General features: G+C 39.3%; 102 protein-coding genes, 5 pseudogenes, 1 riboswitch and 1 other annotated feature (2 of these 109 running past the window's edge). Of the genes and pseudogenes, 27 read left to right on the forward strand and 80 right to left on the reverse strand.

What is annotated here, in order from left to right:
* Both AWM74_RS00535 and AWM74_RS00540 read left to right on the forward strand, forming a co-directional pair.
* Positions 1-643: the final stretch of a V-type ATP synthase subunit B gene (locus tag AWM74_RS00535; protein WP_026466171.1), read on the forward strand. The gene continues 779 nt to the left of window position 1, outside the view; only the last 643 of its 1,422 coding nucleotides appear in the window; its start codon lies off the left edge, out of view; it ends in the stop codon at positions 641-643.
* 14 nt (positions 644-657) lie between these two features.
* Positions 658-1,281 (forward strand): V-type ATP synthase subunit D, encoded by a 624-nt coding sequence (locus AWM74_RS00540; RefSeq protein ID WP_026466172.1) that lies wholly within the window; start codon positions 658-660, stop codon positions 1,279-1,281.
* A 124-nt stretch (positions 1,282-1,405) separates the two neighbouring features.
* Here the strand turns inward: AWM74_RS00540 and AWM74_RS00545 are convergent, their stop codons facing one another.
* Together AWM74_RS00545 and AWM74_RS00550 are read right to left on the reverse strand one after the other, a co-directional pair.
* The gene (locus tag AWM74_RS00545; protein WP_026466173.1) at positions 1,406-2,137 is read right to left on the reverse strand and encodes a YebC/PmpR family DNA-binding transcriptional regulator; all 732 of its coding nucleotides are present in this window, start codon (positions 2,135-2,137) and stop codon (positions 1,406-1,408) included.
* A gap of 72 nt (positions 2,138-2,209) precedes the next feature.
* Entirely contained in the window at positions 2,210-3,115 is a 906-nt protein-coding gene (locus tag AWM74_RS00550; protein ID WP_026466174.1) for a diacylglycerol/lipid kinase family protein, read from the reverse strand.
* A 230-nt stretch (positions 3,116-3,345) separates the two neighbouring features.
* Here AWM74_RS00550 and AWM74_RS00555 point away from each other — a divergent pair, with 230 nt between their 5' ends.
* A complete protein-coding gene (locus AWM74_RS00555) occupies positions 3,346-5,877 on the forward strand; it encodes a transglycosylase domain-containing protein (protein ID WP_026466175.1) in 2,532 nt (843 codons plus the stop codon).
* 411 nt (positions 5,878-6,288) lie between these two features.
* Here the strand turns inward: AWM74_RS00555 and AWM74_RS00560 are convergent.
* Positions 6,289-6,531: pseudogene (locus AWM74_RS00560) on the reverse strand (alcohol dehydrogenase catalytic domain-containing protein); the annotation flags it as partial.
* Positions 6,532-7,029: 498 nt separating this feature from the next.
* Here AWM74_RS00560 and AWM74_RS00565 point away from each other — a divergent pair.
* Positions 7,030-7,851 (forward strand): aminotransferase class IV, encoded by an 822-nt coding sequence (locus AWM74_RS00565; RefSeq protein WP_034258216.1) that lies wholly within the window; start codon positions 7,030-7,032, stop codon positions 7,849-7,851.
* 495 nt (positions 7,852-8,346) lie between these two features.
* On the opposite strand, the gene AWM74_RS00570 is transcribed toward AWM74_RS00565, so the two are convergent.
* From AWM74_RS00570 to AWM74_RS00600, 7 genes are all read right to left on the reverse strand, one after another.
* Positions 8,347-9,177, reverse strand: coding sequence for an aldo/keto reductase (locus tag AWM74_RS00570; protein WP_026466178.1), 831 nt, complete (start codon positions 9,175-9,177; stop codon positions 8,347-8,349).
* Positions 9,178-9,300: 123 nt separating this feature from the next.
* Positions 9,301-10,659: a PFL family protein gene (locus tag AWM74_RS00575; RefSeq protein ID WP_026466179.1), complete on the reverse strand. Its 1,359-nt coding sequence runs from the start codon at positions 10,657-10,659 to the stop codon at positions 9,301-9,303.
* 21 nt (positions 10,660-10,680) lie between these two features.
* The gene (locus AWM74_RS00580) at positions 10,681-10,944 is read right to left on the reverse strand and encodes an ACT domain-containing protein (protein WP_016896993.1); all 264 of its coding nucleotides are present in this window, start codon (positions 10,942-10,944) and stop codon (positions 10,681-10,683) included.
* Between the two features lie 300 nt (positions 10,945-11,244).
* Complete coding sequence (locus AWM74_RS00585; protein ID WP_026466180.1) at positions 11,245-12,609, reverse strand: CapA family protein; 1,365 nt, start codon at positions 12,607-12,609, stop codon at positions 11,245-11,247.
* 111 nt (positions 12,610-12,720) lie between these two features.
* On the reverse strand, positions 12,721-13,722 hold the full coding sequence (ccpA, locus tag AWM74_RS00590) for a catabolite control protein A (RefSeq protein WP_026466181.1): 1,002 nt from the start codon (positions 13,720-13,722) through the stop codon (positions 12,721-12,723).
* A gap of 276 nt (positions 13,723-13,998) precedes the next feature.
* Positions 13,999-14,502 (reverse strand): YtxH domain-containing protein, encoded by a 504-nt coding sequence (locus AWM74_RS00595; RefSeq protein ID WP_026466182.1) that lies wholly within the window; start codon positions 14,500-14,502, stop codon positions 13,999-14,001.
* 36 nt (positions 14,503-14,538) lie between these two features.
* Entirely contained in the window at positions 14,539-15,081 is a 543-nt protein-coding gene (locus tag AWM74_RS00600; protein ID WP_026466183.1) for a DUF948 domain-containing protein, read from the reverse strand.
* Positions 15,082-15,304: 223 nt separating this feature from the next.
* Here AWM74_RS00600 and AWM74_RS00605 point away from each other — a divergent pair, with 223 nt between their 5' ends.
* On the forward strand, positions 15,305-16,171 hold the full coding sequence (locus AWM74_RS00605) for a mechanosensitive ion channel family protein (RefSeq protein WP_236702835.1): 867 nt from the start codon (positions 15,305-15,307) through the stop codon (positions 16,169-16,171).
* Between the two features lie 79 nt (positions 16,172-16,250).
* Here the strand turns inward: AWM74_RS00605 and AWM74_RS00610 are convergent, their stop codons facing one another.
* Genes AWM74_RS00610 through racE form a run of 3 tightly spaced genes read right to left on the reverse strand, consistent with a single transcriptional unit; the run spans position 16,251 to position 18,193 of the window.
* Positions 16,251-16,745 carry a YfcE family phosphodiesterase gene (locus AWM74_RS00610; protein ID WP_026466185.1) on the reverse strand — a complete coding sequence of 165 codons (495 nt, stop codon included), beginning with the start codon at positions 16,743-16,745 and terminating at the stop codon, positions 16,251-16,253.
* Positions 16,723-17,349, reverse strand: a complete 627-nt coding sequence (locus AWM74_RS00615) for an XTP/dITP diphosphatase (RefSeq protein ID WP_026466186.1) — start codon at positions 17,347-17,349, stop codon at positions 16,723-16,725. Before AWM74_RS00615 ends, AWM74_RS00610 begins: the two co-directional genes overlap by 23 nt.
* A gap of 7 nt (positions 17,350-17,356) precedes the next feature.
* A complete protein-coding gene (gene racE / locus AWM74_RS00620; RefSeq protein WP_026466187.1) occupies positions 17,357-18,193 on the reverse strand; it encodes a glutamate racemase in 837 nt (278 codons plus the stop codon).
* 185 nt (positions 18,194-18,378) lie between these two features.
* Between racE and mgsA the strand changes: the two genes are divergently transcribed.
* Positions 18,379-18,843, forward strand: coding sequence for a methylglyoxal synthase (mgsA, locus tag AWM74_RS00625; RefSeq protein ID WP_034258219.1), 465 nt, complete (start codon positions 18,379-18,381; stop codon positions 18,841-18,843).
* A 484-nt stretch (positions 18,844-19,327) separates the two neighbouring features.
* Here the strand turns inward: mgsA and trxA are convergent, their stop codons facing one another.
* The 4 genes from trxA to AWM74_RS00645 form a co-directional block, all read right to left on the reverse strand.
* Positions 19,328-19,639: a thioredoxin gene (gene trxA, locus AWM74_RS00630; RefSeq protein WP_016896983.1), complete on the reverse strand. Its 312-nt coding sequence runs from the start codon at positions 19,637-19,639 to the stop codon at positions 19,328-19,330.
* 81 nt (positions 19,640-19,720) lie between these two features.
* On the reverse strand, positions 19,721-22,102 hold the full coding sequence (locus tag AWM74_RS00635; RefSeq protein ID WP_026466188.1) for an endonuclease MutS2: 2,382 nt from the start codon (positions 22,100-22,102) through the stop codon (positions 19,721-19,723).
* 135 nt (positions 22,103-22,237) lie between these two features.
* The gene (locus tag AWM74_RS00640; protein WP_026466189.1) at positions 22,238-22,795 is read right to left on the reverse strand and encodes a CvpA family protein; all 558 of its coding nucleotides are present in this window, start codon (positions 22,793-22,795) and stop codon (positions 22,238-22,240) included.
* A gap of 39 nt (positions 22,796-22,834) precedes the next feature.
* Positions 22,835-23,398 carry a cell division protein ZapA gene (locus AWM74_RS00645; protein WP_026466190.1) on the reverse strand — a complete coding sequence of 188 codons (564 nt, stop codon included), beginning with the start codon at positions 23,396-23,398 and terminating at the stop codon, positions 22,835-22,837.
* Between the two features lie 263 nt (positions 23,399-23,661).
* Positions 23,662-23,825, forward strand: a riboswitch (Lysine riboswitch).
* Positions 23,826-23,928: 103 nt separating this feature from the next.
* Here AWM74_RS00645 and AWM74_RS00650 point away from each other — a divergent pair.
* Both AWM74_RS00650 and AWM74_RS00655 read left to right on the forward strand, forming a co-directional pair.
* A complete protein-coding gene (locus AWM74_RS00650; RefSeq protein ID WP_026466191.1) occupies positions 23,929-25,596 on the forward strand; it encodes an ABC transporter permease subunit in 1,668 nt (555 codons plus the stop codon).
* A gap of 12 nt (positions 25,597-25,608) precedes the next feature.
* Positions 25,609-26,367, forward strand: a complete 759-nt coding sequence (locus AWM74_RS00655) for an amino acid ABC transporter ATP-binding protein (RefSeq protein ID WP_026466192.1) — start codon at positions 25,609-25,611, stop codon at positions 26,365-26,367.
* Positions 26,368-26,615: 248 nt separating this feature from the next.
* On the opposite strand, the gene AWM74_RS00660 is transcribed toward AWM74_RS00655, so the two are convergent.
* From AWM74_RS00660 to tsaA, 7 genes are all read right to left on the reverse strand, one after another.
* Positions 26,616-27,389 carry a CHAD domain-containing protein gene (locus AWM74_RS00660; protein ID WP_026466193.1) on the reverse strand — a complete coding sequence of 258 codons (774 nt, stop codon included), beginning with the start codon at positions 27,387-27,389 and terminating at the stop codon, positions 26,616-26,618.
* Positions 27,390-27,508: 119 nt separating this feature from the next.
* The gene (locus tag AWM74_RS00665; RefSeq protein WP_026466194.1) at positions 27,509-28,390 is read right to left on the reverse strand and encodes a DUF368 domain-containing protein; all 882 of its coding nucleotides are present in this window, start codon (positions 28,388-28,390) and stop codon (positions 27,509-27,511) included.
* 150 nt (positions 28,391-28,540) lie between these two features.
* Complete coding sequence (locus AWM74_RS00670; protein WP_026466195.1) at positions 28,541-29,602, reverse strand: GGDEF domain-containing protein; 1,062 nt, start codon at positions 29,600-29,602, stop codon at positions 28,541-28,543.
* A 358-nt stretch (positions 29,603-29,960) separates the two neighbouring features.
* The gene (locus AWM74_RS00675) at positions 29,961-31,778 is read right to left on the reverse strand and encodes a DUF2207 family protein (protein ID WP_060774335.1); all 1,818 of its coding nucleotides are present in this window, start codon (positions 31,776-31,778) and stop codon (positions 29,961-29,963) included.
* Entirely contained in the window at positions 31,772-32,314 is a 543-nt protein-coding gene (locus tag AWM74_RS00680) for a LemA family protein (protein WP_003141927.1), read from the reverse strand. Before AWM74_RS00680 ends, AWM74_RS00675 begins: the two co-directional genes overlap by 7 nt.
* Positions 32,315-32,459: 145 nt before the next feature.
* A complete protein-coding gene (locus tag AWM74_RS00685) occupies positions 32,460-33,353 on the reverse strand; it encodes a fumarylacetoacetate hydrolase family protein (protein ID WP_026466197.1) in 894 nt (297 codons plus the stop codon).
* A 10-nt stretch (positions 33,354-33,363) separates the two neighbouring features.
* Positions 33,364-34,047 carry a tRNA (N6-threonylcarbamoyladenosine(37)-N6)-methyltransferase TrmO gene (gene tsaA / locus AWM74_RS00690; protein WP_026466198.1) on the reverse strand — a complete coding sequence of 228 codons (684 nt, stop codon included), beginning with the start codon at positions 34,045-34,047 and terminating at the stop codon, positions 33,364-33,366.
* Between the two features lie 141 nt (positions 34,048-34,188).
* Here tsaA and AWM74_RS00695 point away from each other — a divergent pair, with 141 nt between their 5' ends.
* Positions 34,189-34,740 carry a hypothetical protein gene (locus AWM74_RS00695; RefSeq protein WP_026466199.1) on the forward strand — a complete coding sequence of 184 codons (552 nt, stop codon included), beginning with the start codon at positions 34,189-34,191 and terminating at the stop codon, positions 34,738-34,740.
* 61 nt (positions 34,741-34,801) lie between these two features.
* On the opposite strand, the gene AWM74_RS00700 is transcribed toward AWM74_RS00695, so the two are convergent.
* Complete coding sequence (locus AWM74_RS00700) at positions 34,802-35,746, reverse strand: exonuclease domain-containing protein (protein WP_026466200.1); 945 nt, start codon at positions 35,744-35,746, stop codon at positions 34,802-34,804.
* Between the two features lie 112 nt (positions 35,747-35,858).
* Between AWM74_RS00700 and AWM74_RS00705 the strand changes: the two genes are divergently transcribed.
* Positions 35,859-36,302, forward strand: coding sequence for a YaiI/YqxD family protein (locus AWM74_RS00705; protein WP_026466201.1), 444 nt, complete (start codon positions 35,859-35,861; stop codon positions 36,300-36,302).
* 4 nt (positions 36,303-36,306) lie between these two features.
* Here AWM74_RS00705 and AWM74_RS00710 read toward each other — a convergent pair whose 3' ends face one another.
* On the reverse strand, positions 36,307-36,582 hold the full coding sequence (locus AWM74_RS00710; RefSeq protein WP_026466202.1) for a DUF503 domain-containing protein: 276 nt from the start codon (positions 36,580-36,582) through the stop codon (positions 36,307-36,309).
* Positions 36,583-36,715: 133 nt separating this feature from the next.
* Between AWM74_RS00710 and AWM74_RS00715 the strand changes: the two genes are divergently transcribed.
* The gene (locus AWM74_RS00715) at positions 36,716-37,675 is read left to right on the forward strand and encodes a 2-hydroxyacid dehydrogenase (RefSeq protein WP_026466203.1); all 960 of its coding nucleotides are present in this window, start codon (positions 36,716-36,718) and stop codon (positions 37,673-37,675) included.
* 83 nt (positions 37,676-37,758) lie between these two features.
* On the opposite strand, the gene AWM74_RS00720 is transcribed toward AWM74_RS00715, so the two are convergent.
* Positions 37,759-39,942 carry an ABC transporter substrate-binding protein/permease gene (locus tag AWM74_RS00720; protein ID WP_026466204.1) on the reverse strand — a complete coding sequence of 728 codons (2,184 nt, stop codon included), beginning with the start codon at positions 39,940-39,942 and terminating at the stop codon, positions 37,759-37,761.
* 274 nt (positions 39,943-40,216) lie between these two features.
* Between AWM74_RS00720 and ybaK the strand changes: the two genes are divergently transcribed.
* The gene (gene ybaK, locus AWM74_RS00725) at positions 40,217-40,699 is read left to right on the forward strand and encodes a Cys-tRNA(Pro) deacylase (protein ID WP_026466205.1); all 483 of its coding nucleotides are present in this window, start codon (positions 40,217-40,219) and stop codon (positions 40,697-40,699) included.
* A 49-nt stretch (positions 40,700-40,748) separates the two neighbouring features.
* Here ybaK and AWM74_RS00730 read toward each other — a convergent pair whose 3' ends face one another.
* Positions 40,749-41,141 carry a YccF domain-containing protein gene (locus tag AWM74_RS00730; protein ID WP_026466206.1) on the reverse strand — a complete coding sequence of 131 codons (393 nt, stop codon included), beginning with the start codon at positions 41,139-41,141 and terminating at the stop codon, positions 40,749-40,751.
* A gap of 171 nt (positions 41,142-41,312) precedes the next feature.
* Here AWM74_RS00730 and AWM74_RS00735 point away from each other — a divergent pair, with 171 nt between their 5' ends.
* On the forward strand, positions 41,313-42,122 hold the full coding sequence (locus AWM74_RS00735; RefSeq protein ID WP_051218258.1) for a Cof-type HAD-IIB family hydrolase: 810 nt from the start codon (positions 41,313-41,315) through the stop codon (positions 42,120-42,122).
* A gap of 102 nt (positions 42,123-42,224) precedes the next feature.
* On the opposite strand, the gene AWM74_RS09570 is transcribed toward AWM74_RS00735, so the two are convergent.
* The 4 genes from AWM74_RS09570 to AWM74_RS00750 form a co-directional block, all read right to left on the reverse strand.
* Entirely contained in the window at positions 42,225-42,356 is a 132-nt protein-coding gene (locus AWM74_RS09570) for a hypothetical protein (RefSeq protein WP_256379455.1), read from the reverse strand.
* A gap of 181 nt (positions 42,357-42,537) precedes the next feature.
* On the reverse strand, positions 42,538-43,314 hold the full coding sequence (locus AWM74_RS00740; RefSeq protein WP_236702837.1) for a Cof-type HAD-IIB family hydrolase: 777 nt from the start codon (positions 43,312-43,314) through the stop codon (positions 42,538-42,540).
* A 75-nt stretch (positions 43,315-43,389) separates the two neighbouring features.
* The gene (locus tag AWM74_RS00745; protein WP_026466209.1) at positions 43,390-44,337 is read right to left on the reverse strand and encodes a Gfo/Idh/MocA family protein; all 948 of its coding nucleotides are present in this window, start codon (positions 44,335-44,337) and stop codon (positions 43,390-43,392) included.
* On the reverse strand, positions 44,330-45,193 hold the full coding sequence (locus AWM74_RS00750; RefSeq protein ID WP_026466210.1) for a MurR/RpiR family transcriptional regulator: 864 nt from the start codon (positions 45,191-45,193) through the stop codon (positions 44,330-44,332). Before AWM74_RS00750 ends, AWM74_RS00745 begins: the two co-directional genes overlap by 8 nt.
* Positions 45,194-45,407: 214 nt before the next feature.
* Here AWM74_RS00750 and AWM74_RS00755 point away from each other — a divergent pair, with 214 nt between their 5' ends.
* Together AWM74_RS00755 and AWM74_RS00760 are read left to right on the forward strand one after the other, a co-directional pair.
* Entirely contained in the window at positions 45,408-46,421 is a 1,014-nt protein-coding gene (locus AWM74_RS00755) for a Gfo/Idh/MocA family oxidoreductase (RefSeq protein WP_026466211.1), read from the forward strand.
* A 29-nt stretch (positions 46,422-46,450) separates the two neighbouring features.
* Positions 46,451-47,425: a Gfo/Idh/MocA family protein gene (locus AWM74_RS00760; protein WP_026466212.1), complete on the forward strand. Its 975-nt coding sequence runs from the start codon at positions 46,451-46,453 to the stop codon at positions 47,423-47,425.
* Positions 47,426-47,494: 69 nt separating this feature from the next.
* Here AWM74_RS00760 and AWM74_RS00765 read toward each other — a convergent pair whose 3' ends face one another.
* The 5 genes from AWM74_RS00765 to AWM74_RS00785 all read right to left on the reverse strand — a co-directional run bounded on the left by AWM74_RS00765 (position 47,495) and on the right by AWM74_RS00785 (position 52,572).
* Positions 47,495-48,232 (reverse strand): glycerophosphodiester phosphodiesterase, encoded by a 738-nt coding sequence (locus AWM74_RS00765; protein WP_026466213.1) that lies wholly within the window; start codon positions 48,230-48,232, stop codon positions 47,495-47,497.
* Between the two features lie 11 nt (positions 48,233-48,243).
* Positions 48,244-49,368: an ABC transporter ATP-binding protein gene (locus AWM74_RS00770; RefSeq protein WP_026466214.1), complete on the reverse strand. Its 1,125-nt coding sequence runs from the start codon at positions 49,366-49,368 to the stop codon at positions 48,244-48,246.
* 12 nt (positions 49,369-49,380) lie between these two features.
* Complete coding sequence (locus AWM74_RS00775; RefSeq protein WP_026466215.1) at positions 49,381-50,268, reverse strand: carbohydrate ABC transporter permease; 888 nt, start codon at positions 50,266-50,268, stop codon at positions 49,381-49,383.
* Complete coding sequence (locus tag AWM74_RS00780) at positions 50,268-51,161, reverse strand: carbohydrate ABC transporter permease (RefSeq protein ID WP_034258222.1); 894 nt, start codon at positions 51,159-51,161, stop codon at positions 50,268-50,270. Before AWM74_RS00780 ends, AWM74_RS00775 begins: the two co-directional genes overlap by 1 nt.
* Before the next feature lie 64 nt (positions 51,162-51,225).
* On the reverse strand, positions 51,226-52,572 hold the full coding sequence (locus tag AWM74_RS00785; RefSeq protein ID WP_026466217.1) for an ABC transporter substrate-binding protein: 1,347 nt from the start codon (positions 52,570-52,572) through the stop codon (positions 51,226-51,228).
* 413 nt (positions 52,573-52,985) lie between these two features.
* On the opposite strand from AWM74_RS00785, the gene AWM74_RS00790 reads away from it, so the two are divergent.
* On the forward strand, positions 52,986-53,498 hold the full coding sequence (locus tag AWM74_RS00790; protein ID WP_026466218.1) for a GNAT family N-acetyltransferase: 513 nt from the start codon (positions 52,986-52,988) through the stop codon (positions 53,496-53,498).
* Positions 53,499-53,673: 175 nt separating this feature from the next.
* On the opposite strand, the gene AWM74_RS09600 is transcribed toward AWM74_RS00790, so the two are convergent.
* From AWM74_RS09600 to AWM74_RS09605, 3 genes and pseudogenes are all read right to left on the reverse strand, one after another.
* On the reverse strand, positions 53,674-53,886 hold the full coding sequence (locus tag AWM74_RS09600; RefSeq protein WP_081665658.1) for a transposase: 213 nt from the start codon (positions 53,884-53,886) through the stop codon (positions 53,674-53,676).
* Positions 53,831-54,442 carry an ISL3 family transposase gene (locus tag AWM74_RS00795; protein WP_051218259.1) on the reverse strand — a complete coding sequence of 204 codons (612 nt, stop codon included), beginning with the start codon at positions 54,440-54,442 and terminating at the stop codon, positions 53,831-53,833. The genes AWM74_RS09600 and AWM74_RS00795 overlap by 56 nt, the downstream gene beginning before the upstream one ends.
* A gap of 541 nt (positions 54,443-54,983) precedes the next feature.
* Positions 54,984-55,112, reverse strand: a pseudogene (locus AWM74_RS09605) (MurR/RpiR family transcriptional regulator); the annotation flags it as partial.
* 282 nt (positions 55,113-55,394) lie between these two features.
* On the opposite strand from AWM74_RS09605, the gene AWM74_RS00800 reads away from it, so the two are divergent.
* The 3 genes and pseudogenes from AWM74_RS00800 to AWM74_RS00810 all read left to right on the forward strand — a co-directional run.
* Positions 55,395-55,841 (forward strand): organic hydroperoxide resistance protein, encoded by a 447-nt coding sequence (locus tag AWM74_RS00800; protein WP_026466219.1) that lies wholly within the window; start codon positions 55,395-55,397, stop codon positions 55,839-55,841.
* Between the two features lie 98 nt (positions 55,842-55,939).
* Complete coding sequence (locus tag AWM74_RS00805) at positions 55,940-56,653, forward strand: Crp/Fnr family transcriptional regulator (RefSeq protein ID WP_026466220.1); 714 nt, start codon at positions 55,940-55,942, stop codon at positions 56,651-56,653.
* 477 nt (positions 56,654-57,130) lie between these two features.
* Positions 57,131-57,895, forward strand: a pseudogene (locus AWM74_RS00810) (KUP/HAK/KT family potassium transporter); the annotation flags it as partial.
* A gap of 116 nt (positions 57,896-58,011) precedes the next feature.
* Here the strand turns inward: AWM74_RS00810 and AWM74_RS00815 are convergent.
* Together AWM74_RS00815 and guaA are read right to left on the reverse strand one after the other, a co-directional pair.
* Complete coding sequence (locus AWM74_RS00815; RefSeq protein ID WP_026466221.1) at positions 58,012-58,416, reverse strand: hypothetical protein; 405 nt, start codon at positions 58,414-58,416, stop codon at positions 58,012-58,014.
* A gap of 277 nt (positions 58,417-58,693) precedes the next feature.
* Positions 58,694-60,253: a glutamine-hydrolyzing GMP synthase gene (gene guaA / locus AWM74_RS00820; protein ID WP_026466222.1), complete on the reverse strand. Its 1,560-nt coding sequence runs from the start codon at positions 60,251-60,253 to the stop codon at positions 58,694-58,696.
* A 204-nt stretch (positions 60,254-60,457) separates the two neighbouring features.
* On the opposite strand from guaA, the gene mvk reads away from it, so the two are divergent.
* The 4 genes from mvk to fni all read left to right on the forward strand — a co-directional run bounded on the left by mvk (position 60,458) and on the right by fni (position 64,752).
* Entirely contained in the window at positions 60,458-61,456 is a 999-nt protein-coding gene (mvk, locus tag AWM74_RS00825; protein ID WP_026466223.1) for a mevalonate kinase, read from the forward strand.
* Positions 61,457-61,519: 63 nt separating this feature from the next.
* On the forward strand, positions 61,520-62,533 hold the full coding sequence (gene mvaD / locus AWM74_RS00830; protein WP_026466224.1) for a diphosphomevalonate decarboxylase: 1,014 nt from the start codon (positions 61,520-61,522) through the stop codon (positions 62,531-62,533).
* Positions 62,517-63,701 (forward strand): phosphomevalonate kinase, encoded by a 1,185-nt coding sequence (locus tag AWM74_RS00835; protein ID WP_026466225.1) that lies wholly within the window; start codon positions 62,517-62,519, stop codon positions 63,699-63,701. Before mvaD ends, AWM74_RS00835 begins: the two co-directional genes overlap by 17 nt.
* A gap of 1 nt (position 63,702) precedes the next feature.
* On the forward strand, positions 63,703-64,752 hold the full coding sequence (gene fni / locus AWM74_RS00840; RefSeq protein WP_026466226.1) for a type 2 isopentenyl-diphosphate Delta-isomerase: 1,050 nt from the start codon (positions 63,703-63,705) through the stop codon (positions 64,750-64,752).
* A gap of 106 nt (positions 64,753-64,858) precedes the next feature.
* Here fni and arcC read toward each other — a convergent pair whose 3' ends face one another.
* From arcC to murB, 8 genes and pseudogenes are all read right to left on the reverse strand, one after another.
* Positions 64,859-65,800: a carbamate kinase gene (gene arcC / locus AWM74_RS00845; protein ID WP_060774336.1), complete on the reverse strand. Its 942-nt coding sequence runs from the start codon at positions 65,798-65,800 to the stop codon at positions 64,859-64,861.
* Positions 65,793-66,692: an oxamate carbamoyltransferase subunit AllH family protein gene (locus tag AWM74_RS00850; protein WP_026466228.1), complete on the reverse strand. Its 900-nt coding sequence runs from the start codon at positions 66,690-66,692 to the stop codon at positions 65,793-65,795. Before AWM74_RS00850 ends, arcC begins: the two co-directional genes overlap by 8 nt.
* 107 nt (positions 66,693-66,799) lie before the next feature.
* A pseudogene (locus AWM74_RS00855) lies at positions 66,800-67,276 on the reverse strand (Ldh family oxidoreductase); the annotation flags it as partial.
* Positions 67,277-67,320: 44 nt separating this feature from the next.
* Positions 67,321-68,112 (reverse strand): (S)-ureidoglycine aminohydrolase, encoded by a 792-nt coding sequence (gene allE / locus AWM74_RS00860; RefSeq protein WP_026466229.1) that lies wholly within the window; start codon positions 68,110-68,112, stop codon positions 67,321-67,323.
* Positions 68,113-68,317: 205 nt separating this feature from the next.
* The gene (locus AWM74_RS00865) at positions 68,318-68,629 is read right to left on the reverse strand and encodes an AzlD domain-containing protein (RefSeq protein ID WP_026466230.1); all 312 of its coding nucleotides are present in this window, start codon (positions 68,627-68,629) and stop codon (positions 68,318-68,320) included.
* A 10-nt stretch (positions 68,630-68,639) separates the two neighbouring features.
* Complete coding sequence (locus AWM74_RS00870; RefSeq protein WP_026466231.1) at positions 68,640-69,350, reverse strand: AzlC family ABC transporter permease; 711 nt, start codon at positions 69,348-69,350, stop codon at positions 68,640-68,642.
* Positions 69,351-69,392: 42 nt separating this feature from the next.
* The gene (locus AWM74_RS00875; protein WP_026466232.1) at positions 69,393-71,069 is read right to left on the reverse strand and encodes an ATP-binding cassette domain-containing protein; all 1,677 of its coding nucleotides are present in this window, start codon (positions 71,067-71,069) and stop codon (positions 69,393-69,395) included.
* Positions 71,070-71,141: 72 nt separating this feature from the next.
* Positions 71,142-72,077, reverse strand: coding sequence for a UDP-N-acetylmuramate dehydrogenase (gene murB / locus AWM74_RS00880; protein WP_026466233.1), 936 nt, complete (start codon positions 72,075-72,077; stop codon positions 71,142-71,144).
* Between the two features lie 226 nt (positions 72,078-72,303).
* Between murB and AWM74_RS00885 the strand changes: the two genes are divergently transcribed.
* A complete protein-coding gene (locus AWM74_RS00885; RefSeq protein ID WP_026466234.1) occupies positions 72,304-72,543 on the forward strand; it encodes a hypothetical protein in 240 nt (79 codons plus the stop codon).
* 62 nt (positions 72,544-72,605) lie between these two features.
* Here AWM74_RS00885 and AWM74_RS00890 read toward each other — a convergent pair whose 3' ends face one another.
* The 18 genes and pseudogenes from AWM74_RS00890 to AWM74_RS09580 form a co-directional block, all read right to left on the reverse strand.
* On the reverse strand, positions 72,606-73,145 hold the full coding sequence (locus AWM74_RS00890) for a GNAT family N-acetyltransferase (protein WP_026466235.1): 540 nt from the start codon (positions 73,143-73,145) through the stop codon (positions 72,606-72,608).
* A gap of 45 nt (positions 73,146-73,190) precedes the next feature.
* Positions 73,191-73,658 carry a tRNA (adenosine(37)-N6)-threonylcarbamoyltransferase complex ATPase subunit type 1 TsaE gene (gene tsaE / locus AWM74_RS00895; RefSeq protein ID WP_026466236.1) on the reverse strand — a complete coding sequence of 156 codons (468 nt, stop codon included), beginning with the start codon at positions 73,656-73,658 and terminating at the stop codon, positions 73,191-73,193.
* Positions 73,659-73,765: 107 nt separating this feature from the next.
* Positions 73,766-74,749 (reverse strand): phosphate acetyltransferase, encoded by a 984-nt coding sequence (pta, locus tag AWM74_RS00900; protein WP_026466237.1) that lies wholly within the window; start codon positions 74,747-74,749, stop codon positions 73,766-73,768.
* 158 nt (positions 74,750-74,907) lie between these two features.
* Positions 74,908-76,383, reverse strand: coding sequence for a gluconokinase (locus tag AWM74_RS00905; RefSeq protein WP_236702838.1), 1,476 nt, complete (start codon positions 76,381-76,383; stop codon positions 74,908-74,910).
* 173 nt (positions 76,384-76,556) lie between these two features.
* Entirely contained in the window at positions 76,557-78,986 is a 2,430-nt protein-coding gene (gene pheT / locus AWM74_RS00910) for a phenylalanine--tRNA ligase subunit beta (RefSeq protein WP_026466239.1), read from the reverse strand.
* A 6-nt stretch (positions 78,987-78,992) separates the two neighbouring features.
* A complete protein-coding gene (pheS, locus tag AWM74_RS00915) occupies positions 78,993-80,039 on the reverse strand; it encodes a phenylalanine--tRNA ligase subunit alpha (RefSeq protein WP_026466240.1) in 1,047 nt (348 codons plus the stop codon).
* An 87-nt stretch (positions 80,040-80,126) separates the two neighbouring features.
* Positions 80,127-80,355 (reverse strand) — a binding site (T-box leader).
* A 37-nt stretch (positions 80,356-80,392) separates the two neighbouring features.
* Entirely contained in the window at positions 80,393-80,737 is a 345-nt protein-coding gene (locus tag AWM74_RS00920; protein ID WP_026466241.1) for a winged helix-turn-helix transcriptional regulator, read from the reverse strand.
* Between the two features lie 109 nt (positions 80,738-80,846).
* A pseudogene (locus AWM74_RS00925) lies at positions 80,847-81,302 on the reverse strand (HD domain-containing protein); the annotation flags it as partial.
* Between the two features lie 160 nt (positions 81,303-81,462).
* Positions 81,463-82,257, reverse strand: coding sequence for a TrmH family RNA methyltransferase (locus AWM74_RS00930; RefSeq protein WP_026466243.1), 795 nt, complete (start codon positions 82,255-82,257; stop codon positions 81,463-81,465).
* Positions 82,258-82,261: 4 nt separating this feature from the next.
* Entirely contained in the window at positions 82,262-83,665 is a 1,404-nt protein-coding gene (gene pepV, locus AWM74_RS00935; RefSeq protein WP_026466244.1) for a dipeptidase PepV, read from the reverse strand.
* 285 nt (positions 83,666-83,950) lie between these two features.
* Positions 83,951-84,727 (reverse strand): pseudouridine synthase, encoded by a 777-nt coding sequence (locus AWM74_RS00940; protein ID WP_026466245.1) that lies wholly within the window; start codon positions 84,725-84,727, stop codon positions 83,951-83,953.
* The gene (locus tag AWM74_RS00945) at positions 84,717-86,537 is read right to left on the reverse strand and encodes a putative polysaccharide biosynthesis protein (protein ID WP_026466246.1); all 1,821 of its coding nucleotides are present in this window, start codon (positions 86,535-86,537) and stop codon (positions 84,717-84,719) included. Before AWM74_RS00945 ends, AWM74_RS00940 begins: the two co-directional genes overlap by 11 nt.
* A 386-nt stretch (positions 86,538-86,923) precedes the next feature.
* Entirely contained in the window at positions 86,924-87,787 is an 864-nt protein-coding gene (locus tag AWM74_RS00950; RefSeq protein ID WP_026466247.1) for a pyridoxamine kinase, read from the reverse strand.
* A 63-nt stretch (positions 87,788-87,850) separates the two neighbouring features.
* Positions 87,851-90,265, reverse strand: a complete 2,415-nt coding sequence (leuS, locus tag AWM74_RS00955; RefSeq protein ID WP_026466248.1) for a leucine--tRNA ligase — start codon at positions 90,263-90,265, stop codon at positions 87,851-87,853.
* A gap of 329 nt (positions 90,266-90,594) precedes the next feature.
* Positions 90,595-91,497 (reverse strand): shikimate dehydrogenase family protein, encoded by a 903-nt coding sequence (locus tag AWM74_RS00960; protein WP_026466249.1) that lies wholly within the window; start codon positions 91,495-91,497, stop codon positions 90,595-90,597.
* Positions 91,498-91,500: 3 nt separating this feature from the next.
* Positions 91,501-92,640: a 3-dehydroquinate synthase gene (gene aroB / locus AWM74_RS00965; protein WP_026466250.1), complete on the reverse strand. Its 1,140-nt coding sequence runs from the start codon at positions 92,638-92,640 to the stop codon at positions 91,501-91,503.
* Positions 92,641-92,695: 55 nt separating this feature from the next.
* Positions 92,696-93,565 carry a 3-deoxy-7-phosphoheptulonate synthase gene (aroF, locus tag AWM74_RS00970; protein WP_034258229.1) on the reverse strand — a complete coding sequence of 290 codons (870 nt, stop codon included), beginning with the start codon at positions 93,563-93,565 and terminating at the stop codon, positions 92,696-92,698.
* 422 nt (positions 93,566-93,987) lie between these two features.
* Positions 93,988-96,390 carry a LysM peptidoglycan-binding domain-containing protein gene (locus AWM74_RS09580; RefSeq protein ID WP_060774338.1) on the reverse strand — a complete coding sequence of 801 codons (2,403 nt, stop codon included), beginning with the start codon at positions 96,388-96,390 and terminating at the stop codon, positions 93,988-93,990.
* A 194-nt stretch (positions 96,391-96,584) separates the two neighbouring features.
* Here AWM74_RS09580 and mnmM point away from each other — a divergent pair, with 194 nt between their 5' ends.
* Both mnmM and AWM74_RS00985 read left to right on the forward strand, forming a co-directional pair.
* Positions 96,585-97,151, forward strand: a complete 567-nt coding sequence (gene mnmM / locus AWM74_RS00980) for a tRNA 5-(aminomethyl)-2-thiouridylate-methyltransferase MnmM (RefSeq protein ID WP_026466252.1) — start codon at positions 96,585-96,587, stop codon at positions 97,149-97,151.
* Positions 97,152-97,880 (forward strand): hypothetical protein, encoded by a 729-nt coding sequence (locus AWM74_RS00985; RefSeq protein WP_026466253.1) that lies wholly within the window; start codon positions 97,152-97,154, stop codon positions 97,878-97,880.
* Positions 97,881-98,325: 445 nt separating this feature from the next.
* Here the strand turns inward: AWM74_RS00985 and cspD are convergent, their stop codons facing one another.
* The 12 genes from cspD to AWM74_RS01045 all read right to left on the reverse strand — a co-directional run bounded on the left by cspD (position 98,326) and on the right by AWM74_RS01045 (position 112,530).
* Positions 98,326-98,526: a cold-shock protein CspD gene (gene cspD, locus AWM74_RS00990; RefSeq protein ID WP_016896897.1), complete on the reverse strand. Its 201-nt coding sequence runs from the start codon at positions 98,524-98,526 to the stop codon at positions 98,326-98,328.
* A gap of 187 nt (positions 98,527-98,713) precedes the next feature.
* The gene (radC, locus tag AWM74_RS00995; RefSeq protein ID WP_026466254.1) at positions 98,714-99,418 is read right to left on the reverse strand and encodes a RadC family protein; all 705 of its coding nucleotides are present in this window, start codon (positions 99,416-99,418) and stop codon (positions 98,714-98,716) included.
* Positions 99,419-99,593: 175 nt separating this feature from the next.
* Positions 99,594-101,270, reverse strand: coding sequence for a formate--tetrahydrofolate ligase (locus tag AWM74_RS01000; protein ID WP_026466255.1), 1,677 nt, complete (start codon positions 101,268-101,270; stop codon positions 99,594-99,596).
* A 211-nt stretch (positions 101,271-101,481) separates the two neighbouring features.
* Positions 101,482-102,126, reverse strand: a complete 645-nt coding sequence (locus AWM74_RS01005; RefSeq protein ID WP_016896894.1) for an HAD family hydrolase — start codon at positions 102,124-102,126, stop codon at positions 101,482-101,484.
* Entirely contained in the window at positions 102,104-103,348 is a 1,245-nt protein-coding gene (locus AWM74_RS01010; protein WP_034258232.1) for a bifunctional folylpolyglutamate synthase/dihydrofolate synthase, read from the reverse strand. Before AWM74_RS01010 ends, AWM74_RS01005 begins: the two co-directional genes overlap by 23 nt.
* A gap of 183 nt (positions 103,349-103,531) precedes the next feature.
* The gene (locus tag AWM74_RS01015) at positions 103,532-106,168 is read right to left on the reverse strand and encodes a valine--tRNA ligase (protein ID WP_026466257.1); all 2,637 of its coding nucleotides are present in this window, start codon (positions 106,166-106,168) and stop codon (positions 103,532-103,534) included.
* 829 nt (positions 106,169-106,997) lie between these two features.
* The gene (locus AWM74_RS01020; protein WP_016896891.1) at positions 106,998-107,396 is read right to left on the reverse strand and encodes a rhodanese-like domain-containing protein; all 399 of its coding nucleotides are present in this window, start codon (positions 107,394-107,396) and stop codon (positions 106,998-107,000) included.
* 31 nt (positions 107,397-107,427) lie between these two features.
* Positions 107,428-108,396, reverse strand: coding sequence for an ROK family glucokinase (locus tag AWM74_RS01025; RefSeq protein WP_026466258.1), 969 nt, complete (start codon positions 108,394-108,396; stop codon positions 107,428-107,430).
* 105 nt (positions 108,397-108,501) lie between these two features.
* A complete protein-coding gene (locus tag AWM74_RS01030) occupies positions 108,502-109,095 on the reverse strand; it encodes a 5-formyltetrahydrofolate cyclo-ligase (RefSeq protein WP_026466259.1) in 594 nt (197 codons plus the stop codon).
* A 10-nt stretch (positions 109,096-109,105) separates the two neighbouring features.
* Positions 109,106-109,777, reverse strand: coding sequence for a rhomboid family intramembrane serine protease (locus AWM74_RS01035; protein ID WP_026466260.1), 672 nt, complete (start codon positions 109,775-109,777; stop codon positions 109,106-109,108).
* A gap of 230 nt (positions 109,778-110,007) precedes the next feature.
* Positions 110,008-110,160 carry a 50S ribosomal protein L33 gene (gene rpmG, locus AWM74_RS01040; RefSeq protein ID WP_003141750.1) on the reverse strand — a complete coding sequence of 51 codons (153 nt, stop codon included), beginning with the start codon at positions 110,158-110,160 and terminating at the stop codon, positions 110,008-110,010.
* Positions 110,161-110,337: 177 nt separating this feature from the next.
* Positions 110,338-112,530: a peptidoglycan D,D-transpeptidase FtsI family protein gene (locus AWM74_RS01045; protein ID WP_236702839.1), complete on the reverse strand. Its 2,193-nt coding sequence runs from the start codon at positions 112,528-112,530 to the stop codon at positions 110,338-110,340.
* A gap of 242 nt (positions 112,531-112,772) precedes the next feature.
* Between AWM74_RS01045 and AWM74_RS01050 the strand changes: the two genes are divergently transcribed.
* On the forward strand, positions 112,773-115,343 hold the 5' portion of the coding sequence (locus AWM74_RS01050; protein ID WP_026466262.1) for a YfhO family protein. Its footprint extends 189 nt past the window's final position; only the first 2,571 of its 2,760 coding nucleotides appear in the window; the start codon lies at positions 112,773-112,775; its stop codon lies off the right edge, out of view.

Raw genomic sequence — 115,343 nt, forward strand, 5'->3', positions numbered from 1 at the left:
AGTATCTTCAGCAAAACAAGAAATTCCTTCTCGTAAAGGTTACCCAGGTTACCTTTACTCTGAATTGGCTACTATTTATGAACGTGCGGGTATCGTTAAAGGTAAACCAGGTTCAGTAACGCAAATTCCCATTTTGACCATGCCTAATGATGATATCACGCACCCTATTCCTGATCTTACTGGTTATATTACTGAAGGACAAATTGTATTAGACCGTGTGATTGAAGGTAAAAATGTTTATCCACCAGTTGGGATTCTCCCCTCACTATCTCGTTTGATGAAAGATGGTATTGGTGAAGGATTTACCCGTGAAGACCACTCTGATGTAGCTAACCAATTATTCGCTTCTTATTCTGGTGCTAACGAGGCTAAATCTTTAGCTTCTGTTATCGGGGAAGAAGAGTTATCGGATGTTGATAAACTTTACCTTAAATTTGGTGAGTTATTCGAACAAAAATTTGTTGGTCAAGGCCAAGATGAAACAAGAACCATCCAAGAGACATTGGACTTAGGTTGGCAATTACTAGGTATTTTCCCACGTGAAGAATTGACACGTATGGATACTGAAATCCTTGATAAATACTACAAAAATACAGCTGATGAGGTATTAAACCAACAAACAACTGACAAGCCCCTAGTATAAGGTGGTGAAAATTAATGGATATTAATAACACCCCTACCAAGGGGAACTTAATGCAGATTCAAAAGACATTAGATCTTTCCCGTAACGGTTATCTATTGATGGACCGGAAAAGGATTATCTTGATGAATGAGTTGATTGATTTGCTAAATAAGGCCTCCGGCTTACAGGATGACCTTAAAAAGGCTTATGAGTTGGCTTATCATAAATTGTCAATTGCTGCTTATGAAAATGGTATTTTAAGCGTACATAATGCATCAACTAACGTGAGTGTTGAAGACGATATCCAATTAAAAGTACGTAGTGTCATGGGTTCAGAGGTGCCGGAAATTAATTACAAACCTCGACCTATGAAGCCCGCCTACTCATTCTATGACAATACAGTGGCTATTGATGAAGCAAGGATTGCCTTTCGTCGGGTAAAAGAATTGCTGATTCAAATCGCTGAAGTTGAGAATGCGGCTTATCGTTTAGCGAACAACATGCAGAAAACACAAAAACGTGTAAATGCCCTTCAAAACGTGACCATTCCACAATTGGAAGGTGCGCAAAAATCTATTTCTTCTGCGCTTGAAGAGAAAGAACGTGAAGAATTTACCCGTCTTAAAGTGGTTAAACGCATCTTAAATAGCAAAAAGTAAAGATAAAGACGACCTATGTAAACTGGTTTCGCGCCAGTATACATAGGCCGTCTTTTTGATTATATAAAAAGTGTTGGTGGAAGTTCCTTCGAACTTCTACCAACACTATTTGTATTGAATAACTTTATTCAGCTAATTCTGTATTGTAATGTACATTTTGTACATCATCGTCGTCTTCTAATAAGTCGATCAAGTTTTCAAGTTGGCTGGCTTTATCTTCAGGTAGTTCTAACATTGTTTTAGCTACCATTGTGATTTCAGCTTGTGCTAATTTGAATCCTTGCGCTTCTAAGGCGTCACGAACATCAGTGAAGTCAGAAGCTTCTGTAGAAATTTCAAATACTTCATCTGAAGTTGTCATGTCTTCCCCACCAGCTTCGATTACGTTCATTAACATTTCATCTTCGTCAAGGTCTAAACCTTCACGCTCAATCACGATGTAACCTTGACGGTCAAACATGTAAGCAACTGAACCTGATTCACCTAATGAACCACCATTTTTGTTAAAGATAGTACGTATACTGGTTAAAGTACGGTTGGTATTATCAGTTAAGGTTTCAACTAAAATGGCAATACCGCCTGGTCCATAACCTTCGTAAGTGATTTCATCATAATCTTCACCAGCATTGTTACTTGAACCTTTTTCAATCGCACGGTTTACATTGTCGTTAGGCATGTTCGCTGCTTTTGCTTTATCCATAACCAAACGTAAAGATGGGTTTGATTCTGGATCAGGTCCACCCGCTTTCGTTGCTACATAAATTTCACGAGAAAGTTTTTGGAATACTTTCGCCCGTTTAGCATCGGTTGCACCTTTTTTATTTTTAATCTTGCTCCATTTATTATGTCCTGCCAAGATATATACCCTCTTTCATGTAATATTCCACTAGATTATTATAGCAAAGTATTGACATCATAGCAATGAAGCCTATTTATTAGGCACCATTACTTCCACATGTGATGGTAATACTTCGATGTTAATTGGTAACGCTGGACCAACCTCACCGTCAATATTCACTTTCACTTCGTCCGCGTCTTCATTAACGACCGAGATAGACACTTTTTTTACGTTATACGTAATCATGTTATTGGCTTCAGAGATATACCCGCCGTTTAATTCTTGTAGCATACCTGGTAATTCAGCTAATAAGTTTTCATCTTTTAAGGTCATGATATGTAATAAGCCGTCATCTGGTCTTGCACCAGCAATCATGTTTTCAAATGAACCTACACTGTTTGTTAAGGCAATCACTAATACTTTTGTTGAGATTTCAATCTCTTCATCGTCGTCTAAGACTAATTTGTAGGTGTACTGGTTATCGTTTAATACAGCACGCATTGAATCACGCACATAGGCGAAGAAACCAAATTTTGATTTTTCTTCACTTGAGGTTTCCATTACTGCTGTTGGAATTGATCCAATAGCGGCCACATTACAGAAGTATAGGTCGTTTATTTTAGCGATATCAATTTTTCGCGTTTTAAAATTAGCCAGGTCTTCAGCTGCTTTTTGAGGTTCTAGACTAATTCCTAAGGCACGTGCTAAATCATTGGCTGTCCCAAGTGGAATGAAGCCAAATTTAATGGTTGAATCTGCTTCAGCGATTCCTGAAATCCCTTCGTTAACAGTCCCATCACCACCAACGACGACAACAGCTTCGCAGCCTTCATCACTAGCTTCTCGAGCCCAGTCTTTGGCGTCGCCTTCTCCTTCAGTGAATCTTGTTTCAACGTCATCAAATGAAGCAGACAAGGCTTTTTCTAAATCACTTTGAATCTCTTTACCCGCACCTTTTCCTGATGAGGGGTTAATAATCAACATTACTTTAGACATTTTCTCTACCTCCATGTGCTTTGTATTACCTTTATTTTACTAGACCCTTGCTTATATAGCTATATTTAGCCCTAGATTATTTTGAAAACGAAGGAAAGCGAGCTAAGTTAATTTTACATTCATTTTACAGAGGGGGAATTCACATAGCATGTATACAATTGTTTTGATATAATTAAGGGCAAATCAAGCTATTTTTACAATAAAATATGTTATAGAAAAGTGTGTGTATAGTGAAGAAAAACAATGAAGAAAAGAAAAAAATTGGGAATGGGCTATCTAAAACTGAAAAAGTGATATTCTATGTGAATGTGGCTTTTAAATCCTTGGCTAAAATATTCCTAGTCTTATTGCTTATCCTATTTCTTGGTGGGTCATTGGGGCTTGGTTTAGGATCAGGCTATTTCATTGGTTTGGTAGAAGATATGCCAATCCCAACTGAAGAGGAACTTGCTAATGCGGTGGAGAATGCCGGTGAGATTTCTACCATGACTTATAGTGATGATACAGAAATTTCTAGTATTCGTGCTGACTTGGTTCGTGAAAATACTGAACTGAAAAATGTTAGTCCGTATATCATTAATGGTTTAGTGGCTACGGAAGATGAAAACTTCTTCGAACATGATGGTGTCGTACCGTCAGCCATTATCCGGGCAGGTGCTTCAACCTTCCTTGGTGTAGGTGGGACTTCCGGTGGTTCAACTATTACCCAACAGTTGATCAAACAAAAACTATTAACCAATGAAGTGTCTTTTGAACGTAAGGCGAAGGAAATTTTGCTAGCGATGCGGTTAGAAAACCACTATTCAAAAGAGCAGATTCTGCAAGGTTACTTGAATGAATCACCATACGGACGTAATAATAAAGGGGAAAATATTGCAGGGATTGAAACAGCAGCCCAAGGGATTTTCGGTGTATCAGCGAGTGAAGTCACTTTAGCACAAGCAGCCTTTTTAGTGGGTATTCCGCAAAATCCTTATACTTATACCCCCTTCTTGCAATCTGGTGAATTAAAAGATGCAGAATATTTAGAAGATGGGATTACCCGTTCGCATGAAGTCTTACAAAGAATGCGGTTAACCAACTATATTACTGAAGAAGAGTATCAAGATGCCATTAATTACGATATTACCCAAGACTTCCTAAGTACTGGAACCAGCGAAGAAGTACCAGATGAACGTAATTCATACATCTATCAAGCGGTTGAACTTGAAACTATTGATATCTTGATGGCACAAAAAGTAGCGGCTGATGGACTGACTATGGCTGATGTTAACGCGAATGATCAGTTATACAACCAATATTATGCTGAGGCTGAAAGTCAAATGCGTAACGGTGGTTTAACCGTTAAAGCGACAGTCGATCCCGATATTTACGAAACAATGAACTCAACCGTTCAAGAATTTTCTGCTTCATTTGGTACCACCTATTATTCAGAATCAACAGATGAAAATGGTGACCCGATTGAAGTCGTAGAACCTGTTCAAAATGGAACAGTTTTATTAGATAACGACACTGGCCAAGTCCTTGGATTTGTAGGTGGGATTGACTTTGATACCACTCAAGTTGACCACGCATTCAGTTCTCGTCGTTCACCTGGTTCATCATTTAAACCTATCTTGACTTATGGTCCGGCCTTGCAGGAGCAAATTGCTGGTGCAAATACGATGCTAGCGGATACTTATACTCGTATCGTTCAACCAGATGGGACCCCTTATGAGCCAACCAACTTTGGGACTACCATTTCAAATGACTTTGTAACCGCCCGTTATGCCCTGTCAACGTCTATGAATAACCCGACCTTGGCCTTATATAATGAATTATTAAACCAGGGCGTCGACATTCAATCTTACGCATATAAGATGGGCTTACAGGATGCGATTTCAACTGATGAATTCAGTAACTTAGCCCTATCACTTGGTGGGACAACTACTGGTCCAACTGTATTAGAAAATGCGGCAGCCTTTGCGACTTTCGCAAATGGTGGGGTTTACGTTGAACCTTACCTAATCGAAACTATTACAGATTCCAATGGTAACGTGGTTTACCAACATCAAACGCAAAAAGAACGCGTCTTTGATGAAGATGTAGCCTATGTAATTGCTGATATCTTAAAAGACGCGACAACTACTGGTGCTATGGCCTCTTATAATTCGCAAATGGATAGTGATTTAGACTGGTTTATGAAGACTGGTACTTCAGAAGAATTTAGGGATTTATGGGCCAACGGTTCAACACCAAACGTTACCCTTACTTCTTGGATTGGTTATGATAACATCACGCAAACTCGCGACCTATATAGTCAAGCTGAAAATGCCGTATACGGTACGCCAGCTCAACGTTCATTAAGTTACTGGACAACCTTAGGTAACCGACTAAACTACTACTACCCGAATACAATGGGATCTGGTGAAGTCTTAGAAGAACCTGAAGGTGTTCACGAGGAGACAGTTGTGACGGAAACAGGTACAACATCTGGTACCTTTGAAGGGCCATATGATACAAGCTATACAATTCCTTCATCAGCAGCAACCAACACTGAATTGTTTACCGCTGCGATGGATCCAGAACAACCAAGCTTTACCTTTGGTATCGGTGGTTCGATGGATGACTACATGAACAAACTTGAAAGCTTCCGTTCTAAGACAAATGCTACTGTAAATGCTAAAGTTCAAAAAGTATTAGAATCCTTTAAATTGCGTAGTGCAGAAAATGAACAACGTCGTCAAGAAATTGAAGAAGATAATATTCAACAAGATGGTTAGAAAAATAAAAAAGATGTGCTAGGAAACAACTCTGTCTCCTAACAATGGAACCCTTCAACTCATTCTAAATTAGAAAGAGTTGAAGGGTTTTTATCCATCTAAAAAAGTATTGATATGGTTTTATTTGAATAAATTTCAGAAACGCCAGAAGGTATTAAAAAAATCATTTATCATTTGGGTGAAGAACTGATAGAAGTTGAAGCTACAATCAAAGAAGAAAAGACGATTCCTAAAGGACATTTTGCACACAAGCGACGTTGTCGCAATCTAAAGAAACATCGCCATAAATGTCTAACTGATTTCTTATCTCCCAAATCCGCTAAAAATAAAAACGCGACAAAACAATCACATTTCATGATTATCTCATCGCGCTTTTATTTTTAGAGCTAGTTATCTGCCAGCCCCACTATTTCTTTCGCCTTTTTTCACTTTGGTCACTGCAGAACCAACTTCTTCTACAATACCCATAGGCTCATGTCCTACTACATAGTCTTCTTCCATGACCGGTTTCCCATTATGATATAAATGCAAGTCGGAACCGCAAATAGCTGTTGCTGTAATACGAATGATCATATCGGTTGGTTCTTCAATCGTTGGATCCGGGACTGTTTTGACTTCCATTTTTTCGTTTCCTTGCCATGATACTGTGCGCATAGAATCTCTCCTTCATATAAAAGTGATAGTTTCAGATTTTAAATTAGTTTATCATCTTGTTTTATATAATTCAAAAGTTATGTAATCGTTTAAATTTTGACTTCTCTATTTTCGTACCTCTATAGCTGTGCCATAGAACTTTTCTCATAAACGACAAGGGATTCTTGCTACTAAAGCTAACATTGGAAGGTCGCTACCAGAGAATAAACATTCTATGACTAATACGGAAATATAGCTTAAATAAATGAGCCCTACCACGCTATGTAAGTTATATGTTACTTTCGATCCTATTTGATATTAAATACCTTTTTCCCAGTATGTATTTAGTAAAAAAATTACACTACTCACTACACTTTATAGTAAGGAGTATCTATTCAACTATTAATAAAAACATTGCTGTCTTCATTTTGAAAAAGTGATAAACTTATTTAAAAATAGACCATTAACACGCTCCTGAATAAATTAACCACAATGATTAAATAAATGAGGATGAAAAATATGGAATATGTTGAACAAAAGTTTTACTATCATAATGATCAAGAAGTATCCACAGACAACTTGCATCCATTTGAACAATTAACAGGAAAAAACGTGTATGAAGTGATTCGCGTTAGAGAAGGCATACCTTTGTTTTTGGAAGATCATTTGCGCCGATTCAGAGCGTTTGCTCTAGCTGTCGGCATTCCTTTAACAGATTCAGATGATATTTTAATCAATCGGTTATACCAACTTATAGATAAGAATGGTGCCTCTGATCAAAATATCAAATTGATCTGGAATAAAGACATTGGTTTACTGGCTTTCTTCACTAAAAGTTCTTATCCGCCTGCGAGCTATTATCAAAATGGCATTAAAACAACTTTGTTGAATTTGGAAAGAGAAGATCCGAATATCAAGATTCAACGTGAAGAGTATCAAAAAACTGTACTAACGGAACGAGAAAAAACAGGTTCATATGAAGTGCTGTTAGTCGACCAAGAAGGTAACCTCACAGAAGGTAGTCGTTCAAATTTATTTATTGTTAAAGGGGATAAACTCTATACTTCTCCTGCTAAAAATGTTCTTTTAGGTATTGTCCGTTCTAAAGTTGTAGCTATTTGCCAACAACAGCAAATTGATATTATTGAACAAAATGTTCCTGTGACGGAATTAAATGGTATCGATGGCGCTTTTATTTCAGGAACGGGTAACGATGTATTGCCTATAGCATCCATCGATTCCATCACATTAGAGTCGATAAAAAAACCGGTCATTTCATCAATTATGCGGGAATACGATTGCTTAGTGAAACAGTACATTGCCTCTAAAAAAGATACTTAAAAAGGAGATTGCAAAACAACTTAGTCCCCTAACAAAAAACCTTCAACTCATTCTAAACCAGAAAGAGTTGAAGGTTTTTTATCCTTTTAAAAAGCATAATGAGTCAAATACCTTACAAGATTAGTGACACACAAAAATTAAATGAGTGACTCACCATCTATCAAAATTATAACAAAATAAAAAAGTTATCTACGCTAAACGCAAAGTTGACGGTGAAATTATTTTTGACTGCTTGCACGGTGTATTTAGTATGCGAGAAACCAACGTCAGAGGCAAACCTGCTGTTCATAATGACGATGGACTGTTGCTTATGAGCATAGACCTAACCAATTAGCCCTTGCGGCTAGAAAAAAGAGCGTAAGCTTTTCAACATAAATCAGTCAAAAATAAAAACCGCAACGGATAAATCACATTTATAATTTATTTCATCGCGATTTTTATTTTTAGAGGTAGGTGTTTCCTAGCTCCGTTTATTTATCAAGGATGACAATCAGGTTATTCAATAACGAAAGCATCTAAAGTTGCCATATCAGCTTCAGAAATTTCGAAATCTAATTCAGCATTGGCAAGAATGTATTCTTCGTGAACTGATTTTGGTAGAATGATGTGGCCTTTTTGCAAAGGATAACGGTAGCATAATTGTGGTACGGATACCCCGTATTTGTCTGCAATCGCCTTGATGTCTTCGTTGCCTAATAAGCGGCCTGTACCTAGTGATGAGTAGCCTTCAACGATGATGTCGTTAGCTTCACAGTAAGATACAATATCGTCTTGCGTATAGCCGATGTGGTACTTGATTTGGTTTACAACAGGTTTAATATTTGTGTTTTCGATTAAGTGTTGTAAGTCGTCGGCGTTAAAGTTTGAAACCCCGATTGCACGGACTAAGCCTTTATCATACAACTCTTCTAAAGCGCGCCATACTTGGATATTTTCTTCATAGAAGCTTGGACGTTTTTCATCAGTTCTTGAGAAAAAGCGCCAAGGTGTTGGACAGTGGACTAATAATAAGTCTATGTAGTCAGTATCTAAGTCTTTCAACTCTTGGTAGAAGTTGTCCATAGCCGCTTCATAAGTTTTCGATTCCCCACGAACCTTAGTTGTGATGAAAATGTCTTCACGGTTAACGTTTGAAGATTTAATCCCTTCACCAATCCCTTTAGAGTTTTCGTAGGCATGAGCACCGTCAATGTGTTTGTAGCCATTGTCTAGGGCAAAACGGACTGAACTCACCGCTTCAGCAGTCGGTGTTTGCCAAGTCCCTAATGCAATTTGTGGGACTTCTACCCCATTATTTAAGGTTAATGTTTGATTTAATAAATTCATGTAATTTCCCCTTAATACGTATTCAGTTTCCACTGTCCCTCCATTATAAGCGCATTCATTCATTGAACCAAATAAAAGCCCTTATTTTGTAAAAAGATAAGGGCCTTACTTATGATAAAAAAACTAGTTTTTAAGTGATTGAATTGGTGCTGGAATACGACCACCACGGTGGATAAAGGTATTAGGAGAAGTTCGATTTACTTGCATAACAGAAGCTTCACCGAACAAACCACCAAAGTTCAAGACTTCATCATCACGGCGACCTATAGCTGGAATCACACGAACAGCGGTTGTTTTGGAATTGATCATCCCAATCGCTGCTTCATCGGCAATAATCGCTGAAATAATTTCAGGCGTTGTATCACCAGGAATAACTATCATATCTAAACCAACTGAACATACAGCTGTCATCGACATTAAAGTTTCAATATTTAAAGTACCGTTAGCTGCAGCAGCAATCATCCCTGCATCCTCACTTACTGGAATGAAGGCACCTGATAAACCACCAACATTTGATGAGGCCATGATACCGCCTTTTTTAACTGCATCGTTTAGCATAGCTAGAGTCGCTACTGAACCATGGGCACCCACTTGGTCTAAACCAATTTCTTCTAAGATATGAGCTACAGAATCGCCGACAGCTGGCGTAGGCGCTAATGATAAGTCTACAATTCCAAAAGGTACACCTAGCATATTAGAGGCTTCTGTCCCCACTAACTGACCCATACGAGTTACTTTGAAAGCTGTTTGTTTAATAGTATCCGCAACTGTTTCAAGAGATGCATCTTTTGGCAATTCTGCAAGAGCATTGCGGACAACACCTGGTCCAGAAACCCCAACGTTAATCACAACATCCGGCTCCCCTTGACCGTGAAAGGCACCAGCCATAAATGGATTGTCTTCAACAGCATTACAGAAGACGACAATCTTAGAGGCCCCCATGCTTTCATTATCTTGGGTTAATTCAGCCGCCTTACGGACAACCTCACCCATGATTTTAACAGCATCCATGTTGATCCCTGCACGTGTTGACCCAATATTAACGGATGAACAAACGTGGTCTGTCTCAGCCATCGCTTGTGGAATTGATTCGATTAAAGCACGGTCCCCAGCAGAAAATCCTTTATGAACTAAGGCTGTATACCCACCGATATAGTTGACGCCAACTGCATTGGCTGCCTTATCTAAGATATGGGCATATTTTAACGGGTCGCCACCTGAAGCCGCTAATAATTGAGAAATTGGGGTTACAGCAATCCGTTTATTGACAATTGGAATCCCGTATTTCTCTTCAATTTCTTCACCGGTTTTCACCAAGTCTTTGGCAACAGTAGTGATTTTATCGTATACCTTTTGACAGGCACGGTCGATATCTGGATCTGCACAGTCAATCAGTGAAATCCCCATTGTAATTGTTCGAATATCTAAATTGTTGTCTTTAATCATTGAAACTGTTTCAATGATATTATTCATTTCTAGCATGTTTGTTTCTCCTTAACTGACTTAAATTTTATGCATGGCATTAAAAATATCTTCGTGCATTACATAAACTTCCATCGCAGTTAATGCATCTTTAATTTCTTTTTTAAAGTCCTCAAATTCAACGTTTAAACCATCAATATTGACGATCATCACCATGGTAAAAAGATCTTGCATGATTGATTGCTCAACATCTACAATATTTGCGTTTAATTCTGCACATTTAGTGGCTGCTTTCGCTAAAATACCAACCTTATCCTTACCAATTACTGTAATTACTGCTTGCATATTATCCCATCCTTCAATTTATTTATCCTGTTATTAATACAAATCCCACTAACAACTTAAATAAGGTCATTGTTTTATTTATTGCCAAGTACATATGCCTCCTGACCAAAATAAACAAAATCTCATCCTATTATAATCTATGCCATGTGAAAAAACATTAAAAGATAACATTCTCACAAAAAAGCTAACATTTTAAGGGGAATTCGATACAAAATCAATCCCTTATTGCATTTTACTAAAAGTATTTTACTAAAGTTATTGTAAAATCCACGCTTCTTAGCAATCTCCTATCTACTGTTACTATTCGTAGTTAACGCCTTGTGTCCAGGCAGTCTCTAAGTAATCCTGATAGGTAAAATCTTCTGTATAAGTCATCATCCGGTCATGGATGGTTTCAACCCAAGCAGCTTGATCATTATCTTGCCCCTTATAATCCCCTAGTGGGACACTTTCATATGAAGTCTCATTAGCTGTCCCTGAAAAATAAGTCGGCATGAATTTCCCGGCGCGCACTTGTACTTCACCGTTTTCGTCACGGGTAAAAGTCACCTCATGAATGCCCCCAAGTTTATTATCATCCGCAACTTGACCAGTCATAAATGACGCTTGCGAATAAATCACATAGGTATCCTTGTCATTCAACCAATTCACTGGCTGTAAATCATGTGGGTGTCCACCAATCACCAATTTTACACCAGCATCTGCCAAGGCCTGGGTCACAGCGATTTGTTCATCATCCGGCAACGTCCCGTATTCAGTCCCCAAATGTAAGGACACAACAACCGCATCCACTTGGTTATTCAATGCCGCCACTTCTTGAAGCATCACTGGTAAATCCGCATAGTTAACCACCCACGGCTCATCTTCGGGCGGAACCATGCCGTTGGTCCCATAAGTATAAGCCAGAAAGCCCAACTTAATCCCATTTTTCTCGACAATCCTTGCCGTGTCATGGTCTTCTTGACTACGAAAAGCCCCGTAATACATGAGCCCAGCTTCATCCAGATAGTCCATAGTGATGTTAGCTCCGTCCGCAAACTGGTCCAGCGTATGGTTGGTCGCAGTTGACACACCGTCAATACCAGCCCGCTTCAAAGACCCAAGAATGGATGAAGGCATATTGAAATTCGGATAAGTCGCCACCGGCAATTCAGGATAGGCCGCAGGAATCTCCAGGTTGGCCACTGTATAATCTGCATAAGATGTAAATGGCGCAATTTTAGCAACCATAGGGTCAAAATTATAGTCCGAAACACCTAGATCAACCGCCATGTCCCCATTATTTGAACCATGGGCAATCAAATTGTCTCCAGTTAGAGCACCCGCATCCTGTAGTGAAGCCGTTTGATCCGCAAACACCTCCGCTGTCGTATCCGCTGTTGAAGTCACCTCCGAATGGATCAAAACATCTCCAACCGACCGCAAGACAAAAGTCCCATCCTCACCCTGCCACTGGTCTTCAGTTTCCTTAGCCGGCAGATTTGATAAAAAGGACGGCACTTGTATAACTGGCGTATCGTTTCCCCCTTGTTCATCCCCGTTTTCATTGGCGTTACTTGGTGAAACAATCCCCTTGTAGGCAAGTGCAATGCCCACTAGACAGACTAGTCCAATGGCTATAATTATTAGTAATATTCGGTTACCCTGGCTCAACTTATTCTTCATCTAAATCCAACACCTCTCCCAATTCATTACATTAATGATAATGGAAGAATTTTCAAACAACAAGGTAAAAAAAGACCTTCAAAGCATTTCGCTTTGAAGGCCTTTCTCACTTTATGCATCTTTAGTTGAATCACGTAAAATAAATTTATGTGGTAAGGTTACATGGTTTTCGATTTCTTCTTCTTTATTCATTAATTTTGTTAAGATACGCATTGAAACGGCACCAATATCATATAAAGGTGGTTCAATTGACGTTAAAGTAGGTCGAACAACTTCAGTTAGGGAAGTGTTGTTTGACGTCACAATAGCGAATTCTTCTGGTACTTTCACACCATTATCCACCATATGGTTCGTTACTTTAACCGCTAACTCATCACCAACGACAACGATACCGTCAGCTTTTGAATCACGGATTTGTTGGGCAATGTCTTCACCGTTTTTGAAACGAGAGTCTTGCACTTCAAATAATAATGATTTGTCCAATTCTTTACCAGCTTCTTCTAAAGCTTTTAAGTAACCATTGTAACGGTCTAGGTTATTGTTAAAGTATGGTTTAGCCGCTAGGAAACCAATATTTTTGTGTCCTTGTGCAAATAGACCTGAAACAGCTTCATAGAAAGCTTGTGTGTAGTCGATATTTACAGAAGGAATTTCGCCTTTATCATCGTTTAAACCGGCTAATACAAACGGTGTGTTTGTACGGTTGATTTCTTCACGAACAGAGTCAGATAATTGGTGACCCATGTAGATAACACCATCTACTTGTTTTGCTAAAATATTAGAAAGAACTTGTGATTCTTTTTTATTATCTGCATTATCTAGAATAATGTTGTATTTGTACATTGAGGCAATATCATCAATCCCTAAAGCTAAAGCACTAAAGAAATTATTCGTGATATCTGGTAATAATACCCCAACAGTTGTCGTCTTTTTACTTGCTAATCCACGTGCGACCGCATTAGGACGGTAGTCTAGTCGTTTAATTACATCTAATACTTTTGCACGCGTTGAAGGTTTAACATTCGTGTTACCATTTACAACACGAGAAACTGTAGCCATAGATACTTGAGCTTCACGCGCAACATCATAGATCGTAACAGTTTGTTTTTCCATCTTCATCGCTCCTTTAAAATTTTTTAATTTGTTTTCATACGTACATTGCCAAATATAGCACTAAAAAGTGATATTTGCAAACGTTTTCTTTGTTACGGTGACTGCTTTCATTCACATTTTCATATTCTATCAGTATTTGACTTGTTTAACAAGTCATTTTCATAAAAATGTACAAAATTTGCATGATTTTTATGAAACATAACAAAAATTGCCTACAAGTATTTCAAAATCTCAAATACCTGTAGACAATCCTATTTCATTTTTTTAAGTCAGCAATTATTTTTCTTTAACTTCTTCCACTTGTTTTTTCACTTTTTCAGCGTCTTCTTTAAGTGGTTGTTCTTTAGCTGCTGCTTTATCAGTAGCGGCTTTCACTTCTTCAGTACCTTCCGCAACTTCAGCTTTTGCATCTTCTGTTGCTTGGGAAGTCGTATTTTTGGCATCTACATAAGCACTTGCCACTTCATCACGAGCTACTTGGTATTGTTTAGTTGCTTCGGTAGTTGCTTCGTTTAATTGCGCTTTTAAAACTTCAGCAGATTCTGATAAGTTCACGCGGATATCTTGTGCAGCATCGCTAGCAGTTTGATACATTACGTTACCTTTTTCAGTGACGATATCAGCGTAGTCTAAAGCTGTATCACGAAGAACGTTTGCTTGTTGATTTAAGTCATCCCGGAACTCGCGACCTGATTTTGGTGCAAATAATAATGCCGCTACAGCACCTGCAGTACCACCGATGATTGCACCTAATAAGAATGAACCTGTATTTCTAGACATATATATTTCCCTCTTTCTTTCAATTAATAATATTGATTAATATGGTTTAGATTGTGAATTCTCTTGTGCCTTGCGCACTTGCCGTTTTTGATATAAAGCTTTAGCTGATTGCCCCACTTTTTGAATACCAGTCACAGTTGGTTGTCCAGGTTTTACTGCTTGATCAGCAGTTACTGTAGCTGAACCAGCTTCAGTAGCACCTGTTGTTTTATCCTTAATATCATCTACCTTTGTTTGGGCAGTATTGGTAATATTTAGGACTAAGTTACGTGTAGAATCATTCACGTCTGAAACAGTTACCCCGACGTCCCCGATTGCTTTGAACAATGGGTCCACTTGAGCTACTTTTCCATTCACATCATCTAATAAAACATTAGACTTATTGAGTAATCCTTGCACCTCAATTGATAATGCATCTACATCCTTGGTGACTACTTTAACTGTTTCATTCGCTTCATTAACAATACCTGTAACTTCCTTCATGGTCTTTGTTAGTTCACGTAAGAATAGAATAATGTAGATCACTAATGCCGCAAATGCTATTGCTGCGATTAAGCCCGCAATTTGGCCTCCGGTCATGTAAAAATCACTCCTTCTCCATCTCTCATATCATTGAATATAAGATATTTAATATATAACTATAAGAATATTTTACCATACCATGAGAGGGCTTTACAAAAAATAACGCACTTATTTTAAGCTTAAAAATCCGACAACTTAAATATTGATTAATCCTTTTGCAAATGGCTTTACAATAATTTCATCATTCGATACCATGAAGAATAAGGATAATGTTGAAAGGATGATTTATTTGGATCAAATTAGACAATGGTGGCGCACTTATATCGAATCAATTGATTATGCCAGTCTACTCTCAAGCTTAATTTCTACCATTTTTGAACTGGTAGTCACCGCTTTAATCTTTTGGGTTGTCAAAAAGATTGTCGACCGTATTGTTGACGTATACTTTGAGCGGGACGCTAAACGGATTGAAAACCGCAACGTTGGGTCTATCCAACGGAACAAAACCATCCATAAATTAGTGGAAAACGTTGTTCAATATACTTACTATTTCCTATTAGGTTACTCTATTCTAGCCATTCTAGGTTTACCAGTAGCCACACTAGTAGCCGGTGCCGGGGTTGCTTCCCTAGCCTTAGGTCTTGGTGCACAAGGCTTTATCACTGACGTGGTCAATGGTTTTTTCATTCTTTTAGAACACCAATTTGCTGTTGGAGACTATGTTACAATCGCTGGTTTATCAGGTACCATTATTTCAACGGGTATCCGGACAACTATTCTATCTGGAGATGACGGTTCAAGGCACTTTGTCCCTAACCGTAACATCGAAAATGTAACCAACTCTTCTAATACCACTCGTCATATGTACGTAGACTTGTACATTGATCCAAACTCTGATTTAGGTTCAATCGAATCTGTTATTAAAGATGGTTTATCATTAGCTTCTTCTGATGACCGGGTTTTAGGTGAAGCAGAAGTTTGGGGTTACCAACGTGACGCTGTCGGCCGCTTATTCTACCGTGTAGTATTCAATACTAGAGATAGCGATAAGATGGCAGTTCGTTCACACTACTATGAACAACTTACAGCCCTACTTGTACGCAATGGTTACAAACAACCTGTTTATGACTCAGGAGCAGAACTATAATCATTAAAATCACATATACAAAAACCGCACGATTGGTGTCCAAACCAGGACTTGACCGTGCGGTTTCTTTTTTTATTATTTAGCCAACTTCTGTAATAACTTCCCAGTCTGCATTGTAGAAAGTGACTTCTTTCTTGTCACCTTGCCAGTCTAAAATAGCAAATGATGGGTATGGGTAGTTACCTTTTGGAATGCGGATTGAACCTGGGTTAATAATTTTAATCCCGTCTATTTCTTGGTCATCCATGACATGGGTATGGCCGTACATGATGACATCCGCTTGATTTTCTTTCGCTAAGGCAACCAATTTCTTCAAATTTTGTTTTACCCCATATAAATGGCCGTGCGTCACAACAATCTTCCCTTCAGGGGAATTTAAACTAATGGCATCCTTGTAGTTGCCATAGTCAGTGTTCCCTCTTACGGTATGGAAAATCCCCCAAATGGTATCGTCTTCTGATAACTCAGAGTCTCCACAGTGGATAAATAAATCAATGTCATCCCCTGCTTTTAAGACTAGGTTGACCAGCGCTTCATGGTCGCCGTGATTATCACTTGTGATTAGAATCTTCATATAAGTTCAACTCCCCATTTTGTAAATCTTTGGCTAGTAAACGTAAGGCATTGCCTCGGTGACTTAAAGAATCTTTTTTTTCTGCTGACATTTCAGCTGTGGTTAACCCTTCACTTGGTACGTAAAAAATTGGATCATAGCCGAAGCCATTTTCCCCGCGCTCTTCACGTAAGATGACACCAGATAAAGTGCCGTGGTAGTGGTTGATGACTTGACCTTGTGCGTCAGAAACGACTAGATAGGTATGGAAAGTCGCGCCTCTATCTTCGTCAGGTACGTCAGCAAGCTCGGTTAAGGCCTTTTTCCGGTTATTGGCATCTGACTTCTCAGGGCCTGCGTAACGGGCTGAATAAACGCCTGGTGCCCCGTCTAATGCGTCAATGGCTAGACCAGAATCGTCCGCAATGACTGGAATGTGCAAGTCTTTCGCGGCTGTTGTGGCTTTAATCGTCGCATTTTCAATGAAAGTAGTCCCAGTTTCTGGAATATCTGGATAGTCAGGAAAATCTAGCAAGGTTTTAACTTCAATTCCGTATTTATCAAATAATTGCTTGAATTCCTTGGCTTTACCTTGGTTGGCTGTAGCGATCATTACTTGCTTCATATAAATGTTAGCCTTCTTTCATCTGTTTTTGAATTGCTTCAAGTGTTTCGATAGTGACACGGTGTACTTCAATTGGTTGATCCAACCAGTCGTCCGCAATCTCCTTAAATAGTTCTGGTGAGCCGGTGGTGTAAAATTCAGTCACTCTTGGTGATGGATCATCCGACAATTTGGCAATGTCGTTGTAATCCAAAAGGATGGATACGTCTGAAATAGTTTCCTGGCCAGAATCAACAAGTTTGACCGTATGTCCCAAGGTTTTTTGAATGGTATCTCTTAGTAAAGGATAGTGGGTACAACCTAGAATAACAGTATCCAACCCCTTATTTTTAATTGGTGCTAAAGTTTCCGCTATCACCTTTTTGGCTAAAGGTGTGGCGTATTGTTGGCTTTCTACCAGTGGGACAAGGGCTGGACAAGCTAATGAAGTCATGTTCAAGTCTTTATTTTTTTGTAGTAAATTTTCAAGGTACATGCCACTTTTAATGGTCCCTTCAGTACCTAAAACACCAATTTTGCCATTTTTTGTGTATTTATTGGCTGCTCTTGCACCCGGTTGAATCACCCCGATAACTGGAATAGATACCCGCTGTTTAATTTCATCTAAGGCAACCGCAGTCGCTGTATTACAGGCAATGACCAATAATTTAATATCTTTGGTTAAAAGAAAATCGACCATTTGATTAGTAAAAGTCGCTATTTCTTCTACACTTCTTGGCCCATAAGGACAACGTGCATTGTCACCAATATAGATAATCGATTCATTGGGCAATTGTCGCATAGCTTCTTTCACTACCGTTAAGCCACCTACACCAGAATCTAAGAATCCGATAGGTCTGTTCATGTTAACCTCCTCCGTCAAACAAATCGTTCAAAAATCGCAATGAACAATTTAAAATCTATGATACAATTATAACAGAAGAAGACGATTCACTTCACCCATTCGCAATTATTAAACGTAATTTAAGGAAAAAGGTCAATGTCTCGTTTGAAAATCAAATTGCCGATACGAACTGGAGGATATGCTATATGAAAATTGCACTTATTGCCCATGATTCAAAAAAAGATATGATGGTGTCCTTTGCAACTGCCTACAAATTCATTCTTGAAAAACATGAATTATTTGCTACAGGGACAACTGGTTTACGTATTATCGAAGCCACTGGTTTAGACGTTCACCGCTTTAAATCAGGCCCACTTGGTGGTGACCAACAAGTCGGTGCGGCTATCTCACAAAACGACATGGACTTAGTTATCTTTATGCGTGACCCATTAGCAGCTATGCCCCACGAACCAGATGTGACTGCCCTGATCCGTTTATGTGACGTGTATAACATCCCACTAGCAACCAATATCGGTACCGCAGAAGTCCTTATTCGCGGGTTAGATGAAGGATTTATGGACTGGCGTAAACAATACGACGATGGTTTCTTAAACCAAGACATCTTAGAAAATATCGAAAAAGGCAACGAAGGCCGTAAGTTAGTAGAATAAAAAAAAGGTGCAGCAAAAAAGTAGTGGTGCGATCAAGCTAATTGGCTCCCACTACTTTTTTATTGTGGCCAACCGATCACAGTCAACTCTTTATGCAACCATTCAGGTACCTCTTTTATAATGACTTGGTTGCCTAAAAATAGTAGACATGAAATCAGGCCATCAATATCCCTTTAGCTAGTATCTGGATTGGTAAATCCTTGAATAATGACGGACATTTGAAAAGGATCTCAATAGCGAATAGTAAAGTTAACTTGATGATATTTCTTATACTGAATAATGCCCGAAGCCGCAACTGTCAAGATTACATCAGCTGGCAGCTTTTAAACCTGGATTTTCTTGGGGAATTCTTTATACGAAAGATAAGGGCTATGCTAGAAACGGTGAATTCTCAGTTGAAAACCTATAGTTGCGCAATAACAATAGACTTAAGCAAATAAAGAAAGCGGTCGAGAATTTTCCCGGCCGCTTTCTTTATTTTAGATTATAAGTATTGGTTTAATACTTGCTCTAGATTTTCTTTTGGCGTATAACCAACTAATTGCTCAACAACTTGACCGTCTTTCTTGATCATTAATGTTGGGATGGACATAATACCAAATTCACGTGCTGTTTCTGGATTATCATCCACATCCATTTTGGTGAACTTAACTTGGTCACCCATTTCATCATCTAAAGTTTCAACGATTGGTGATTGCATACGACAAGGTCCACACCAAGTAGCCCAAAAGTCAATTAATACAACGCCTTCTTCAGTCTCATTTTTAAATTCTGCATCTGTAATAGCTTTAACCATTTATATTACCCCTCTCATTTTTATTCTTCATCATTATAGCATTGTCTGACCAATTTGAACATTTATCTGCTTTTTACCAATTTAGCCTTTAAATTTAGCGATTGTCGCCCCATTACCACCCATGTTATAAGGTGCGAATTCAAAGGAATCAACCCGTGGATGGTTCTTCAAGGCCTTTTGAACACCCTGTCTTAAGGCACCTGTGCCGTGACCATGGATAATGGTGACCTGACCATGCCCGGCTAATAAGGCCGAATCGATAAAATTGTTTAGTCGAATCATGGCTTCCTCATACCGTTCACCACGTAAATCTAGACTCGTATTGACTGATTTAGCCTTACTTGCTTTGAGTCCAGCCCGATGATTTTTCTCTTTCTTCGGTTTCTCATCAACTAAAGTTAAATCTTTTTCAGCCACTTCCATCTTCAGCATACCCATCTGAACAACCCAGTCCTTTTCACGTTTCTCAACCAAGGTACCACGTTGCCCGTAGGTTAGAACATTCACTTCATCGCCCACTTCAAAGCTGGCTTTTCGCTCTTTATTTTTCTTGGCTTTTTGAAGGATTTTGTTTTTCTTTAGCTGTTCCTCTTGCGTTAAGTTAGACAAGGCGCTTTGACGATCAATCATCTCATGTTCTTTGATATTACCAATGGTTGGATGGTTGATTTGCCACTCCCGGATCTCCGCCAGAATGGCATCGGCTTTTGCCTTGGTGTCTTCTACCAATTGATTGGCTTCTTTACGGGCCCGGTTCATATAGGTTTGTTTGTCAGCTTCTAGTCTAGCTTGTGCCTTTTTCAAATCATTTAAAAGATTTTCAGCATCGGCTAAGTCTTTGGCGGCTTCGGCTGATAAGTCTTCGTATTCGTGACGTTGGGCTTCTAAATCAAGCAACATTTCGTTGAGATTTTGGCTATCTTCCTGGATATAAGAACGTGCTTCATCCACCATTTCAACTGGTAAACCTAGTCGTTGGGAGATATCAAAGGCGTTAGAGCGACCTGGCACCCCAATCAGCAATTGATAGGTTGGTTCCAAGGTGATTTCGTTAAATTCCATCGAGGCATTAATGGCCCCAGGATGGTCATAAGCGTACGTTTTCAGTTCCGGATAATGGGTAGTGGCCAATACGCGGGCGTTTAGGAAGGCAAAACGGTTTAGTACCGCGATGGCGATGGCTGCCCCTTCTTGAGGGTCGGTACCAGAACCCAACTCATCGATTAAAACTAGCGAATGTTCGTCTGCAGCCTCAACAATACGGATAATATTCGTCATATGTCCTGAGAAGGTGGATAAACTTTGTTCAATGGACTGCTCGTCACCAATATCCGCAAATATTTCTTTGAAGATTTCTACCCGAGAATCTGCCTTGGCAGTAATATATAAGCCTGATTGAGCCATTAATTGCAGTAGACCGACTGTTTTCAAGGTAATGGTTTTACCACCGGTGTTTGGCCCGGTAATGACGATCATATTATATTCATGGCTAAAATGAATATCGTTAGCGACAACTGTTTTGCGGTCTAATAAAGGATGTCTCGCCTCTTTTAGGTCAATGCGTTCAGATCCATTTGCTAAAATCGGTCGGTTGGCCCCAATTTCACGGGCATAGAAGAATTTAGCTTGAATCAAGTCTAAATCCCCAAGACGTTGATTGTTTTCAGCAATTTCACTGGTATAAGGGGCTAATTCTGTAGATAACTCTTGGAAAATCCGTCTAATTTCCTCGTCTTCTTGGACTTGCAGGGACCGCAAGTGGTTATTTGCATCTAAAACTGTTTGCGGTTCAATGTACAATGTTTGTCCTGATGACGATTGGTCATGAACTACCCCACCAAAAGCGTTACGGTATTCTTGTTTAACCGGAATTACAAAGCGGTTGTTCCGGATGGTGATGATGGCCTCACTTAAATAAGAAGCCTTATTAGACCGGATTATTTGGTCTAGTTTGACACGGATACCCGCTTCTTCGCGTTTGATTCCTTGTCTTAAGCCATGTAAAGTTGACGAGGCATTGTCATAAACTGACCCATCATCTGCAATGGCATTTTGCATCTTACGCATCAAATCCCGCATGTCAATAAAGTCATCTGCAATTGCATACAATTGCATTAATTCTACTTTTGCTTCTTTTAGTTTGCTAAAGAAGGTAGAAACTTCACCAGATGCCCGTAAGACCCGGCCTACTGCAGCCAATTCTTTCCCGTTTAAGTCAGCACCGATATCCAATCGTTTTAAGAATGGTTTTACGTTAATTAGTTGGCTGACTGGGATCCGTTTGTCTAATTCAAACAAGCGTTTTACATCGTCAACACTTTGTAAGGATTGCTCGATTTCTTCCGCTTCTGCACTGGGTTTTAAATTTAAAGCTTGGATTTTTCCGATTTCAGTTCGGGTTTCTTTTGCTACTTGTTGTTGTATTTTCTCAAATTCTAAGGTTTGAAATATTTTAGGATTCAAAATGTATCCTCCTTCGATTGTTATCAGTAATGAATATAAAAGGCGTCTTAAGTAGGAAATAGGCCGTGATCAATTATCACAGCCATATCAATTGCCATAATTGCGCAGTGCGCAAAGGCATATATTTGCACGTTGTTAAAATGGTAAGTTGCCTAGTCCTTGTAGTAGGATGTTGAATACTTGACCAGATAAAATTGGGGTATTCAAGATAATGAAGTCGGCGACTGAAGAATTGGATAAGGCTGTTTGCACCCCTTCAAAGGTTAAAACTGACATAAACATCAAAATAAAGAATGACCAGTACCAAGCTGAGAAGAAGCCAAATAGGCCGCCCAAAATGCCGTTCCATTGAATATCCATTTCTTTAAATTTTAAGTCTCTTAAGCCAAAAGCAATTAATTTAGTAACAATCCAGACAAGCAAGATAATTGCTAACAAGGCAACTAATCTAAAGTAAATGATATCCATATTTTGTAATAAAGCTACTGGATAATAGACAAAGGTATTTTCAATATCAAAACCTACATAAGGCACCCATAAGGTTACAAGGTCAACTAGATTTTGATAGAACAAAACGGCAAACAAATACGCGACTAATAAGCCTATAGAATGAATGCCTTGCAGTATAGCCCCTCGATAGACACCAACGCCTATACTAAGTATAAAAAATAATAAAATCAAAAAACTTGTCATGCTTTCCTCCCGTTGGTACCCATATTTTCTATCAATAGCCTATGATCTTGGTGTTTGACGCAAACGACCCAATTGTTTTGAGGCTGTGTTCACACTAGACTTCAAACTTGGTTGGCTAATTTCAGGAATTTCTTTATCTAAGTCAGCCTGTGTTAGTGTTTGTTTTCCACTTGCTTTTGTTTGCGCTGGTTTTTTAGCTGGCGCTTTAGCATGTCCCTGGGTCGTCTTGGCTTTTGATGGTGTTTGTGGTTGAGTTTTTTCTTTTGCTTCACGCATCTTTTCTTTTTCTATTTCAGCGATTTCTTTCACCAACGTGCCCATGGTTTGCTCCATTGATTTTACACGGACCATTAAATCGGCATTTTCTTTAGATTTTACAGCCATTTGTGCTTGTAAATCCACATTATCAGATTGGATGTTTAACGCTACTAATAAAGCCATCTCTTCCATTGACATATTGGGATTCTTTTTACTAATATCAGCAAGTAATTGGTTGATATCACGGCTCACTTGTTGAATATGTTCACTTGTTTTATGACTCTTGATGGTGAATTTGTGATAGCCCAATTTCGCTATTACTCTGTTTTTTTCTTCATTCGACATATTTGTCACTCCAACTTTTTATACTGTGCGTTAAATGTTTGTAGATGCAATAGAAAGGTCGCGTCTTAACGACTTTCGTTCCACCTAGCTTTCATAATCTTAGATATTTTACCATTTATCCCGAATAATGGCTAGACCTAGCCACTATCTGCTTTTAATGATCAAAAAAGGTAGAAAAATTGCAATGATTTTAAGCTATCATGAAAGATTTAATCAGATTTTCATGACAAGTCAATATTCTTCGTGTATGATGAGATACGATATATTGAGATAGAGGTGCGGAGCTTATCAGTACATACCCGAGCGGGAGCGTTGAAAGTATGGAAAGGAATATTCGCCGAAATATTTTAACCCCAAGTTAAAGTATTGGGCATAAACAAAAAATGTTTATGACTGTCACTTAACCAAGTGATGCGCTATCCTAGGAGTAACGACTGAAAGACTAGTCATAGTCTTACTGCGTACAAAGGGAAGCCTCTATTGCAATTTATTGCTGTAGAGGCTTTTTATTATTTTCGGGAGGTATTATTATGAAAAATCATCAAGTAAGTAACACTTGGCAAAAAGCTTTGATTGCTATTTTGACCATCGTATTTGCCATCGTTGGCCCAACATCCGCTTTTGTTGAAGCGAGTGAGGTCGGCACAACAATTGAGGTTGACCAAGAAGCATTAGCTGAAGGTTTAGACACAGAAGGCGTCCTACGAGTTGGGATGGAAGCCAACTATGCGCCCTTCAACTGGTCGCAAACATCTGACGCGGACGGTGCAGTCCCTATTTCAAACTCTGACGGTGAATATGCAAACGGTTATGACGTACAAATCGCTAAACGTCTAGCTGATTCACTAGGTTTAGAACTTGAAATTGTTAAGTTAGAGTGGGACGGTCTACCACCTGCACTTGAATCTGGCATGATAGACGTGATTATTGCCGGTATGTCACCAACACCAGAACGTCTACAACAAATGGACTTCTCAAATTCTTACTATTCTTCAGATATCGTTCTTGTGACTATGGCTGACAGTGAATACGCAGATGCTACATCGCTAGAAGATTTCGCTGGCACAACTGTTACTGGTCAATTAAATACATTCCATTATGATTTAATTCCGCAAATTACTGACGTAACCCAAGCCACTGCCTTGGATTCATTCCCAACGATGATTACAGCTTTAACTGCTGGTTCAGTTGACGCCTATGTATCTGAAAAACCAGGTGCCATGGCTGCTGTAGCTGCTAACCCTGACTTAACATACGTTGAGTTTGCTGAGGGCCAAGGCTTTAACTTAGGTGAAGTCACTTCTGATATTGCTGTTGCAACCAGAAAAGATTCTCCATTAACAGACATTATGAACCAAGCCTTAGCAACTATTCCAACCGCTGACCGTGACCAATTAATGGAAGATATGGTGAACTTGAACGAGCGCGGTGAAAGTGCTGGTTTCTGGTCTGAAGTTGCGGGCATTTGGGATACTTACGGTTCCCAATTCCTAACTGGTGCTGGTAACACTATGTTTATCGCGTTAAGCTCGACAATTATGGGATTTGTCATTGGTTTATTGATTGCTATCTACCGTTCATTAATCGTTCGTCGCGATCAAAAACCAGTTGCCTACTTCTTCTATAAATTATTCGACTTTGTGATTGCTGCCTACATTGAAATCTTCCGTGGTACACCAATGATGGTACAAGCTATGATGATTTTCTATGGTTCAAGACTATTCTTCAATTTCCAAATGTCTACTATGTTTGCAGCCTTACTAATTGTGTCGATTAATACTGGTGCTTATCTTGCCGAAGTGATCCGTGGTGGGATTACCTCAGTGGATAAAGGCCAAACTGAGGCCGCTCGTGCCATTGGTATGAACCACTACCAAACAATGACGACAATCGTTTTGCCACAAGCTATTCGGTCAATCTTACCTGCTTTAGGTAACGAATTTGTAATCAATATTAAAGATACGTCTGTATTGAATGTTATCGCAGTAACTGAGTTATTCTTTGTAACGAAATCAGCCGCAGGTTCAACTTACCTAACCTTCCAAACATTCCTAATTACAGCGATTATCTACTTTGTCTTAACTTTTACAACAACTCGTGTCTTGAATTTCATCGAAAATCGTATGGCAGGCAAAAAGACTTACCATGTCTATGAATCTAGCACGAATACAGTAATCAACGGTCAAAGAGAACAATAGGAGGAAAATGACATGCAAAACCAAGATCAATTAATCTTAAATGTACAACATTTAGAAAAACGTTTTGGGGAAAACTTGGTCCTACGTGATATCGACTTCCAAGTACGCCCAGGACAAGTAACCTCTATTATTGGTTCATCTGGATCAGGTAAATCTACCCTACTACGTTGCTTAAACCTACTTGAAGAACCAACTGGCGGCGACATTTTATACCACGGCCAATCGATTTTAAACGGGAAGAAAATGAACATTAATAAATACCGTACCCAAGTTGGTATGGTATTCCAATCATTCAACCTATTTAAAAACTATACAGCCCTAGAAAACTGTACAGTTGGCCAACGTAAAATCTTAGGTCGTAGTCAGGCTGAAGCAGAAGCAGTTGCCCTTAAGAACCTTGAAAAGGTCGGTATGGCACCTTACCGTGACGCCCGCCCTGAGCAACTATCTGGTGGACAACAACAGCGTGTCGCGATTGCCCGTGCCCTTTCAATGGACCCAGAAGTATTACTATTCGATGAGCCTACATCTGCCCTTGACCCAGAAATGGTTGGGGAAGTATTGGAAACAATGACCCAATTAGCAACAGAAGGTCTAACAATGATCGTTGTAACCCACGAAATGGCCTTCGCCCGTGACGTATCAACCAATATCGTCTTCATGGACAAAGGTGTCATCGTCGAACAAGGTCCAGCCAAAGAGGTCATCGATACCCCGAAACAAGAAAGAACAAAAGCCTTCTTGACAAGATACGCAAACGAAAGATTTTAAACTGGATGGTAAAAATGTCGCTTAGACTAGCCGTACTGTAACCAGTCCTTCTAGATCTGAAAGATATTGAAGGATTTGGTGATATGTCAGCGAAGTCTGACATTTTAAACTCGACTATGTAAGGTGCGAGTCGCTCGATCCCGATTTTGAATGAGGGTGCAAGGCGCTACATACTTTCAAATAGCAAAAAATTACAAAAAGCAGTTGGAAAACCCAGCTGCTTTTTGTGTATTATCTTATTCTTAAGTCTATTCCGCGCATTCGATATCATCGCGAATTTGAATTAATAAATCACGCACATTTTCATCTTTTACCTTGTCTGCGTATGCTGTCAGTAAATCATAATTGACATACGCATCTGTAATTTCACCGAATTCAGATTGAATGGCCTTGGCGTCTTTTCTGTATTGGTTTAAGTCTTTAGAAACCGTCTCGTCGAAGTAAGTGGCTGCATACCGCACCTTCTTGGCACTCTTTCTAATTTCGTGGACTGCCTCGTAGTCAGAAATATCCACTGTCTTAAAGGCGTATCGCAATTTTTTATCCTTCTTTTTCAGGCGCTTAAGCGTATACTTCTTCCAGTCTTTCTTATTTATAAATAGGTCGAGTTCAAGGATTTCTTTCGCATCCTCAATAGCCTGCTGAATGGTGGCGCTATTGCCCTTATTAAAAGTCCGATTCACTTCTATCCGACGTTCTTTCACGAAGGTGTTAAACAGCTGGTAATAAGCCTCGCTGGTTTCAGGATGATTTACTGCATAATCTTCGCAATATGCATAAAGCACATCCAATTCACGAAGGGGCCCAAATACGCGCGCTGCTGCACCCAATTGCTGGTTCAACTTGTTATAATGGTCTTTGTCCATACGTTTTTTTATAAAGTTAAGTAGACCACGTAATTCTCGAATTGAAACACGCAAATCGTGGACTAGTTCATCGGAAAATGGGTTGTTCTGATAATCTAGATATAAGCCTGACACCTTATTTATCTGCTGTCCAAATACTTCATGCCTTTTATTCATTCAAAACACCCCCTTCCCTAGAAATTCCTTTTCATATAATTTCATTATACAAAATAAATTATTATCCGTAAAACGAAAAAGGCACTCCCTACAAAAGGAAGTGCCTGTTTTTAGACAATTTAGTCATTTGAATATTTTTCTTCAATTTTTGAGAACCATAATGAGAAGATTGTCCCTAATACAAAGGCAATCACACACCAAATCAATGTATTCATGAATGATAAACCAGAATTTGCTAAACCTTCAGCTGAGAAACCTGGAAATACTTGTGTTGGGAATAAGGCAATCGATGAACCAATTACAGTCCCTAAAATAAAGTGGTACATTTTAGAGTAGTAATGTTTGAAGGCCCATTCAGCAGCCTTCGCTAAACCAATGACACACAGTAACCCACCTAATCCTAATGGAATAATGACTGAAAAATCAAGAGCTGCGATACCTGCGGCCATTTTGTCATATAAACCAAAATAAATTAAGAAATTTGATGGACTCATCCCTGGTACAATAACCCCTAAACCAATCAAAGCACCTGATAATACCCAGGCGATAAATGATGGTTGTACTTGTGTAATCCCTTGACCACCTAAGAACATGATCAAGAAAATGATGACTGCAGTTACTGCAAGCAAGGCTAAGTCAGATGTACTGCGCCCTTCTTTTCCAGCCGACTTAAATAGTGATGGTAAAGTCCCCACTACGAAGCCGATAAATAAGGTAATAAAAATAGCTGCGTAAAGTCCAAAGGCTTTTTCAACGAAAATTGAGAATACTAAGATTCCTAATAAAAAACCAATTCCAACTGGAATAAAGTAACGGACATTTTTCCAGAAATTTTCAGTAATATTAGCTAAAAAGTTAATAATTTGATCGTACAAGCCGAAAATGACAGCTAGGACTCCACCTGAAAGACCTGGTAGAATTCCTCCTATTCCAACAGCTGCACCCTTCAGAACACGGATAAACCAATCTGCCGAAAAGACGGCATCTTTTTTATTATTCATTTATTCTCCTCTTTCAATTCCTTTTTTTACTAGACAGTTCAATAAGACGAGTCCAGTATACTCTTATCTAATACTTATTGTATCAATCTTTGGGCTGAGAATCATCGTTGAAGGCTAAAAATTGTGAAAGATCCGGTTGAAAATAATCAATTAATCGAAAATCAACCCGCCTTTAGCGTTCACCGTCTGGTTCTTCCCTTGGTGTTTCGCTTGATATAAGGCTTGGTCAGCCCGCAATAAGGTAATTTTCATATCTTCATGCGGTTTTCTATGGGCCACTCCAATTGAAACTGTAATCTTCAAAGGCTCGCCCTCTTCACTAAATAGCGGCATTTCAGCAATCCTGTCATGGATAGATTCGGCTAAATCCAGCGTCTTTTGTCCCGTCCCATCAAAGACTAGACTCACGAATTCTTCCCCACCATACCGGTAATAATCGAATAAATCAGACTTTAAATTATTCAAAACGATGCCTATTTCTTCGAGTGCCTTATCGCCCACAAGATGACCATGGGTATCATTTAAATTCTTGAAATTATCAATATCAAGAATTAATAGCGAATAGGAATGATTATTTTCTGAAATTTTCCCAAGGTCTTCATCTAATTTCCGGGCGTTATATAGGGCTGTTAGGCTGTCGTGCACTGAGGTTTGGTAGAGTTTGTCTAGATCGTTGGTGAAGCGGTAAGAAAAGTATATGAATACCGATGACAAAACAGCCAGCAATAGGTAAGCTGAAAATACTTGGGCGAGATTTTCTAATCGAATAAAGGACATTGGCGCAGATATAACAATAACCATCATCACTAAAAACCACAGTTGGAAGAACTCTGAATACTTGGATTTAATACGGTCAAAGACACCTAAACTCAGCAAAATATAGGCTAAGGCGATTAAGAGGTTTAAACTGGACAAGATTAAGTCGCCAAAGAAAAAACGACAAATCGCAACCAACACTATTGTCGGATGGGCAATTTCCTTATCCAAATACACCATGGTATAGGCGAATAGTACCGGCCTGAAGTCAAAGCGCACACCTTCAGCTGTAAAGGATGACATCATCAAGCAAATACCCGCTGCCGTTTGTAGGCCAATAAAGAGGTTACGGTTGTTGATTGGATTTCGTCTTTTCTCAATACTATATCGCCAGCGCCAAACAAAATAAATATCCATAAAAATAATTGCCATATTTGCTAAGACATTTACAATCATGCTATCCTCCTATATCCATTAATGTATATAATATTCCTAAATAAAAATATTATCTTAAAATTTTTATTTAGTCCTGTCTTCACACGAAAACTCATTCCACTAAATATATCACAATTGGTCGGCTGGAAAAAAACTAAAATAATTTTCATGAGAGAAAACTCTTGGAAATTTATCCATTACTTAATTATTAAAATTTCATCTCCCAATTTGGCCATAACTTTACACATAATTATTGATAATAATTTATATTGTTGAAAAGTCTGTTATGCATGTTTGAAATTATTCGTAAATAAAAAAGCCAACTAAAACGAGTCTAGTTGGCTAATACAATTATTGTTCGCATTTATATTGTGACAGACTAGCGAACACCGCCGCCGCCACCTCCACCGAAGGAACCGCCACCACCACCGAAGCTGGTACCGCCACCTCCACCAGATGATGAAGAAGCTGTTGCAGCGCTATGACCGTCTGAATAAGATCTGTTAAGCATTGAACCATAGTATGCGTAGTAGAAGAATGGTGCATCTGAGTAAGTTGAGATTTCAGCATATTCAGGATAAATCTTACGGAATTCTTCTTCCACTTCATCAGCAATACCAAAAGCACCCGCATAAATCATTAATTCATCCCATAAGGCAACTTCATTGGTTTGACGCTCATTTAGTAATGAGAAGTCTAACAGATAGTTTTTGAATTTCACGATATTATCGCGTAGTTCAAAGCCTTTATCTGTATAAGCGACACCTGCCACTTCATGGGCGATATCTAAGTCGCTTTTTTCACGACGTGATTTGGCTGTTAAGCCGACAAAAGTGTAGCCATTTTCTTCCAAATAATCTGATGAATAAGAATCTAAGGCTGCTTCATAGGCCTCAATTTTCTTGTAATTCTTTTCGATATATTTAGAGAAGGCTTTTTGTTCAACACGGCCGTCTTTTTGAGCAACACGTTGCATCAATTTAAACAATCGTGCTGATGGGCCGGTTGGCGCCTTGTCTGATTGAATATAGATAACGGCTTGATCTTTCGACCTTAGAAAGCCATCGATTTCTTCTTCACGGACGGTGATATAGCCGTTTTTAACCAGATATAAAATACCGGCAGTCATATAATTTTGGCGTAACTCACTCTTATTATCAATTAACTGTTCTAAAATTTTATATAGTTGAAATATATCTTCACTTGGGGCCTGACGGTAATATTCACCTTGTGTACGCTTTTCCATAGTGGTCATCGTTGGATAATATTCTCGATATTTTCGTTGATTCGCCACATAATGACCTATACCCCATACACCAGCACCAAGTCCACCAATACCAGCAGCTGCTGCTAAACCAAGGATGACCTTAGTAGATGTTGAGGTTGAAGTATCGGCTTCATTTGCCCCGTTCATTTCTTGAATTTCTTCATAAGTGGCATTAGGATCATAATCTTCATAGTTATAAGATGACCCTTCAAATGCTTGCTCTACAAATGAATCAAAGGTTCTATCTTCAATGACAAAATCAGTTGGATAGGTCCCATCAGGAATACGCAATAGAATCGTTACATAGTTGTTTGACCCTAAAGCTTCAGTCGATTCTGTTTGTACGACACCATCGCTTGTGATATCAATATTACCTTTGTAACCAACCCCCCAAATGCGGTTATCTTCATAATTCATTGTTTGTACATCTGAGGAAATTTCTACGGACACAGCTTCCGGAGATGGCGATAGGTCTGAGTTAATAAACTGCCAATAGACCATTTGATCCGTTGATGTTTGTGTAACAAAATTTGAAATCTCATATGACAACTCGTATGTATGTTGCCCGTATTCAGTAATCCCCCAATTCAGTTCATTCGTGTTTTGCCCATAGGTACCCGCTTTTTGGTCAAAGCTATCATCAATATCCCAAGATGATTGTTCTTCCATAGGCTGTCCATCCATTGAAACTGTAAAATTCGAGATATCCTGAACATCTTCAAGATTCAAACCCTTATAAATCTCAGTTCCCTCATCAGTATTCATGTCCCAGATTTCATGGATTAAGGCTGAACCATCCGACTGTAAAGTCACATCTACATCGATTGCATTAATCTCATTCGCCAATACTGATTGAGGTGCTACCCAAAATAAAACCAACGCACCAAAGGCTATGATTGTATCAATAGCTTTTTGATGTGTTTTTACCATTGTGGCATCTCCGCTTTTTCTGCTGAATTTTCAAAGTATTCTTCTGGTGTAAATCCTGTAAATCCAGCAATAACAGAATTCGGGAAAGTTTTAATTAAACGATTGTATTTAGTAACAGTGTCATTAAAGACCATACGTGACTGACGTACATTGTTTTCATAAGTGTTTACAGAATTCATTGTTGATTGGTAAACGTCCGAAGCTTTTAAATTCGGATATTGTTCCACTACTACATCAATTGAACGTAAGGCACGGTTGAAAGCTGCATCATCTTTTTCCACATCACTTACAGATGAGTTACGTGATACATTCGAACGTGATTCAACGATTTTAGTTAAGGTATCATGTTCATGTGTTTGATATTGTTTGGTTGCTGAAATTAAATTTGTTAAGGCATCCCAGCGAGATTCTACTTGTGCTGCAATTTGTGCCATGGCATTTGATACCATTTCTTTGGAACGTACGAAGTTATTGTAGGCTCCAATCCCCCACACAACTAATATAACGATTATAGCAATGACAATAATCCACACCATAATATCCAACTCCTTTTCTTTTTATATTTTAATTATACTTTAAATGTCATCGTCAATAAAGCGATACCCTCGGGCATTGTATAAAAAAGAGAGGTAAAGTACTATATTGACATACTTACATCTCTCAAATTTCTATATATTTCTCTTATTCTTCTATTTCAAAGCTATTGGTTAAACGACCTAATCCTTCAATTTCAATCGAAATTTCATCGCCTGTTTTAAGCCAGTTTTGTTGATCTTCTGGATAACCTAATACTACCCCTGAAGGTGTACCTGTTAAGATGATATCCCCTGCTTGTAAGGTCATGTATTCTGAGATATAAGACACAATCTCAGCCACCTTGAAAATCATTTGCTTGGTACTAGCTGATTGAACTTCTGCACCATTACGGTATGTCTTAATGGCTAAATTGTTGATGTCCACTTCATCTTTTGTTGTTAAATAGGGACCAACGGGTGCAGAGAAATCGTTTGTTTTACCAAGTAACCATTGACTTGATTTAAACTGTAAGTCACGAACGGATACATCATTGGCTATAGAATAGCCAAATACGGCATCTAGGGCCTCGGAATGAGAAATGTTTTTAGCTGTTTTGCCAATTACGACTACTAATTCTCCTTCATAATCAAATTGTTCGCCGTGTTTATTCAATGGGATGACCTGATTATGGCTGGCTAAGGCGTTATTAAACTTTGAAAATAAAACGGGTTCTTCTGGATCATCAGAGATTTTTGATTCACTCACATGGTCATGATAATTTAAGCCCACACAAATTATTTTCTCAGGATTATGGATAACAGGCGCATAGACAATGGTGTCCGCATCCACAAAGTTCACTTCATGGGCGTGGTGGGTATAGTAGTCTAGAATTTGTTGAATACGATCCTTGTATGCCCCTTCAATAATGTCCTTCAGTTGGTTTGGGACTCGAATACCTAATGTTTCACTTGCTTCTCTGATGTCGATAATCCCTAAGTCACTCAGGACACCGACTTGAATGTCATTTGAATTTGCCTGGAAATATTGAATAAATTTCATGTTCAACCTCCTATGATTCTGCCTGTTCAGTGATTTTTACTACCCTTAAAATACCACTTTTGACTGTAAAATGTACCTCATAAGCATCAAAACGCATGCCGTAAATTTTATCAGGATTGTCTTGGGTTCTAGGTCTCGGGTCTTGAGCTAAAACGGCTTGCAGTTGGGTAAGTAAATATTCTGGTAACCCCGCAGTCACCGCTTCAGGCATATCGACTGTCAGTGGTTGCCAAGATACTTCATCTGTAAAACCAGCCCTAACGTCTTCATGGATGTCTGTTTTGACATAGGGTTTGATATCTAAAATAGGTGTTTTATCCATTAAATCAACACCAGATACTTCTAAAGACACTTTTCCAGCCCCGTCTATATGGACTTTTTCTAATTTCACTGAAGACAGGCCAATAGGGTTTGGTCGGTACGGCGACCTGGAAGCAAAGACACCTACCCGTTCATTCCCACCCAAACGAGGCGGTCTGACAGTTGCTTTATTGGACCGACCCTTTTGTGCTGAAAAATGCCAAACTAACCACAAGTAATCAAAGGATTCAATCCCTTTAAAATATTCAATTTGATTGTAAGGTGGATAAAATTGAATCATTCCCTTTACTTGTGGCACAACCATACTTTGTCTCGGAATGCCGAACTTTTCTACAAAAGCCGTTTCTATCCAACCTATAGGTGCTACTTCCATATACATCCTCCATGCTCTTGCTTATTTCTGCTTTATTTTAATTAATTACAATACCAGACGACACTTTCCTCAATATAGTTGTATAAGTTTCCTTCGCAAACTATACTAAGATTAAAGAGAAACATGACAAAAGGAGATTTTATGGCGAACTTAGATACGATAAAAAAACTTTACAAAGACTACCCTGAAATGCCTTATATCAATCCAGACCGTGATTTCGATACCTTTATGGATAAACTGGATGTTCAAAAAGAACACCTAGTTCCAAAACGAAATATGGAACGGACGGAAGAAGGCTTATTACCTGGTCACATTATTTTATTATGGCGTCTTGATTTGGGGACTTTTTCAACTGAATCAGCTATCCCTCGCTATTTTGAGTACATTTACGGCATTCATGCCTTAGATGCCTTGGACAATTTTATTGAAGAAGGTCTAGCTTACCAAATGTCAGCCAAGGAAACTTTGTACTTAGTGAATGCCGGGACTTTGAAAAAAATCCTTAAAAATGCTGGCTTATCGGGCTATTCTTCTATGAAGAAAGATGAATTGGTGAAATATGTACAAGATCAAATCAATGAGGAAGATTTAGCACCGCAAATGCCTATGTTTGCTTATCAAACAACTGAACGCGGTCATGAACTGGTTGAAAAATACGATGATATTATTCAACGGCATGGTCCTAAAGGCTAAACTTTTGAATCAAGAGCTGTGATGATGTCACGGCTTTTTTTGCATCCTCGTTGCGTTAAGCCTACTCCATTTCCAGGAGTTGTTTGAAGATTTTTTCCGAAATAATTTTAATTTTTTCGCCGCGATTAGCGTATTCTTCAGCTTTTTTAAATTTACTTGTTTTCTTCTGCTTATTTAAATCAGATTGTGAGACAATAAGGTATTCTGTCTTAAGGGTGACTGATTTACCTAAAATAGCCCCCTTATTCAAACTAGATTGCATGGCTTCTTCACGAGACATATTATCTAAGTCCCCTGAAAAAACGATAGTCTTATTAAATAAGGGATGCATAGGATTAAAGTCACTTGTTTCTGCCTTTAAGTCCTCCACTTTAATTTGTTTTGGATAGGCACGGCGGTAGAAATCATTCTTGAAGTCTTTTTCACTTTGATAGACTTGCTTAGCTTGGTTGAAGAGTTGGTTGTACACTTCTACCGTAATATAGCAGTCTGTTAACCCCCGGTGAGCGCCCTCGTAAGAAATGCCATAGAATTGGGCCATAGTCCCCAATTTATGGTTGGGTGTTTCTGTTACTAATTTACGGGCGATGGTTAGCACGTCCAGGTAGTCATTTCTCACGGGGAAATTATAAAGGTTTACTGCTGTATCATAAATAAAGCTTAAGTCGAAGTTGACGTTGTAGCCTAAAATGATATCTTCTTGGATGAAATCTAAGAATTCGGGCATAGCCTGTTCAATTGGTGGTGCGGTCATGACCATATGATTGGATATGCCGGTTAAATTGGTGATGAATCCTGAAATTGGTCGGTTGGGTTGGACCAAGGTTGAAAAAGTCCGGTCAATCTGGTGGTCACGAATCCGAATAGCTGATAATTCTAAAATGTCATCGTTACTTGGTTTTAAACCGGTTGTTTCGATATCAATCATGACATAATCTTTTGGAAAACCGATGATTGACTTGCCCATATGCGGTCGTTGTTGACCTGATCTTCTATTGTAAGCCATACTGCCACTTCCTTATTTACTGGTGATTTTACACCTTAATTGCGCATTATTTTGTATACACTTTATTATACTTTTTATTTTCCCATTAGTTAATGATAGAAAGGATGTTTTGATGAAAATCTTTATCGACGGTGACGGTAGTCCCACTAAACAAGAAACTATTCAATTGGCGAAAAAATATGATTTACCAGTCGTTTTAGTAACCTCGATTGACCATTTTTCAAAAAAGCCAGTCGCTGACCACGTGGAAACAGTCTATGTGGAAAGAGGTGCTGACTCGGCCGATTTTAAAATCCTATCCATGATCAGTGCCGGGGATATTGTGGTCACCCAAGATTACGGCCTAGCGTCATTAGCTCTGGCAAAAGCGACGGTCATCCACCATTCTGGCATGATTTATACCGACATGAATATCGACCAACTGCTCCGCCAGCGGTATGAAAGTCAACAGATGCGAAAAGCCAAGATGCGGACGAAGGGGCCTAAACCCTTTACTGCAGAAGACCGTCATCATTTTATTCAAGCCCTAGACAAGATTATTCAAGACCGCCTCTAAAAAGCTATTCATACCAATCTTGTTGGATGACTTCAATTGGATAGTTGGCTTCACAAAAGTCAACAGCTTGATTGAGCATCTTCTCCGCAAAACCGTATGAATTTGACACAATACCCATGCCAAGAATAGCCTGGTTGATGACGTCTTGGTCTCCAGTTTCTGCAACTGAAACACCGTATTTGGCGGATACTTTTTTCATCATACTTTGTAGGATTCGGCGTTTGTCTTTCAGCGAATCGCTAGCAAATGTAAATGTAATTTCCAATCCTAGTAAAATCATGTCACACACCTACCCCTTTTTCCTAAATTTTCTCATACTATTTCCGGGTGTCAACTGTTTGAATTAAAAGCCTTTATGCCTTATAGTGAAAGTAAGAATCGATTGTATAATTAAATGTTGAAAGGAAGATTCCATGAAGATTGCTTTACTAGAACCATTACGCGTACCAGAAGCCCGCATTGACGAATTGGCCCAACCGCTGATTGACGCGGGTCATGAATTTACCTATTACCCTGACAAAACGACTGATCCAAACGAACTTTATGAACGGTCTAAAGACGCTGATATTGTCATGATTGCCAATAATCCCTACCCGGCTGAAGTGATCGAGCGTTTAGAAAACACAAAATTTATCAACGTCGCCTTCACTGGTTTCGACCATGTTAACAGCAAAGCAAGTAAGGATAAAGGGATCGCCATCGCCAATGCTTCAGGATATGCAACAACAGCGGTTGCTGAATTGGCTTTAGGTTTGACTTTAGACCTATTCCGCGCCATCACAAAGGGTAACGACGACATCCGTAATGCCAACTTTCCAGGTCCCTTCCAAGGTCGTGAAATCAAAGGGAAAACGGTTGGTATCGTCGGTACTGGTCATATCGGACTTGAAACGGCCAAATTATTCAAAGCTTTTGGCGCTAATTTAATCGGATACAACCGGTCTGAAAAGCAGGAAGCCAAAGACTTAGGCGTAGAATTAGTTGAACTGGATGAATTATTGCAAAGGGCAGATATTGTTTCAGTTCATTTACCTCTAAATGATGAAACAAGACACTTGTTAAATAAAGACAAATTAAGCTTGATGAAAGAATCTGCTGTGATCATTAACGTTGCCCGCGGGCCGATTATTGATGATGCAGCCTTAGCAGACTTATTAAATGAAGGCAAAATAGCCGGCGCTGGGATTGACGTCTTTGACGGTGAACCGCCATTGCCTGCTGACTACCCATTATTATCGGCTAAGAATGCTATTTTGACACCACATGTTGGTTTCTTATCTGACGAAGCCATGGAATTAAGAGCGCAAATTGCTTTTGAAAACACCAAAGCATTTATCGACGGTAAACCACAAAACATCGTTCAAGAAGCCTAGTTTCCATCAACTTAAATCAAAAAAAAAATCCAGGTTGCCCGGTTAAAGGTGCCTGGATTTTTGGTATGATTAACGTTTATTTATTAGCGTGTAGTTCTTGAACCTACATAACGTTTTTCAATATAGTTTGATAGTTTAGTTAGGATCGTAATGATGATGATGTACATCAAACCAACAATCAACCACATGCTACCTGATTGGTAAGTGCGGGCGATGATGATACGACCTGTTTGCGTCAATTCTACGATACCAATTACGGATAGGATTGACGTATCTTTCAAGGTAATAACGAACTGGTTAATGAATGACGGTACCATCACTTTTACTGCCTGTGGCAAGATGATGCGACGCATTGTTTGACCGTTTGTTAAACCTAGACTTCTTGCTGCTTCAGTTTGACCAGTATCAATGGCTTGGATACCACCACGAACGATTTCACCCATGTAGGCTGCTGCATTAAGTGAAAGGGTTAAGATACCCGCCAAGTTACTTGAAATGGTAATGTTAAACATTTGCGGAATACCGAAGTAGATGAAGAATGACATTACAATTAGTGGTAACCCACGCATGATGTCGATATATACTGTCGCAATTCCTGATAGCACAACGTTACCACTTGTACGCATCAATCCTAAGAAAATACCTAATATTGTCGCAATTACTAATGATACGATAGCTAAGTAAACAGTTGTTCCTAAACCTGATAATAAGGCTGGGAAGTTGTTGGCTAATTGAGCTAAGAAGCCGTTAGAAGAACTTGTTTCGCCTTCTTCAGAATCACCCAAGTATTTACCAACGATTTCATCGTACTCGCCAGATTCTTGAATAGCCGCTAGTCCGTCATTGAACATTTGTAGTAATTCTTGGTTTTCACCAGCTAAAACAGCAAACCCATAAGATACTGGTTCTAATTGGTCACCAATAATTTTAAGGTTCAAACCACCAGAGTTAATCGCGTAAGCCATTACTGGATAATCTTCTACCGCTGCCGATGAGTTACCAGAAATAACATCTTGGTACATGTTAGAAGAGTCATCAAATGTCGTTACGGTAAAACCGTATTCGTCGGCCATTGATTGGGCAATTGTTGCCCCTTGCGTACCCGTTTTAACGGCAACATTTTGCCCTTCTAAGTCTTCATATGATTCAATATCTGAATCCGCTAAAACAGCGAATGTTGTCCCTGAATCAAAATACGGTTCTGAGAAGTCAAATGTTTGTTTACGTTCTTCTGTAATTGACATACCAGCGATTACGGCATCTGCTTGTTGGGTCTCAACCGCTTGAACCGCCGCATCAAAGCCTAATGATTTCAGCTCGTAGTTGAAACCTTGGTTAGCTGCAATAGCATCCAATAATTCAACATCGATCCCAGTGAAGTCACCATTTTCGTCTACGAATTCAAATGGTGCAAAAGTTGTATCGGTTGCAATTGTGTAAGTTTCACCTGAACCAGCTGCTGGTGTTTCTGATGAAGAAGATGTTTCTTCTTGACTAGCACCGTATTCAGCTAAAATGTCATCATATTCACCTGAAGCCTTGATGTTTTCAAGACCGGCGTTGAACATTTCAAGTAATTCAGCATTTTGGCTACCTAATACAGCAAATCCATAAGGCGCTTCTTCAAAATTGTCACCAATGAATCGTAAGTTTAAACCACCTGATTCGATAGCGTAACCCATTACTGGATAATCTTCTACCGCTGCTGCTGAGTTACCAGAAATAACATCTTGGTACATGTTTGGCGAGTCATCGAAAGTATTCACTGTAAAACCGTATTGGTCCGCTAAGTCGGCTGCGATGGTTGCCCCTTGCGTTCCTGTTTTGACAGCAACAGATTGACCTTCTAAATCTTCTAATGATTGGTATTCAGAATCGTCTAATACCGCAAAAGCAGTACCTGATTCATAATATGGTTTTGAGAAGTCAAAGGTTTGTTGACGTTCTTCAGTAATTGACATACCAGCGATTACCGCGTCTGCTTGACCTGTTTCAACAGCTTGAACCGCTGCATCGAAACCTAATGAACGTAATTCATAATCGAATCCTTGGTCTTCAGCGATTGCTGCTAAAATATCTACATCGATCCCAACAAATTCACCTGAATCATCTACGAATTCAAAAGGTGCAAAAGTTGTATCAGTTGCAATAATATAAGTTTCGTCATTACCTGTTTCAGTTGCTTCAACTTTACCAGGTGCGATTGAAAATAATAGAGTAAGCAAACTTACAATAAATACGGAAAATGATAGCTTTTTATGCTTCATCATGTCTTTCCCTCACTTCTTTCTTCATATGTTTTTAATGCTTTCACAAGATAGTTACAAGTATACCTTGAAATTCTCGAAAAAGAAAAGGAAATATCACGCAAAATGTTAGATTTTCTCACATATTTAGATCAAACTTGTCTAATTACTCACACGCCCTATTTTGTTATACCCAATCGCTTTTTTTCGCAAAATAAACATAGATGTGTAAAATAGGATTAAATCATAGAATTAAATCGAAGGATGAAAATATAAAAGAAAGTGATGTTGTGTTATGGCAAAAGCTAAAAAAACCAATGTAATCCGTAAATTAGACCAACAAAAAATTCCCTATACAGAAATGACCCTTCCTGAAGATTTCAAGCCCCGTTCTAGTGAAGATGTTGCTGAAATCCTTGGCATTAATCCAGATCAACAATTCAAAACGCTAGTCACAAACGGAAAATCAAAAGACCACTATGTCTTCCTAGTCCCTGTTAACCATGAGTTAGATCTAAAATTAGCCGCTGCTGCCGTTGGCGAGAAGAATATTCATATGATTGCTCAGAAAGATCTTGAACCCTTAACTGGCTACATTCACGGTGGGTGTTCTCCAATTGGTATGAAGAAGGCCTTCCCAACCATTATTGATGCCTCCGCTCAAAATTATGAGACCATTATTTTTTCAGCCGGAAAACGCGGTTTCCTAGTTGAAGCACCCGTAAATGATCTGGAAAAAGTGATTGCCCAATTAGATTTTGCCGACATTCTGGCCTAAAAAAACTAGCCAAGAGGAACCCAGCTAGTTTTTCCCTATATTTATTCTACTATCTTATATCCATGTAAAGTGTATTTGACGGTACAATTCGCGCACCAAATGGCACTAGGGATAGTAAGGCTAGTTTAAAATGTTGTTTGGCGAATGGGATACCGATAATGGTAATGGCTAAAATAACCCCCATAAATAGGTGCATGACTGCTAATTCTAGACCACCAAAGATTAACCATAGAATATTCCATAGCAAGCCCCCAAAGCCACTTTCCTCACGGACAACGTCTTTACCAAATGGCATTAATGATAATTTGGCAATTTTGAAACATTGTAGGCCTACGGGAATACCAACAATCGTGAGGCACCATAGACAGCCGATAAAGAACCAAGAGATGGCAGAAATAAGCCCACCAAAAATCATCCAAATTAAATTTCCTAAACAACCCATGGGCGTTCATCCTTTCATTTTCGTTTTCAATAGTTTATGGTTATAATATAACATAGATGAGTTTACTAGCCATCCGTCTTACGATGTAATTTTTAAGTTAAAAGTAATTGTAAGCGCTATATAACAGTCTAAAAAAGCTCGCTAGTAAAAAATACCAATTGGAGGATTTACATGAAAGATATTAAATTAATTGCCATTGATATGGACCACACCTTACTGAATGATAAGGGTCAGCTCCCTGAGAACTTTACTGACCAGGTACACGCCTTAAAGGAAAAAGGCATCCAGGTGGCCATCGCATCCGGACGACCACTTTATACATTGGTAGATATGTTCAGTCATATCGAAGACGATTTGATTTTCGTATCTGATAATGGTGCAGCCATTACCAAACAAGGAGAACAATTATTTAATTCAATCATCGATCCAGATGACTACCACAAATTGATGGCCTTTACCCTTGAGCAAAATGAAGCAACTGGTATCCCTATCTTGTGTGCCCTAGACGCTGCCTACATTTCAAAAGCCCATGATCAATATGATCAAATCTACCGGACATTCTATACCAATATTTACTATTTCGACGACTTCGCATCAGTAGATGCTGTTGCTAACAAATTTACAGTGTACACACCAAATAACGATGCCGTTGACCAATATGCGGACATTTACGGTCCGGCTTTAAACAAACAATTCTCTGCCACAACATCCGGAAAAGAGTGGATTGATATTATGAACAAAAATATCGATAAAGGCCAAGGCATGTACCAACTGAGCAACTTACTCAATATCACCACTGACCAAATGATGGCTTTTGGTGATAACTATAATGACATTGAAATGTTGGCTGCAGTTAAATATTCATATGCCATGGAAAATGCCCATGACGATATTAAAGCACAAGCTAATTTTATCGCCCCATCTAATAACGATCTAGGTGTATCAAAAGTCATTCAAGACTTGTTAGACGGTAACTTATAAAAATAAAATAAAAACACAGAAAATAGTTGAACCTCACTTGGTCAGCCATTTTCTGTGTTTTTCCCTCTATTTTGTTCTTCCTTATTCACCTGAAAACATCCACTAAATGACGTAAGGGCCTTTAAACCTCCCGAAGATTTCTGACCATTCTGTTACTTTGGTCCCTAATTTTTCATAAAAATTCAGCACTTCTTTTGAATGGGCAAAAATCAAATACGGGACAACTTGAACCATCCAACCACTCCTTTTTGAAACTGACTGTAAAGTCTCTTTCAACACTTATAGTATATAGTGGAATGCAGCCCAAGTCCCCTGATACCCATTTTACGCATAAAAAAAGAACAATCCCCACTTAAGCTAGCCTTCCTTCTATAGAAAGAACCGTAGTAAGCTGGTGATTGCCCTTTTTTAAACATTAATCAAACAAGCCTAATTGTTCACAGGCTTTATAAATGCCGTCATTCCAGACTTCAGAAGTGATGATATCTGCAGTTTTCTTGACGTTATCGGTCCCATTACCCATGGCAACTGAGGTGCCAACCTTGGCCAACATTTCAAGATCGTTGTCGGCGTCACCGAAGGCATAAGTTTGTGAAATATCCATATTCAATATCTCAAGAACCCTGTCGATCCCGTTGGCTTTAGACACGTCGAATGGATAGATATCCAAATGAGTCGGACCCGTTTGAACGACTTTCAATTCAGTTAACCAGTCGCTCACAATCCGGATATTTTCAGTGGTTACGAGCATTTGAAGGACGTGTTCAGGATATTCACTATCATCCACAATCTTAAATGGTTCACCGTAATCTCTGGCATGAAAGACATTTGGTAGTAAATGAAGTCCTTTCTTGGTGTCAAAAAAGCCTGGCACATTGCGGGAACGCATCTCGTCAATCGTTCGTTCAACTAGTGCTTGGTCAATATAGTTTTGATAAACTAGGTCATTTTCGATATGAACTGCCTGACCATTTGAAGTGATAAATGAATCAATCTTCAATAAGTCTCCCAAGTCCTGCGCACGATTCTTCCATCGCCCAGTCGCAATAATGGGTAGTACATTATTTGCTTTTAACTTTTCAATGGCTAAGTATGTTGAATCGGGCACTTGCTGTTCAATAGGTAAATGATACTTGCTCGAATCAAATAAGGTACCGTCGATATCAAAAAATGCCACTCGTTCAATCTTCATAGAAGAGCCTCCTGTAATTTTCTTACTTTCATTATAGCAGTTTACGCTTTCATTTGATCTGAGTGATTGCATTTACTAAAATATTTCTGCTTTCAATTGATCAATAATGGCTGCGAATTTCTTAGTATCCGCCATTGGCATCCGGTTGCTTTCTAATCTACCTGCTTTTAGATTGGCATGGACATGGGTAATTTCACCATAAAAATCATCGACAATATTTAAAATTTCATTATTTGTGATCTTATCGTCTACAATTAAGTCAAATTTAGTTGGTCGGTGGAAGTCATAAAGCACAATTTCCCCTTTACTTCCTGAAATCACTGCTTTTGCGTCTGTTAATCGGTCAAAACCTGATTCTAGCACTGCTTCCTTACCGTTCACGTCAAATACAGCATTCACGTAAACTTCTACTTGACCATCATGTAACTTGTAATCCAAGTTTTTCAAGACAAATTCACCTGGCAAGATGTCTTCTAGCAAGGCAATGTTATAGACCCCCATATCCAGTAAACAGCCACCTTGACCTTTTTCAAAATGGTAAGAAGCATTGGATTCATCGAATTTTCGACATAAAGAAGTGGTTACCGTGTGGACTTCCCCAATTTCACCTTGTGCGACCAGCTCTTTCACCGCTTGATAAGCCGGTGTAAAGCGACTCTTCATGGCTTCCATAAAGAAAACGGGTTTAGCATTTAAAGCTGCTTCAATTTTTGAAACTTCAGCTTGGTCTATAGTCGCTGGTTTTTCACACAGAATGGCTTTGCCTGCTTGGATGGCTTTCAAGACCCAATCCAAATGGAATTTATGCGGTAAGGCAATGTAGACCGCGTCTACTTGGTCGTCGTCCAATAATGCTTGGTAAGACCCATAAGCCTTTTCACATGGATGGTTAGCTTTGAAAGTTTCAGCCTTTTCAATCGTCCGGTTGGCAACCGCGTATAATTCACCGTCAGTTACCTCCTCTAGACTATTCGCAAAACGGTTGGCAATATTTCCTGCGCCGATAATTCCCCACTTAATCATCTAATGCTCCTCTCTGGATTCGCGTAAACTTTTTGGCAATTTGTTTGTTATTTTTCTGGTAATTGGTCATATAAATCATGGCATATAAAACATTGAAAATATATTCAATGGCAATTTGGGAGGAGAAAGTCCCTATTTTCAGGGAGTCTGACCGCTCCAAATCAACAGTTGTCAGCCAATGGTCAGTCATCCCCGCTAAAACTTTAGCGTCTAGGGACGAAATCAAAATAGTTGGCACACTTTCAGCTTTCAAAATCTCAATAAATTGCTGGTACTTGACTGAATCCGCCCGGTAAGAGGTAAAAATGGCACAGTCAGACTTTAAAATATTGGATGCTACCCAGGCCTCATCCGCGTATTCTTCAGCAATCACAATGAAAATCCCTAATTTAGCGAGCTTATTCTGAAAAGACCGGGCTGAAATTTGCGTGTCGCCTTTGGCAAAAATAAATATCCGTTTGGCATCTAGCATAGTTTTCACACAGGCTTCAAAAGTCTGTTCATCCAAATTGACTTGCATAGCTTCAATCGTCTGCTTGGTCAAACTAGCCATTTTGTTGGCAATATCACTAGTCGAATCTTCCGGTACGAAGGGGAAATTGGCATCCACTGCCCCTTCTTTGAACCGATACTGCTGGGCATAGGCAATTAAAGCCACCCGAAAATCCCTGAAACCTTCAAAACCTAACTTTTGGGTGAAACGGACAATCGCTGAATGCGAGGTATAAGTTTTGGTCGCCAAGTCTCTTAAATTAAACTGGCTGGTCGCTAAAGGATTGCTCAAAATATAAGCCGCTATCCGTTTTTCATTGGGGGTAAATTCTTGATCATTTTTAAGTGCTTGCACTAAATTCATTTTCTCACCTTTTCCTGAAAGGGTTTCCTACTCTTAGCATTGTACGCTATCTGCCTGAAAATTGGTATAGAAGATGTCTTTTTGGTCAAAATGTTCAAAAGACCCCATTAAGTTGACCCCTTCCTGGCAGTTACTACCAGAATAGCCAAATCGCTATCATTTTCCAATCAATACCGCTATATTTAAGATAAATACATTTATGGAGGTTATATTCATGTTAAATATTGCTTATATCGGAAACGGTAAATCCACCAACCGCTACCACCTACCCTTTTCTAGCCGCCTACCGGAAATTGCCAACATTCAAACGATTTACTCACGGTCTGGGAAAAGTGCTTGGCCAGCCCTTGAAGGCGTCCATTACACGAGTAACCTAAATGATATCTATAAAGATGAAGCTATCAACCTCGTTGTCATTACAACACCTAACGCCAGCCACTATGATTTAGCCAAACAAACCCTTGAAGCCGGTAAGAATGTTCTGGTGGAAAAACCATTTGCAGAAACCCGCGACCAAGCCCAAGAATTATTCGACTTAGCCAAAGAAAAAGGACTTTTCATCCAGTGCTACCAAAACCGCCGCTACGATTCTGACTTCTTAACAACACAAAAAGTCATCGAATCAGGTGTTCTTGGCGACTTGATCGATGTAGAAATCCACTACGACCGCTATAATCCTGAATTTTCAGAAAATTCAACTTATAGTCTAATCGATTCCTATACATACGGACTAGGGTCTCATTCCCTAGACCAAGCCATTTCTTACTTTGGCATGCCTGACGACGTCCACTTCGACACCCGTCAAATTCTTGGTGCCGGTAAATTGAATGACTACTTCGACTTTGATTTAAACTACGGCAATTTAAAAGTGGCTGTTTCGGGATCATTAATGCGGTTTGAAGCCAGACCATCTTTTGCCATTTACGGCAAAAGAGGTGTCTTCATCAAGCAAACAAAAGACCGTCAAGAAGAACACTTGAAACTAAACTACACCCCTGATGAACCTGGTTTTGGCCAAGACCTGCCTGAACACTTCGGCACTTTGACCTATCTCGATGACAATGGTGTCTATCACAAGGAAGCGGTTGTTTCTGAACGTGGGGACTACCGTCAAGTTTACCGTGATATTTATGAATCGATTGTTAACGGCAAAGAGAAAGTCGTGAAAGACGAGGAAACATTGTTAGTGATGCAAATTATGGAAGACGGACAAGTCGACTTACATTAATTTTGACCCACTAAAGAAAGGAAACGATTATGAAATTAGGAATATTAGGTGCTGGTAAGATTGTCGTGGATTTCCTATCAATGGTCCACGATATCCCAGCTATAGAATTGGTTGCCCTTTTGTCATCTGAAAGATCATTGGTTAAAAACCAAGCAATGGCGGACGAACACGGGATCAATCAGGTGTTTACGGACGTGGCAGACTTACTAGCCAGCGATATCGATACCGTCTACGTGGCCTTGCCCAACCATCTGCATTATGAATTTGCAAAAAAGGCACTATTGGCCAATAAAAACGTGATTTGTGAGAAGCCATTCACCTTAAACTTGGCGGAGCTAGAGGAACTTGAAACCATCGCTTTGGAAAAAGATTTGGTATTAGTAGAAGCAATTACCAACCAACACTTCCAAAACTTCAAAGCACTGAAAGCAGACTTGGCTAAACTGGGGACCGTCAAAATTATTGAAGCCAACTACTCACAATACTCAAGCCGGTATGATGCTTTTATGGACGGTGAAATTTTACCAGCCTTTGATCCCAAAAAAGCTGGTGGTGCCTTAATGGACATCAATATTTATAACGTCCATTTACTGGTCGGCTTATTTGGTGCACCAAAATCAGCGACATATTATGCCAATGTAGATCGGGGAATCGATACATCTGGCATGTTGATCATGGATTTTGAAGATTTTAAAGCGGTCTGCATCGGGTCAAAAGATACCGACGCCCCAATTAAATCAACCATTCAAGGACGAAACGGTGCCTTAATTATCGATGGCCCAACCAATTCATTGGCTTCTTATGATTTGGCCTTGCGCGGAGAGTCTTCACAGACAACCGACAAACGAATTCATAGCCACCGCATGTATGAAGAATTTGTTGAATTTGAAGACATCATCCGTACTCACGATATGGACCGGGTTAAAGCAAACTTAGCCCACTCTAAGGCGGTTATGGCAGTCATTGACCAAGCACTTGCTTCAGCAGATCTACAACTAGGATAATAACCACTGAAGTATACGACAAAAGCCTATGGCATCCACAATTGGGACCATAGGCTTTTCCTTTGTAAATTATTTTGATGCGTTTAAAGTTTCTAGTCCTAAGACCACATCGTCGGTAATAATATTGGTTACTTTAGCAGTAATTAGTTTTTCCATATCTTCAGATCGGTTTACTGTATAGGTGTTAATCCCGATATTGTTGGCTGCAAGATTGTCAAAATCTTCTGACTCTAGAGTCATGAAGAATGGATGGTAAAATTCATGCCCGTGACTAGCCGTATAATCACCTGGGTTCAAAATGCCACTCATAGTTAAAAGACCCGTTTTTAAGGCCGGATTTATCTTTTTGGCCTCAGTCATGGTGTAGTGTTGGAAAGAAGATAAGACTACTCGATCAATTAGGTCATATTGTTGGATCAGGTCATTCACCTTTTCAACTAGACCATCATAACGGAAAATATTGGTTTTTAATTCAATATTGACCATGATGTCCAAGGGTTGGAACCACTTGAAAAATTCTTCGAGTGTTGGAATTTGAATGTCTTCATTTTCTTCAACTTGTCCTTGGAATTTGCCATAAAAATAGAAGGTTTTTAATTCCGCTAAGGTCATGTCCTTGATAAAACCCGTGCCATTTGACGTCCGGTCAATGGTTTCATCGTGACAAATCACGACCTGACCATCACTCGTTAATTGTACATCAAGCTCAATACCCGTAATATCAAACTTGGCTGCTTCTTTAAAAGCCAGCACGGTATTTTCAGGGAATAACTTTGAATAGCCTCTGTGGGCAATAATGCCAGTCATAGGTTCACTCCTTATTCTTCGTGGTAACGACGGTTTAAAATTGAATTACCTGTTGTTTTATCAAATAAGTATGCTTTATTTATATCAATTTGTAAATACACATCAGCATGTGTTGGCACTCTTCTCGCTGGACTTAAGCGCGCTGTCATTTCACGTTCTGAAGAATGGAAATCAAAGTAGACGAAGGTATCTGCACCCACTTGTTCAACATTTTTCGTTTGAACTAAAATAGTCTGGTTATCAAAACGGTCATTCTTATATTCAAAGTGCTCTGGGCGTAAACCAATTTGAATTTCTTGACCAGTTGCTTCTACTAAAATGTTATCCTGCATCTCTTGAGGTAATGGGAAGATTTCCTCGCTTGATTCAATTGCCGTACCATTTTTAGTTTTTACTAACCGACCGTTTATTAAGTTCATTTGTGGACTGCCAATGAATTCCGCAACAAAACGATTCACTGGATTATTGTATAAGTTTTCTGGTGTATCAAATTGTTCAACGCGACCAGCATTTAAGACTGCAATACGTGTCCCCATTGTCATCGCTTCGGTTTGGTCATGTGTGACATAGATGAAGGTAGTTTTTAATTGACGGTGTAATTCAACGATTTCAGAACGCATCGATACACGTAATTTCGCATCTAAGTTTGATAATGGTTCATCTAATAAGAAGACTTTTGGATTACGTACCATCGCACGACCTAAAGCCACACGCTGACGCTGTCCACCAGATAAGGCACCTGGCTTCTTGTCTAAGTATTCTGTTAGTTGTAGTGATTTCGCTACTTCTTCAACTTTTGCATAACGTTCTTTTTTCGAAATACCTTCCATTTTCATTGCGAAGGCAATATTGTCACGAACATTCATATGTGGGTATAAGGCGTATGATTGGAAAACCATTGCGATGTCACGGTCTTTTGCAGGTACGTTGTTGACAACCTCATCACCAATACGTAATTCCCCTTCAGAAATAGTTTCTAATCCTGCGATCATACGTAGGGTAGTCGATTTGCCGCAACCAGATGGTCCTACAAATACAATAAATTCTTTATCTTCGATGTCTAAATCGATATTATGGATTGCTTTAAATTCATCTTCATAAATTTTACCGACTTTATTTAATTGAACTTTTGCCATTTTATCCTCCTATTAACCTTTCACTGCCCCTGCAGTTAAACCTTTAACCATGTTCTTAGATCCGATAACGAAGATGGCTAGACTAGGTATCATTGAAATAATAACACCCGCTACCATTAAAACTAATGATTGTGAGTCTACACTATTCAACATTGAAATCCCAATTTGAACAGTTCGCGCATTATCGTTATTCGTTACTAGTAACGGCCACATGTACATGTTCCAACCTGCAAGGAATGACTGAACGGCCATCGAACCAAGCGTTGGTCTCAGTAATGGGAACATAATTTCAAATACAAATCGTAAATCTTTACACCCATCCATTTTAGCTGCTTCATAAATTTCATAAGGGAAGTTTTGTAGCGCTTGTGTACATAAAAAGATGTTAAATGCTGAAGCCATAAATGGCAGGATCAACACAATAATTGAATCATTTAAGCCCCAACCAGATACCATCAAGAATTGAGAGATAATTACCGCTTCACCTGGTACCATCATGGTAGAAAGGATTATGGCATACACTAATTTACTGCCTTTGAAATTTACAAATCTGAAAGCAAAACCGGCTAATAAGGATGTCAGAATCTGCAATAAGGTAACAGATGTTGCTACGATAATTGAGTTGACGATATAACGACCTAAAGGGGCGATATCAAAAACTTGAACGAAGTTTGTTAACGTTGGGTTTTGCGGGAATAGAATTGAACTTGGATCATATAATTCAGCTGATGGTTTCAAGGCCATTAATACGGCATAAATTAAAGGAAACATCATAAAAAGCCACATGATAACGTTAAGGACAATTACGCCTATTTGTTGAACTCTTTGCTGCATCAAATATTTTTGATCTTGTTTATTACGGTTAGTAACTGCTGTTGAATTTGCTTGCGTGCTGGCCATTATTTATTACTCCTTCCTCGAATGATGAACATGATAATAGTTAAAATCATAATGATGACAAATAAAACGACTGATTCTGCTGAGGCAAATCCATACCGGTAATTCATAAAGGCATTCTTGTAAATATCGTAAACAATTACGTTCGTTGCTTCACCTGGACCTCCTTTAGTCAAGATATTGATTTGACCGAAACCTTGGAAGGTGTTAATCACATTGGTTACAATAACAAAGAAGAAAGTTGGCCCTAATGAAGGAATGGTAATATTGATAAATTTTTGAAAACTGTTGGCACCATCAATTGAGGCACTTTCATATAAAGAATCATCAATACTCGCTAATCCAGAAGAGAAATATAAAAAGTTCATCCCTGAATTTAACCAGCCAGTTAAAATCCCTACAACTACAAGAGACCATGCCGGATGAGTTAAAAGGTTCTGATTAGTGCCGATTAACTTGTTTACAATCCCTACCGTCGGGTTTAACATGACTTGGAAAATCATGGCCATACCTGCAGATGCAATAGCCATTGGCATCGCATAAGAGGTAGAGAAAAATCTAATCCCAGGAAATGACCGTTGACATAGCATAGCCGCTATTAGTCCGACTGTCACACCAAAAAGTACAACAATCAAAACAAACTGGAATGATACTATCATAGAGTTCCAGAATGATTTACTGGCAAGTAATTCAGCATAGTTTCTCAATCCAAGAAACTGAGACATTTGACCGAAAGAATCTGTTAGATATAGCGAACGGAAAATCGTTTGGATAAAAGGCCAAAACATAAATATTGTTAAAACTAACAAAGCTGGTAACAAGTACATATAAGGTTGGATTCGTTCACCCAAGGTCTTCTTCGCTTTAATGATTACAATTTCATCTGTACGTTCCAAAATTGTGCTCCTTTCAAAATATAAAACAGCCGGAAAAAGCTTCCGGCTGTACAAAGTCTAAATCTTATTGATTCGTCGCATTGTAGTTCTCAAGCGCTGCATTTGTTTGATCAGCCATATTTTGAACTGCCTCTTCTGCAGTGATTTCATCATTTAATAGACGCTCTAATTCTGCTTCGAAGTACATACGTGCTTCTTGGTTTACACCAGATAAAGCACCTTGATCTTCAGGTCTTGCATCATGTAATTGGTCAATCGCTGTTTGGAATTGAGGGAATTCTGCTAAGTTATCTTTGAATACTTGTTCGTCATGGGCATTTTTGTTTACAGGAAAGTAACCTGTGTCTGCATTCCATTGCGCTTGAACTTCAGGTGTTACTAGGTATTGCATGAAGTCCCAAGTAGCATCTTTCTTAGCTTCATCTTCAGATTCGATCATCCATAGAGATGCACCACCGATTGAAACGCCACCTTCATCTTCTGCAGATAATGCTGGGAAGTAAGCAGTACCTACTTCGAATCGGCCGTCAACTTCTGTTAAGATTTGGCGTAATGTTGCTGTTGAAGCTAAAGTAATTGCTGATTGACCTGAAACGAACTCAGCTTGTCCACCTGTACGTCCTACGTTAGGTGCTACACCTTCATCTTGTGCTTTCTTCCAAGTTTCTAAGGCACGTAACATGCTACCGTTTTGGTCGAATGCAACTTCTGTTGGTGCAGCTTCACGGCCGTTACCATTGTTGTACATGTCTTCTTCATTTTTGTTGATAAATTGCTCAACGTACCAACCATAGATAGTTAATGACATTGGCATTTCAACGCCAGCTTCAGTTAATTGTGGTGAAATTTCAATAATTTCTTCAAATGTAGTTGGTGCTTCTTCGATACCAGCTTGCTCAAATAGGTCCGCATTGTAGTACATTAACGGTGTAGATGAGTTGAATGGCATAGAGTATAAAGTGTCATCTTTCGTATAGTAAGCTAATAAGTTTTCTTCTAGGTCGCCTAATTCAAATCCAGATTCGTCAACGTAATCTTGAACAGGTACTGTTAAACCTGAGTCGATCATGAATGTCATCCCTTGTTCAAATACTTGAACTAAGTCGGCACCAACATCAGAACCAGAGGCAGATGAACGTAATTTTGTTAATGTTTCATCATAAGTTCCTTGATATTGCGCATTGACGAAAACTTCATCTTGCGACTCGTTATATTGGTCAACGATTTTTTGTAGTGCTTCACCAGTAGACCCACCCATACCATGCCAGAATACTAATTCAGTTTCGCCCTCTGCAGCACCAGTAGATGAGTTAGATGATTCAGAACCTGCACTAGCATTTCCACATGCAGCTAATAATGCAGCTGATAATAACCCCACACCAAAGCGCATAATATTCTTGTTAAATTTCATTGTCCTTATTTCCTCCCGAAAATTGATCTCAAATTTTTAACTCCGCTATTTATCTTAAACTACCAATATTAACTTCCAATCAATTTTAAGTATTAGTTTTGAAAATAATCAGTAAAGTCTTTAATTCGATTTCTTTACACTTAATTGATTTTATATATCAAATAAAAAACGATAAAAAGCCCTTTATCATCAACTAAATAAAGGCAAATATACCGCTATACCGACTTTGATAAATATAATTTGTGTAAAGATTGTATATATATCTTTACAATTTCACGCCATAAATGGGTATTTTTAAACTGTCAAATGGCTTATTGTTTATGCTAAAGTCATTCTTATATGTTTATACTTTAATTTTTAAGCGTATTTAGGTTACTATATAAGAAATTAATGATGTAGGAGGATGGTCATTTATGGCACGATTACAGCAATGCACCCTAGCCGATGTAGACGAGTTAAGAGCTGTCTCAATCGAAACTTATACGGACACTTTTGGGGAATTTAATTCGGATGAAAATATGCGGATTTACTTGGAGGATGCCTATAACCGAGAGAAACTCACGGCTGAATTAGCAGAAACTAACAGCCAATTCTTCTTTTTGAAGGAGAATAATGAAACTATGGGTTATCTTAAATTGAATGTGGGCGAAGCACAGTCAGAATATGTGGGCGACAATCTCCTTGAAGTCGAAAGGATTTATGTGCGAACAGCTTTTCTACGCCACGGATATGGCACAAAATTAATTCAAGCTGCTGAAGAAATTGCACGTAGTCTAGGTGTGGCTGGTATTTGGTTGGGCGTATGGGAACATAATCAACGCGCACTTAATTTTTACAGCAAAATGGGCTTTCGCCATATTAGTCAACATTCCTTCTTCATGGCAGACGACGAACAAATAGACTTGATTTATTATAAAGAATTATAAGACACAAAAATCCCTAGACAGTATAGGGGACCCAAAAAGTTAGACTAAATTTTGGCTCTTCGTCAAATAGGACTGATGAGTAATGTCTACCAGGTAATCATTAGATTGCCTGGTTTTTTATATACTCTTTTCCATTATTCATTTTTATCTTTATAATATGCTTTTGGAGCAGCCCTTAGGCTGCTTGTACTACCGATATTTCATTTAGATATAGCTTGTTCGTCATTAATATTCTAGTTCTAAAATTTTGGAAGTTTCGGTATCCATAGGCAATCCGTTTTAAGACCTTAATTTTATTATTCAAACCTTCTATTCGGCCATTCGTTAAGTGGTTATATTTGAAAGTATGCCCAATATCTTTGAAGTTTGGTAAATGTACGTAGCACACGTCTTAATCCGCTTGGTAATTTAACTAATTTGGACTGCGCTAACTGAGCTTTAAATGCTTCAGAAACGTTCTCTTGGAGTGCCTCACGCAAGTTATGGACGACATTATAGGTATTTTTTAATAATGGATTCTTATCCAGTAAATAATCTAAAATACCACCGGTATTCGTAAGCCAATCGAATAACTTGAATGATTGATAATCCCATGAGCTTAGTCTTTCTCGGGGCAGTAATAATAGTCGCCAATACCTTTTATACTTGTTGTACAATCTATGGTCAGGAACTCTGAAGGTATTCATTACTTCAATACGTAACTTATTCAATTCTCGATTTAAAGCTTGAAATAAGTGGAAGCGATCAATAATGATTTTGTCGTTGGGAAATACCTCTCTTACAACTTCCATATAAGGCATGTACATGTCCATTGTAACTGTCTGAACTTTCTGACGAGTCTTCAATGGATAGGCAAAAAAGTAATCACGTAGCTTGAATTTTCTGCGATCTCCCAACCCATCAACAATCTGTGAATTCGTATCATCTATAAAGACAAAGCTCATATTACCTTCGGCATACTTCACACCTTTGAATTAATCGAAAGCAATATGCTCAGCTAATTGTTTATCGTTCATAGTATTGCTCCATTTAATTTATATAAAGCGCTTTCTCGGTCCAAACTATAGCATCTCAGCCTTGTGATTTGGGATTTAGCCATGATATTGGACTAAAGGTTCAAATTTTAGTGAAACTTAGGCTTCAATTTTGAACCTTTGGGTATCAAAAAAGGCATAACACACAGTCATACCTTTCTTAAACTTATTAAAGTGAATGTTTATAATCCTACTAATGGTCCTTATATACCTCAATTGATGATCTTAAGTTTTCTTCATAATTTTTAGACATTAAATCCAAGTACATAACATCTAAAACAAAAATCATCGCCGTATAAGTACCAATCGACTCAATATTAAAAACATGATTCTTATCATCAATCACAATATATTCATGACACATTTCTTTAAGCGTTACTGATTTGTGACCACCAATTCTTATGATATGAATCCCATTTCTACGTTGGTTTAATCGATCTTTTTTCGAGATTTACTTTATCAATGTCATACGCAAATCGCTATAGCCCGACAAGTCTAGTTTTTGACATAATCGTAAAACGGTTGCCTTACTCGTATAAGAATTACTACCCAATTCAGTTGCAGTCAAATTTTGAATTTTTGTAGGATTTTTTTAAATATAATCTGCAATCTGTCGTTCGGAATTGGTAAAACCTTCTTTGCTTTCTAATCTTTCCAATAATATCAGAAATTTCCTCCAAAATATGTATCACTTTTAATATTCATCTTATTAAAAAGTTTGCAATAACACTAAATTTATCATCGGCTATTAAATTTTAAGATTTTTCATATTTAAATATATTTGGCATCCTTGACCTAGGTCAAGGTAGAAACGCTTACTAGAATCTATACTAAAGTTATCAAAAGAAAAGGAGTGTTCAATATGTCTGATTATCAAAAAATTTATGAAACAGAAGCTACAAATACAGGTGGTCGTGATGGTTTTAGCTATTTAGATGATGGCTCTTATGAAGTAAAAATTACTACCCCTAAAGAAATGGGTGGTTCTGGAGCTGGCCAAAACCCTGAGCAATTGTTTGCTTTAGGTTATAGCGCTTGTTTTCACGGTGCTTTAGAAATTGTTAAAGGTCAACACAAAGTGCGTGAAGATTCACAAGTTACAAATATTGTGCGCCTATACAAGAAACCTGATGCTGCAGACTTCCAATTAGCTGTAGAAATTACTGTTGCTATTCGTGACCTTGATACTTTAGAAGTTCAAAAATTAGCGGACGAAGCACATAAGGTTTGCCCTTACTCTAAAGCAGTTAGCGATTCAATTGAAGTAACTGTTCGCGCAGTAAATTACGACGCTAGCAAAGAAAAATAAGCTTAAATTGCACACAACTCTCAATAAACGTTCACTAGCAATTCAAAACTAGTGGACGTTTTATTGTGCTATAATATATTAAGAAAGGATCGGTGGATATGAAAAAGACAATTGATTTTACAAAATATCATCATTGTGTCAGTACAATGCCCTTATTTCAGGGATTAATCGTTGAAGATATCCAATCAATCCAAAACTACATTACTGAAAAAAATGTTTCGGCAGGAAAATTAGTTTACGCTGCAGGCGAAAAGTTGCAATCACTCTACCTAATACAAGAAGGCCAGTTAAAAGTTTATCGCCTAGCTGCATCAGGAAAGGAACAATTGATTCGCATACTACAACAAGGTGATTTTGTAGGTGAAATGTCATTATTTGAGGAACGTCATTATGACTATTATATTGAAGCAACTCAGCCTAGCAAGCTATGTGCCATTAAAAAAGACGATTTTGAACAAGTTTTATTAGCCCATCCACAAATAGCTATCGAACTTTTAGGTGAAATGGCCCGCCGTCTTGATGATGCCGAACAGCAAACGACTGGCATAACTACAAGCTCGACGAAAACGCGATTGATTCAATACTTATTGCATATGAGCGAAAAACAAGATTCTTTAAAAGTAAAATTAGCAACAACCAAGAAAGCTACAGCTTCGTATCTTGGAATGTCCCCAGAAACTTTTAGTCGTTGCTTATCTAAATTAACTAAGGACCAGCTTATTTCGCAACCACGTCCAAATATTATTGAAATACTAGATAAAAATGCGCTAGAATTCGCATTACTTGATGAAAGCATCGAAGCAAATGAATAATATTTTATTATAAAGTAACAGATTAATTGCTGTTACTTTTTTTGTCGCTCTAATAAGCTAATCCATAGAAACTACCAGCTAGAATATTTGTTTAACTACATGTGAATATGCTCTTACCCTACTGTTTATAAAACTTTAATCTCCTATGTCGAATAACGCTTAATTGCAATATCAAATGCATAAAAAATTTTAAAAACCTTTATAGACAGCGAATTACTCAATAATCCAGTATTACCAATGCTTTGAAGCCATTGACGGCAGGGAGTGTTTCATCCCTTACCATTTTTCAGGTGAGTTGTTGGTGGTTCTGACCCAAGAGGATAGGTTAGCTGAGTCAAGAGAAGGAGCAAAGCGGCTCTTGACTCAGCTAATCTATTCTCTTATCCTATAGAACCAACAAAACACCTTAATCTGCTTGTAAATCGGCCAGTTCTTCCTGAAGGCGTTCTACAGGTGTTGTATAGCCCATTATTTTTCATTGAAGGGATTTTCTTCATTTCAAGTATTACCAAATTCTTTCATGGTGGTTATGTTGCCGCTATTATTGCGACGATCATTTTATTCGTCATGGTGATATGGCAATGGGGAAATCAAATAGAAGCCAAGACAGAAGACCTTATTGATATCCATGATTACCTTGACCAAATTGGTGAATTACGAAAAGATTCCTCATTGCCTTTAAATCAAACAAATGTCGTTTTCTTAGTTGCTCATATGAATGACTCTATCATCGGGCGGCAATATATCTATTCCATCCTTGATAAACGTCCCAAAAAAGCTAGGGTATATTGGTTTGTAAATGTTGTTGTAACCGATGAGCCTTATACAAAAGCTTATGAGGTCGATATGATGGATACAGACTATATCGTTAAAGTGAAATTACATCTCGGATTCAAGGTCACTCAAGAGATTAATGTTTATATTCGCCAGATTATCCATGACTTAATGACAAGTGGTCGTTTGCCAAAACAACCACAGAGATATACCATAACACCTGGTAGAGAAGTTGGTGACTTCCAATTCGTTATTATTCATGAGAAACTTTCTCAAACCTCTGAGCTCAGCTCTATTGAGCGCCAAGTTATGCAACTTAAATTGTTTATTAAAGAACATGTTCAACCAACTGCTTCAGCCTTTGGCTTAGATTATTCAGAAGTATTAAACGAATACGTACCTCTAGTTATCGGTAAAGAAAGAAAAACAACATTAACAGAAATTACCAATAACAATGTACAAAAATAGTAACTGGTTATATTGAAGAATGATTCAAAAAATTGAATATGGATTGCAAAAAGGAACTCTTAAAAACGGAGTTCCTTTTTGTAGTTATTTATTTATCCATCTAATTCGGACTATAATTATCCTTTAAGTGTATTTAGTGCGATATAAGCGCTTATTCCAACAATTCCAGCTATAAATATATCTTTAAATATTTCGATACACATTTCTAAAATTTTATTTGAAATTCTATTTATCAAAGTATCTTTTTTTGAATATACAGTGAAGGCTAGACTGAGAGGTAACATTACCAAATATAAAATGATTAAGTGTGTCAAAGTTTCAAATGCTAATCCAATAATGTTCTCATTTCCGCTGGTAATGATAGCATCTTCAACGAAGGGGTGAATTTGGGAATTAAAATAAGAAATAAAAAGTACTTCTAAAATAATTATACCAATAGTTAAAGTAGCAAACTTAATTTCTATAAATCCATTACGAAATTCTTGATTTTTACTATTTAGCCATTTGAAAAAATTTTGCATATTTGTTCAAATCCTTTCTTTTGAGTGTTGAGATAATATAACTTTTATCTTACATCTTATAAATTACAATCAACAATATTTTTCATAAATAACAATCTTACTATTTTTTCCAATTTTCTAACTTTGAAATAAAAGTAAATACTATTTGAAAGATTATTAAAATAAAAAACCTTACAAAGTACATTTAAAATGACTCTGTAAGGTTTACATTTAGTACCAAAATAGTACCACTATAAAAAAGGAACGCTGACATATCAACGTTCCTAAAGGTTTTAATTTATTCCCACTCGATGGTTGCAGGCGGCTTGCTCGTAATGTCTAAGACTACGCGGTTGATGTGTGCACATTCGTTTACGATACGTTTAGAAATGGTGTCTAATACGTCGTAAGGGATGCGTGCCCATTCAGATGTCATACCGTCGATTGAGGTTACGGCACGTATACCAATTGTATATTCGTAAGTACGCTCGTCACCCATTACCCCTACTGATTTGAAACCAGGTAGGACTGTAAAGTATTGCCAGATGTCGCCTTCTAGACCTTGTTTTCTAATTTCATCACGTAAGATGAAGTCAGATTCACGAACGACTTCTAGTTTTTCAGGGGTTACTTCACCGATAATACGGATAGCTAAACCTGGCCCTGGGAACGGTTGGCGCCAAACAATTTTATCTGGCATACCTAGTTCTGTCCCTACTGCACGTACTTCATCTTTAAATAAGGTATTTAAAGGTTCGATCAATGAGAAAGTCATGTCTTCTGGTAAGCCACCAACGTTATGGTGAGACTTGATGGTTTGCGCTGTATCTGTACCTGACTCAATAACGTCTGTGTATAAAGTACCTTGCGCTAAATAATCAACGTCTTTAATTTTTTGTGCTTCGTCGTCAAATACGTAAACAAATTCGTTACCGATAATTTTACGTTTACGTTCTGGGTCAGATACGCCTGCTAATTTGCTTAGGAAGCGGTCTTCAGCATCTACTTTGATGATGTTTAAACCAAATTTACCACCTAGTGTTTCCATTACTTCTTCTGCTTCGTTTTTACGTAATAAACCGTGGTCTACGAAGATACAAGTTAATTGGTCACCGATAGCTTTTTGTAATAATACACCTACAACTGATGAGTCTACCCCACCTGAAAGGCCTAGTAATACTTTACCATCACCAACTAATTCACGAATTTCTTGGATTTTAATGTCGATGAATTTTTCCATCGTCCATGACCCTTGTGCACCACAAATATCGAAGACAAAGTTACGTAACATATCGTTACCGTGAACTGATGCACGAACTTCTGGATGGAATTGGAAACCATAGAATTGTTTTTCAGTGTTTTCAAAGGCTGCTACTGGACTATGTTCACCGCGTGCAGTGACTTCAAATCCTTCAGGAATTTCTTCAATACGGTCAGAATGGCTCATTAACACTAATTCTTCTGCTTCTAACCCCTTAAAAATGGCTGAATCTGCTTTATCAATAAATAACGGTTGTTGACCATATTCACGTTTATCGGAGCGAGCGACTACCCCACCATTTTTAAATGTCATTAATTGCATACCATAGCAAATCCCTAAAACTGGAATTCCTAAATCAAATACTTCTTCATCAATTGAAAAAGCGCCATCTGCATACACTGACATTGGACCGCCCGATAGGATAATTCCTTTAACATTACCTTTCGCCATGATTTCGTCAGCTGTTAGTTTATGTGATAATAGTTCTGAATAAACGCCAAACTCACGAATACGACGTGTAATCAATTGGTTATATTGACTACCGTAATCAAGTACAATGATTTTTTCAATATCTTGCATTGATTGTTGGACACTCATGTTTTCACTTCCTTTTTCGAATTTCATCTTTATTCTAGCATTTAACATTTGTGATTACTAGGATTTTATCGATGTTAATTAAAATATTGTTCGGATTTTAATCTGGCAACATTTAATAATTTGATAAATTTATACTTAATTCGTTTTCAAAGGTGTTGGCCTCTGTAAATATTGTATATAATAGAAAAGAATAGGAGTGAAAGTATGAAAAAAGCGACTGGTAAAGCCAACGGGAAAATCATTATTATGGGTGAACATGCCGTGGTTCATGGGTATCCATCTGTAGCCCTACCCTTTCATGCGGTAGAAATGACAGTCACCATTGAACAGATTCAAACCAATGCTTATTTAGTGAGTGACTTATATGAAGGACCACTCCACCAAGCACCATCTGATTTGCAGAATTTGCTAGCTGTTTATGACCAATTACGAGCGAATTTAATGACTCAAAACCAGAGTCACTGGCTGATCAATATCCACTCATCTATACCTGCTGAGCGTGGTATGGGTTCTTCAGCAGCTATGGCAACGGCTTTGGTCCGCGCTTTCTACAATTACTATGAACTTCCCCTTACAGAAGACCAACTATTAAAATACGTAGACTTATCTGAAAAAATTAGTCACGGCAATCCTTCTGGTTTGGATGCACGCGTGGCCGGTCTTGGTGTCCCTTTGATTTATCAAAAAAATCAACCAATGACGATTGTTCATTTCGACACCCCTTATTGGTTGGTGGTTGCAGATACTGGCATTCACGGTAACACTAAAAATGCGGTATCTGACGTGGCAGCTGGTTTGAATTCAGCTTTTATTACCCGCCGACAAGCTGTTGAACATAACTTGCGTCAGCTTGGTGAAGCCGCTACGCGTTTTATTGATTTAGTTGAATTAGATTCTGCCAAAATGGCCAATGAACAGTGGTTTACGGCTATTTGTCGCACGTTTAAGGATGCCCACCAGCACTTGCGGGCTTTACAAGTATCCAGTCCTGAACTTGAAGCGGGCGTCACTTTTGCGGAAGCGAATGGAGCCGGCGCAGCCAAGCTAACTGGTGGTGGACGTGGGGGTTGCTATTTCGCCTTGTGTGACAGCAAGAACAAGGCTGCCCTTTTGGCTAAAGCCTTAAAAGAGGAGAATATGGCGGTGGCGAGCTGGGTGGTGCCTTTTAAATCATCACCTATAGATGATAATGCCGGCGAATAGTGGGCGTAATCTGTAAAAATCGGTTATAATAAGGGAAAGAAAATTTTTTGAGGGAGAATCGAGATGTCAGTTTTTCAAGGCGCTTACCGGGCGCACACCAATATTGCATTAATTAAATATTGGGGTAAGGCGAATAAGGACCTATTTATCCCCACTACATCTAGTTTGTCGCTCACTTTAGACGCCTTGTATACAGACACACGCGTGACTTTTTTGAGTGAGTTGGACGCGGATGTTTTCTATTTAAACAATCAATTAGGCAATGAAGCGGATACGACAAAAATCAGCAAGTTTTTAGACATGTTTAGAGCAGAAGCTGGCCTAGACTTGCGCGCTAAGGTAGAAAGTGTCAATCATGTGCCCACTGCGGCTGGATTGGCTTCTTCTTCATCGGCATTTTCTGCCCTAGCGGCGGCTACTAGACAGGCTTTGAATTTAGAAGATCAGATTTCTGACCAGGCCCTATCGACATTTGCGCGACGAGGTTCTGGTTCAGCAACCCGGTCCATTTTTGGTGGCTTTGTTGAATGGCAAAAAGGGACCAGCAATGAAAATTCTATGGCAGTTGAAATTGACGACGCCTCTTGGGATGTTGGTATGGTCATTATGGCCATTAACACCGCTGAGAAACGCGTATCTTCTCGTGAAGGGATGGCCCATACCTTGCGGACGTCGCCTTTCTACCCTGAATGGGTACGTCAAAATATGATTGATTTAGAACGGATTAAAGCGGCCATTGCCGAGCAAGATTTCCAATTGATGGGTGAAATTGCTGAAGCCAACGCCATGCGGATGCATGCAACAACTATGGCTTCTGATCCGTCATTCACTTATTTCGAACCAGATACTATTAAAGCCATTCAAGTAGTCCAAGATTTACGCGCGACTGGCGTTTTGGCTTACTATACAATTGACGCTGGACCGAACGTGAAAGTTTTATGTAAAGCAAGCCAGATGGACGAGGTGGAAGCCTTTTTTGCAGAACGGTTTAAAGATATGAACTTTATCCAAACGACTGCTGGACCTGGGATTAAACCCTTAGATAGATGGGAGTATGACGATGGCGCAATCTTATAATGATAGCACGATAATCCATACGAATAACGATACAGATGCCATCAAGGTGGCCGTACCGGGGAAATTATTCCTTGCGGGCGAATATGCAGTGGTGAGTTCTGGCCAAGCTGCCTTGTTAACGACTGTTGACGCCTTCTTACACCTCACTTTAGAGGCAAATTCCGGGCAAAATGGCTATTTAATCACCAACCAAGCTGACCATCCACTTGCTTGGACCTACGACGTCAATGGTCAAGTTGTTTCTGACGATCCAGAAGCTGGGGAATTCCCCTTAATCTGGCAAGCTATACAAACTGTGATGGCATACGCTGAAGCAGTTGGTATGAAGTCAGCAACAACTCCTGATTACTTTGATTTAGAAATCACTTCTGATCTTGATGCTGCAGATGGCACCAAATACGGTTTAGGATCTTCCGGCGCTATTTCAGTAGCTGTAGTATCTGCCCTTTTAAAATATTATAAATTAGACCAAAATATTACCGAGTCTCAATGGGTTTACCGGGTATATAAGCTAGTAGCGATTACCCAAGCACAGCTAGGTATGGTTGGTTCCCTTGGTGATGTAGCAGCTAGCGCTCAAACTGGTGTCATTTATTATCAAAATTTTGACCGTGAATGGTTTAACCAACAAGCTAAATCTACTGGGGAAGATATCCATCACTTAATTGAAGAATTTTGGCCCGAGTTGATGATTGAACAATTGCCGATTGACCCAGACTGGACTTTATCCCTAGTTTGGTCTAAAGAAAAGGCATCGACTGAAGACTTACTAAAAATGGTAGCCCACCATATTTCTGAAAGAGAATTAGAAGAAATTATGTCGACTTTTAAACAATTGGCTAAACGTCAAGTGTTAATGGCTAAGGCAGCTATTCAAATGAATGAATGGTCTTTATTTAAATCTGCTATTAAGGATAATTTTGAAAATATTTTAAATTACACACAAACACTGAATAAGCCGTATTTAACCAAGTCATTTAAGAAAGCACTAAAATTAGTTACATCAGATAAGTCTGTTGCCAAAATTTCCGGCGCTGGTGCTGGTGACTGTGCTTATGCAATTTCTAGTCAAGCTGATGAAGCTAAAAATGTCCAAGCCACATGGCGAGAAAACGACCTTGTCGTTTTACCTTTCGCCTTTTGGCAAAGAAATGAACAGGAGAGATAATATGAACCGTAAAGATGCCCATGTGCACAATGCTGAAATGCAGTATCAAACAGCACCTACCGATTTTGAATCTGTCCGCTTTGTCCATCCCTCATTATCCCACCAAGAGTTTCATAATATCGACTTGTCTACAACATTGTTCAAACAGCAATTTGACCGCCCTTTCTATATTAATGCGATGACTGGTGGTTCTGCTTGGACTAAAAAGATTAATGGCATGTTTGCTGAAGTGGCCCGTGAATGTCATTTACCAATGGCCTCTGGCTCAGTATCAGCTGCTTTAAAAGACCCTTCTGTAGCAGATTCATTTACAATTATACGTGAGGTTAATCCAAATGGCTTTGTAATGGCAAACGTAGGCGCAGACAAGGACTTAGAAGCTGCCAAACGAGCTGTGGACTTGCTTGATGCAGATGCACTACAAATCCACCTAAATACGGCACAAGAGATCGTGATGCCTGAAGGTGATCGTGATTTTAGAAAATTAGAAGACCATATTGTGGATATTGTCGAAAACCTAGACAGACCAGTTATGGTCAAAGAGGTTGGTTTTGGTATGTCATATCAAACCATGCATCACCTTCAAAGTTTAGGTGTCAATACGATTGACGTATCAGGTACTGGTGGTACTAATTTTGCCAATATCGAGAATGCCCGCCGTGAAAACAAGGAATTCTCTTATATGGCTGATTGGGGACAATCTACAGTGATTTCTTTATTAGAGGCACAACCATTAATGAGCCAAACAGCAATCGTCGCTTCAGGGGGGATTAAAGATCCGTTGCAGATGATGAAGGCTTTAGCTTTAGGTGCATCAGCTGTGGGTATGTCAGGACAATTTTTACATTCTGTTCTTAGTGAAGGCGTTGATGCTACGATTGAGATGGTAAAATCTTACGACGAGCAATTACGTTTACTAATGATGGTATTAGATTGTCAGAACTTAAATGAATTAAGAAATACTGACCTCATGATTACCGGAAAACCAGCTGAATGGTCAAGATTACGCCGAATTAATATCGAATACTTTGCATCTAGAAGTCAAAACTAAGCTAAAAATAGTCTTCCAATAGTTTGCTAAAATCAATAGAATACTGTATGAACAAAGGAAAAAGAGTGTCCCCTAGGTTAATAGAGGACACTCTTTTTTGTTTAGCTTATTTAGCGGAAACGACTGTAGCTGACCCGCCACCAAAGATAGCTTCAATATTCTCTAATGAAGTGATCACTACTTTACTTTCTGGACGATTTTCAACTAAAGAAATAGCTGCTTCAACTTTGGGTAGCATAGAGCCAGGTGCGAATTGATCTTCTGCAATCCAACCTTTTAATTGATCAACAGTTACTTCTTCTAGTTTCTCTTGATTAGGTTGATTGTAGTTTACGTAAACATTATCTACACCCGTTAAAATAAACAAGTAATCAGCTTCGACTAATTCAGCTAATTTTGCTGACGCAAAATCCTTGTCAATAACCGCTTCTACACCTTTATAACCAAATTCAGCTTCTTCAACAGGGATGCCACCCCCACCTGCAGAGATTGTGATAAAGTCTTGGTTAATAAGTGATTTAATAATTGGATATTCAACTATTGTTTGTGGTTTTGGTGATGCGACAACTTTTCGGTAGCCTCGCCCTGCATCCTCAACATATTGGTCACCGTTTTCAGCGCTAAGGCGTTCAGCATCTTCTTTTGTTAAGAAAGGCCCCACTGGCTTAGTTGGGTTAGCAAAGGCTGGATCCTCTGGGTCTACTACTACTTGCGTAATTAAAGTAGCTACCTTATTATCCAAACCTTCTTTGGCTAATGCTTCGTTTAAAGTGTTTTGTAACCAATAACCAATACTACCTTGAGTCATTCCCACTAACGCATCAAGTGGTAAGACGGGGTTTTCAGCTGACGCTGCAGCATCTTGTTGTAACATTAAATTTCCTACTTGAGGGCCATTTCCATGACTAATGATAACTTGGTGACCTTGCTTCACCAACTCGATTAATCGCTCGCTTGTATAGCGAAGTGCAGCTATTTGCCCTTCTGCAGTAGGATCATCTGATAAAATAGCATTTCCGCCTAAAGCGACGACAATTTTTTTACCCATAATTTTCTCCCTTTATATACTTACTTTTATAAAGATTTAAATATGTTCGTACACCAAGCAATATATCATTGCCTGAGGTAGCACCATATTGTTGAACTTGTTGAATTGCATTTTGTAGACCAGTGATATCTTGATTCTCAATTGCTTGAAAAACATTCAGCCACATATAATTTACATGGCCTTTAAATAAAACTTGATAGTAATTAAAAGACACTCTAGTAGTGGTCCGCTTCTCTAAAGCTGATTGAATAGCAGGAATCACATGTTGTTCATCAACTCCTGTGACTAATGCCATCATGATATAACCTTGCAAGAAATCATCACCACTTGGGGTTAAACCAATACCGGCACCAATCAAATGCTTGGCTAGATCATTATTCCAGGAATTTCGTAACTGCATATAGTAATTTTCTAGGTACTCTGATCTCGTAAATCCAGATTGTTTCCATATAACATCTTGGTTAAAAGCATTCATAACTTCAGGTTTAAGCACTTGTTTTATTGCAAGTTTTGGCAAACCTGTAGCTACTATTTTTATATCTGTCATTTCAACTAGTATTGTTCTTGGTCGACTATAAATAGTCCACTTTAAGTGAATAAAGTGATTATTTTCAACCGTCGATTCTAGTCTCACTTGTTGACCTACAGAAATCTCACTTTTGATTTTTCCAAATGTCTGTCTAGGTATAACTATGCCAAAAGCCGATAGATTATTTTCATCTGTTCCTACAAATATCAGTTGTTCCTGAATCAACAAATTAAAACCTTTTTCAAAAATACTTTCTATCCTACCGGTTAAGCGCGGCTTGGCTAAGAGTATTTTAGTGAGATAATCGCTCACCAAGTAACTTGATGAGCGATTATTATCTTCACTATTTAAATTAATTTTCATCTACATGAATACCAATTGATTCGGCATACGCTACTAAAGCTTTTTCAAAGGCTGCTAATGGTGCGCGAACGGTACCAGCACCGATTTGACCGACACCTGCTTCTTTTTGGATTGGTACCAAAATAATTTTCAGCACCACCAAACGGTACTACCATTGGGTCTGATTGACACATCGCAATACCTACTAAATTTGCTTCTACAATTTTTCGCATGTAGTAAGACAAGGTACCCGAATGGCCCATTTTAGATATACCTACAACAGCTACGCCACTCTCTTTGGCCATTTCAATCACCGGAACTAAGGCTTCGTTTGCTACATAATGTCCCTGAGCATTATCGCCATGAAAAATACCAGTTGAAGGTCCTGTTTGTTCAAATGACATCACTGGCTGGTTCGTAATCCCACCCTTGTTGATTCGTTCTGCATAATATTCTACTCGCACAGCTCCATGGGAATGAATACCCGCCATATCCGCAAATGTTAAATGCTTAGCAGTTTCTTCCGCTTGATTTTGATCTAATCCAGCTGCTTGTAATTTTTGGTTCATCAAGTCATATAAACGCTCTGGGCTAACCTTGATCATTTTTTCTTCATGATGTGCCGACATACTTTATCCTCCTATTTCACTTAAACTCCTGGGTTACGGTTAGCATCCTTAGAATAAACATAGGTCAACGGCTCCTCACGGTCAGTCGCATAAGCCGCTTGCGGTGTATAAGCTGCCATAAAAATGTAATCACCCTTTTGTACTGGATACCAATTATTGTCTAAATTATACATCCCTTTACCAGATAATAAATAAGCCCCATGTTCTTGATAATGCGTTTCAATGTAACCATGGCTTGCACCAGGTGAAAATGACAATATGTGGAAATTCATATCAAAACCTAAATCATCTGTCGGCAACAAGTCCCATAGTAAAACATCTTTCATACCTTCATATTCAATCGGTTGAACTGAATCTTTATTACCAATAACTTTATGTGCTTGATAACCAGCTAGTGGTTCATATTTTCTTTGGTACAAGAATGCTTCTGTAGTTTCTGTCTGGCCATTTTCAAAGTACATCTTTTCATCTACTGGGAAAAAGGCATAGCCTCCTGTAGTTAACGCATCTTTATTACCTGCCTCATCTGCGACAATCAAATTACCTTTGATAACATATACAAAAGTTTCAATACCTGGACCACCAAATCCAAGGGTATTTTTACCATTTTTTTCAAATTCAGCGATAAAATCAGAAAAACTTGCACCCATTCGTGGTGAACCAAGAATTGAAATACGTGTATTTTCAAAACCAGGAACCACATTGTTCACTAGGCCATCATGCGTTAAAATAGCATAATTATTCTTTTTAATGATTGATCGATTTTCCAGTAAACCTTCACGGTAACCTGTATTATTATTTTTGTATCCCATAAAGTGAACCCTCCAATAATTTTAAATTCAATAGTGATTACTTAAAGTGTAACCGCTTTAAGTAAAATTCGCCACTTTCATACCCCACAATTTTAAACAATACTTTGTTCATTTTGCCCAATATCTGTCTATAAAAAAAGACCATGCGCTAATGTCATAGTCTGGTGGCTAGCTTGATTAAGTTTAGCCCTTTTTTCAAAAAAAGTTAAAATAAGAAATATAATAGTGCAATTGTGCCGACACCAGCGATGATTGTCTTGATAATATCTTTAAATCGGTAGGCGACAAATATAGATACAAGTGCAGGAATGAGTTTGATATTCTCAAAGAGGTTGAGGTTGAAATGGCTTTCCCAGAAAAATATATCGGTAAAAATCATTGCTGTAAAAATAGTAACAGGTAGGTAAGCCATTGTCTTATAAACCATTGGAGAGATCTTACTATTCCGCATTACAAGTGCTGGTAGAACTCGCACAGCGATACAAAGAAATCCTAGTGAAACTACAAATAATGTCATGATACCCCTCCTATGTCACGCGATGATTTTCTTGACGCTTTAAGAAATAGAATACAACCGCTAGTGCGATGGCAGTTGCCATAATAATTACATAGGATGATTGGAAAATAACCATCAAAATAATAGCGATAATACCTGTGAATAGCATGGTGTTTAACATCATCCGATTATTTAAGTTTGGTACCAGAATACCGATAAACATAGCAACCATAACAAAATTACTCACTACTTCTGGAATCTGGATAAAGGTACCAAATAAGGCACCTAAGGCTGTAAATATAATCCATGAAGCCCAAGTGGATGTGGATATAAACAAGGCATCATCAATTGTCCAAGGCTGTTGCGGACTAGCATTTTGAAATTTAGATACATTGATCGCATAGCTTTCATCTGCTGTCATATAACTCAACCAAGCAATCTTGAAATTCGCTACCTGTTTTAGGTATGGGCCAAAAGAAACACTATATAAGGCTTGACGGGAACTAAGTAACAGTACAGAAATAAAAACCTCGCCAACACCCGCTTGTTGTGCGATTAGCGCTGCTGCCACAAATTGAGCGGATCCCCCGAAAACTAAGCCACTCATAAGTGCAACTTGCCACCAGGTTAGACCTGCATCAGCAAGTAATAGCCCACAAGCTAAACCGACTGGTAAATACCCTAGAATAATAGGTATTGATAACTTGATACGTTCGGACTTAGCATCCACTGTTTCTTGCATTAAACACCCTCCCTTATGTTTATTCGCTCAAATTCAAACCGTTTATCGGTTGACCTCGCGATGATAATCCATAAATTTCTTGATAAAATTATATGGATCAATTAAACCAATCTGACGGGCAAAAATATATAGATTTGACTCCCGTAAGAAGGCTCTTTGAATTAAACGATAGTCCGTCGCAATTCTAATCGGTTGTGTATCTGCGATCAACTCACCGTCAGCTAAAACCCAAGCATGACGAGTAAACTCCAAGACAAGATCCGTATTATGCGTATTAATGATAATAGCAATGTCTTGTTCTTGATTAATCTGATACAGATATTGCATAAATTCATTGTAATGATGATAATCTTGCCCTTCCGAAGGCTCATCAATAATTAATAATGACGGCTTATTGATCAAGGCTGAAGATAACATAATGCGCTTTTGTTGACCAAATGATAATTGTCCAATCTTTAATTCAGCGGCATAAATAAGTCCTGTTCGCTTCAATGAAGCGCGAATGACTTGCTCAGCTTCTTCCGGTGAATAATGACATTTAGAAGCAATATCTTTCAAATATTCTTTAACTGTAAAATCAAGGATAGATTGGTCAATATTTTGTTGGATATAAACCGTTTCCTGTCTCATTTGAGCTAGATTAGCCGGCGTTACCTCTTCACCCAACCAAGTGATTGTACCTTCATCAGGATGTAAATTACCGTCAATAATTTGCCCTAGAGTGGACTTGCCTGAGCCATTTTTCCCAACAATAGCAATTATATCCCCTTTAAATACTTTCGTAGAAATATTGCGCAAAGTGGGCTGGTCCCGCCATGGATAAGTGTAGGATACATTATCAAGGATCAAAATGGGTTGGTCACTACGTTTTTGAACGAAATTTGGTACGGTCATCAGCCAAGATTCAATGGTTCGTTTTAGGTCAGGACCATGTAAATAATTGACGTTTGATATGTTGCGGACCTTGTCTAAAGGATAGCCGGTATAACGAATAGCGGATACATAGGCTGGCTCGCCAACACCTAAACTGTTCAGAATGTTCCGTTTTAATAATTTCTCTGAATCCCCGTCAAAAATAATCCGGCCTTCGGAAAGGACGATGACGCGGTCAACTGGACGGTATAAGACTTCTTCAATCCGGTAATCAACCATGACAATCGTAGCGTCAGTATTATGGTGAATGTCATCTACTAAATCGATGAAAATTTGCCCAGCGCGGGGTGCTAAATTGGCTAAAGGCTCATCAAAAATAAAGACGGATTGCTCATAGTTGACGTTATTGACAAAATTTTGAATGTCTCTTTGCCCTTCTGAAAGGCGCTCTAAACTAGTATTCGCTTCGATCGGGTGTTCAAGAATACGGTGCTTTAATTCTTCCGAAAAATTAGGGATATAATCACTTGACCGCTTGCGCTTGCCGTTTTCTTCTAGGGTTTCCTCCAAGTGATGGTCCACCGCATCTGCCATAGCTGTTGCGTCCATAGTTTCCATTTCTAGGTCGTAATTGATAATCTCTCCTTCAATAGTCCCTTGAAATTCGTCGGTCGCTAATTTTCCGCGTAGGGCGCGTACTAGGGTGGATTTACCTGAGGCATTAGCCCCGATGATCAACACTTTTTCACCGCGATAGAATGTTAGATTGATATTTTTCAATGCCCGTCTACCTGCACCCTCATAGGTAAACGACATATTTTTAAATTGTATCCAAGGATTGGACATAAATCCATGCCCCTTTCAATAATATTTACGTGCGAATGGTTATATAAATCCTATCTAATAGCTGGTGAATTCCTAATTGCCGAAAGCAGCATCTACTGTATCGTATTTAGACCGTTTACCTAAAATACGCACTTCTGGTTCAAGGACTACCTTATTCAGGTCCCAAATCACTTCTTGAATATGGTGGATCATGTTAATATAGTCAGTTGCCGTAGCACCACCCACGTTGATAATGAAACCAGCATGTTTTTTCGAAATTTGTGCACCACCAATAGTGTAGCCTTGTAATTCAGCTTCTTGGATCAGTTTCCCTGTAAAATGGCCTTCTGGTCGTTTAAAAACAGAACCGCATGATGGATACTCTAACGGTTGCTTCGATTCACGAAGGTAAGTTAACTCATCCATTTTAGCTAAGATTGACTGTAGGTCGCCCTTTTTCAATTTAAAACGGGCTTCAACCACAATGTCCCCAGTTTCTTGTAGGTCAGAATGGCGGTAAGCGAGATTTAGGTCTTCGTTCTTCAGCGTATACATACGGCCAGCTTTTGTGACTACGTCCACTTCCACTAGGACTTCAGAAATTTCGCCGCCATATGCACCTGCGTTCATGTAAACAGCGCCACCAGTGGATCCTGGGATACCACAAGCGAATTCAAAACCAGTCAAGCCTTCAGCTCCTGCGGAACGACTCACATCGATGATTTTAGAGCCAGCGCCAGCTTTAATGTGTGTACCGTCAATTTGGATATAATCCATTTCAGTCAGCATCAAGACAACACCTGACACACCTTCATCTGAAATGATTACGTTTGAAGAATTACCAAGAACTAAAATTGGTTCGTGGGCTTTATTGGCAAAACGAACAAGTGCTTGGATTTCTTCTGGTGTCTCTGGGAAAATTAAAACATCCGCTGGTCCACCCGTTTTTGTATAAGTATAGTTATTTAATGGTTCGTGAAATTTAATCGTTGATTGGGGAAATGCTTTACGCAGATCATTTAAAAACATGGTAAATTACCCTTCCTGGTAATATATTTAGCAATAATAAAAAACAGCAAAAATTGCTGAAAAAATGCTAGTTGTATCTAATTCATAATAACACATTTTAACGCATTTTTACATTGTGTTAAAGGGTTTGTGTGGCAGATTCGTTAACATTTTCTTAAAAGCATGTTATAGTATTATTCTAATTAGTGACAAATTGTCACAACTTGTGATACGAAAGGACTTCTCCATGAATAAAATCAGACAAAATGCCTTAATGATGCTCGCTTTAACCTTTATCTACGCAGGTTTGCAAGTTGCCCGGCCTGCAGCGGATCTAGCTTGGACAAACATCTCACTATCAATCATTATTCCAATTATTGCCATGATTTTCGCCTTTAATGAGAAAGATAATAAATGGCGTTGGTCCCTTGTAACAATTGAAGTCATTCTATTAATTGTAATGATTGCTATGGCCATTCTGAAGTAGTATACGGATTTTAAAAAGGTCGAGACTGAAATGGTCTCGACCTTTTTGTATTTGCAATATTCTTATGCTTGGTCTTGGTTTTCGACTGCTAAGCCCATCATGACTAAATCATGGAAGGCGTCGTCATGATACATCCCTTTAGGGGTTACACCAATTTCTTCAAAACCAAATTTTTCATATAAGCTAATGGCCCGCATATTATCTTTAGATACTTCTAAACGTAAATAACGTAAGATATCATTTTCTGTTGCCCAGTCAATCATATCTTCCATCATGACACGGGATAAACCCAGTCCCCAGAATCGACGTAGAATGGAAATGCCTAGTTCCCCCATATGCGCAACTTTAGCATGTTGTTCTGCCCCGATGCTTGCAACTCCAATAATATCATCCCCTAATCGTGCAATTAATACACGATTATTCAACGCTTCTTGTAAAGATTTCAAATAACGGGTTTCTTGTTCTTGGTTAATCCCTAAACCTTCTTCACCAAATGAAAGGAAGTCTGTTTCACCACCGACCTCTTTGTAAAAGTCTAATAAAGCTTTCGCATCCTTTGGCATCGCATCTGCTAAGGTAATTTCTAATTGTTCTTTTTTCATATAGTCTCAATCCTTCTATTTCACTACTACACTATCATAATTTTTTTAGGTTAAATCAGCCAGTAAATCATCGTACAAGGCTTGTCCGCGAGGTCCTTCAAAGCTTAATTCAACAACGCGGCTAGTCTCACTTGTTGCGGATAAAGCTAACCAAAGGTAGTCCTTAGGCAAATCTTCCACGACAAATTGCGGCCATTCAATAATTGTAACGCCATCCCCATTGATATAATCTTCTAAACCAACACTGTCTGAGCCAGTTTCCTCTAGTCGATAGGCGTCCATATGATAAAGTGGGATATCATTATCCTCATATTCGCGGATAATAGTGTAAGTTGGGCTTTTGATGGCTTGGTCGATCCCTAATGCTTTCGCAAAGTATTTAGTAAATGTTGTTTTACCCGCACCTAAGTTTCCTTCTAAGCAAATAATATCGCCTGCTTGCACCAAGTGCGCTAATTTTTGGGCAAAAGCATCTGTATCTCTTTCACTTGCCCAATCAATTGTATAACCCATGTTACCCCTTCTCTCCCTATAATTTCATCATTTACTTTACTAAAAAATCAAAAAGACTACAAGATTAATAACTCTTGTAGTCTCCTAAAGTAATATTAGCTATAGCTTTAGTCTTCTAAAATGGCTTGGTTAGCGGTAATAATTGCTAACTTGTAGACATCTTCTTCTATACAACCACGTGAAAGGTCTGAGATTGGTTTTGCCATACCTTGTAAGATTGGCCCAATTGCTTCAAAGTTACCGAAACGTTGTGCAATCTTGTAGCCAATGTTACCTGATTGGATTTCTGGGAATACGAATACTGTTGCTTGACCAGCAACGTTTGAATCTGGTGCTTTTTGTTTTGCTACTGCATCTACAAAAGCCGCATCAAATTGTAATTCACCGTCAATTTCAAATTGTGGTGCTTTTTCTTTCGCAAGACGTGTTGCTTCAGCAACTTTTTCTTGCTCTGGAGATTTTGCTGACCCTTTAGTTGAGAAGCTTAATAAAGCAACTTTTGGATCAATGTCAAACATCGCTGCTGTTTTAGCAGATTCAACTGCAATCTCTGCTAAACCTTCTGCATCCGGATTGATGTTGATAGCACAGTCAGAGAACAAGTATTTCTCTTGGTCACGACCACGTAACATAATGAAAGCACCTGATGTTGATTTAACACCTGGTTTAGTTTTGATGATTTGTAGTGCTGGACGAACAGTATCACCTGTTGAGTGACGTGCACCAGATACTAAAGCATCACATGAGCCTAAATAAACTAACATAGTACCAAAATAGTTTTCATCACGTAAGATTTCGCGTGCTTGCTCTTCAGTCGCTTTACCTTTACGGCGTTCAACGAAAGCTTGAACCATGTCTTCGAATGCATCATAATTGTTTGGATCAATAATCTCAATATTATCGATATCAAACCCACGCTCATGCGCAATAGATTTCAATTCTTCTGGATTACCTAATAAAACTGGTTCAAGAATCCCTTCAGCTTTCAAACGCACAACAGCACCTAGAATACGCTCATCGTAGCCCTCAGGGAATACAACACGTACATTTTTATCTTGGATCTTGGCCTTTAAGCTATCAAACATCTCCATTTTTTTACATTCCTCCTAGAAATTTAAAACGCTCACTATCCCTTATTTTACATGAATCTTAAACATTTGTCATAACAATTACTGCAAAGTTCCTAATACAAGTCTTTGTATAGTTAGATTTTATTTTCTATCATTTTTTGAACCAGAATTTATATCATTCAATACAATGTTGTTCTCGAGGCTTGATCAAGTAAATCTGCATAACTTCTAAAATTTAAAAATTTCTGATGATACTTTTCTCGCGATTTTTTATCCGGCTCAATAGTGGAAAACGACAAGCTTTCTCGCAATCTGGCGCCTTCTACTAGGACGCCAGCACCAACTAAGCTAGCATCGTCACCTGACACATATTGCAAGGTTATACCTAATATATTCGCAATCCATTGTCCTATTTTAGGGTCTGCGAATATTTTGCCATTTACTTGGACAATCTTTTGATTTAAATGTGTTGTTTCAAAGACTAAGTCAATCACCTGACGGATTTCAAAAAATACTCCTTCAAACACCGCTTTTGCCATATCTAACTGACTAGTATGCCCCTGTATACCTTTAAATTCAGCTTGAAGATAGGCATTCCAATATGGCGCTCTTTCCCCATTTAAAAATGGCAAAAAGTAAGGGCCACTAGCAGAAAAATCATGTGCCAAAATTATCTGCAACATGTCTTCAAAGGACTGTCCTTTTTCCATAAAACCAAAGTGTTGGTATAACCATTCAAGTGCATTACCAGCGTTGTTAACTGGACCACCGATAATGTAGTGGGGTTTGTCATCGGCTATATATGAAAAAACCTGACCACTCTCATTAATAGATAATTGGTCACTCAAAGTTCTCACGGCAGCTGAAGTACCAAAGGATAGGACAAATGGACTGAGCGACTGGTCTTCTTGGCTAGCATAAGCTAAGTTGGATAGATTTGCTAAGGCACCGTCCGTTGATCCTGGTAATATTTGGAATCCTTTAGCTAATTGTAAGCTTTGAATAAATTCGGCTTTAACTGGTATTTTTTGCCTACTAGATACCAATTTAGCTAGTTGTTTTTTTTGGATATTCACATGGTTCAATAGTTTCTTTGACCATTTATGATTTGCTAAATCCATCAGACCCATTGAAGAAGCTGTCGCGTAGTCAATAACATATTTGCCTGTTAAACGACGAATGATGTAAGCCTTAATATCCATAAATTGAATGGAAGGATCCCCAAATAAATCTGGACGCGATTGGTTGAGATAAGCTAGTTTAACAAATGGATTCATTGCATGGATAGGTGTACCTGATAAAGCAAAAAATTCCTTAGCTTGACCAGATATCTGCATTTCATAACCAATATCTTTGGCTCGTAAATCAGCCCAGGTCATCGTCTTTTGTAAAACTTCTCCGTTACTATCAGTAGCTAATAGCGCATGCATTTGGCTGGAAAATATCAAATGCTTTACTTCTGGGTACTTCGCTTGCATTTTGCTTAGTAAATCAGTGAACTGATTAAAAACTACCGTTGGATCACTTTCATGTTTACCAGGGTCATCTTGACTGATAATGTTGCGCGTTTCCATCGTGTCTATTAGCTGATAGGGTGTTTCCATCAGGACGAATTTTAAGTTTGTTGTACCAAGATCGGCGACAAAATATTGCACAATGATTCCTACCTTCCTTTTATAATGCATCTTTAACTTGGCTAAATATAGCCGTTTTTCCAAAATGAATTGACTAAGTTCATTTAACCATAAAAAAGCAATGAGGCCACGATAAATATTTATCTGACTTCACTGCTTATCTTAAAAATTATATCTAATTGAATAAATGATGATTAGCGGATTTCTGCTGCCAATTCATTTGTTAAGGCTTCAGTAATGCGTGCCACATCGTTGGTTACCTCTTCATCAGTCAAGGTTGCTTGTGGATTTAAGTATTTCAAGCTATATGCTAATGATTTCTTACCATCTTCGATATTATCACCTTGGTACACATCAAAGATTTCGATATCCACTAAAATACCACCTTTTGATGCCTTTTGAATCGTTTTTACGACATCAGCATTTGTTACTTGGTCAGACACCAGGATTGCAATATCACGGTCTGAACCTGGGAACTTCGCGATTGGTGATTGTCTTACTTCAACTTTTGGTAAAGCATAAATTTCATCTAATGAAATTTCAAACACTAAGGTATCTTTTAAGTCATATTCATCGGCAATACTTGGATGTAATTGACCAATATACCCTAATTCAACACGTTCATCTGATTGACCAATGGCATAAATTCTAGCTGTACGTCCCGGATGCATGTCTGCTAACTCAGAAGTTGCTTCAAATTCCACAGCTACATCAAGGTTGAAAGAATCCATTACACTTTCAACGATTCCCTTCATGTCATAGAAATCTACAGCTTTAGCTTGGTGGCTCCAGGTTTTTGCTTGCGCGTTACCTGTCCAAACAGCTGCCAGGTGTGTTTCATCAACTGGTAGATCTGCATCTGTCCATTTGAACACGCGACCTGATTCAAAAATAGCGACGTCTGAAATTTTGCGTGCTACGTTATATTGAACGATATCCAATAAAGCACTTAATAAGTTTGTACGCATATAGCGACGGTCATCTGACATTAGGAAGTCTAGTGCTACTGGTTTTGCATTAGCCATTTCTAATGTTGTTTGGTTGTCACCGATTAATGAGTAAGCAATGACTTGATTGAAACCTTCAGCTAACATTTGATTGTCAGTACGACGTTTAAAGGTTTGCCAATCTGTTAAGCCCATATTTTGCGCATTTACTGAAGGTAAGCGAGAAGGAATCTTATCATAACCGTAGATACGTGCAATTTCTTCAACTAGGTCTGCTTGAATGTGAATATCCCAACGACGCGCAGGTACAGAAACTGTAAATTCATCACCATCACCTGATACTTCAAACTGTAGTTGTTCAAAAACTTGTTGGATATCTGCATAAGTCAAGTTCATACCTATACGCTTATCAACATAAGTAAGACTTGTGGTTACTTGCACTGGTGTTAAATCGATAGCAGATACACGTTCAGTTCCTTCTACCAATTCACCTTTAGCTAAGTCTGCAATCATTTCAGCGGCAAAAGCACCTGATTCAGCGATTGTTGCCTTATTGATACCACGTTCATTACGCATAGATGATTCTGAATGCAAACCATTGCGACGTGCAGTTTTACGAATGTGGATTGGTTCAAAGTTGGCTGCTTCAATCAATACATTTGTCGTATTTTCATCAATTTCAGTATCTAAACCACCCATTACACCAGCAAGCGCAATCGGTTTTTCGCCATCGGTAATCACGATATCTGAATCTAACAATGGACGGTCTACTTCATCTAACGTCACGATTCGTTCGCCAGCTTTAGCTAGACGCGTTTCAATGACCTTGTTGTCTAATTTATCATAGTCAAAAGCATGTAACGGTTGACCATTTGCTAGTAAAACGTAGTTCGTAATATCTACTACGTTATTAATTGGACGGATACCAGCTGCCATTAACCGTAATTGTAACCATAGAGGTGATGGTTCAACAGTGACATTTTTCACTAAGAAGGCATTATATTCAGGTACTAATTCAGTATCTGAAACCTTTAAGTTAATTGCACCTGCTAAGTCATTACCCTCAAATTTGGTTAAATCTGTGTAGTCAAAGTTTGGTTGACGGTTGTATACAGCCGCTAATTCCCAAGCTACACCGCGCATAGAGAAGGCATCTGCACGGTTTGGAGTGATATCTAATTCGATGATAGGATCATCTAATTTCAAGTATTCTACAATATCCATGCCAGCTGGAGCATCTTCAGGTAATACCATGATACCATCAGCATATTCTTTAGGTACTACACTGTTTGAGAAACCAATTTCTTCAAGTGAACAAATCATACCTTGAGAGACAACACCACGCATCTTACCTTTTTTAATTTTTACATTACCAGCAATACGAGAGTTTGGTAAGGCAACAATCACTTTTTGACCTGCAGCTACGTTTGGCGCACCACAGACAATTTGGTATGGTTCTTCTTGACCAACTTCAACAGTCGTAATAGACAAGTGGTCAGAATCGGGGTGTGGTTCGCAAGTTAATACGTGACCCACAACAATTTTCTTTAATCCTGTTCCTAATGCGTTCACGCCGTCTACTTCGATACCGGTACGTGACATACGTTCGCCAATATCTTGCGGATTCAAGTCAGCAAGATCGATAAATTCATTTAACCAATTATATGATACTTTCATTAATTGCTACCCCTCTTCCGTAAATTGTTTTAAGAATCGTAAATCATTTTGGTAGAAATGACGGATATCATCAATACCATATTTCAACATTGCAACACGGTCTGGTCCTAAACCAAAAGCAAAACCAGCATATTCAGTAGAGTCAATACCAGCCATTTCAAGTACAGAAGGATGAACCATACCAGCACCTAGAATTTCAATCCAACCAGATTGCTTACAGATGTTACAGCCAGCACCACCACATTTGAAACAAGTCACATCAACCTCAACAGATGGCTCTGTAAATGGGAAATATGATGGACGTAAACGAATTTCAGTTTCTTCCCCAAACATATGACGAGCAAATAGTTCTAGCGTTCCTTTTAAGTCAGCCAATGAGACATTACGGTCAATGACTAGCCCTTCGATTTGATGGAATTGGTGTGAATGGGTCGCGTCATCATCATCGCGACGATAAACTTTCCCTGGTGAGATCATCTTTAATGGCCCTGCTTCAAAATCATGGGCATCCATTGTACGTGCTTGTACTGGTGACGTATGTGTACGCAGTAATACTTCATCGTTAATGTAGAATGTATCCTGCATATCACGTGCAGGATGGTCTTTAGGTAAATTCATACGTTCAAAGTTGTAGAAGTCAGACTCAACTTCTGGTCCCTCAACGACTTCGTAACCCATAGATACGAATAAGTCTTCAATTTCTTCCATTACTTGTGTTAATACGTGTTTCGTACCAGTTACTGGTTTTTCACCAGGTAGCGTCACATCAATGGCTTCTGCTTGTAATTGTGCTTCAAGGGCAGCAGCTGATAATAATTCCTCTTTTTCACTCAGTTTTGCGCTAGCTTTTGCCTTCAATTCATTGGCATAAGCACCAACTTGTGGGCGCTCTTCAGCCGATAAATCACGCATACCACGTAAGGCTTCCGTAATTGGACCCTTTTTCCCTAAATATTTCACACGCACTGCTTTAATATCAGCTAAGGCGCTTGCTGCTTCAATCTCATCCATGATTTGATTTTCAATTGCTTTTAAATCATCAATAATTTGCATTTTTCCATCTCCTGACTTTTATCCTTTTATGAGTGTTCCTAAAATTGAGTATCTAGACCAACAAAAAAAAGGTCCTTCACCCCCTACAAAAGGGACGAAAGACCGTGGTACCACCCTGATTCCGGTATAGTATTCCTATACCAGCACTCATTGATCGTTTTAACGGGTCGACCGGACCTGCTTTCAAATAGCATTCTATTCTCCCGCAAGCCTACTCAAGAAGTGAAAATATTTAACTATGTAGGTAAGATTCCCAGCACCACTTACTCTCTAGACTACACACCTGTTAAAAATTGTCTTCTATTAATGTAATTTCTCTTTATATTTTAGCGTTTTCGGCCGGTTTGTCAACCTTATTCGGCTGGCTCAACCCACTCATCTGCCCAACGATGTAAATTGTTGAAGATTTTTTGTAAGTCTTGGCCTTTTTCTGTCAATGTATAAACCGTGATTATGTGACCATTCGCTTCTGACTCTTCTTTACGCACAATACCCTCTTCAGTTAATTCGCGTAATCTTTCAATTAATACACGGTCAGAAATACCGTTAATTGAGTCACGTAATTGTCCAAATCGTAATGGCGTTGCTAATAATACTTCAATAATTAAGCTATTCCACTTTTTACCAATCACTTTGCAAGCATGTTCCATCTTGCTACACATTACCGGTAAGTCTGCTTGTTTAATGGTAATTTCCATCTTGATCAATCTCCTCTTGTGTTTCTGCTAATTCTTCTTTTTCTTCTAATGAAACTTCTTGATTGCTAGTTCCAGCAAGTGCCGGAATAACTAATTTACCAACGAAATATCTAAATGATCTCATCATTTTCTTTTGAGACAAATTAGCTAAACTAGGTTTTACAAAGTCTCCGGTTGCAATATATTTATCCACGAATGTCACTACATAAGATTCTTTATAGCGCGGAAAATGTGGCGTGGCAAGCCACATGTGCTTAAGAATAATATCTTCCTCAACAGGTGATAAATCCGTCACCACACGCGCATTAATCAAAGCAATTTTAGGATGGTTTCTAAGATGAGTACCTTTAGAAAAAGTAACCTCACCTGGCACATAATAAAATAAATCATGTAGTAAACCGGCACGTGCGCAAGCCTTGAAGTCCCATCCTAATGACCTAGCTACTTTATATGACATATAAGAAACTAGATAGGAGTGGGTTAAGCGATTGCCATGGACATGTTGCTTGAAATACGCTAAGTCTGTTACAAAGAGATGGTTTTTAATATCCGCAATGATTTGCATATACTCTGAATCGTCTTCCCAAAAATAATGTTCTTGTTCCGTCACGATAATCACCCTTTTTTCCAACGATTTCCAACTTCAACTGATTTTGCTATGCTCACGTACCCCTTTTCAAATCTCGTAACAGTTTCATCACAACCTACTTTTAGAAGAAAACAATCTAGTCTTGGATGGGAAATTGATACATGACTATCGCCCCAGCAACCGCTACATTCAAAGATTCTGCAGATCCTGACATTGGGATATATAAAGCCATATCTGCTAACTGGCTGGTTGTTTGACTTACACCATTACCTTCATTTCCCATAACCAAGGCCCATTTCCCTTTCGATTTTAAATCAAAAGCGTTACTTGCTTGCGCTTGGTCGTTTAGTTCTGTTGTTGTAATAAAATAGCCAGCCTCTTGTAATTGTGGAATGACTTCTACCAAGTCAACTTCATAAGTATTGACGGCAAAATGACTACCTTGCATAGATCTTAGAACCTTATCATTATATAAGTCAACCGTACCCAATCCTAGTAAGATATCTCGGTAACCAAAAGCATCCGCAGTACGGATTAAAGTACCTAAGTTCCCTGGATCTTGCACTTGATCTAAAATCAATAATCCTTTTGATAATTGATTGATATCAAGTTTTTTAGCCTCTGGTAGAAAAGCTACTGCAAAGATATCCTGGTGATTATCCGTTTGACTAAGTGCTTTTGCTACTTCCGGTGTCACCTGAGTGAGCGGTAAGTCCCCTTTGAGCGCTTGTAATTGGGTCACATTTTGATGGCTACTTTCAGGCACATAGTAAATCATTTGAATCTCTGCATCCGCCTTGACGGCCATCTCTACAAGATGTGGCCCTTCCAGCAAATACTGGCCTGCTTTTTTGCGGCCTTTACGAGTAAAAAGTTTCTTTAATTCTTTAATCTGTTGATTTTGAACAGATGAAATTAAGCGTTCTACCATAGGCTTATGCGTTTTCTGGCTTAATCAATTCGTAAATGGCTTCAGCGTAAATAGCTGCTGATTTCATTAAGTCACGAACCGCAAAGAATTCATTGGCTTGGTGCATAGTGTCTACTGAATCTGGGAATAATGCACCAAAGGCTACACCGCGTTTTAGTAAACGGCCATAGGTTCCCCCACCGATTGAGCGTTCTTGTCCTTTTTCACCTGTTTGATTTTCATAAACAGCTAGTAAAGTTTGCACTAACGGATCATCAGCTGGTACATAGTGTGGTACTTTATTGGTTTTTGTACCGTCTACAAAGTGATAGTGGTAAGTTTCACCGTGGGTTGCAAATGTTGTATCAATTTCACTATAGTCTTTACCACGTGGCACACGAATATTTAAGACTGTATATAATTTACCGTCTTCTTCGCCAACCAAACCTGGGTTTACAGTCACTTTACCCATAATTTCATCTTCATGGGCAATACCTAATTTTTCACCATTAAAGTCTAAATGTAATAGGTCACCTAAGAATTTCAATAGGTCATCTTGGGCTAAATCATCGTCTAATTGTAATAATAATTTAGATAAATATGTTGCCGCATTATATCCAACACTTGGATTCATTGCGTGAACGCCTTTACCTTCAACAGTAATTGCCGTTGCATCAGCGTCTGGACTTACAATGATTGTGATTTCTGGATTAGCTGCTTGGAAATCGGCAACGATTTGGTTGACATCAGAGGTCAATCCAGTCACAACTGCACGTGCTTCACCCGGTACCATGTTTTCACGAAGACCACTTTCAAATGAAAGTAATTTTTCAGAACGACGGTCGAATACTAGCTTAGCTGAGTACATCCCTTTTTCCCCGTTAATAATTGGGAAGTCCGCGTCTGGAGAGAAACCAAAATCTGGTTCTTCTTCTACTTCAAAGTAACGTGTTACACCTTGCCATTCACTTTCTTCGTCAGTACCAACGATGAAACGAACACGTTTCTCAACTGGTAGGCCTAATTCTTTGATGACTTTCAAGCCGTAGTAGGCAGCCATTAAAGGACCTTTGTCGTCTGAAGCACCACGGGCATAGATGCGGTCGTTGATAATTTCGGGTTTGAATGGATCAGTATCCCATTTATCGTCTACTGGAACAACGTCTACGTGGGCTAAAACGCCAAGCGTTTCATCGCCTGTACCGAATTCAGCATGACCTGCAAGGTTATCAACGTTTTTAGTTGTGAAGCCATCGCGTTCAGCAATCTTCAAGAAAGTTTCTAATGCCTCTTTAGGGCCAGGTCCAACAGGTGCATCTGCACTTGCTTTACTGTCGTCACGCACACTGTTTACGCTTAATAATGTAAATAAGTCATTGATTAAGTCATCTTTACGATTGTTGATTTCTTCTTGCCAATTAATTGTCATTTAGAATCCTCCTAGAAATTTATGCTTGTTTATATTTTAGCACAAATTTGACGATAACTCACATAATACAACTAACAAATTGTAAGGGTGCGAGCTAGTGAACCCGACGATAGTACAAAGTTAAAAAGGCATTGAGTTTATAGTCTGCTTGTAGTTAGCCTTCTGCTAAAAAATAATTCGGCAAGTTTCGATAGTTAAGTCTAGGCACTTTTGAAGTTAGGCAACTGCAATCGACAACTTTTCTCCATCAAAAAAGCTAGGTTCGTGACCTAGCTTCATGAATGGTTATTCTGTGATATCTAATGCTTTGCCTTCAAAGATGGCGTCGTATAGGTCTTGATAGTCTACTTGAACGAATTCACCTTCTGCTAAGGCATCCGGCAGTGTCAATTGACCAATACGTTGTCTATGTAGCTGCACGACTTCACAATCAACAGCATGGAACATACGCTTAACTTGGTGGTACTTACCTTCTGCTATGACCACGCGAGCTAAGGATTGGCCAGCTTCTTCGTCTACTTGGTCGATGAAAAGTTGTGCTGGCTTTGTTTTTTCACCTTGGCCAATGTCCAATCCTTTTTCAAATTGGTCAATATGCTTGTCTGATAATAACCCATCAACAAGAACAGCGTATTCCTTTTCCACGTGTTTCTTAGGGGCCATTAAGGCATGGTTGAATTGGCCATCGTTGGTGATCAGTAGCAGACCTGTTGTGTCTTTATCTAGGCGTCCAACTGGAAATGGTTCGTAGGTTAAGACCAGGTCTTCTGGTAACAGGTCAATCACGGTGTCCCAACGGTTGTCTTCGGTGGCAGATATAACGCCGTCTGGCTTGTGCATCATGATATAAACATAAGGTTCATAGATGATTTCTTGCCCATCTACTTCCACCTTGTCCTCTGTTACATTGACTGGTAGATTGGGTTTCTTGGCTACAGAACCATTGATGTAAATAGCGGATTTTTTGATTAAGGTCTTCACGTCACTTCGGCTATAAGTGGTCATGCTAGAGACAAATTTATCTAAACGTTGGGTGTTTTTCGCTGTTTTTTTATTTGTCATAGCGGCCCATTCCTAATTTCGCACGAAGCATTTTGGCCTTGTCGCCAAGTAGCGTATCTAATAGTTTGAAGCGTAAGCCACCAATGACATAAACTGCTACCCCAACACCAGCTACAATCACGATTTGGGCCACTTGGTGCACAATTGAGATTTCAGGTGATAAGATAGTGCGTCGTAAGAAATGGTTGACTAACCAAGTGGCAATACCCATAGCACCAGATAACAAAGTAATGCCCTTGATTTGGTTTAGGACTTCTACTACCGATAAGTTGATACGGACTCTTAAGCGCCACAAATAGAATATGGCAATTCCGATAAAAGCTGTTCCAGTAGCTAATAAGGCACCTGATGTGCTAAAAATCGCTAGAAAAGGTACTTGTAGAACCAATTTAAGGGTAATCCCAATGACCATCCCCATAATGGCGTCTTTAAAGAAGGACATGGCTTGTAACATAGCAACAAGAACTGAAAACAGCCCCATGGTCACAGCTACTGCCGCTGCTAATTGTAATAGTGAGGTACCTAGTGGATCGTGGGTAAAGATGATCGCGTACAAGGGCTCAGCTAATACCGCCATCCCGATTGCAGAGGGGAACATGACTAGCGAGAATAATTTCAAGTTGTGGCCGATTAACCCTTTTGTTTCTGGAAAATCTTGCGTGGCATGTCGGTCAATACGTCTTGGCAGTGCTTTATTTGCCAGCTTGGCCTCGATATCCCTTTTTTCCTCTGAATGGGTAGCTGAAATAACAGCGATGGAGGTCGAACCGATGGCGACAGCTAGGGAAACGATAATGGTCACGAGTTTATTGGCATTGGCACCAAAAATGGCGTATTCATTGATTAATTGATCATGTGAAAGATGAGAAACGTGCGTCATTATCGGCATGTAGGTGTTAGTATCGACTAAACGAGATAATTCGATTGCTGAACCGGAAACGATGAATGGAATAGCAATCATCACGATTTCGAGTAATAGATTTTTGGAAGAGACGTAGGTTTCTTCCTTAACCGCGTACAATTCTTCTTCCTTATTATAACCTTTGCGGTAGCGCATAAAGAAGAATACCAATGTGGCTAAGGCTGCTAGCGCCCCAACGAAGGCCGCAAATGTTGAGTGAGTTACAGCTTTGACCATCTCGCCATTATTGATCACCCGGATGATATAAACTGCGCCTAACATGTATAGGACACGTAAGATTTGTTCAGTAATTTGTGAAATCGCGGATGGCTTCATATCTTGGTGCCCTTGGAAGTAACCACGGATAACTGAAATTGTTGGTAAAACAACTAAAGCTGGCACCAAGGACCGGATAACCAAGACTACTGAATCGAAATCACGAGCTGGCGTTGATTGGGCCAAAATAGGTGCGAATGTCCAAAGTAGCACACCCCCAACTAGACCAGTGATGGTCATTAAGGCTAGCCCTGCCTTGAATAAGCGCTTGGCCGTTTTATAGTAGCCACGTGCGTTATAATAAGCCATTTGCTTAGCGATTGAATCTGGAACCCCGGCGATTGTTATGGACAAGAAAATCGCGTAGTAACTATACCCAATATTGAACAAGGAATTAGCTTCATTGGCGATGTGCGGTTCGCCCATCCAATTGTACCAAGGCATGATGTAAAGGACCCCTAAGATCCGTGACACCATTGAGGCAATGGTCATCCAAGACGCCCCAGCATTCATTTTCTCTTGTGCGCTGGCACTTGGTTTTCTAGGTGGAAGATCTAGTGGATCCACTTCTTCAGGTTGAATCACTTCTTCTACTTCATCAGTCCGATTTAAATTCGGATCATCTATACCCATATTTATTTAGCTCCTTATACAATAATTTTGATTTATTTCAATATTTCATATTTATTGATCTTTGAAAAACACTTAGCTTTCATTTTATATAATACGCCCCGTCATTTCAATCATCATCAGATTAAAAAGACCTTAAGTTTTAAAAGAAAGGGTGTAAACTTTGGCATTTAGACAGGTATATAACAAGCATATTATATCAGAAAATCTGAAGTTGAATTCACCAACTCGCCAACAATAGTGGCATGCGATATTACTAACAGCTTCGACTGCCTTCAATTTCCAATACAATGATAAGTAAAGCTTTAGTCGCAACAAATTAAACTTCTCAAATAAAAACTGACAGTTATGTAGTCTACACAACTGCCAGTTTATGATTAGTCTGAATATTATTGTTGGTTAGCTTTTAATTTTGATACGAAGTTAGATAAGTCGCCCAAGAATAGCTCAAATTGTAAACCATTCATCATAACATCTGGATCATCTAATGATTTTTCGATAATTTTTGGAATGTAGTCCACCGCTAATTGGCTAGCCACTTTAACAGAGGCACCATTTGCTAATGCACCAACAAAGATTGAACCGAAGATATCACCAGTACCGTGGAATTTACCACCGATAAATGGTCCAGTCGCTAAACCTTTTTCACCAGTCTCTACGTCCAAGTAGTACGCACCAGTTTGACTTTCGCCGTCATATCCTGCACCAGTTAAAATAACTGAAGCATTGGTTTGTTTACGAACTAATGTTAAGAATTCGTCGATTTTTTCTTGTGGCCAGATACCTTCAGTATACTCCACACCATACAAGAAACTTGCTTCTGTTTGGTTAGGCATAATCACATCTGCCATCGCGCATAAATTCAACATTTCTTTTGCATACTCTTCGTCAAAACCATAATAGAAACTACCATTGTCAGCCATAACAGGATCTAGATAGAATTTTGCATCATCTTTTAATAATTTTGGCAGTTCTTTCTCTAAAAACTTGATTTGGCGAACACTACCTAAATAGCCAACGTATGCTGCATCAAATTTTAAGCCAAATGAGTGCCAATGATCCACGATTTTTTCCATTTCATCAGTTAAGTCAAGAAATGTGAATCCTTCAAAACCTGGCCCTGTATGTGTTGAAAGCAAGGCTGTTGGTAAAATAGTTCCTTGTAGGTGCATACTTGATAGAATTGGTAATGCCACTGTTGTAGAACATTTACCGAAGCTAGAAGCATCGTGGATAATTAAAATATTTTTCATGTAAACGCCATCTCCCCTTATTAAAAACTAATCATATTATACACAAGACAAATATGATGTCTACTAATTTGCCACAATATTGACTAGTTTGTTTGGTACAACGATTTCTTTGCGAATTGTTTTACCAGCAATTGCTTCTTGCACTTTCTCGTTTGCATGGGCAATTTCTAACAATGCTTCTTTGGCACTATCATTAGGCACTTGTAATTTCGCTTTGATTTTACCATTCACTTGTACAACGATTTCAATTTCATCATCAACGATCATTTCTGGATCAAATGTTGGCCAGTCTACGTATGAAATACCAGGTTCGTTTCCAACAATTACCCACATTTCTTCAGCTAAATGCGGAGCGATTGGGGCAATCAGTTGAATAAAGCCTTTCACGTATTCATAGTATAGGCTTTCAGCCTTATTAGCTTCATTTACAAATACCATCATTTGAGAAATGGCTGTATTAAAGTGTAGGTTGTCAAAGTCTTCCGTTACTTTTTGAACTGTTTGGTGGTAAACTTTGTCTAATTCACCTGTGTTCATTGTCGTAATACGGTCACGCATTTTGCCATTTTCATCAACTAGTAAACGCCATACACGTTCTAGGAAACGACGAGAACCTTCAAGGCCATTCTCAGACCAAGCGATTGACGCATCTAGAGGACCCATGAACATTTCATATAGACGCAAGGTATCTGCCCCGAATTGGTTGACTACATCATCAGGGTTTACAACGTTCCCTTTAGATTTAGACATTTTCTCATTACCTTCACCAAGAATCATCCCTTGGTTATATAGTTTTTGGAATGGTTCTTCATTTGGTACAACGCCTAAATCATATAAGAACATATTCCAGAAACGTGCATATAGTAAATGCAATACCGCATGCTCTGCCCCACCAATATACAAGTCCACATTGTACCAGTAGTCTAAAGCTTCTTTAGAAGCAAATTCATTTGAATTTTTAGGGTCGATATAACGTAGGAAGTACCATGATGAACCTGCCCATTGTGGCATTGTGTTTGTTTCACGGCGGCCTTTCATACCTGTTTCAGGATCAGTGACATATAACCACTCTTCAATATTGGCTAATGGAGATTCACCTGTACCAGATGGTTTAATGTTGTCAGTTTTTGGTAAACGAACTGGTAGCTCATCTTCTGGAACTGCAGTTGTTGTGCCATCTTCCCAATGGATAATTGGAATTGGTTCACCCCAGTAACGTTGACGAGAGAAGACCCAGTCACGTAAACGGTATGTTGTTTGACGTTCACCGCGACCTGAAGCTGTTAACATTTCAATCGCTTTTTCAGTTGCTTCTGCAGTTTCTAAACCGTTTAATTCACCTGAATTAATGTGAGGACCGTCTCCAGTATATGCTTCAACAGCAACATCGCCACCTTCAATTACCGGTTGAATTGGTAGGTTGAATTGTTTAGCGAATTCGTAGTCACGACTATCATGGGCAGGAACCGCCATAACAGCACCCGTACCATATGAAGCTAAAACGTAGTCTGCAACCCAGATTTCAAATGGTTCACCAGTTAATGGGTGGATACCGTAAGCACCGGTGAATACCCCAGTTTTTTCTTTGGCTAAATCTGTCCGGTCTAAGTCAGATTTCATTGAAGCTGCAAGTAAATAAGCTTCCACTTCTTCACGTTGCTCTTCAGTCACGATTTGACGCACCAAGTCATGTTCAGGTGCTAAAACAGCGAAAGTTAAGCCGTAAATAGTGTCTGGACGCGTCGTAAAGGCATCAAAAGTTAAGTCTTGATCTTTAATATCGAAAGTTAATTGCGCACCTTCCGATTTACCAATCCAGTGACGTTGCATTTCAACAACTGAATTTGGCCAGTCAACATTTTCCAAACCATCCAATAAACGGTCAGCGTATGCAGTAATCCGTAATACCCATTGTTTCATTGGTTTACGAACGACTGGGTGACCACCACGTTCTGACTTTCCGTCGATGACTTCTTCATTGGCTAGTACTGTTCCTAAAGCTTCACACCAGTTAACCAAGATTTCGTCTTCGTAGGCTAAACCTTTTTCAAATAATTTAGTAAAAATCCATTGTGTCCATTTGTAGAATTTTGGATCAGTTGTATTGATTTCACGGTCCCAATCATAAGAAAAACCTAGTGATTTGATTTGACGTTTGAATGTGGCGATATTTTTCGCAGTGAAATCAACTGGATCATTCCCAGTGTCTAATGCATATTGCTCAGCTGGTAATCCAAACGCATCCCAGCCCATTGGGTGCAAGACGTTATAGCCTTGTGCACGTTTATAACGAGACATAATATCCGTTGCAGTATACCCTTCTGGATGCCCTACGTGTAGTCCAGCCCCTGATGGGTAAGGGAACATGTCTAGTGCGTAATATTTAGGTTTTGAATAATCCTCTAAAGTTTTAAACTCTTTATTCTCGTCCCAATATTTCTGCCATTTCTTCTCAATTACTTTATGATTAAAAGCCATTATTTTCTGTCTCTCCTTTAATTGTGAAAATAAAAAAAGCCCTATATACGTCAAAAAAACGTATATAGGACGAAATAATTTCGTGGTACCACCTATGATTTGTACTCTTCATACCGATAACGTTGGCGTAACGTGGTAACGGATCTTACTGTCGTCACCAACTTATAATCCAGCCTAATTCACACGGGGTTCAAATATACTCACACCAACCGTATACTCGCTTTATTGAACACACCTTGTTACTACCTCTGAAAAAAGTTCAAATATTGCCTTTATTCTAGCACTTTCACCCAGTAAAAGCAAACCCACTCAATCCAGATTTTCCGGGCTTATTTGGCTTTTCTAGCAGCTAACTGACCCTTAATGGTATCAAAGACTACTTGCACTGGCATTTCTTTATGGGCAAATAATTGGTAGTTTAATTTAGCTTGGTAAACTAACATATCTAAACCACCAATGACCACACAATTTCTTGCTTTTGCTTGTTGCATAAACCGGGTTTCCATAGGTTCGTAAATCACGTCCATGACCACTGTCCCCTCTTGTAACCAGTTTTCGTCCGCCAAAATGGATTGGCCCTGGCTTGATCCCATCCCTAGGCTCGTTGATTGAATCACGATTTCAGCATGCTTGACTGCTTGACCTACATGATCTTGGTCTGAAAGGTCAATCAGTTTTAAATTGATTTGTGGGTAATCCGCTCTTAAAGCATCGCACAACTTAATCAATAGGTCTTTTTCTTGGATATTTCGTGCCACCACAGAAATATCTGTCATGCCCTCGATTACGGCCTGGGCAATAATGATTCTAGACGTTGCGCCAGATCCGTAAACGACTAACCGCTTCCCAACTAGGTCCACGCCCCTATTTTTTACGGCAAGCCATAAGCCGGCACCATCAGTATTGTAGCCTACCCATTGCCCCTTGTCGTCTCGGGTAATCATGTTAATAGCGTTGACATATTGACCAGCAGCATCTAAACGGTCTACCGTCTGCATAGCATTGAATTTCCCTGGCATGGTAATGTTAATCCCTTGAACGTCTAGGGCTTTCAAATGCTCGATCCGCTCAATTGTGTCATCTTCGCTCGTTTCAAAAGCGATGTAGACCATATTCAGGTCTTGAGCTTTAAAAGATGTATTGTAAATAATTGGTGAAAGTGAGTGGCTCAAGGGTTGGCCAATCACCGCTGCAAACTTCGTTGTCCCGTTAATATCTGTAATTGAGTCCACGCTTTAAGCCTCCGCTTCTACGATTGTGATAGGTAATTTATCGGTTTTTAGGTCCGTGAAAATGGTCTCTAACCAGCCGGCATATTGGTCAAAAGTAATGGTTTTAAGTTCACATTTACCGAATGATTCAGGGAAGATTTCCGTAATTTCCCCACCCCGACGCTTCTTGTCGTTGGTCATGGCAGCAAGAATATCCTCAAAGGTATACTCTTTTGCCACATGCACTTGGTCTAATAGATGGTACTGGTTGAGTAAATTGTTAAAACGATCAGCCAAACTTAAGGCTGTCAGCCCTTCTTTTTCAGCCATTAATTGGGTCAAAATCATACCCGTTGCAACGCCTCGACCGTGGGAAACTTTGTAATGTGATACTTGTTCAATCGCGTGTCCAATAGTATGACCAAAGTTCAATAATTGACGCAAGCCTAAATCTAGTTCGTCTTCTAACACAACGCTTCGTTTAATCTCAACACAACGTTTAACAACAGCTGCCAAGTCTTCGCTCAAGGCATTTAAAGGTTGGTCGCGGGTCATTAAGTTGTTCAGTAAATCCCTGTCTAAAATCATGCCGTATTTAATTAATTCGGCACACCCATCTTCGAAAATACTTTGCGATAAAGTATGGAAGGTAGTTAAGTCACAAAGGACGCGTGCTGGCTGATAAAAGGCGCCAACTAGGTTTTTACCCTGGGGTAAGTCGATGGCCGTTTTGCCGCCTACTGAAGAATCAATAGCTGAAAGTAAGGTCGTCGGAATTTGAATGTAAGGAATGCCACGCAAGTAAGTCGCTGCTGTAAATCCAACTAAATCACCAATTACCCCACCTCCCAAGGCAATCAGGACGTCTGAACGTGAATAATTCAAAGTGGCCAACTCTTCTTGCAGGCGAATGTAGTTTGCAGATGATTTCTGGGCTTCTCCGGCCGGTAGGGTAATGGTGTTGACATCAGTCGTAATTGGGCTAATCGCCTCTTGTAAGGTCCCTAGGTAACCATATGAAGCGACGTTCTCGTCAGTCACGATCATGACCTTACGTTGCTGAACTAAATCTTCCAGATGGTGTCCGGCATTTTTAATCAAATCGTTGTCAATGATCACATCGTAGGGATTGGCAACTGCTACATTTACATTTTCCAATTTCATTCCTCAATTCTTTAAAATACGTTTGTCGATAAGTTGTTTAACCGGTGTTAGTAGATTAATTTAAATCCGCTAAGAATGTGTGTAATGCTTGCACTTTCTCAGTTAACGCCTTGTACTCATCTAAGTATAACGATTGTCGGCCGTCTGACCAAGCCTCATCTGGATTTTGATGAATTTCAATGATCAAGCCGTCAGCGCCAGCAGCAACCGCAGCCATAGCCATTGATTCAACCCACTCTCGTTTCCCTACAGCATGACTCGGGTCAACCACAATTGGTAAGTGCGTTTTTGATCGTAAAACAGGAATTGCAGATAAATCTAAAGTGTTTCGCGTACTTGTTTCGTAGGTACGAATACCACGTTCACATAAAATTACATTAGGATTACCATGGGCTAAAATGTATTCAGCAGACATTAATAAGTCTTCGATTGAAGCTGCCATTCCGCGTTTTAACAAGACTGGTTTTGACGTTTGACCAATTGCTTTTAATAAGTCGAAGTTCTGCATGTTTCGAGCACCCACTTGGTACATATCGATCCCATCGAATAAATGCACTTGATCAACAGCCATCACCTCTGTCACCACTGGTAAGTCGTATTTCTTACCAACAGCCTCTAACATGTCTAAACCTTCTTGCCCTAAACCTTGGAATGAGTATGGAGAAGTACGTGGTTTGAACGCCCCACCGCGTAACATATTGGCACCTGAATCTTTTACCGCTGCAGCTACTTCGTCTAATTTATCTAAACCTTCGATTGAACAAGGACCACCGATCATGGCAAAATGACCGTCACCAATTTGGATATTGCCTACTTGTACAACTGATGGCGCCGACTTGTATGATAAGCTCGCTCGTTTGTATGGCTCTTTAATATTGGCTAAAATCGTTTCTTCGGTTTCTGCAGTCATTACTTGTGTATTCATTTTATTTTCTCCTTTTTTAAAACGCAGTATCAATAGTCATTTTCCAAGGTGGGAATTTAAGCAAGAAAAAAGCCCTTTACAACAAAACCACCCTTGAGTGATTTTTGTTGTAAAGGACTTTCTTGTGTAACTAGCGCCTATGCTAGTTGTTTAAGAACTAAAGCCATATCCTTTTTTAAGTACAACAAAATCACCTTTACCAAAACCGTAAAAGTAAAAGTAAAAGTTGAAAAAGTTATAGAATGTTGTACTTAGTAATGATTTCATGGCTGTAGTCCTCCTCTCGCTATTTGATAATGCAACTTTAGCAATTTTTTTTAATCTTGTCAACAAAATTCTAATTCGATTCTAATTTTATCCAAAAAACACCCCAGCTTGTAAAGGGGGAGCTAAACAAGCTGAGGTGTCATAATTTGATCAAATTAGTTTAGTTTTAAGACTTGTCCAATGTACAAGTTGTAGTTTGATAAACCGTTCAATGTCATTAACTCATCTAAGCTTAAACCGTTGTTTTTAGCGATACGGTATAAAGTTTCGCCAGATTTAACTGTATGTGTCTTCGTGCTAGAAGTAGCTGAAGAAGATGCAGTTGATGTAGATGAACTTGTTGACGCACTTGAAGACGCTTGACTAGATGAAGCTTGGCTAGATCCACCAGTTGTAAATACTTTACCTGGGTGAATTAAGTCAGAACCACCGTTTAAGGCACGGGCTTCCGCTAATGAAATACCTAAGGCACGCGCTACTGTGTAAATACCGTCACCAGATTTAACTGTGTAAGAGTTACCTGATGTTGACGCAGATGATTGGCTAGTTGAAGCACTTGAAGTTGACGTAGCTGAACTTGAAGTCGCTTGACTAGATGAAGCTTGACTAGATGAACCTGCAGTAAATACTTTACCTGGGTGAATTAAGTCAGAACCGCCGTTTAAGGCACGGGCTTCCGCTAATGAAATACCTAAGGCACGCGCTACAGTGTAAATACCGTCACCAGATTTAACTGTGTATGATTTACCTGATGTTGACGCAGATGATTGGCTAGTTGAAGCACTTGAAGTTGACGTAGCTGAACTTGAAGTCGCTTGACTAGATGAAGCTTGACTAGATGAACCTGCAGTAAATACTTTACCTGGATGAATCAAGTCAGAACCGCCATTTAATGAGCGTGCTTCTGATACTGAAATACCTAAGGCTTTCGCTACACTGTATAAGCCATCTCCAGATTTAACTGTGTATGACTTACCTGATGTTGAAGCAGATGAACTAGCGTTAGCACTTGAGCTTGATGAAGAAGACGAACTTGATGTAGAAGTTGTCGACTGACCAGCTTTAAATACTTTACCTGGATGAATCAAGTCAGAACCACCATTTAAGGCACGCGCTTCTGATACTGAAATACCTAAGGCTTTCGCTACACTGTATAAGCCATCACCAGATTTAACTGTGTATGATTTACCAGTTGATGTAGACGCTGAAGATGAACCAGTATTAGCACTTGAGCTTGATGAAGAAGACGAACTTGATGTAGAAGTTGTCGACTGACCAGCTTTAAATACTTTACCTGGATGAATCAAGTCAGAACCACCATTTAAGGCACGCGCTTCTGATACTGAAATACCTAAGGCTTTTGCTACGCTGTATAAACCATCACCCGATTTAACTGTGTAGGATTCACCTGATGTTGAAGCAGATGAACCTGTTTTAGTTGTTTCTTCTGCTACTTCTTCAGATGCAGATGTAGCTGCTTTAAATACTTGGCCTGGGTGGATCAAATCAGAACCGCCATTTAATGAACGTGCTTCTGATACTGAAATACCTAAGGCTTTTGCTACGCTGTATAAACCATCACCCGATTTAACTGTGTATGATTTACCTGATGTTGTCGCAGATGAACCAGTGTTAGTAGCTGTTTCTGTGCTTGCTGAACTAGACGATGAAGATGCGCTAGATGAAGCTACAGATAAGACTTGGCCTGGGTGAATTAAGTTAGAAGTTAAGCCATTTTGCGCCTTAACCTCTGCAACAGTTACACCTAAAGCGCGTGCTACAGTGTATAAACCATCACCAGCTTTAACTGTATAAGATTTCCCACCATTTGTAGATGATGTTGTCCCTTGTGCTGATAAGTTTGTAGTTGCACCTGAAACTGATGCAGATGTACCTGAAGTTGAACCAGCAGGTGTATCATAATGTGTTAAACCATGTGTCGTAATTAAGTTGTTTAATTTCCCACCATAGCGTGTATCAGTTGCGTAAGTACCAGTTAAGGCAGCAGTCGCATCTTTGTATGAACTTGTATTTGATTTCCAAGTACCTGAATAAAATTCAGAATCCCAAGAAACACCATTAACCATTTTATTCGCGTAGTCAGTTAATGACTCTTTGTATGATGGGTAATCACGGAATGAATCTCTGATTTGGTAATAGTTACCAGAACCATCATCTTCAAGTGTGTAGAAAGTTACACCCTCACCGTTGTATGTCCCTTTAATCCCGAATAAGTTGTAGTATGGTGCTGCCGATAGACCTGATACACCCCAGTTAGACTCTAAAATCGCTTGAGCAATCATTACTGATGCATATAGGTCGTTATCATTTGCTAGCTTATAAGCATCTGGAATAATGCTATCTAAGAAAGCATTATTGGTTGATGCAAAAGTAACTGTCGTCCCTTCGCTCGCTTCTACTGTTGGAATATCGATATTTGCACTTAAACTTGATACAGCAAAAGCAGAACCTAAAACGATAGCCCCTAAAGTTGCTGATTTTTTGGAAATTGACGCAATTGATTTGCGCGACACTGCTTTATTTTCCTCAATAACCAATTATACTCCCCCTTGTAATTTTTTAATTGTCAAAAAAACTAAACTTTCACAACCTAAATTCTATCTAAAATAATTTTATTAAGAAAGACTTAATTTGTGTTGATGTTATTATTTAATATTTGTAATATTAGTGTAATATTGTTTTCTGAAAACCCACAGTAGATTAAGCTATTAATATAGAAAGAAGGAATGGTATGTTTCAAAATATTGTCACTGTGACGCATCAAATAATGAAAAAAAAAATTCACAATGGTGACCATGTATTAGACGCGACGGTAGGTAAAGGTAATGATACCCTGTTGCTTTCACAACTAGTTGGCCCTGAAGGTATCGTCTACGGCTTAGACATACAAGCACAGGCGATTGCATTCGCTGAAAAACGCCTTTCTGAAGAGGCAAAATTTAAAAATACAAAGTTGTTTGTAAAAGACCATAGCGAATTAGACCAAGTCATTCCGGCCGATGAGAAATTGCAATTAGCCATCTTCAACCTCGGTTATTTGCCTAGTGGAGATAAAGAGATCATCACCCAATCAGAGACTACTATCAAAGCCATTCAAACGGTCCTTGAACGCTTAGATAAGATGGGGGTGTTACTGATTGCTTCATACGTTGGTCATCCGGGTGGTATGGAAGAATTTGAAGCGGTTCAATCTTATCTCGAAAAATGCGACCAAAAAAGTTATAATGTAGCTATGTTCAATTTTTTGAACCAAAAAAACCTACCTCCACGATTATTTATCGTTGAAAGGAGACAATAAATGGCAGCAATCAAATCCATGGCCGGTAGCAAAAACCGCCAAATTCTTGTTCCAGCAATTTTCCATGTCCTACTCGTATGTCTCATGGCAATCCCCGCCTTCATGACATTACAAGCAGTCAACACGTTTAACTGGACAAATTTTCTATTATTAATATTCTGGCAATTTTTACTTACACAGGTCTACTTATTATTTTCTAAGCAAAAAGGACTCACACTCATTAAGAATATGATCATCTTAGGTGTGGTCGAAGTTGCCCTAATCGCCATTTTAATTTTTAGTCCCGTAACTATTTTGGCAAAAGGGTTACTCTTCCTACAATGGTTATTGATTCATTTAGTGATTGGTACGCATAACTTACTGCCAGTATTGCCCCCATTATTTATCGCAATGGAAATGGTCATCATGCAAAACATCGTAGAAATGGCCAACGCGCAAGTCTTATTAACCGGTTTAGGCCTTATCAAATTCCTATTCTACCTAGCAGTATTCTCCTGGTTATCTAGCTTATTCATGGATTACCGTTCTGAAGGCGTAGAAATCGCTGGTAAAAAATCAAATTCAGCAAGAATGATGAAATTACTGGCTAGCTTTGCGATTGTCGTCTTGATCATCGCTATCGCTGCAAGCTTCATTATTCCAGAATCATTAAATGGTCAAACAATCGCTTTATTCATCATTTCATTAGTGATTATGATTTACAGTTTATTCCTTAAAAAGAGACAATAATAATAATAGACAAAGCCCGCTTTAAATGGTTGTAAGCACCAGATCAAAGCGGGTTTTGTTATGTTGTTAGCGTATTTGATAATGAAAGTAAAGAAAAAGGAGACTATTGAGACAGCCTTTAAAATATGCTCAATAATATCCACAATATATAGTCTCAATAAAATTGATTTTATATTTAGATGATTGATGCTTAAAATAAATTTTCGATAATTTATGCCCTACATAAGAAGCTAATAGAGCTACGAATAGGTCGAATAAAAGAGAGCCTATTTTTGAAAAATCGAATGATACTTCAATACAAATGCGAACTTTTTGCTGCTTCTAGGTCGCTAGAGATCTCCGCTATTTTAATATCTTTCAAATTTAAAGCAAAAAAAGACTAGCTAAACTGATGTTTAACTAGTCTGGTGGGCTGTTGCCCTAATTGTTAAAATTTAAATTAGATTTACGCTTTAACAACGTTAGCTGCTTGTGGTCCACGGTTTCCATCTTCGATTTCGAAAGAAACTTCTTGACCTTCTTCTAAAGATTTGAACCCGTCACCTTGAATAGCTGTGAAGTGAACGAATACGTCGTCAGCGCCGTCGCGTTCGATAAATCCAAAACCTTTTTCTGCGTTAAACCATTTAACTTTACCTTGTTCCATAATAATAGAATCCTCCTCGTGCTCATGCACATATTTCTTTAGTAATTCTTGCACGGCTCGAGTAAAACTTTTAAGTGCCTAGCACTTTTAAAAATGTATAACTTTTTACCTATCCAAAAATTCTTACTTTAGTATAACATGGATCAATACATTTAGCAATGATAAATTATAAGTAAAGTAATTTTTATCATTCAAAAATACCATATTCCTGTAAACTTAAGAAAGCATCGCCACCTACAATGATGTGATCCAGTATTTCTATGCCAATCAAATCCCCCACTTCAGCCAACCGTCTAGTAAAGTCGATATCCGCCTGAGAAGGCGACGGATTACCGGACGGATGATTATGGGCGACAATAATTCGCGCAGCAGACGCCCGAACCCCTTCTTTAAAGATTTCCCTTGGATGTGCAACTGAAGCATTTAAACTTCCAACGAATATGGTCTTCTCTTTAACGATTTGGTTTTTTGTATTTAGATATAAGGCCATCACATTTTCCTGCTGCAGGTCTTTCAACTTCTCAATACAATAATTCCCCGCATCTTTCGTTGACATAATAACGCCCAATTTTTCCTGGTTAGATTGGTATAAGCGCCGGCCAAACTCTATAGCAGCCTGTATTTCAACCGCCTTAGCTGGTCCAACACCTGGCAACTGGATCAAATCATGGTAAGATGCCGTACGCAAATCATACCTCGTCCCGAAATGCTGGATAATTTTCATAGCCAATTGAATGGCGTTCAAACTCCGGTTCCCCGTCCGTAATACAATAGCCAATAACTCATACATAGTCAACGATTCTGCCCCGTGGGTCATCAACCGTTCCCTCGGCCTAATTTCCTCTGGCAGCTCATGTATCGTTGTCTTTAATAACACTTGATTTTCAGTCATCCTTTCACACCCCTCTACCATATTTATACGTTGTAAAAGTGCTAACTTGACCAATATAATTATGAATAGAAATCAGGTTTCGCTTTATTTTTTTGGCAAAAAGAAAAACGTGCAACTTTCGCTACACGCTCTCTCATAAATCCACTTACATTTTTAGCTGATGCCACAGAAAACCCTAGAACAAACCAGTGATTTCGCCATCTTTTTTAATATCCATATCCAAGGCTGCTGGATATTTTGGCAAGCCTGGCATCGTTAACACGTCGCCCGTCAAGGCCACAATAAAGCCAGCCCCAATTTTGGGCACCAATTCACGTACTGTCACATCAAAGTCTTCTGGTCGACCCAAGGCTTTTGGATCATCAGATAGTGAATATTGGGTTTTCGCCATACAGATTGGTAAATTACCCCAGCCATTTTTCTCGAAACGACGCATTTGATTTTGAGCTTTCTTAGAAAAGACAACATCACGTCCGCCATATACCTTTTGTACAATAGCACGGGCTTTCTCTTCTAAATTTGTTTCTTCATAAGCATAAGTCGCTTTAAATTCCTGGTCATTACCGTCAATTGCAGTAACGACAGCGTCCGCCAAGTCCAAGCCACCCTGGCCACCATCAGCCCATACAGATGATTTCACACACACCACCCCAAGCTCAGCACATTTGTCTAAGACAACCTGTTCTTCCGCTTCGGTATCCGTCACGAATTCATTCACACAAACAACCACTGGCACTTGGAAATTTTGCATGGTTTCAATATGTTTTTGCAGATTGGCAAAACCAGCCGCCACCGCTTCAACATTTTCGCCTTCATTCAAGTCTTTCACTAAAACACCACCGTGCATTTTCAATGAACGAATAGTCGCTACAACAACGACTGCATCCGGCGCTTTTCCAAGGACGGGCACTTTAATGTCCATGAATTTCTCGGCCCCTAAATCAGCCCCGAATCCTGCTTCAGTCACCACATAATCCGCTAGTTTCAAGGCTGCATGTGTCGCCACAACTGAGTTACAACCATGGGCGATATTGGCAAATGGCCCACCATGCACAAATGCTGGCGTATGCTCTAAAGTCTGCACTAAATTCGGTGCAATTGCGTCCTTCATGACCAAGGTTAAAGCACCTTCAGCCCCCAAATCAGCTACAGTAATTGGCTGACGGTCGCGGTTTTCCCCAATGACAATCCGGGCAAAACGCGCACGCATGTCTTCTAGGTCTGTCGCTAAACATAGAATCGCCATAATTTCTGACGCCACAGTAATGTCAAATCCATCTTGACGCGGGAAGCCGTTCCCAACACCACCTAAAGCCACTGTAACCTCACGTAAGGCCCGGTCATTCAAGTCAACTGCCCGCTTCCAAGTCACTCGGCGAACATCAATATCCAATTCATTCCCTTGGTGGATGTGGTTATCGATTAAGGCAGATAAGGTATTATTGGCCGTTGTAATGGCATGCATATCGCCTGTGAAATGCAGGTTAATATCTTCCATCGGTTGAATTTGTGCGTAACCACCACCGGCAGCACCACCCTTAACGCCCATAGTTGGCCCTAAAGACGGTTCACGCAAGGCAATCATGGTTGACTTACCGCGCTGACTCAATGCGTCCCCTAAACCAACAGTTGTTGTCGATTTCCCTTCACCCGCAGGCGTCGGGTTTATGGCTGTCACCAAAATCAACTTGCCGTTCTCATTCGATTCAATTTTTCCCAAGGTTTTTGCTGGTACCTTGGCCTTATATTTTCCATATAAATCGATATCGTCCACATTAAAACCAATTTTTTCAGCAATTTCACTTATCGGCGCCAACTCATTTTGTTGGGCAATTTGAATATCTGTTAACATGACAAAACCTCTTTCTATGACATCATTTTCTCATTATATTCTAGCATACTTCACAGCAAATCTAATACTTTCTTGAAAAAGAACGAATCCTCTCTTTGCTAGCAAAACTGCCATAGATAGGGGTCCTAGCAAGCTGACATCTACCCCTTTTGCCAAAAAGCACTTTCGTATTAAAAAAAGACTGGCCCACGGGGGTACCAGTCAAATTTGCTTAGTCTATAAATGGTAACGCGTCACCAAGACGGCCAACGACTGCTAAAACGCGGTCGTAAGTTTCATCATCCGGGGCTACCAAATCAGGGACCATGATCACGTCTAAACCTGCTTGATAAGCAGCATTAACGCCATGAATAGAGTCCTCTAATACGATTGTTTTCTCTTTGTCTAAGTTGAAATCAGCCACAACTTTTAGATAGATTTCTGGGTCTGGCTTAGCGTTTTCTACTTGGTCACCTCCAAGCACACCTTTGAAGTATTTGCGGATACCTGTTGCATCTAGTAAATACTCCACTGTTTCGATATTTGATGATGATGCTACATAGCAATCAATATTTTTAGCTGCTAACGTATCCAACACTTTGATCAAGTCGTCTTTTAAATCAGGGGCTTGGTCTTTGATGATTTCTAAGTAACGTTTATCTTCGCGAGCTAATAAGGCTTCTGCTGCTTCTCTGTCACCAATGGCTTCCTCATACATTTGTAGGGTCTCTTTCTCGCCAACCCCAACATATTTTAGGTAGTCATCCATGGTGAATTCGATTCCTATCGATTCGAATCCTTCTTGGTTTACTTGGGCGTAGATCTTTTCAGTGTCTAGCATTAACCCGTCCATATCAAAAATTACTGATGTTTTCATAGATATCCTCACTTTGTAGTTTTTCTCGCACTTCAGATATAAAGTAGAAAGAGCCACAGAACACTACTACGGCATCTACATTTGCTGATGCGGATTGCTTATAATCATCATACCAATTATTCACAAATTTCGCATCTGTAGTGACTAAATAATCGTCTTCTTTTCTCGCTTCTCCATAATCAAATGTGGTGACATATAGTTCGATGTCCGAATGTGCTTGGATATAGTCTAATGAGTCGTTAATTTCCTTACGGTCTAAACTTGAAAAATACATGATAATTCTCTTATCCGCAAAAGTCGCCTTTAATTCTTTCAGCAGCACTTTAATGGCTGAAATATTGTGGGCGCCATCAATAAAAGTGGCTGGCTTGTTAGCAATCAATTCCATACGACCTGGTAAGGCCGTCGCTTGAATGGCTGCAATGGCTGTTTGTTGGTTAAAATACAAGCCATTTCCCTTTGTAAAAGCGACAAAAGCAGCGTAAGCTGTCCAAGCATTCCATACTTGGTAAAAACCAAGTTGCGGAATATCCATCTGCGGTTGCAATTTATAAGAAATCAATTGACCTTCTTCTTGAGTCACTTTGTCTTGGATAATAGCCAAGTATTCTGGGGCAATTTCCCCAACAACCAGGGTATCCCCATGGTGCATTATGCCGGCTTTTTGTTTGGTAATGGCAAATTCATCTTCACCTAAACTAGGAATGTGGTCTTTACCAATAGAGGTGATGACCCGGACGGCATGTGGGAGAATATTGGTGTAGTCCTTTTCGCCACCAATCCCTACTTCAATGATCAGTAAATCGACGTCCACCTGGCCAGCATAGATAAAGAAGGCTACAGTGAGGACCTCGAAATAGGACATGGATTCTATTTTTAGGGCTTCGATATGGTGACGGACTTCGTTCATGAGTTGAATAAAGGCTTGGTCGTCGATATTTTCTTTATTGTGGCGAATACGTTCTGTTATGGACGCCAAATGTGGTGACGTGAATAGGAGGGTCGAGTAACCGTGATCTGTCGCCATTTGCTCGATAAAACGACAGGTTGACCCCTTGCCGTTGGTACCAGTCACGTGGATTGCGGGTATTTTTAACTCTGGGTGGTCGTAGCGGTCAAGCACACTTGCCATCCGTGAAAAATCTTTCGGCGTCGACTTGGTGTACACGCCCAACCATTGTTCGATTTGCGCCATATTATGCATTAAAATAGCCAATTTCATGCCCCCATTTTTTCAATTATCATCTTGCCAGACATCATTCTAGCATGGAATGCCTTTTAAAAGTATTTTATTTGTGTAAATCACTGGGGATATTTTTGCTGCATGGCCTAAGTGATTCAATCCGAAAAAAGAAGCCGACTATTTAAGTTAAGTCGGCTTCTCAAATGGTTATTTTGGGTCAAATTAGCCTTGTAATTCAGCGATTCTTTCTTTAGTAGAAACTAATTTATCCCGGTAATCTTGACCTTTTTGGCGTTCTTCTTCAACGACAGCTTCAGGGGCATTGGCCACAAAGCGTTCGTTAGACAATTTCTTCTCAACCCGGTCTACTTCAGATTGCCATTTGGCTAGTTCTTTCTCCAAACGGGCAATTTCTTCTTCGATGTTAATGAAACCAGCTAATGGTAAGTAAATGTCTCCACCGTCAAAGAATAAGGTTACCGCTTGATCTGGCGCTGTAGCACTTGTATCAATCGTAAAGCTTTCTGGGTTGGTGAAGCGGTTAATGAAGGCAATGTTGTCTTCAAGGGCTTGACCTATTTCAGCGTTCCGTGGTTTCACAATGATTTCGATTGGTTTAGATAAGGCCACGTTTTGTTTGTTACGAGCATTACGGATTGCTTTAACCAGTGAAATCACGTAGTTCATATCAGAAGCAGCTTTTGGATTAGATAAGTTTTCATCTACCGTTGGGTACGCAGCTGTAACGATTGATGCCTCTTTATGTGGAATATGCGCCCAGATTTCTTCTGTTACAAATGGCATGATTGGGTGCATTAAACGTAGAATGTTGTTTAATGTATAGGCCAATACTGAACGGGTTGTCGCTTTCGCAGCTTCGTCCTCACCTTGTAAAGTTTCTTTAGCCATTTCAATATACCAGTTACAGAATTCATCCCAGATGAAGTGGTACAATGAACGACCTGCTTCACCAAACTCAAACTTATCAAAGTTTGCAGTAACTGAAGCGATGGTTTCATTAAGACGTGTTAAAATCCATTGGTCTTTGATTTCAGTCACGTTTGATAAATCTATTTCATCATAAGTTAAGTCATCAAGATTCATGATGGCATAACGAGAAGCATTCCAGATCTTATTAATAAAGTTCCAAGCAGCTTCCAGTTTCTCTTCGTTGAAACGGATATCTTGACCAGGTGTTGAACCAGTTGCTAGGAACCAACGTAAAGCGTCAGCACCATATTCGTTAACAACATCCATTGGGTCAACCCCGTTACCTAGAGATTTGGACATCTTACGCCCTTGGCTATCACGGATTAAACCGTGGATTAAAACATTCTTGAATGGACGACGACCAGTGAATTCCAACCCTTGGAAAATCATACGGGCAACCCAGAAGAAAATAATGTCATACCCTGTTACCAATGTTGAAGTTGGGTAGTAGCGTTTAAAGTCTTCTGCATCAGTATCTGGCCACCCCATAGTTGAAAACGGCCATAAGGCAGATGAAAACCAAGTATCTAAAACATCTGGATCTTGTTCCCAGTTTTCGCTGTCAGCAGGTGCTTCCATACCGACATACATTTCACCAGTTTCTTTGTGGTACCAAGCTGGAATTTGGTGACCCCACCATAATTGACGTGAGATAACCCAGTCGTGGGCATTTTCCATCCAGGTCTTAAAGGTATTTTCAAAACGAGGTGGGTAGAAATCAACACGGTCTTCAGTGTCTTGGTTTTCTAATGAATCGTCCGCTAATGGACGCATTTTAACAAACCACTGTGTTGAAAGACGTGGTTCAACAACGACACCTGTACGCTCAGAGTGACCAACTGAATGGACCATTTCTTCAACACGGATTAAGAAACCTTGTTCCTCTAAGGCAGCAACGACTGCTTTACGGGCTTCTTCACGAGACATACCTGCAAATTCGCCTGCATTTTCGTTCATAGTTGCGTCAGCGTTCATCACGTTTATACGTGGTAAATCATGACGGTTCCCTACAGCAAAGTCGTTAGGGTCATGGGCAGGGGTAATTTTTACAATACCAGTCCCAAATTCACGCTCAACATACTCGTCCGCAACGATTGGAATCTCACGACCAACAAGCGGTAAAGTAATGGTTTTACCAACTAAGTGTGTGTAGCGGTCGTCATCTGGGTGAACCGCAACCGCCGTATCCCCTAACATGGTTTCTGGACGTGTTGTAGCGATTTCTAACGAACCTGATCCATCTGTTAATGGGTATGAAATGTGGTAGAATGCACCGTTATCATCAGAGTAGATCACTTCCATATCAGATAAGGCAGTTTGTGCTTTTGGATCCCAGTTGATAATGTATTCACCGCGGTAAATTAAGTCTTTATTGAATAAGTCAACGAAGACTTTACGCACAGCTTCACTTAAACCGTCGTCTAAGGTAAAACGTTCACGAGAATAATCAACAGAAATACCCATTTTACCCCATTGTTGACGGATTGTTTCAGCATATTCTTCTTTCCAATCCCACACTTGGTCAACGAATTTTTCACGGCCTAAGTCATAACGAGAAATGCCTTCTTCGGCTAATTTCGCTTCAACCTTAGCTTGCGTTGCGATACCCGCATGGTCCATACCTGGTAACCATAAAGTATCATAACCTTGCATCCGTTTTTGACGGATAGACATATCTTGTAGGGTCACATCCCAAGCATGACCTAAATGTAATTTACCAGTTACATTGGGAGGTGGAATAACGATTGAATATGGTTCAGCAGTTTTATCTTCATTAGGGGCGAATACACCTGACGCTACCCATTTATCATAGCGACCTTCTTCAACCGCATTCGGTTGGTATTTAGTAGACATATTAGTCTCTTTCATGAAAGCTTCCCTCTTTCTTTGATTCATATTTTTGGCAAAATAAAAGCCCTATACTATAACAATCTATGGTTAGACAATTATAGTATAGGGCGCAAATTTCATTGCTCGGTACCACCTACATTTTTACTTCATTGTAAGGACATGATAACGGTATGGACCGAAGTAAAGCGACACTTTGCCTACTGCGCAACCATTATTGACTGTCTTACCTGTTCACACCAACCACAGGCTCGCTTAAAGACAAACACAATAAACCTCACAGCAATTACTTAAATTATTTGCATAGCCAATAATAGCACGGAAAAAAACAGAAAGCAAGAATAGGATGTGAGACAGGGCGTTTAGACAGGAGACGATGGAAGAATTGTGCCGTGTCACACAAAGTGTGAAACAAACTATTCTGAAGCGGACACCTGTCTGCCCTGGCGAGCTCAACTTCACAGGGTGTGAGTGTCGACGCTCAAAAAGGGAACGTTGGAAGATTAGAGCAGTGACTGACGAAGTCAGGTGCAATCTAATCTGAAACGCAGTCTTTTCTGGAGACCCGAACCCGACTAAACAGGATGTGAGACAGGGCGTTTAGACAGGAGACGATGGAAGAATTGTGCCGTGTCACACAAAGTGTGAAACAAACTATTCTGAAGCGGACACCTGTCTGCCCTGGCGAGCTCAACTTCATAGGGTGCATGTTCCAACGCTAGTCTCTGGTCTCTTCATTGGTCTAATCCACATCAGTATCCCCTTCTAATCTTACCTAGCGTACGCATTTTAAAGATAAACAATATTCAAAAAAAGCCAGGAGCGCTAACTCCTGACTTTTCAAAAACTATTAATCTTGACGTTTTGTTTTACCTTCCCAATCAGAAAGGCCACCTTTTAAAATATAAATTTTATCGTAACCAGCGTCTTTTAATTTTTTCGCTGCACGGCCAGTTAAACTGTGCACATCAGCGTATAAATAAATTGGACGTGATTTACTGAAGCCCGGCACACCTTGTTGTAAAGTAGAATACGGTACATTGCGGGCACCAAAAATGTGGGCAGAGTTGAATTCATTTGCTTCTCGGATATCAATAATTTGTGCCGATTGCATGGTTTGTTGGAAATCTTCTTGAGAAATCATGGTTGCGTTGTTACGACGCAATAGGTAGCTGTATAACCAGAAGCCTCCCCAAACCAATAATACGACAATTAAAATAAGCCAAGAAATAGTACCAAAGTTGATCATAAGTGTTGTTTTTCCCTTCTAACGACAAATACTAAACATTTTTCATAACTAGTGACGCAGCACCATACACACCTGCATCATTCCCCAAGGTAGCTAAACGAATACTTGTTGTCCGTCCAACACCAGGATATACAGACTTATGGAAGTTGTCTGTTACTTTATCTAATAGGTATTGACCAGCATTGGCAACCCCACCACCAATTAAAATATATTCTGGATTTGTTACAGCAGCAACTTGCCCTAATGCACGTCCTAAATGTCCCATCGTTTCATCAACCACAGCTTCTGCAAACTGGTCACCCGCTTCTGCCGCTCTAAAGATATCTTCTGACGTTACAGGTTCACCGTTAAAAATACGTCCTTGAATAATAGAACCCGTATCATCCATAGTATAAGCTAATTCACCAGCAGTCCATACGATACCTGAAGCAGATGCCACAGTTTCTAGACAGCCATGTTGACCACAAGTACATTTACGGCCACCCTCTTTAGAGAACATATGCCCAATCTCACCAGCAGCACCTTGTCCAACAACCAATTGGTCATTGACAATTACACCACCGCCAACACCGGTACCTAAAGTCACCAAGACAACATTACCTGCGTGGTCACCAGCACCCTTCCATTGCTCACCCAAAGCAGCAACATTGGCATCATTTTCAATCAGAATTGGCCAATCTGCGTTGAAGTGGCTACGAATCAGATCTGCAACGGGCTGTTCTTCAACCCAAGCTAAGTTATACGCACCAGCAACCGTACCTTTTTCACGGTCTACAAAGCCTGGAGACCCCATACCAATGCCTAAAATATCTTCGTTAGTCCAATTATTTTCTAGCATTTTTTCTTGAACAGCTAGAATTAAATCTGGAATAATGTGTTGGCCATCTTCTTTAATATCTGTAGGTACTGACCATTTATCAATAATTTCGCCTTCAATTGAAACAACTGATAATTTAATTGATGTACCACCAAGGTCGATACCGAATATTTTCTTAGTCATTATCATAACTCCCTCTTATCTATTAGTTATATAAGTCTATTTTATCAGACTTTAGCAAAAAAAATTAGGTTTTTAAGCAAAAAAATGATACCGGTTGCACAATATTTATATTTCCCCAACAATAATTTGGTCAACTGGAATATCAAAATCATCAATTTCAAAAGTCACTTTATCAGAGACCATGCCTGGAAAGGCTAAGGCAATCTTGTTTCCTGGGTAATCCGCTAGGAAAATATCGTAAAAACCGCCCCCATGCCCAACCCGATACCCGTCCGGTCTAAAAAACAAACCTGGTACAAGCATCAAGTCAATGGCCTCTTTATCGATAAAATCAGCTTCTGCTGTTGGCTCGTAAATACCGAATTTCGTCTTTTCCAAGGCATCCATCCCTTGATACTTAGCAAATGCCATTTGACGTTTAGGATAGGTTTTAGGCACATATACCTCTTTGCCAATGGTTAAGGCGTAATCAATAATGGGTTTCGTATCAATTTCGCCTGGATGGGCAATGGTTGTGGTGATGGTAGCGGCTTTAATAAAGGCTTCATTGATAAATAATTGGGCATAAATATCTGCCTGTAAAGCAAGTCGGTCACCCTCCGGTAAGGCTGCCCAGTATTTAAAAGTCCGATCGCGAATGTCCTTCTTGTCTAAAATTGTTTTCATCTTTTCTGTCAATTCTTTCATCTCTTCTGTCAAATGAACGCTCCTAACCACTAATTAAAGTATTGAACATGCCGTGGTTGATTAAAATAAACCCAGCAATCACCACAAAGGTAGCAGCTGAACCAAGCCGTTGGGTCAACCGTTGATCTGGCCCTTCCCCGCGAATTAGCGCCATGGTCATTAAGAAACCACCTACCAATCCGCCCACATGGCCCCAAATATCAATCCCTGAACCCATAATACCAAAGGCCAAGTTAATCCCCACAAGGGTTAAATATTGCGAACCAATGCTTTGGATATGGCGATTTCTCGGGAAGAGATTTTTAAGCGCTAGGAAAACAGCAAACAAACCAAACAAAGCAGTCGATGCCCCAGCTGAGATATTTTCAGAAAATTGGTAAGAGAATAAGTTCCCCATCAAGCCAGAAGCCAGGTAAATCACCAAATAGCGCCAGTGGCCTGCAATATTTTCAACCATACTACCTAAATAATACAGGGTAATAGAATTAATCAATAAATGAACAATTCCAATATGTAAGAACATGGGGGTAATTAACCGCCAATACTCTCCTGCAGCAATTAAAGGATTAAATTTAGCCCCAAATAATAACAAGGTGGCAGAACTTTCGGAACTGCCCATAAATTCCATCATAATAAATAAAATAATTTGAATACCTAGCAAGGTATACGTCACAAAAGGTTTTCTCGTAAACATGATTAGCTCCTTTTTAATAGCGAATGTACTGTCACATATTATACCCTAGTTTTCAGGAAAATCACAAAATGGCTGTTACCTACAAGAAAACTTTAGGTTTCTTCTACAAGACACCACAAACAAAGGCAAAAAAGACCCACACCAGCGCGAACGCCAATGCAGGTCTCCCAATAGTAAATACGTATTTATTATTTGTGTGTTACCGAGTCAGTTATCTAATTTGCATTAGATTATTTTACCTCTTTGAAGACACAAACTTTACGTAATTTTGGACTATATTTTTTTAATTCTAAACGATCTGGATTGTTACGACGGTTTTTCTCTGTTAAGTAAACACGTTCGCCTTTTAATTCAGTGTTTTCTAAAATAATGTTCACACGCATGTGATACCCCTCCAATACAATAAAATTATTAACTGATATACAGTAACCATACTCGATTATTGTACCATAATCTTAACCTATATGCCAAATATTTTTTAGTCTTGTAAAAAAAATTGTTCATACACTTAAAATGATCAGCATGGGGCTGTGATTTGAGTGTCACAGCGCCACACGCAATTATTGTGCTTCTTCTAATGCTTCCGCTTCTTCTGCTGATGCTTCCGCATTTTCTGCCATTTGGTCAGCTACTTTATTTTGATATTCTTCGATATCATAGTATAAACCTAAAACATTTGGTGCAGCAGCTTGGGCAGATACAGACACATTTGGTGTTGTTCCTGGAATAACGATAGAAACCGCAATTTCAGGATCATCATATGGTGCCCATCCAGCCCAAGTTGAATTTTCAAGCGTATCAGATACTGTCGCAGTACCTGATTTACCCGCTACTTCAATTGGGAAATTAGCAAAAATAGCGTTCCCCAAACCAGTTGAAGTATGAATAACAGACCAGATACCCTCTTGCACTTCCGCAAGCATTTCATCTGTAATCGACAATTCATTCAATACAGTTGGTTCATATTCGTAAACCGTTGCTCCATCGCCAGCAGTCTCCTTGTCTTCAGTAGGTGCCAAAATTTTATCCAGCACATGTAAAGCATAGCGGGTACCACCATTCGCAATGGTTGAAATATATTGGTTTAATTGAATTGGTGAGTAGGTATCAAACTGACCGAAAGCCAAGTCAAGTGCGTTACCTGGGTCACCAGTATCAGCTCCGATTAGACCAGTTGATTCATTTTCCAAGTCAATACCAGTCGATACACCTAAACCAAATTCTGCATAGTAGTCACGTAAGGTATCATACACGGCATCTGTATCCAGTTCTGACAAGTCCATGTATGGTTCGTAGTAGTTTACACCACCCATAGCCATTGCCAATTTAATCATGTAGACGTTGGAAGATTGAGCTAAGGCTTGTTTATCCGTTAAGATCCTTGGTGTTGAATCGTTACCAGATGTAAACCACCAAGAAGCTTTAACTGGCGTACCGGAGAAGTACAGGGGTTCATCGGTAATTTCATTGTCTGAACCAACTTCAAGCAAGCCTTCTCCGTAAGCAGCGGAAATCGTTGCAGGTTTCACAACAGACCCGGATACAAAGACGCTATTAATCGTACCTAAGGCATCATCAACAATTTCACCATCTGAATTTTTCTTCTTACCAACTAAGGCGTAAATAGCCCCCGTATCAGGATCAGACGCTACAATATAGATAGAATTGTTGGCTTCAGTTGTCGCATCTTCTAAATACTGAGTTGCATAAGCTTCTAATTCCGCTTGGTATTCAGAGTCAATGGTCAACTGAACCGTATTCCCCATTTCTCCAGCATAAGTCTGTTCAGAGTTGATAATTTCTCCGTCTTGACTCACTTCTGTTTCATAGGTCGTTTTCGAACCACGTAAATCCGCTTCATACTGTTCTTCAATATAAGACTCCCCTACCCGATCATTTAGGGCATAACCCTTAGCTAGGTAGAAATCTTGTTGGTCACTTGGAATCCCTTCTTCTGTAGAAGATACACTACCAAGCAACGAACGTAGTAATGAATCTTGCGGGTAAGTCCGTTTCCAATCGGTTGTCACATTGACACCTGGTAACTCAGCTGAGTGCTCTGCCACAACGGCCATTTCTTCAGTGGTTACCCCATCATTTTTAATCATGACAGTTGAGAGTGACGAGGCGGCATTCATTTTGGCAAAAATAACTGCTGCTTTCTTATCTTGGTCACTTAGACCATTCAAGTCGTCGTCAGTCACCTTACTCACTTGGATGGCGTAAATTTCATCATCCGCTGCAGCGGCCTCATCGTCCGTTAACCGGTCATTGATGACATCTGTATTGGCTGCTACAAAATAATCCTGCAGGTCACGATCGGATACATCCTCGAAATCTATAGCTATATATTTAGCTAGATTCTGCGCCGTATGGACCATATCCTCACCAGAAGTGTCCTGGCCACGTGTATAAGAAATTGCTGGTAAAGCCTCATTAGACACCATCAATTCTCCTTCAGAGTCAATAATCAACCCACGAGGGACCGATTCCTCGACAATAGTTGTTTCTGTCGCATTCACTAGATCAGAGAACATATCCCCTTGAACTAGTTGCAGATAAGATAAACGTAAAATAAGCATTGCAAACAGGACAAAAATCCCTATCATCATCACGTTCAAACGGTTTAAAAAGGAGCCCCATATGGGTGCACGTCTTTTTGGTTGGTCTTGATCATCAGAACCCATTTTATTCAACTTTTCCTCAGCACCCTCATGTTGCTTCGGTTGTTTATTTTGATCACCTTGATCCAACTTGTCACCTACTTTCAAATAAAACACTTATATGCAGCCAAATAGGTCAGTCCACTCAAGCTAGCATAATCTTTTTTAATTATACACAAAAAATGGTCATAAGACTCGTGTAAATTATTAAGAATCCCTATATCCACCTAAAAATCACAGAAGTTTTTATTTTTGTAAAAAATCTTTAAACAAGGCAATCAATCTGCGAAATATGATATGCTAAAAGCAATTCGCAAAAAGGAGTTCGTGTCATGACGCAATATATAAAAACGATTCAACAAAAAAGTCAGAAACACCCACTCAAAGCTTCAATGATTGGCTTGTTTCTAGCAGTCTTTATCCTGATGGGACTCTTCTTTATCTTTGGCCTAAAAATATTTCCTTTCGGTAACGGTACCATCATGACTGTCGACCTAGGCCAACAATATATCGACTTCTATCAATACTACCGAGACATCTTCCAAGGCAATTGGGATCAGATTTTCTATTCCTTCTCAAAAGCCACCGGAGGCGAAATGGTTGGGACCTGGTCTTACTACCTCATGTCCCCCTACTTAATTTTCTTGCTACTTTTCCCGCAATCCTGGCTATCCTTTGCCGTCGCCTTGATTGTCTTACTCAAACTCGCCACCGCAGCATCCGCCTTCCAGTTCATGTTAGGTCGGTTTTATAATGAAGTGACCTGGCAATCACTCACATTTTCATTCGCCTACGCCTTCATCGGCTACCTGTCCGCCAACCAACTAAACGTCATGTGGCTAGACGGCGTTATCTTCCTACCCTTTCTCATTTGGGGTTTGGAAAAAGTCATGCGCGGTCAATCTGGCTGGACCTATGTAGGTTGGCTAGCCCTTATCCTAATCTCGAATTACTATATCGGCTACATGATTTGTTTATTCTTAATCCTATTTTTCTGCTACCGGATGGTCGCTCACGGACGAGCTGATTTGCATAGTCAAGACCAAATGGATAGATTGAACCAGGACTTGGCGCCAACAGCGCAATATCAAGCAAGCTACTTTACCAATTTGAAAACCTATTTCATGCAAACATTTGGTAAATTTGCCGGTTGGTCACTCGCAGGTGGTGGTTTAGCTGCGTTTATTTTAATGCCCACATTCTATGCATTATCAACCAGTAAAGGGCAACAATCGTCACCCGAACTTGAATTAACCACCGATTATCCTTTATACGATATGGTATCAAAATTCATCCTAGGGGCCTTTAACTTTGACCAAATGCCAGAAGGATTGCCAAATATTTTCGTAGGTAGTCTAGCGCTTATCATGGCCAGCCTTTACTTTTTCAATAAGAAGATTCCTTGGCAAGAACGATTAGCCGCCGGTGGATTGACGACGGCCCTATTATTATCCATGAACATTTCAGGGCTGAACTTGATTTGGCACGGGTTCCAATACCCAATCTGGTACCCGTACCGTTTTTCATTCGTCTTTTCATTCTTTCTATTATTTATCGGCTACCAGCTCTACCGACAAAAAACTGTCTTATCCATTAAAAGTGCAATAGCTTTGCTGATACCTTTTGCTATTGCCTACGGTTACCTGTTCTATAAGATTGAAGAATTTGACTATATTTCAGTCACAACAGTCCTAGTCTCCTTCGTCTTATTCGTTGGGGTCACTGCCCTGCTGATGATGGCTGTTGACTTCGACCGGTTGATTTACATCCTCCTATTGTTCATCACCATGAGTGAAGTGTTTGCCAACTCAGTGATCACTATTTCCTCTATTTCTTACTTGAAAGAAGATGACTTTGCGGATTATATTGCTGAAATCAAACCAGAAATCGCATCGTATACGCCCGCGGAAAATGAATTCTACCGAATGACCAAGACCTTCCAGCGGACAAAAAACGATGCCATGCAGCTGGATTACTATGACTTGAACCATTTCAACTCGACAATGGAACGAAACACCACCCAATTGTTCAAACAATTAGGGCAACCTATGTCAGACGGCTTTACCAACTATACAACAGGGACCCTAGTGACAGACGCCCTATTTGGTGTCCAATATTACTTTGACGTCACCCCGTTTGAAGATAATCAAGGCGCCTTAAAAGACCGAGTCAGATCAACACGAGCTGACTTGAGTGAATACCCTGTTACAGAAGTCACAGACCAATTAATCATCCATGAAAATCCCAATGCCTTGTCTCTTGCCTATATGGTTAGTCAAGACATCCAAGACGTCGCCATTGATGACGTCAATCCAGTTTACCTGCAAGATGAATTGTTGAATGTCTTGAGCGGAAACGGCACAACAGACGGCATTGACCTTTCACAATTTGAGATTGCCAACTTTGCCAGCGTGGACCTTTTCCATGTGGATTCACAAGATGCTTCTGTGGTAAACACAGCTTATACCCGTGATGACACTGGAGAAGATTCGTTTATTGATATCCATATCAATGTCAAAACAGACCAAGCTTATTACATTACCGTCCCTTCATTCTTGAGCGATGAAGAAGTCAAATACTACTTAGACGGCGAGCCATTGGACTACGATTCTTCCTACCAGTCGATTCAATTATTTAATATTGCTAACGACGATCAAGGCGCAGAGAAAGTATTTACCATACAATTGCTAGATGACGAAACAACCCTAGCGGATATCAACCTCTATACCCTTGACCAGGAAAAAGTATCCACCATGGCAGAAGACTTAAAGCAAAATCAGTTGGAACTGACCAACTTCTCAAATGGGGCTTTCTCAGGCACTGTTACAGTAGACGATCCAAGTGAATACTTGATGGTCACTGTCCCATACGCAGAAGGTTGGCACGCCAAAGTCAACGGCGAA

Source organism: Aerococcus urinaeequi (genome assembly GCF_001543205.1).
Lineage (GTDB): Bacteria > Bacillota > Bacilli > Lactobacillales > Aerococcaceae > Aerococcus > Aerococcus urinaeequi.

Excerpts from the sequence above, each read along its gene's own strand:
- AWM74_RS00640 (WP_026466189.1), bottom strand. The coding sequence starts at position 22,795 with ATGACAAGTTTTTTGATTTTATTATTTTTTATACTTAGTATAGGCGTT.
- AWM74_RS00770 (WP_026466214.1), bottom strand. The coding sequence starts at position 49,368 with ATGGCAAAAGTTCAATTAAATAAAGTCGGTAAAATTTATGAAGATGAA.
- AWM74_RS00680 (WP_003141927.1), bottom strand. The coding sequence starts at position 32,314 with ATGGTGTGGATTATTGTCATTGCTATAATCGTTATATTAGTTGTGTGG.
- AWM74_RS00750 (WP_026466210.1), bottom strand. The coding sequence starts at position 45,193 with ATGAATTTAGTGCAAGCACTTAAAAATGATCAAGAATTTACCCCCAAT.
- AWM74_RS00765 (WP_026466213.1), bottom strand. The coding sequence starts at position 48,232 with ATGACTGGCATTATTGCCCACAGAGGCTATTCAAAGTTATTCCCTGAA.
- AWM74_RS00570 (WP_026466178.1), bottom strand. The coding sequence starts at position 9,177 with ATGAATTTATTAAATCAAACATTAACCTTAAATAATGGGGTAGAAGTC.
- AWM74_RS00615 (WP_026466186.1), bottom strand. The coding sequence starts at position 17,349 with ATGAAGCAAGTAATGATCGCTACAGCCAACCAAGGTAAAGCCAAGGAA.
- AWM74_RS00540 (WP_026466172.1), top strand. The coding sequence starts at position 658 with ATGGATATTAATAACACCCCTACCAAGGGGAACTTAATGCAGATTCAA.
- AWM74_RS00730 (WP_026466206.1), bottom strand. The coding sequence starts at position 41,141 with ATGGGTTGTTTAGGAAATTTAATTTGGATGATTTTTGGTGGGCTTATT.
- aroB (WP_026466250.1), bottom strand. The coding sequence starts at position 92,640 with ATGAAATTGGAAAATGTAAATGTAGCAGTTGCCAATCCCTACGATGTG.
- AWM74_RS00670 (WP_026466195.1), bottom strand. The coding sequence starts at position 29,602 with ATGATTGTAAATGTCTTAGCAAATATGGCAATTATTTTTATGGATATT.
- guaA (WP_026466222.1), bottom strand. The coding sequence starts at position 60,253 with ATGAGTGTCCAACAATCAATGCAAGATATTGAAAAAATCATTGTACTT.
- AWM74_RS00760 (WP_026466212.1), top strand. The coding sequence starts at position 46,451 with ATGAAATTAGGAATATTAGGTGCTGGTAAGATTGTCGTGGATTTCCTA.
- AWM74_RS00600 (WP_026466183.1), bottom strand. The coding sequence starts at position 15,081 with ATGACCGGAGGCCAAATTGCGGGCTTAATCGCAGCAATAGCATTTGCG.
- AWM74_RS00795 (WP_051218259.1), bottom strand. The coding sequence starts at position 54,442 with ATGAGCTTTGTCTTTATAGATGATACGAATTCACAGATTGTTGATGGG.
- leuS (WP_026466248.1), bottom strand. The coding sequence starts at position 90,265 with ATGGCTTTTAATCATAAAGTAATTGAGAAGAAATGGCAGAAATATTGG.
- fni (WP_026466226.1), top strand. The coding sequence starts at position 63,703 with ATGAACCGTAAAGATGCCCATGTGCACAATGCTGAAATGCAGTATCAA.
- AWM74_RS00595 (WP_026466182.1), bottom strand. The coding sequence starts at position 14,502 with ATGTCTAGAAATACAGGTTCATTCTTATTAGGTGCAATCATCGGTGGT.
- AWM74_RS00775 (WP_026466215.1), bottom strand. The coding sequence starts at position 50,268 with ATGGCCAGCACGCAAGCAAATTCAACAGCAGTTACTAACCGTAATAAA.
- AWM74_RS01015 (WP_026466257.1), bottom strand. The coding sequence starts at position 106,168 with ATGAAAGAGACTAATATGTCTACTAAATACCAACCGAATGCGGTTGAA.
- murB (WP_026466233.1), bottom strand. The coding sequence starts at position 72,077 with ATGTTTTTAAATGATCTGCGTAAAGCATTTCCCCAATCAACGATTAAA.
- AWM74_RS00790 (WP_026466218.1), top strand. The coding sequence starts at position 52,986 with ATGGCACGATTACAGCAATGCACCCTAGCCGATGTAGACGAGTTAAGA.
- AWM74_RS00785 (WP_026466217.1), bottom strand. The coding sequence starts at position 52,572 with ATGAAATTTAACAAGAATATTATGCGCTTTGGTGTGGGGTTATTATCA.
- pheS (WP_026466240.1), bottom strand. The coding sequence starts at position 80,039 with ATGCAAATTATTGATGATTTAAAAGCAATTGAAAATCAAATCATGGAT.
- AWM74_RS00675 (WP_060774335.1), bottom strand. The coding sequence starts at position 31,778 with ATGGTAAAAACACATCAAAAAGCTATTGATACAATCATAGCCTTTGGT.
- arcC (WP_060774336.1), bottom strand. The coding sequence starts at position 65,800 with ATGGGTAAAAAAATTGTCGTCGCTTTAGGCGGAAATGCTATTTTATCA.
- AWM74_RS00655 (WP_026466192.1), top strand. The coding sequence starts at position 25,609 with ATGCAAAACCAAGATCAATTAATCTTAAATGTACAACATTTAGAAAAA.
- AWM74_RS00565 (WP_034258216.1), top strand. The coding sequence starts at position 7,030 with ATGGAATATGTTGAACAAAAGTTTTACTATCATAATGATCAAGAAGTA.
- AWM74_RS00720 (WP_026466204.1), bottom strand. The coding sequence starts at position 39,942 with ATGAAGCATAAAAAGCTATCATTTTCCGTATTTATTGTAAGTTTGCTT.
- AWM74_RS01020 (WP_016896891.1), bottom strand. The coding sequence starts at position 107,396 with ATGATCAACTTTGGTACTATTTCTTGGCTTATTTTAATTGTCGTATTA.
- AWM74_RS01025 (WP_026466258.1), bottom strand. The coding sequence starts at position 108,396 with ATGACTAAGAAAATATTCGGTATCGACCTTGGTGGTACATCAATTAAA.
- AWM74_RS00735 (WP_051218258.1), top strand. The coding sequence starts at position 41,313 with ATGAAAGATATTAAATTAATTGCCATTGATATGGACCACACCTTACTG.
- pepV (WP_026466244.1), bottom strand. The coding sequence starts at position 83,665 with ATGACAATTAATTGGCAAGAAGAAATCAACAATCGTAAAGATGACTTA.
- tsaE (WP_026466236.1), bottom strand. The coding sequence starts at position 73,658 with ATGGGTTATACAATTGATTGGGCAAGTGAAAGAGATACAGATGCTTTT.
- ybaK (WP_026466205.1), top strand. The coding sequence starts at position 40,217 with ATGGCAAAAGCTAAAAAAACCAATGTAATCCGTAAATTAGACCAACAA.
- AWM74_RS00865 (WP_026466230.1), bottom strand. The coding sequence starts at position 68,629 with ATGACATTATTTGTAGTTTCACTAGGATTTCTTTGTATCGCTGTGCGA.
- AWM74_RS00870 (WP_026466231.1), bottom strand. The coding sequence starts at position 69,350 with ATGCAAGAAACAGTGGATGCTAAGTCCGAACGTATCAAGTTATCAATA.
- mvaD (WP_026466224.1), top strand. The coding sequence starts at position 61,520 with ATGTCAGTTTTTCAAGGCGCTTACCGGGCGCACACCAATATTGCATTA.
- AWM74_RS00740 (WP_236702837.1), bottom strand. The coding sequence starts at position 43,314 with ATGAAGATTGAACGAGTGGCATTTTTTGATATCGACGGTACCTTATTT.
- AWM74_RS00605 (WP_236702835.1), top strand. The coding sequence starts at position 15,305 with ATGATTTATTTGGATCAAATTAGACAATGGTGGCGCACTTATATCGAA.
- AWM74_RS00585 (WP_026466180.1), bottom strand. The coding sequence starts at position 12,609 with ATGAAGAATAAGTTGAGCCAGGGTAACCGAATATTACTAATAATTATA.
- AWM74_RS00800 (WP_026466219.1), top strand. The coding sequence starts at position 55,395 with ATGTCTGATTATCAAAAAATTTATGAAACAGAAGCTACAAATACAGGT.
- mgsA (WP_034258219.1), top strand. The coding sequence starts at position 18,379 with ATGAAAATTGCACTTATTGCCCATGATTCAAAAAAAGATATGATGGTG.
- AWM74_RS00685 (WP_026466197.1), bottom strand. The coding sequence starts at position 33,353 with ATGAAATTTATTCAATATTTCCAGGCAAATTCAAATGACATTCAAGTC.
- AWM74_RS01000 (WP_026466255.1), bottom strand. The coding sequence starts at position 101,270 with ATGTTAACAGATATTCAAATTGCCCAACAAAATGAGTTGGCGCCGATA.
- AWM74_RS00575 (WP_026466179.1), bottom strand. The coding sequence starts at position 10,659 with ATGCTAGAAATGAATAATATCATTGAAACAGTTTCAATGATTAAAGAC.
- AWM74_RS00815 (WP_026466221.1), bottom strand. The coding sequence starts at position 58,416 with ATGCAAAATTTTTTCAAATGGCTAAATAGTAAAAATCAAGAATTTCGT.
- AWM74_RS00890 (WP_026466235.1), bottom strand. The coding sequence starts at position 73,145 with ATGAAAAAAGAACAATTAGAAATTACCTTAGCAGATGCGATGCCAAAG.
- AWM74_RS00745 (WP_026466209.1), bottom strand. The coding sequence starts at position 44,337 with ATGATTAAGTGGGGAATTATCGGCGCAGGAAATATTGCCAACCGTTTT.
- AWM74_RS00945 (WP_026466246.1), bottom strand. The coding sequence starts at position 86,537 with ATGGGTATAGATGATCCGAATTTAAATCGGACTGATGAAGTAGAAGAA.
- AWM74_RS00705 (WP_026466201.1), top strand. The coding sequence starts at position 35,859 with ATGAAAATCTTTATCGACGGTGACGGTAGTCCCACTAAACAAGAAACT.
- AWM74_RS00940 (WP_026466245.1), bottom strand. The coding sequence starts at position 84,727 with ATGACAAATAAAAAAACAGCGAAAAACACCCAACGTTTAGATAAATTT.
- trxA (WP_016896983.1), bottom strand. The coding sequence starts at position 19,639 with ATGGTTAAAGCTATTACAGATGCAGAATTTAAAAATGAGACTGAAGAA.
- AWM74_RS00920 (WP_026466241.1), bottom strand. The coding sequence starts at position 80,737 with ATGGAAATTACCATTAAACAAGCAGACTTACCGGTAATGTGTAGCAAG.
- AWM74_RS09570 (WP_256379455.1), bottom strand. The coding sequence starts at position 42,356 with ATGGTTCAAGTTGTCCCGTATTTGATTTTTGCCCATTCAAAAGAAGTG.
- rpmG (WP_003141750.1), bottom strand. The coding sequence starts at position 110,160 with ATGCGTGTGAACATTATTTTAGAAAACACTGAATTAAAAGGCGAACGT.
- AWM74_RS01010 (WP_034258232.1), bottom strand. The coding sequence starts at position 103,348 with ATGAAATTGGCTATTTTAATGCATAATATGGCGCAAATCGAACAATGG.
- mnmM (WP_026466252.1), top strand. The coding sequence starts at position 96,585 with ATGTTTCAAAATATTGTCACTGTGACGCATCAAATAATGAAAAAAAAA.
- mvk (WP_026466223.1), top strand. The coding sequence starts at position 60,458 with ATGAAAAAAGCGACTGGTAAAGCCAACGGGAAAATCATTATTATGGGT.
- AWM74_RS00715 (WP_026466203.1), top strand. The coding sequence starts at position 36,716 with ATGAAGATTGCTTTACTAGAACCATTACGCGTACCAGAAGCCCGCATT.
- AWM74_RS00710 (WP_026466202.1), bottom strand. The coding sequence starts at position 36,582 with ATGATTTTACTAGGATTGGAAATTACATTTACATTTGCTAGCGATTCG.
- AWM74_RS00550 (WP_026466174.1), bottom strand. The coding sequence starts at position 3,115 with ATGTCTAAAGTAATGTTGATTATTAACCCCTCATCAGGAAAAGGTGCG.
- AWM74_RS00645 (WP_026466190.1), bottom strand. The coding sequence starts at position 23,398 with ATGTCGAATGAAGAAAAAAACAGAGTAATAGCGAAATTGGGCTATCAC.
- allE (WP_026466229.1), bottom strand. The coding sequence starts at position 68,112 with ATGGGATACAAAAATAATAATACAGGTTACCGTGAAGGTTTACTGGAA.
- AWM74_RS00885 (WP_026466234.1), top strand. The coding sequence starts at position 72,304 with ATGAATAAAATCAGACAAAATGCCTTAATGATGCTCGCTTTAACCTTT.
- AWM74_RS00755 (WP_026466211.1), top strand. The coding sequence starts at position 45,408 with ATGTTAAATATTGCTTATATCGGAAACGGTAAATCCACCAACCGCTAC.
- AWM74_RS00700 (WP_026466200.1), bottom strand. The coding sequence starts at position 35,746 with ATGGCTTACAATAGAAGATCAGGTCAACAACGACCGCATATGGGCAAG.
- racE (WP_026466187.1), bottom strand. The coding sequence starts at position 18,193 with ATGAACAGACCTATCGGATTCTTAGATTCTGGTGTAGGTGGCTTAACG.
- tsaA (WP_026466198.1), bottom strand. The coding sequence starts at position 34,047 with ATGGAAGTAGCACCTATAGGTTGGATAGAAACGGCTTTTGTAGAAAAG.
- AWM74_RS01005 (WP_016896894.1), bottom strand. The coding sequence starts at position 102,126 with ATGAAAACATCAGTAATTTTTGATATGGACGGGTTAATGCTAGACACT.
- ccpA (WP_026466181.1), bottom strand. The coding sequence starts at position 13,722 with ATGGAAAAACAAACTGTTACGATCTATGATGTTGCGCGTGAAGCTCAA.
- AWM74_RS00695 (WP_026466199.1), top strand. The coding sequence starts at position 34,189 with ATGGCGAACTTAGATACGATAAAAAAACTTTACAAAGACTACCCTGAA.
- AWM74_RS00650 (WP_026466191.1), top strand. The coding sequence starts at position 23,929 with ATGAAAAATCATCAAGTAAGTAACACTTGGCAAAAAGCTTTGATTGCT.
- radC (WP_026466254.1), bottom strand. The coding sequence starts at position 99,418 with ATGACTGAAAATCAAGTGTTATTAAAGACAACGATACATGAGCTGCCA.
- AWM74_RS00580 (WP_016896993.1), bottom strand. The coding sequence starts at position 10,944 with ATGCAAGCAGTAATTACAGTAATTGGTAAGGATAAGGTTGGTATTTTA.
- AWM74_RS00660 (WP_026466193.1), bottom strand. The coding sequence starts at position 27,389 with ATGAATAAAAGGCATGAAGTATTTGGACAGCAGATAAATAAGGTGTCA.
- AWM74_RS00850 (WP_026466228.1), bottom strand. The coding sequence starts at position 66,692 with ATGAAAATTAATTTAAATAGTGAAGATAATAATCGCTCATCAAGTTAC.
- aroF (WP_034258229.1), bottom strand. The coding sequence starts at position 93,565 with ATGAATACACAAGTAATGACTGCAGAAACCGAAGAAACGATTTTAGCC.
- AWM74_RS00930 (WP_026466243.1), bottom strand. The coding sequence starts at position 82,257 with ATGGTAGAACGCTTAATTTCATCTGTTCAAAATCAACAGATTAAAGAA.
- AWM74_RS00665 (WP_026466194.1), bottom strand. The coding sequence starts at position 28,390 with ATGAATAATAAAAAAGATGCCGTCTTTTCGGCAGATTGGTTTATCCGT.
- cspD (WP_016896897.1), bottom strand. The coding sequence starts at position 98,526 with ATGGAACAAGGTAAAGTTAAATGGTTTAACGCAGAAAAAGGTTTTGGA.
- AWM74_RS00950 (WP_026466247.1), bottom strand. The coding sequence starts at position 87,787 with ATGAAAAATATTTTAATTATCCACGATGCTTCTAGCTTCGGTAAATGT.
- AWM74_RS00835 (WP_026466225.1), top strand. The coding sequence starts at position 62,517 with ATGGCGCAATCTTATAATGATAGCACGATAATCCATACGAATAACGAT.
- AWM74_RS00805 (WP_026466220.1), top strand. The coding sequence starts at position 55,940 with ATGAAAAAGACAATTGATTTTACAAAATATCATCATTGTGTCAGTACA.
- AWM74_RS00610 (WP_026466185.1), bottom strand. The coding sequence starts at position 16,745 with ATGAAGATTCTAATCACAAGTGATAATCACGGCGACCATGAAGCGCTG.
- pheT (WP_026466239.1), bottom strand. The coding sequence starts at position 78,986 with ATGAAAGTATCATATAATTGGTTAAATGAATTTATCGATCTTGCTGAC.
- pta (WP_026466237.1), bottom strand. The coding sequence starts at position 74,749 with ATGGAGATGTTTGATAGCTTAAAGGCCAAGATCCAAGATAAAAATGTA.
- AWM74_RS00985 (WP_026466253.1), top strand. The coding sequence starts at position 97,152 with ATGGCAGCAATCAAATCCATGGCCGGTAGCAAAAACCGCCAAATTCTT.
- AWM74_RS01035 (WP_026466260.1), bottom strand. The coding sequence starts at position 109,777 with ATGTTTACGAGAAAACCTTTTGTGACGTATACCTTGCTAGGTATTCAA.
- AWM74_RS00875 (WP_026466232.1), bottom strand. The coding sequence starts at position 71,069 with ATGTCCAATCCTTGGATACAATTTAAAAATATGTCGTTTACCTATGAG.